This window comes from Acinetobacter sp. TR11, assembly GCF_027105035.1.
Lineage (GTDB): Bacteria > Pseudomonadota > Gammaproteobacteria > Pseudomonadales > Moraxellaceae > Acinetobacter.
Map to the genome: position 1 here is coordinate 2,016,782 of NZ_CP114256.1, position 115,343 is coordinate 2,132,124.

The window sequence follows — 115,343 nt, forward strand, 5'->3', positions numbered from 1 at the left end:
ATCGCATAAGGATTATCTTGTACAGAATTTTGCTGCTTATCCTGTGGTTGCTGCTTATCCTGTGGTGCTGTAGCAGGCTTATCAGTGAATGGGTTCGTGGTTTGACTACCATTTTGTTTGGCATTAAATTCAGGTTGAGTTGCTTTTGCTTCACTTGCAATACGTTGTTTATCTGCATAAAACCGTCCAACTTGTCCAAGAGTTAAAGCATTACCTAAGTCCGAAGCATAACCCAATGCGCGAACACCAAAATCTTTAGCAAACCCTTTTGCTGTACCTAAATCTTCTGGTGACTGATCGCCTAAACCAAAACGCTCTCGATAATCCTCACTAGGCGTAGCGGCGTTTGCAAACAATGCCGAAGTAGCAGCTAAAGCACCACCACCTTTTACAAGTTTACTATTATTTACAAAGCTTCTTATACCACCGCCAAATCCGCTTTGTGCTGGTGTTGGAGTGGTTGGCGTTGCTGATGGTGCGCTGGCTGCTGATGGTGCGGTTGATGTTGCTGGAAGTTGACGATTAATTGGTGTTACATCACGCATTTGTGGACCACCAATTCTATTTTGTTGTGCGCGTCGAATATCATCTGCGCTTGGGTAGATACTTGGCACTAGCCCACCATTTGCAAAAAATAACTCAGGTTTATTTTGACCAGGCTTAAAACCCAATTGAGGTTGATTAACTGTTGTATGCGTTTGGTTTTTCATGGCATCAAGCGTTTGCACACCCACCGAATGAACTTGGTCAGGCGAGAGTTGGAACTCACCGTTACTAAGATTAACTGGCGTGGGACTGCCCATATTTTTTAAATTATCTGTACCAATTTTTTGGGTAGAATCGGCAGGCATAATATAACTCCCTGCTGGAACATTTTTTTTAACATCATCAGAAGTGCCAGTACCCGCACCTTGAATTAGTCCATTTTCATCTTGCTTTGAACGTTTTTTTAAGCCGTACATGACACTTATTCCAATATAAATATCATGTATGGTTAATCAAAAAACGCTATAGGCGTTAGCCTTACAGCCTAGTAGCTATAGTTATGGCTTGTTGATTCTGACTCGCTTTCACTATAGCTTGAGCTTGTAGAACCTCCAGCGCTCATACTTGCTGAAACATGCATAGCAGACATTGCACCTGCGGCAAGTTGTGAAGAATATTGTCCAACCGCTTTGGCTGCTTCCAGTGCTAGTTGTGCTTTCTGAATTGCATTTTGCATATTAGCTTCATACTCCTTGAGCTGCATTTCTGCAAACGCAATATTGGTACGCACGTTCATGTCTGCATATCTGGATTGAGTCTCGCTGTTTGCAATATTTGTACGCAAATTCATATCTGCATAACGCGCATGGGTTTCAGCAAATGCGATATTGGTTCGGCTATTCATGTCAGCATAACGGGCTTGCATATCCGCATTAGCAATACCAACACGCATACGTGAATCAATATAGCGGTTGTATACATCAGTATTCGCAATTGTTGTACGCAAAGATAAATCCGCGTATCTGGAGTGCGCTTCCGATACTGCAATCGCTGTACGTGATTTCATATCCGCGAAACGAGCTAAGGATTCACTATTTGCAATACCAACACGCATTCTCATTTCAGCAAATTTGGCTTGTGCATCAGCAAACGAAATTTTAGTGCGTGCTTGTGAATCAATAACGCTGGCTTGCGTACTTAGTTTTGATGTTTCAGCGCTAACTTGTGCCTTAAATGCTTCAACTTGGGAGTTAAATGCCGAAGTTTTACTTGTGACTACAGACATTTGAGCATCTATATCAGCCTTATAAGCATCTACATTCGCTGTATATTCAGCTAAACGTACACGGGCAGCTTCGATCCGCAAGTCACCTTCTTTTAACTTGATATTAGCTTTTGATGAAACGCCCTCAACAGTTGCTGCATACATACGAGCAAGGGATTCATACATCGAAGCTTTGGTTGCCTCGGCCTTTACCTGTGAGTCGTATGCATCAATTTTTATTTTCTCTGCATTGACTTGTTCAGAAAATGCCTGAACCTCAGATTTATATGCATCAAACTTTGTTTGAATAAGCCCAGCTTTTGCCGTAGCACCTTGAACCAATGCCTTGTAAATCTCAACATTGGTTAAGGTCGCATCAACCTTGGCTTTAAACATATCCACTTTTTGCTGATTAATCTGACCAATGGCAAGTTGAGCATCAATCTGTGCTTTATAGGCTGTGATTTTTGAAATCGTTGCCTCAATTTTTGTTTTATAAACAGTGATTAAAGATTCAAATGCAGTATTCTGAGCATTAAACAAACTAATCTGAGCATTCAATAGACTGATTTTGCTATCAACATGAAACTTAGTTAATTCGAGCGTATTAGCAACATAGCTCAACCACAGGTCTTGCTTCATTTTTTCAAGAGCCATACCCTGCTCAGTCAGAAAACGGATATGTTCAAGCTGTTTATCAAATGACTGAACCATAATGTCTCGGTTTATGTCAGCCAATGCCAATTTACCCTGATCACGAATATCTGCAACCTGTTTTGCAAGCATACCTTGTGGCATTGAAAAGCCACGACTCGCCCACTCCGTTACAGCCTCTTGTACTGATCGTTCAGTTTCTCGGCTTGTACGCTCTCTCGCCCGATTGAACAAAGCTTTTTCTACAGCTTCAGGCAAGCCTAAACCTGCATGACTACCATCTAACCATGCACGTATTTCAGCAACCAGTGGGCTAATCGCATTATCAGCATTAAAAGCATTATAGTCCTGACCAATAACCATTGATGCATTAGCAATAATTGAGTCAATATTATCGGGGAACGCTATATTAAATTTTGGCGCTTCACCTTCAAAAATTGGGATTTCATCGAATTGAAAATTTGGTAATGTGATCTTTTCTAAAGCTTCAATTTCTGGCATGGTGATGGTTGGCGCATCAGGCATTTCAACATCATCATCTATTTCAGGTCTTAATGGCGCAGTACCAGCATTTATGGTTGGAGCATCAGGTAAGTACATGATCGGTACATCTGGTGCGCTAGGCATTTCCAAATCACTTAAATCAATCGAACTCAATAACTGATCAATATTGACAGCGATTGGCATAGTGCCTTTGTCAATATTCTGAAATTCAAACGTTGGTAAAGTTGGAAGTGTAATGTTTGTGTCAACATTAGGGATTTCTGACGCGGATATAAAATTTGGTGTGGTTAAATCATTCTGTAAAATTGGTGCATCAGGAATAGTGACTTCAAGACCGTTAAATTCTGGTGCTACCATTTCTCTTGGTACTTGTATATCCAAATCAACAATTGACGGCTTAGGAAGTTCAGCTTTTAATTCTGGTGCTTGGATACCTGATATGGGCGCATAACCACCTGACGCAAGCTCAGGTAGTTTGGGTGGGGTTTTAACAGGATCAACTTGAATATTAGATATTGTACCGAGTGCCTGAGACACTTCGTTAGCATAACCGTTGGCTTTATTTTCAAGGTACTCAAGTTTGTGAGTAACCTCGTACATAGTGCGATCAATGATGTTTTTACTATTATCGTAGCTACCTGTAGACATCTCATACTCTCCGTTTAGTAGCTGTCATATCAATTGAGAAGTCATTGATATAGCCATGCTCACCTGATATTTTTATTTCAAAACTAAAGTGCCGACCACGTAAACCACGACCAAATAAAACCCGACCATTAGTAAGATAATTAGATGGTTCTTTTGGTAGGCTATAAAAATAGGTTTGTTTGGTGCCAGTTTGAGTTGTGCTAACGCCAATTTCCAACTTTTTAGAACTTCCAGATAATTCATATTCAAGATACGCACCTAGCGGATGAACTAAGCTGCCTTGCCCTAAATCTAATTGACCTGTAACCAATTTACCATCAACAGATGCATTAGCATCCAAGCGATAAACGCCATCATCTGCCACACCATAAAGCACACCATCAACCACAGTCAGATCACTAAAGCCATAATCCTGATAGCGACTCATGGCCCATGTATCAACATTGGCAGTCCAAGCATAGCCATATTGCTTTTCTCTTGAATAATCATCTTCAATAAAAACAAGGTCATTGACCAATTGCTTGGCAATATTTTTGCCACGATTAAACTCTACAATGCTAAGGCTTTCATGAATTGATTGTCTTATTTTACGCTGCTGCTTTAGCAACTCATTGATGCTGATTGTATCAACGACACGTTGTTTAGCCTTTGTGCGCTGCGTATATTGTTCCGCATACAACACATTGTCGGTAATAAAATCAGAGTATCGGGTGACACAACTGTCCTGTGCTTTCAGTTTTTCAGTAATCGCTGAGCGTGATATTTTTTTTAGTCTATAATTTTCTTGATAAATAATATGCTCATTCGTAAAAGCTCGTAATTTAGACTTTAAAGAAGTATCTGAAACATCAAGCACATCAGTCATTGAATCTTTAAGACGCGCAGTTGCTTTGAAATTCTCTTTAATTTTTAAGGCTTCATTTAACTTAGACAGACTATATTTTTTAGTGTTGAGATTTTCAGCAATCAACAATCGCTCAATATTTATATTTCGCTGTTTATCTTTTTGTGTTGATGCAGAGCTAATATTATCTTGAATTAATGACTTGGCACGTAGTCTGGTTTTAAGGTTGTCAGAGACGATGATTTGATCATGGATAAAATCAACATGGCGTTTACGCCCCACACATATATCAGTAACGCCAATACTATCTTTTATAGGGAAAATAGCAGAATCAACAAACTCATCTGCAATTAAAACAACATCACCAGACAGCACAGCAAGCAGATATAGAGAATCTTCTTTAATTCTAATGAGTTCTTCTGTGACTGCTTTGGACTTACCCATCGTGTTATTGGAATATGCAATCGTTTCCTGAATATCATCACGATACAAAGTCATTCGTTAATTACTCCAATAAAATGATATACAGACTTATGTTCAACCAGACTTGTATAACCCCACTTATAGCGACGATTGTTTTGGTCTGTTTCGGATATGTTGGCATATTCACTATCACCAAATACAACCTTACAGGTATCTCTATAGAACAGGTTGCCTGCATTGTTTGGAGACATCCTGAAATAGCCATCGTCAGGCACATTGGTAAAAACCTTAAAAGGTTGGTCAGTTGCACTAAATGATAGATCACCTGTTGTTTGAGCGCCTTTTATATCCGTCTTAGAATATTCATTTACCTTTGGTTTGCCACCACCACCACCATAGTTCCACTGGTTCGAGTCAGGATGGACAAGCCATGTAATGTCATAGGGTGTTGATGGTAGCCAAGGTCCTTGATCCGCAAAGTCTGAAACTTCAGTTGGATTGTATTCCTCAATTTCCACCCATACAGGGTTTCCATTTATGGGTTCTGGTTTACCTGTTCTCTTTGGGATTGGGCCCACCCATGCATATACAAAATCATAGGTCCAGTAGATGTATTTATATGGGTCTTGAACGTAGAGCAATTCCAGTCGCTCATTCATACTGGTGCTTGATGTGGTTTTCTTCTTGGCCAGCAATATGGAATTACGGTCAAAGAATGGAATGCAGATTCCTATTGCTATGGATTCACTATTATAGGTAGTGGATACTGTTTTATGGGTGAAATAGCGGTTTCTCCATACCTCACCGTTGCATGAGCCAGGAAAGAGAAAACTAAAATAAGGCTTAGTATCAAAGCCTTTATCCTCACCAACAATGGTTGTCTTGATTTCAGTGGGTGAAAAGGTTTCTCGATAATCAAGATCACTGGTATAGAAGTATCCTTGTAACGATGTGGGCCCAACACGCTCTAATTGTTCCCATGAACCAACAATCATGATTCGTTCAAAATTATCACTATACTCGGCGATATATGAACGCCAGTCCACAAAATACTTAACAACTTTCAGGCTATCGCCAACATAGTAACCATACATGATGGTGTCGCAGTTTGGCTTTATATTCTGGCTTGTTATTTTTTCTGGTCTAAAATCAAAAGAGATACAGCCTTTCATCTTTACATCAGGAAATTTTATTTGTGGCTGTTTTTGTGGTAAGGCGTTGTGGTACAAATAGCCATGACCAACCTTAACCACTCTGCCTGTATGATCGGCAATTGGTGGTAGTTCAAGATTATCCCAGTAATCCACATCAACAGAGGTTACACCTAGGGGACTAAGTGAGCTTGTTAAAGCCTGCTGATAAATATCTTCCTTTGATACACGACGTAATTTATAAAGAATTGCTAAAGTTTTCTGATCACCCTTGGGTAGCAGCTTGAGTAATGCACTTAGATACTTTGAGACTGCGGTAGCTTGTTCGCCGACAACATCAATTTTGTCTAACCAACCCCAGCGTTTAGCAGCCTTGAACCTAAAACTAGCTTTATAGGCAACACCATACTTAATTCCATCCTCATCAACAGAATATGCGGTATTAAAACATTCCGTACCTGATGAGTTAAATGTCCAGCCACAAGCATCTGAATAAGCAATATGCTCATAAAAGTCAGATGAGTCACATACCTTTATAATGACACCAGCTCTTTTCCATGCATGGAAATCCTGTTCAAGCAGTGGCATTCCCTCACCGCTTGGCATTGCTCCAAATCTGTCTAAAATTTTTAAGACTTCCTGATCGCCAACTTCTTCAATATATTCACGAAACGCGACTGTTGCCGTGATCGGAATGATTGGCAGTGGCATTGCCCATACACCACTTGGGTCAATTTTTACAAGCCAAGGCTTACTCTCATTGTCAAATACAACACCATTGGTATGATAAAACTTATAGTCGAACTGGAATTGCCCCAATAGCGGAGGAATACCGCTATAGCAAGGCAGTCGAACATCATAGAGTTCATTAAAAATCTTATCCAAATACTTAGGTGGAACGATGTATTGCGCTCGCTCTAAGTTGTTTTCAGGTAAAGAGTCAAGCAATTGAATACCATAACCACCACTTATTTGCATCACTTCTGACATTGCACCGCTATACCATGCTGGGTACTGCCCTGTATATTGTGTGGTTATGACATCACTTAAACCGTTGCCAGCAAATTCAGGGCACAGAGTTGGATGCGGCTCAATGACGAACCTTTTTAAAAATAACTGTTTTGATGGTAGTGGATTGTCTGAATAATTGTTTAATCGACGACGGCATTGTTCAGTAAGCTTAATTCCAACACCGTCATCCTCCATTACATTTGCACGGGTGATAACACCACTGAATAACATAGGGATATAAAACTTAATTAGCCCATCAAATTCAATTACATACTCAAACGTTCCCTTGTTAGCAATCGCCTTTAAGATTCCGCCCATATCTTGCAATATGACATAACCACCATCAGGCAAGTTCCTGACCTGCCTGATACTGTCTAAATTGGATACGGTCTTTTGGTTTGTTAGCTTTTTAAGCTGATGGTCAATGAACAATCTGTCATTTTCAGTGAGCTTACCATCCAACACCAAAAGCCCGTAAGGACGTGGGCTGTGCATCTGTTACGCTGCAGTAAAACTCAAGCGATAACCAATTTCATACTCATCGCCATCTTGGAATACACGCGCTGCAGCATATTTAGAAGCTGAAATCAACGTACCTGTCGTTCCGCCTTTTGTGCTATTTGTCAGCATTGCTGCACCAGTTATAGTGAGCTGTGATGATGTAGCAATAGTCACTTTGGCAACTGAGGTGAAATTGTCAATCGAGTTGGTTGATGTGTTTTGCGGTGTCCATTGCGGACGTGTTGCGTTGGTATAGCCCTCTGTCATACTCACGATTTCGGCAGCAACGGCTGGGAAATTGGCTGCTGTCCAATTCGCTGCTGGCGCTGTTGCACCGCTAAACAATGCAAGATAATAGCCTGCTGGTTTTGCAGTTGTACCCATTGCCACATTCAGTAAGTGTGCAAGCCCCTCATTAACAACAAGGTTGTGAGTTGTCTGCCATTCACCACCATTCACACGGTCAAAGTATTCACCTTGCGCCATAACGCCCTGCTTAGGAAAATAAATACCTTGTTCCGTCATCTCGTAATTTTCGGATTTCAAATCATTCTTCAAGTCTTTCACGTTCATCATTAGATACCGTATAAGTAAACAATGACATCACGTTATAACAGTAGTGATTCTTCTCCCTAGCCTTACAGACCTGCCAGACTTTGCAACAACCCCTTGTAATACTCCAGCCTGCAATTCAATAATTTGACCACTTGACGTACCAAGTATATAGCCGTTCTCTGCCAACCAAAGCGCGGTATTGTTACCACCTTGCGATATATCAGACCCTATATCATTGTTATCAATCGCTATCGCACTGTTAGGCACTGGTGCATGAGAGGTCTTTGCCTGAAAAGTCATGTCCTGCGGTTTATTTCCAGTTAAAAACACCACATGAGTTACTTGACCAACCCAGATACCACCATCAACTGGCAAGACAAAAGTAATACGTTGAGGCATAACGACAAAGCCAAACTTTTCATCATGAAGATGATATGCTAACGGCTCTGAAAATCTTAAAATATTCTTATCTGCTGTAATTAAACGACCTTGCCAATACTTCATATATCGACCAGTCGGCATAGGTGAAAGCCCCTTAAATCGTGCTGCCATACCTAAGTCTAAACTGCTAATGGTAATTGAAGTTGTACTGATTGGATGGTCAGAATGACGCAATAGCTCGCCACCATTCCGATCAGATACATAAACCCTTACATGCGTAATAGACTGGTCAAAACAATAAGGCAAATTTACTTGAATGCTAGAAAATGATGGATCATCAAGATTGGTATTCGATGTAAGCGTGATTTGATCTGATACAATTTGCGATAAAGCGGATTCTTGCTGATCACGCAACCATGAAATAGCCACACTATAAGTTCCACTTTTCAATGACCCTCCACTATCTAGCATATTCAACATTGGTGTAGCAGGTGTATCTATCGTTAATGAACGAGCATTTTTCCCATCATATGCCCACAAACCCAACTCGCTTGCAATGTATACAAGATTATTGACGACTTCATAACAAAGTTGAGTATGACCGATTTCAGCTAATACTTCGTGCTGCCATGTTTGTGGATTTAATTTAACAAGCTGATTATCAAGCGTTGCAAACACATCTTTATGCAGTGGGCTTTGCCAAATATTTTTAAAGTTCAATGCGGATACCTGAGAAGCACCCTTGCGTAAAGCAATCCGCCCTGTATCTGAAATATCTACATTCAGCGCATCACGCACAAATAGTTTTGGTGCATCACCACCACGCTGCAAAGCATCATCAGCAGAAACATTGTTCATCCCTGCAATCGGAAATAATTTTATGCCTGCCATTAAAAACCACCTTTCCTAAACTGATCCGCATTACCATCGGGTCGGATATAATGTACCGCTGGTTTGATATTAGGAACGCCTTGGCTAAATGCGTCAAAGCCTACAGGTTGAATGCTCTGGCTTGGTTTTGGCAAAGGTGTTTTAGTCACCCTCATGCGCTTATCGAAAGCGGTATAATCATATTCACAAGCAAATGAGTCAAAACCATCGACTCTTAAATCACGTACTTTAAGTGACACCCAACTCTGCCCGAACACCTGACTATCCAATCCCCCGTAATTTGCACTAATCAACTCACCAATACGCAGCCCTTGCCACATAAATGGGGTATCGTTGTATTTTGGCTGCCCCATTAGAAGTGCATCAAATCCACTAATGTTTAGTGTTCTATTCCTATGCTCAATTGTATTCTTGGGAACTTCAAGAGCATCAATGCCTTTTGGTTTTAATAATCTAGGGCCCTTATCATCTAGCTTGATTGCTGAATCGCCAAAAGTGGTCATATCATTGGAATCAAACTGTTCAAGAACCTGATTAAATGGACCAACAATATTGACACCCATTCTTAGACTGGTTATTCCCTTATCAATTGATATATATTGTTTTTTTAGTGATAATTTATGTCCGCTTCCCATGCCGCTAACAGCACCGATACCCGCAGTAATCCTACGATGCTGTAAAGAGATTGTTGCAAATCCGAAAACTTCACCTGGCGGCCTTGCCCCACTATCACTATTTACATAATGCAGGTTTGCTGGTTCATGGTTTTGGCGTGCCTGTGTTGGCGAATCCATTACCGCATAAATTGTATGTGGAGAAAGCCTTGGTTTGGAAACAACCATCGAATCATTTATAGATGGCGCTTTAAGCACACGGTTTTTTAAGCCAATGCTGTGGCTTCCAACAGTTAATTCTTGGATACCTGGTTCTACTAAAATCCCATTTGACTGAGCTTTTGCTTGACCAATGCTACTAGCGTTAAACCCATTCGGGGAAATCACATTCGACCTCACGAAAGGACGTAACACCTGATCTTTAGGTGCAGGTATTCCATGTCCTTCCATTTGAGCTCCATCTAAATCAACAGCATTGAGCCAAATATGTTGGGGGTAGTATGGCGGTATACCTGTCTTAGTGACTTTGGATTTGCCAAACGCTGACTGATTAAAACTAATCACCCCTATCTTTTTATTCCGATAGTCTATTTCAGACTGCCCAAACAACTGATTATTTGCACCAATTTGCTGTAATGATCTCCATTGCGTCCGAACAAATGTATTACCAAATTCTTCACTATTATGTCCGAACACAGGTATTTCAGGTGTTAGGTTACTAACTGTTGGAAACCCATACGCATCTCGTAGCGTCCAGCGTGGAGAAATGATATTCCAGTGGATAGTTAATGATGGATTACCAAATGCCATATAGTCATCATTGCGCCCAACCTCATCTATATAACGTGTATATAAATCAATTTTATGTAACGGTATTGGTGGTGGTTCGATACTATGTCTGGATTCAATAGATAAGGTGCGGATGCGGTCACTGATCATTGGCAGGCCCATTTCAAGGCTTTCAAAGTTACCTACACGTGGATAGTAGCGTCGCGTATTCTCAACTGAGCTACTCTCTATGATCTGGCTATTAAATCCACTTGGGGAAATCACACGTGCATCATTGTAGACAACTGTCCAACCCGATATATAGAGTGGTTCTATCCCATCCAGCTTTAATGATCGTACCCGATCCGCAATCAGTGGTCTATCAAAATTAAGCGCATTAATCCCTATCGGCTGTATCAGGCGAGCATTATTTTCAATGATTCCATTACCCAAACGGCTTTGATCCGCACCAATAGCACCTATGACCTTGTTCCGATTTTCAATGCTGGTCCAGCCATCAAACCTAGGTGGTGTGAGTCCGCTATCTGCATCAAATGTCTGAATAATGTCTTGTCTTAGATTCCAGAATTTTGCTGTACCGAAACGTTGTGATTGATCAGAGTCATAGGTAAAGAATCCTTTTGGTTCAATATATTTAGTACCTAGATCAATACTGGATAAACCAAACGCATTACTAAAGCCTTGAGGATATAACGACTGTGACACTGGGGTAATTCGTTCGCCAAATAATGTGGCCACAAATCCAAAAGGCATAATTTGACGAGCGCCACCGACCTGATGCCGTGGTATCAATGGCGCTTCAATTGAAATAGCCTGTAATTCTCGTATCCCATATGAAAACCATGCACCATAACTAAATGCAGAATGGTCTGCACCAAGCGCCAATATATTACGTCTACCATGTTCAATACGTTGCACACCAAATGCTGATGCATCAATTCCAGTCGGTGAAAGTGTACGATAACGAAACCATGTGTCGTGTTCACCAAATATTTGAGAATCTACACCCTTACTGGTAATTGTTCTGGTGAAATTGGAGATAAATGCATTACCGAAACTATTGGAATTAAAACCTGCTGGACGTAGTTCGGGCGGTTTTTCTAGTTTAGATGACCCGAATTTCGGTTGATAAAAACCAGTCGGTTTTAATTCCCGATGACGATAACCAATATCAGCACTTAACCCATTCAGCGAATCAAAGCCTGATGGGTGCAATGATGGTGATTTATTCTGTATTGTGCTTTCACCAATGGATTGAGAATCAAACCCTTTGGATGTAATACTTCTTAAATTACTTTCTACAGTCGCCCAGTCACTAAGCTGTGCTGCATCAATACCATTAACAGTTAAGATTCTTCTGGTGTTTCTTAATGCTGTATCACCAAAAATCCCACCCTCTATACCCTTGCTATCCAGTAAAATCCGTTGAGTCGGGTCATATATTGTCGGATAGCCAGCATTGAACCCATCGACTACGGCAGGTAATAAATGACGTGGACTGTGTGATACCCAAGCAACGCCATACAATGAAGTTTCAAACCCGATTGGGCTTGGACTACGTTGTATGAATGGCTGACCAAAATTATCAGACTTGATGCCTGTAGGCGCTAAAAACCGTGGTGAAACGGTGGGACTCGGAAAACTTGGTGGTGCGATTCCCTGCCCTTGAATATACTGATCCGCCCTTGTATTGATTACATTGGGCGTTCCAGTCTGTTGAGATGAAATTCCACTGGGCGTGACATACTTAACGCCACCCATAAGAAATGGCGTACCAAATGCCTGAGACAGGAAGCCCCTGTTATTATTGTTTATGTACTGCCTAGAATTAAAAACTTTAGGTAGTGAAAACGATAAGCTATTGAACCCTGTTGTTTTAATCTCTTTATTTTTATTAACAACTGTAGGACTACCATAGCCAGAGCTGTCAAAACCAGATGTTTGAATTTTCTGATTAAAGACTAATTTGGGGACACTGACTACAGATGATATAAACGAAGTGGTTTCAATATACTGGGTAACTGCTGGTGTATCATCATGTATGTATTCAACAACAAACTTAAATGGTTTTTTTAAGCTGGACGGTTTCTCATCAAACTGATTAACAAGTGTGAGTGAAAACGGTTTGTATTTATTATCCATTTTATCACCCTGTTATTAATCCCAAACCGTATAAGTTTTCTACCTCAGCGTTTGTAAGTGCTCTTTTGAAAAATGTTAAGTCAGATAAATACCCACGCATACCAAAATAACTATAACTCGCGTATGCAGGAAATTGAAAGTTTGTACTGGTTGAAATAGATGTGGGTGGAGCAGAATAAGTTGCGCTGTACCATACCCCGTTTATGTAAAATTTATATGTACTGTTTGCTACATTATATACAACAGCAATGAAGCTGGTTCGACCGATTGCTAAGCCATAGCTTATCGAACGACTACCGCCTGGAAACTGGAATGAGTTTATTGATGCCCTCATATTCGCAGTACCTTGTGATGTTGAAATCCAGTTTGAAAATAACCAGTTGTATGAGGTAGCCGCTGTCGGATGCACCCATGCAAACCATGTAAATGAGTTCATCGTTAGACGTTGCAAGTCACTTGGTGCAACAACATTGACCTGTGACACTGCCTCGGCACTAATCGCAAATCCTGCCGCCCCTGCATGACCTTTACGCAACACTTTACCGCGATATACCAATGCTCCTGTATTACTAAAGGTCCCATTTACATGAGCCGTTCCCACATCATTTACTGTAGTCCCTGATGCCTCGTCAAGTTTCCAGCTATATAATGGCTCTAGCGTTGTTAAATAGTCATCAAATGTCACACCTGCGGCTGCAAAGACCTGATCACTAACAGCTACTTCGCTGCCTCTACGGGCAACTACCCGATAATAATATGTAGCCCCGACAACAACAGTTTGATCAAAATAAAACATTGTTGTTAAACCAGTAACTAATGCTGCTGGTAGATTATTAACATCAGGTATTGGTGACGTTGATCTATGAATGTCGAATGAATCAAAGTCACCAAACTGAGCAAACTCTAAACGAATACCTGATCCCATATTGATTACTCAGTGATTAGCTGGCCGAACACATCCTCATTTGCCCAATAGCCTTTCTCTTTATGCCATTGTTCATAGGATTCAAAAAATGCCATGGCATCTTGGTAGCACTGGTCCTGAACAAAACCAATAATCCATTCCATAACATTGCTATGCGACTGCTTTGATTTTTCTACAACAAACATCTGGAACTTGGGCAAATGAATCAGAATATCCCACCGACATTGCATATTGGGCTGATTGTTGCCTAATCGCTCAGAATCAAAACCGCCAGCACCAATAATCATTGGTGTTGGCTTAGGTTCTTCACTCATCTTTATTCTCCAATCGAGATTGATTATTCAAGACGATTTTCTCAACTGCATTATCAAATACTGATGTGTATTTGCCTTGAGTTGCTGCATCCATACATGCAGTCAATGATCGTACTGCTTCAACAGTCGTGAGTGGTTGCTTTAATTGTGCTGATGCAACCGCAAGATTGTCAGCAATATCCTGATCTGTGACCACACCATTGCCCAACTGGTCATACATGCCTGAATACATGCGTTGCCATGTCTGCAAATTGTTCTGTAGATTGCGACCTTGCTCCACCCAAAAATCACGCTCAATAATTAAAGCAACCTGTTTCCCCTCAAGCTGCTTAACACGTTGCTGTAATGCAAGGTTTTCTTGTTCAAGCTGCTTGCATTTTTCACACACACCCAACGACTTTTTAAAAATATTGAACATAATCCACCCATTAAACCTTGAAGATTTTGTTCGTACCGTTGTCCCAAGTCACGATAATGTCACCACCGTTAGGCGTGATTGGTAGACCTGTTGCAGTATCAATAATGGCAATCAGTGGACTGGTACTTTCAGTACCCGTATCTTTGTAGATCACAATCGCTTCAATAGATGCACCAGACACGGCAGAAAAAGTACAATCCGAAGCATCGGCAGCACCACCAGTAGTGGCTTTGGAAGTCAATGTAACTGGACCTGCTATTCGGGCTGATGATGAAATATCTGATAGATATTGGTGTGTAGAAGTTTGTGGAGTATAGCCACCGAAATCAACCAGAATCACCTTAATAGTATCGGTCATCCAGTTAATATTAGATTCTAAAAAACGTTGTCGGCAGTAATCGTAAAGCGTGTTAGCCATGATAAAAATACTCAATACCTTGTGGTTAAAGGTATTGAATCATTGCCTAGCGAAATTTCTTAGCCTTACAGGGGTGCTTATGTCACAAGAAAGTCATGGCATAAATGGAATAACGTTATGCGGTATATCCTCACGTGTCATACGTCGTAAATCACTATCAGGGCGTGGGCCAAAGTAATCTGTAAACTCTTGTTCTGCTAAAGCTGAACGATTAGGATCGAAAAACTCTGAATCAGGCACGCTGAACGCTTTATGTAAGACCCATTGAATTAAATGGATATGATGAATCTGATTGATCTCTGGCTTATCCGTATCATTTTGCATTGCTGACAATGGCACACGATAGCCTTCCAATTGTAATTCACCGCCTACATCAGGAATTGGAACAAGACGAATACCTGTATCATCCTGAATAATGTGTTCAGGTTTACCCTGTTTCACTCGCCAATTCTCACCATCATAATAATGATCGAGTAATTCAGCTGACATTAAAGTCAAGTATTGCCCTTTTGTTCCATCGCTTGGCTGAAACCACACTCGACTTAATTCATACAACGATTCATGTAGTTGATAACGAGACGAACCAATCAATACACCAATTTTACAAACATCATTGTTTTGGGATTCATATAATAAACGACCACGTATACACGCTTCATTTACAGCATCATTCAGCCAATTGATTACAGCATCATCATCAATAAAATATGGTTCTACTTTATCATTGGCTTCAACACGAAAGCGGTTAATCAATTGGCTAAGTTGCATTACACCACTCCAAACTGTTTGATCATTTCAATAACCTGACCTTGCAATGTTTTTACACTATTACTGACTTTCAGGTTTTGATCATATTTACTTTTTGCATACTGGATCAGGCTTTGTTTATCTGTAATGCGACTTATTGTTTCAATTTCATCTAAAACAATAGCTTCCTGTTCATCTTCTTTGTCATGTTGCTTTTTTGCAGCATCCAAAATTTCGGAAGTATCATCGTTTTGATGGCTTGTATCACCATCTACAGCTTGCTCATGACGCTGAAACTCAGGGTGTTTAAGCAGACTGCTTGCAAGATTGCTTGGTACAGTTCGTACTTGTCCACGTGCAAACACTAAATTTGAGCCATACAGATTATCTACATATTGATCCTTTCGACCAACGTATTGAATTGCAATCCCTGCTGATCCGAGCATTGTTGGTTTTGTAACTGCTGTAGCTACTGACGCGACCAATCCTGATTGAACCTTAGCTCGTAAATTTTTAACTTCATCTGACAATGCCAAGTAATCTTCAGGATCAGGCAAGTGCTTAACCAAATGCACCGTTGTACGGAATAAATAATCCTTTGCCTTTTGCTCAATCGGTAATTCATCATAAGGTAAAAAACATGGATGCTCTTTCTTTTCCGCGTCCTTAACCTCACCATAGGTCCAACCTTCCGCTTCTTTTTGTGCATACCACGATTCATGTGATTGCTCAGGTGTTGCATCAGGATTTGCAAGATGCATTTCCACACCAGCGATAGCACTTTGTTTTTGCCAGTCTGGTGCATCATCCCAAGTAGGCTGACTATCATCACCTAAAGATTGACAGTACGCTGCGTTAATCACATGACACATCATCGCTATTGCAATAGTTTTCATATCAGTTCCCTTTTTAAAATCTTAAAAAAAGGCGATGCAAGCCAATAGAACTCACATCGCCAAAGCTCAACCGAATTAACGAGGGCCTTTCAATTCACCACTGACAATAACCTTAATGTCGCTTGCTTTAGCATTCGCAGCTACAGCAGTGGTTAAAATTAATCGTGCTGGTTTAGGTAAGGTTACTAATTTACCTGTATTAGCTCGTAATCGACCTGCCGTTGCAAGATCACCAGCACTAATAAAATAAGCAGCATCTTGAGGTACTTCCGTACTATCAGTATCAGCATACTTAAAGCCAAGTGAACCTGTAATGGTGGCTGTCATACCTGTTTTAATCAGGATTTGAGCATCATCAAGGCGCATACCTGCTGGTAATCCACCCAAATCAATCACATCACCACTTGCCACCGCAGCCGTAGAATCTGAATCAATCACCGCACCTGTGGCATTGGTTGCTAACGCAAATAGCAATGTTGTTGAGTTACCAAAAGGCGAAAACCCACCAAACTGACCGTACCCATTCGGCTTTTTCTTAATTGTCGCCATGTTTAAATCTCCAAGGATTAGGATAATATTAGGTATGCCCATAACTAGACATACCCAAAACAATTACTGATAAGCACCAATGATAGGCACAGCCGTATCGACTACAGTTACACCATAGTCCGTAAACTCTTGACGATCCCCAGTGTTCACATCAAAGCGGATTTTCGACACACCGCGAATTGCACCAATCAGCACCTCCCACTTGTCAGCGTGATCCAAGTCTTTTTCAGACCAAAAGAATGGTGCGCCTGAATGTTCCGAAGATGCCATTGCTTCTGCAATCGCTTGTCCACCCAAAATGATTGAACGGTCAATTGCATGTGTCACACCAAAGCTAGACGGAACAACTGCACTAGATTCTGTTTCACTATCATAGGCAGCACAGTATTTAACAACATCGCCTGCATAGAAACGAATCGGACGCGGCATTTTACGGATGATAAATCCATTCCACAGACCAACATCACCCATGAAAAGCGGATGTTGTTTCGCTTGGCTTGCACGGGCAAACGCTGCCGATTGGAAAGAACGGAAACCAGGTTGAGCTGCAAACTTGTTGTACTGTGCTGGCGATACAAGCCACACACGCAATGGCGAATCTTCTGCGTTTGCATCACCCTCAAACTTACAAATCGGTGGTGGTAAAGCAATCTGATCCAAAACAGTTTTCATTGAATCAACCGAATCCATTGTAAATAAATCGGTAGTATCAATATCAACTTCGCCAGCATTCACAGTGAATTGCTTCACACCAGCACCATCAACAATATAATGGCGGTTTTTGGTTGGGGCTTTGATACGATTCACCATGATTTCATTGAAATTTGCATGGTCGGCTTTTGGAATCACCCACTCGATGTTGTTGTGAAAACCACGCGCACCAGCCATGTGAACCAATAGCGATTGGTCGCAATAACGATCCATCAAACTTTGTGCTACAGGACGGCCTAATTTACGCAAGTCAGCAGGGCTGCGAATCTGTGACATCACGTTACCCAAGTCTACAGGGAAACGTGCTTGGTTCACACGCAAGCGATCTTCATTCAAAGACATGCCCACGCCACGACCTTCGGCATAAGCACTACCCATAATTGGATAAGCACCTACAGGATTCAGCAAATGGAAAGTTACTTCATCACCACGCCCTTTACCCAAATCCTGAACACGAACAATAGGCATGTGTTGAGTGGTTTGTTTTCGCAATGTTGCATCAGCACCAGCTTCGCCTTTAGGCATTTTTCCCGCCAAAAGGTTTAAGGTACTGTTACGTTGCATGTGTGTAGCGAACAAGCCAACGGCCTGTGTCACCATATTTGTCTTATCACCGTAAGCGGCATTGGTTTTATTCGTCATGTCGACTCTCCACAAATTAAATTACACACGACGATTCAGATATTGTTCCCGTTGCTCTGGTGTCCAGTCTGACATTTCCTCAATCATTTGAGCTGGTGTCATATTAGCGACACGCTCATCACGAGAAACGCCAGCAGGCGAACCAGCAGGGAAATCTGAAAGGCTATGTGGTACTTGTGTTTGAGCTTGTCTTACAGCTTGTTGCGCTGCTGCTCTCACTGTATCTACAGTTTGTGCAGCTTGAGGTAATTGATTAGCAGACTTGTACTGTCCTAAAAGTTCAACTACATCTTTCGATGAACCTTGTTCAAGTACATTTTGATAAGCGTTTTTCACAAAGCTGGGTTGAGCATTCATCCAATCGCTAAATTCTTTTGATTCAACAATAGATTCAGCGTCAGGATGAGCCGTAAAGATTTCGGTAAAGTGTGCCTGTTCAGCACTGACCGCCTGTTGCTGTTGCAGTGGTGCTAAAACGTCTTTTAAACGCTGATCCACCATTGCCGCCACACGCATGTCTACAACTTTCTGAATGCCTGCTGCTAAAGCTTCTTCACTAAAATCACCAAAAATCGCAGGATCAATCCCCTGATCAATGGCTTGTTGTGCGATAGCAGCCTGACTATCTTGAGTTGTTGGTGCTTGACCGTTATCAATACGTTGTTGTGCATTGGCTTGAAGCTGTGCAAGTTGAATCTGTGCATCTTCAAACTTCTGCTTCCATTCCTGTTCGCTCTTACGTGCATCTGCAAGTCGTTCAAACGGAATGGTGTGCTTACCATCTTTTGCAATTACCACAGCATTTTCAGCATTTAATTGACTTTCATCAAATTGCTTTGCTGTTTGTGCTTCTGCATTAGGTGTATTGGCTCCGTCCTGTGCTTGGGTAGTTTCTGGCGCACTACCATTTTCCGCATTTGCGGTATCGCCATGTAGCTCTTGATCTATCAATTGAGCCGCAAGTTCAGGTGTGAGTTTTCCACCGTTGTTTTCAATTATCTCGTTTTGTTGCTCTGTAATTTCCATGTCTGTCCTATCACTTATCGCTGTGACCGCTAAGGCGAATGGCTAGAGTTACTAGCGTTTAGCTGTTGATTGCTCAACATGAGGAAAGTGTCTAGTATTTAGATATGAAGTGGTTAGCCTTACAGGGGGGAAAGATTGCCTTACTATTTGCTTGGTGAATTTAATTGTATACAACTACAACATTTCATTTGCCCATAGTTTATTTTTTTAAATACCGCAAACTCACATCCACATACATTGCAGACTCGCATACCGCATGGATAATCTCCCTGCTCATTTGGTGTTAAAGCTAGTTTGTGATAAGGAATATCAAGATACTCACATACAGCTACTTGGTATTTTTGAGATGGAATTTTTTCACCTCTCAACCAGCTATAAATAACTTTCTTATTAAACCCTAGATTTATTTGGATCTGTTTTACACTTAATCCACGATCTTTTAATCGCTCTTTCAATGAAGCTAGGAATCCATCTATATCTCTATATTTTTCAAATAGAAGTGCGCTTTGTAAAACACGTTTTCTTTCATAATTAAGCGAACTCTGTCTTGATTTTGGATTTTCTTTTCTTGGTCTAACTCTCATAATAAAATCACTCAAATTTGATAAGTAAATTTTAAAAGTTATACTTAGTAAGTAAAAACCTTACAGGGGGAAAGGATTAATGGCAGAGTTTTGCGCTCAATTTGCTGTTCAGTATTTGACATTATAATTTACTCCAGAATCAACCAATCATTTGCGAATAGATCACCTGTAGATGGTGTCCAACCCATAGCCAAAGTGTCTTGTGCGGTCTTTAATGTGCAATATGGTGCAACATCAATGTACCCACCAAGTTTTTCAGCATGAGCTTTGTTGTGTGGATTCCAGATATAGGTTGATTCAATTTGCTTGGATTCACCTTGAGCAACCACATATTGCAAATCATTCCAACTTGAACGAGCAACTTTTTTACCTAGTTTCAAAGCAGTAAGTGCATCACCAAAATTTAAACTTCCGTTTGGTCGATAAGCATCTTTGAATACACATGCTGGCGACCAAGAGATATAGCCTTTATGTCGTTCATCATTTGGTTTTCCACCATCAACATATTCAACTAAGTAGCCTTGTTCGGAAGGGTCTTCGTTTTCAGGTATATCCCAATTACGATAATGGTTATATTCACCACGTGTCATAGTTGTTGCTAATACGGATTTAGTGCCGATGTATGCACACATAGCGAAAGGTAATAATTTCTTTAACATTTTATGCCCACAATAAAAAAGACAGTCGATTGACTGCCTTAGTATCTACGAACAATTGAAATTACTCTTGCCTTATAGGGGGCATGTTGTCACTGGTTCGTGGAGTCTCAATACCCTGCATTCCTGTTGAACCTTGCTGTGGTACTGGTGGGTTCATCGGGCTTGTATTCTGCTGAACCTCTGCAAGTCCCTCGCTGCCCAACTGCGCCCCTTCACCCTCAATGTACGGTGAACGTACATCACGTGCTGCTGTCTGATTCGCGGTTGGGAAATTAGGGTCGTCCCCGATTGGATTAGGACGCTGATAACCTGCACCCTTCATAATCTCGTCAGCAATTGGTGCAATCTGCGGCATCATTGCGACCTGTGAACCACCTTGCATTGCGCTATATGCAGCTTGCACACCAATCTGTACTGAACGTGCATCAATCTCTTTGATTTCACTTGCTGCTTTACGTTCTTTCAACTCAAGTTCACGCAACTTAATATCATTGCCAGCTTGTGCCAGTGCTTGCTTAACTGCTTCTTGAATCTGTTGTTCGATTTGCTCAGGTGTTTGCGCCTGTGTAGCTTGTCGAATAGATTCAATAATATCTTTCTTGAATGGAATATCGGTCAATGCCATGACATACGGCAATACTGCCGTTTGAATCTCAGCCGACAATGACTTGGTAATCTCAGATAGTGCATTCAATTGTTGTTCACGGAATGTTGTAGAACTTGGAACATCATCAAGTACCACTTTCAAGCGAATACGCTGTACATCATTGCTCACATACGGATAACCCATTTCATCAATTTCAGGCTTATTGATGACCACTGTACGATCTTCACGTACTGCATCACCCTCGATAATCACAGTTTGCTCACGATCTCCCATATCTTCCACGATCATGGATAAGAGCATTTCACCAATGAGTGTTCGTGCTTCTCTAAAATTATCCATGATCTTCATTAAAGTCTGATTAGACTGCTCAATCTGCAACTGCTCTTGTTTGCCCGATGTGGCATTACCTTTTTTACCCTGAAAACCACTTGTGATATTAGATACACGCTCAATTGCAGCACGATTATCACTAATCAATTGAAAATGCTGTTGTGACAATTCAAAGTCACGCTTCACATCAAAACGTGCGCCAGGCTTGGCCATATGGTTAGCATTCAACACAATATCAGCATCAGGACGTGCAATCTGACGACGCAACTGTTCGTCTGTCATATCTACTGCGCCTTTGGTGCGTTCAACACGTGTAACGCTCATGCCCCAACGCAATTTAGAAATACCGCTATTAATGCTGTCTTGGCTGAACTTCATGCGACGTACAAAGCCATAGGGGATATTAGTATTGTCCTCTCGAGCACCCCAAAACGGCACATAAGGGAAATAATGATGCGAATAAGGCGTAGGTCCATCAAACAAACAATGTGGGCCTAACCAATATGAACGTCTAACCTTAGATATATTGGCATGTTCTACACGAGCAATACCCTGATAAATGGCTATATCGTGATTCATGTTTGACGAATCATACTCAACGACACGACCATCACTGAACTTTAGAACAGGCACATGCACCCAGCGACGATACCAAACCTCAGCGATATTGATTTCTTTTGACGTTGGGTTATACCAGTGCTGCTCGCTAATCGTATAAGCACGAGCATCAAGCCATGCATTTTGCAGTCCAGTATTTGAGCCACCGTCCAATACGCCAGCTTCTTGCCACCACGATCCACCATAACGCCCAACGGTTTCTATCAATTCCCTGTGTTGTGGGAATGCTTGAACCAATCGCTTTGGGTGAATCCAGCGTGTACGACGCAACCAACGCGCATCACTCAAATCATTTTCAACTGACTTAAAATCCCAGTGGATTTCGTTTCGATGTACTTTTACGCAACGATACGGATATTTAAATGGGTCCTGCTCACGTTTAACTTCAACCCAACCGATACCACAGCCGATTTGCGGACGAAACGCATCACTACATGCTTTATCAGCTTTAGACAAACGCTCAGCTTGATTGAGTTTAAAGTTCAAAGCATCAGCTACATCATCACTACCAGTGTCACCGTTTGCTTTCACACGCCAGTCAGTACGTGTCTGCAACTCAAAACCCTCAACCGATTGCAGTGCAGGCCCGATCATGTCCTCAACCGCTGGCGGAATCCCGATCTGCTTCATACGATTCAGCAATTCAGTCTCAAGCTGATTACCGTCTGCATAGTCCATTTCTTTATCAGCAATATGCCGCCAATGCGGTTGTTCCTCGATTTCGTGCATAATTTCGGTCAGTTCATCGAGTGTCAAAGCATCATCTTCAAGATTAGCTTGCTCAATCTTTGCTGTTTCTTGATCAAACATATTTAAAATCCTTACATTCGCCAATCTGTTGGTGGTGCTTCTCTATAACTAGATTGCTGTTCATGTGTATTTGTACTTGAATTATCACTTGTACGACTAGCCGTATAGACGTAATCGTCCAATAGTCCTGATTCTTTGGCTTGTGCGTGCTGACGTAGTGCATCTGCACCTTCGGAACAACCATTGGCTTTGTTGGGTTCATCAATAAAGCGTTTTTCAGATTTAGAAAATTTCTTCTGATAGCCTTCGATACGTTTAATACCTAAGTCACACCGCTTTTCATCAAACCAGTAGTTTTTCATGCACTTGCGAGTTAATTGAATGCCTGTATTCAACAGTGTGATTCGAGGAACAATCACAAAATTATGACCAGGTAATAAATCCTGTAATTGTTCTAGTGTAGATTTATTGAAATCACCTAAACGTCGATGTGCCGCATCATGCGGTAAATAATGAGTACCAAATACATATCCATGACTAGTAAGCTCTGCCACATAATGCTGTAGATTTTCACCATGAGCTTCGTAACAATTAATAAAACGGTCTTGTTGATTCATTAATTGGTGATACCAGATAAAACATCCATCACTGTTCCCAATATCCCAAAAGGTGTTAACTGGTATATCTAGGACTTCAACAGAACACACGCCACCGCGCTTTCTTAGCTTCAGCATATCTTTGGCATAGTAGTTGCCGTCTTTGGCCACTTGGAAAGCTTCTTCAGGGAATGAAGGATATTCCTGCCACATTTTCGCTTGATCGCCTTTCAGGTCGTTATCGCGAGTAATGGCGTACCAAGCACGTTGATCAGGATCAAGATGACACTTAATGCCCATCTCTTGCTTAACTTTTTCTTCTATCTCATCAAAGTTTTGGTGATCTTCATGCGAAATATGAACGCTGGACGCATCGAGACGATACTTAGGTTCTTGCCACCACGCGTAAAAATGAAAGCGATAGTCTTTAAGTCCTAGTTTTTTACGCGCTGCATAGTTTTCCTGTGCAATTTGAACCATCTGATAGAACGAACCGTTACGACCTTCAGCAGTAGATTCAATAACAAGTACACCATTGGTTGGTACGGTTGGAATAGAACCAGTGATTACTTCATCGTCTTTGGCTGGATCGCTGGCACATATCTTCCCAAACTCAGAAATATGCAGACGGTGAATGGTACCTGAACGGAATGATGTTGCTACACGGATGGTTGAACCATTGTGAGCAAATTCCATTTCTGATTTATTGCATGTTTTAAGTGGGAAACGTTCACGTATTTCAGGTGGTAAATTATCGTACGCAAATTTAATCTTATCTTTAAATATATTATAAACGGTTGGTAAATCTTGAGCGATGATGCCGCAATTCTGATTGGCATTAAACAAGGCATGATCAAGCCATAGAATACAAATCAGTGTTGTGAAACCTAACTGACGTGCTTTCAGAATAATATTGCGATACCACAACCGATCTAAGAATCGAATCTGTGCATCATTCGGCTGAAACGGCAATTCAAACGTATCAGCCGTTTGTAGTTCTCCGTACTCATCCCGAAAGTCATCACCTTTAATTTTGATCTTATATAAACAGCCACTAAAAATACGCCAAATCGGGTCAGCTAAGCAGCGTTCTAGCTGCTCCGCATTTGTGGGCAATGGCTGTAAGTTAGTGTTATAAATCAATTTTTACTCCATTTTGCACAGTATTGAAGCATTTTTGAAGCGTGTACGTGAATGAAAATGTTTTGGCGTGGGTGATTAGTCGTTTCATTTGCGTACGTACGTCAATATTCAGGGTCATCAGCAATTGGCTTGAATGCAGAACTATTTCCAGTGCTTACACGCTCAAGTAATGCGGTCAGTGCATCAACTGGCTTATTGTTCTCATCATCCAATCCAAACGCTTGACGTTCTAAAGCAATCAGCGTTTTGAGTGTGTCGCTTAAATCTTTCATAGACTTCACACGACCAGGCATTGAAATGATTTTCATATATAAGTCATTTAATGCATCACGACCTTTATCATCTTCTGAACGAAGTAGCTCACCTAATTTCTCAAGATTCTCTGCATTTTCTACACCGACTTGATGTTCCAGCTCATCAAAAAGACTCATAGCAATCTTGCGTGAACGTTGAATATCTTTGCGTTGACCAAGACGAATATTGGTTAATTGGGTAGCAGCATCTTCGATAATGTCTTTATCTCGTTTAATGGTTACAGGTGTAACCTGCTCCGTAACCATTGCTTGCGTAACCATTGCATCAGACTTAGCTTTAATCTTTTCTGCTAAGTTCCGTGGTATTCCAAGTTTCGTAAAATGTTTAATAATTGCAGCATGAGAAACCTTCTGACCTGTTTCTTCTTCATACGCAGCAGCTAATTGACGTGGACTAAGAATCCCTGCTCTCCATCCACGCTCAATGCGGTCATAATCAACTTTCGATCTACTTCCAGCCACGTGACACCATTTCCTCACCATATAACCGTTTATATGATTTTTTATGGGCTTCTCTACACGCCATGATCTGTTTCATTGAGGCTGTAGGCAATGGGATTACACCAGCTTTTTCACACGCAATCTCTATTAGTGCATCTAACTGAATATCGCCTGTTGATGACCACATTAAACAACGTCGGACTTTTGATACGGCACCTTTCGACATAGCTAATTGAGTTGCATATAAAGTCGCCTGACCAATACCAGATACGGTATGTGTATAGCCTTTTGTTCCATCTTTAACTTCAATAACACTAGCACTACCATCCATGTGATAAATGACAATATCTGCACGACCATATTTAAAAGATTGCTCATATAGACAAGTACAAGCTTCTGTGTGCGGTATTCTTTCATCAAAATGCCCACACTCAGTAGATTCCTTGAACTGTTGAATCAAATCGTATTCAACACCATGTGGAATTTCATTTTGATCTATGATTTTGGTTAATTCCTCTAAAACCACAGATTTAATAATTTCTCTAGATTTTTCAGCCATATCACTTAAACCTCTTGATATGGCTATCGTCTTATTATTTTGCAGATGTGTCGAACCCTAGAGGGGGCTGTTTTGATAAATTACAACAGCTCTCCTTGCTTACCGCTATCCATCAACTCCCCAACTTGCCGCGTTAATTTTCTAACCTGTCCCGAAATTTCACTTTGCAATATTGCCATGTGATGACCCATTTCAATATTGGCGTATTGCATAGCTTCTGCAACCATCAAATTACCCAAGTTACGCGCTTCGCGTGGCGTGAGCGTTAAAACTTCATCATCCCCTATTTCAATTTTAACGGTCCCATCAGGCAAAACCATCTTGCACATAATGCGACTTGGACGATGCTTAGGGGCTGGAATGAATACACCGCGCTGCACACGGATAATCTGACCGCTATCGACCAGGTAAGACAATCGGTCATCAATTATTGATAGTTGCAGCCCAGTTAGGTCGGCAAGTGTTGTTCGAGTAACGATCTGCTCTTGATTATGCAAATCCTCGATTGCTTCAAGTATTGTTTCCGCGTTTGACTTCATTGCCATACTCCCTAGATCGCTCTTAAACTTCAACTACGTCAATATTGTGAATCAACTTCATCAATTTTCGTTTGATGATGTAATCCGCAGTTTTATGACCTTTTGTATCTTCACAGATGAACTGGTCATCTTTAGTCCAATAAACAAAGTCCGCGACATAACTCACACCACGCTCAGTTTTGCCACAAATCTTTTGACTAGGGATAAGGTTGTATCGCACCTGTGTTTGTAGGTCCTTGATCTCTCCCACTCGCTCCAAGACTTTTAATTCATTTAATCGACGATATTCATGCTGTGAATCCGCAATTTTTTCACCATCAACAATAACTTTATGATTGCCGTATTTCTGCTGTTTAGGCTTGTTGTCACGTTGGTGAACAAGTCTTTTAATTTGAGATTGTGATAAGTAATTTGTCATGCTCTACCTGCATTAGAATTTTTATTAATACCCTTCATCTGAGCCATCAATTCAGGTGGACAGGTGGTGATTCTTCTCTCATCTTCCCTAGGTGCTTTTAATGCCCCAACTGGATCAGTGAATGACTGAACATCTCCCATCAATTTCGCATTTGAAACGATACGGACGTACATATCCTTAAATGCTTTTGACTGTGATTCAGAACGTGGATTTAATTCATCAAAACCTTTCTTAAATTCTTTAAGAGTTTTGAGTACATGCACACTGATTGAGATTGTCTGATTCGACTTCTCGTATGCCAATGCTTGTTGCCATGCTTCATTTTCAGTGAGCCAATGTGGACCTTGTAAACACCAAATCTTAAAATCTTGAATACATGGTGGCCATGGTTCATGGAGCATACGGTTATACCCATTTTCCAGCTGCTGAACTGTCAATCCTGAAAAGTCCTCAATCATTGCCTGTTCAAGATCAGCTTCATCAACTGCTGCCCAAAAATCTGTAAATTTCTTACCGTAACGAATACGCATTTTGTCAATTAAACGACGTGCTTCAGTAATGGTGAACTCACGCATGACCCACCTCCTCAATCAGAAAGCTCTTTGGGGGTTCAGGTACCACATCAATAATTGATGATTCCTGATGTTGTTCTTCACGGACTTTTTGACCATAACGCAACCAACGATTTACATTTTCCTGTTTAGCTTGGTATGCAGATGGTGTTTGGATAGGCTTATTTCGTCCTGATTGCTCAGTGACGTTATTTTTCTCCTTTCGGTTGATAAGTTTATGCTTGTTGTTGTTTACCCATGTCAGGAACGCTACAGCCCACTTCTGTGCTGTCTTGAAAGATTGCTTACCGTAATCATTCGGTGATGCAAACCAATCTCCAAATTCATCAAACAAGTTTTCAAGATCGTGTTGATCAAGATCAGGGTGTCTAGGTTTAGACAATTCGATGAAATCAGATTTCAATGTTGAATATTTCTGACCAAGTTCGATCACTGAGATTTTTGCAAGATCAAAATTGTGGTACTGAACAAATTGAACTGGCGGTTGTGAAATTTTTTCTTCGTGCGTATTACTACTACGTTCTATTGGTTGTTCTATTGGTTGTTCTTGGTAGTTAGTATGACCCTGCGTCACTGCTTTTTGCACCAGAGTCACTGGTTGTTGCGTGAGAGTCACTGGTTCACTGTCGTTAGAGTCACTGGTATTGTTATCAGAGTCACTGCTTTCATTTTCAGAGCTATGACCCTGCGTCACTGCTTTTGTGAGACTTTCCACATCAAAACGGTAATAAGATCGACGACCATTTGAACGATCTACAACCAATATTCCTAAATTTTCGATGTGTTTAATGTGTAAGCCCACTGCTCGATTTGATAGTCCAGTATCGTCCATGAGCGTTTGGATGGATGGATAACATTCACCAGTTTCATAATCAGCGTATGTAGCCAAAGTGATTGCCACTAACTTAGTTGTTGGTGGCATCGAGATTTGACGTACAGCTTTTACAAAGTTGAAACTGCTCATATAATCACGCTGCTCCCTTGTTTTTCACATGCTGTGCCCAGCCTTTGCATGGCTTCATACGCGTCTTGTCTTCACTGGTCGGACAATCCAGATTCTCAATATCTTTATGACAATAGAAAACTGCATCCGACTCCAAGGCATGAGCCAAGTCAGATTGAGTCGTAAGACAGTGATTTGCTAAAGTACCGCAGCGATAAGCACACGATTCACATAGAACATCTTGATTAGGAGCCTTTTGTGCCAAGATCAGCCCATTCAAAGCACCATGGAAACTAGGTGAAATAAGTTTATCTATTGCGTATGGGTGCATATCGCCAGTGGTGACGAGATGTAAATACAATGTTTCATCACACGATTGGGCATAATTCACAGCAACATTTAAAACATTGCCAAGTAAATTAAGTAATTCATCATGTGATTTTGCTGAAAACTTATCCTTGATTGCCTGTAAGCGTTCAGCTTCAGGCAATTGGATAATGTCAGTTAGGGCGAGAATTGAGGTGTTATCAATCATGCTGCACCGCCTTGGATAACTTTAAAATCGATTACCCAAACCCATGGGTTTTTATTCCAAGCTGTCGCTCCATAAATCTGTTCCCATGTATGGCGAAAATTCGTTTTAGCACCAATTGCATAGCCCATATCTATGGCTGATGGATGAGTTGAATAATCAAAGCCCTCTGCTTTGGCATCCTCAGCAGAAACATCTTGTAAACGCTCAACACGAATATTGGTGATTTCAAGAACTAAACGACATGCTGAACGTGGCATGTGAATTGATGGTTTCCACTTTGCCTCATCATCTAAACAATCTGCGTAATACAAATACGTGCCATGCGGTGGGCAATTGCAATACTCATAACAAGGACATTCATCACAATCGTATTTACGCCAAGTTTCACGAACCCAAAGATGGTCGCCAACATTAAATTCAGTAAATGGGGTTTTATATGATGCATCTGCAAACCAACCGCTATTGCATTTCTTAAACATCTTAGGGCTGTTGTAACAACGCAAAATTGCGTATCGAGCATCAGTATCAGCGGTCTCCACTCCATGTTTGAAACGCTCAACCTTGTCGGGCTGACGACGCATAACACGACGAGTCTGAGTCTTACGACCCTCCAAGATAGCCTTAACCATTGAAGTGGAAAATAAAATAGGACGTTCTTTCATACCACCACCTCACCCAGAACTGCCTGAATTTGTTCAGCAACACAATAAAAAGGCAGGTAGTAGTTGTCTGGATGATTAATGATTTTCAAAACATCATTAATTTGTTTTTCAAAATTCAAACAGGTTTCAGCAAGCTCATCAGTGCGATTACCTTGTTCATCAATCTCAGCCTGCATTGCTAACTTTTCAGTTTTAAGCAACTCAACCTGTTTTTTCTGCTCAATGTAGTGGGATTCCATGCGGCTTAGGGCATCTTCTTTGATAGACCAAGGACTTTTACTCTCATTTTTCCGCGAATCAGATAGACAAAGCGGAGAAATGTGGTTTTCGATATGAGCGTCATCACCCATAATAAAATCCGAACTATTTGAAATTTCCGAATTACCAGGTATCAAACAGTGATGGCACTGTTCCCCTTTAAATTCAGGACATTTGCCAGCGCACTTATGTTCTGTTAAATTACTCATGTTCATTTTCCTGAATGATTATGAATTGCTGTACTAGAAGCTCGACCTGCAACGTCGGGCTTTTTTAATGCCTGCCAAAAACTTTTCAAATTTCTGCATACATTCTTGAATACGCTTGTAGACGTTGTATTCTTTGATTTTTCTATATGCTCAGATGATGATTGACCTGTCTCCAGTTCGATCTTTTTATCTATGGCATCTCTTAACCATTTCGCACGATCACTGCCTTGGCTTATCGCCAATTCATCAATGATCTCTTGGACTTCCAGCGGTACACGTGTTGACATGGGTGCCAACAGTTTTTTGCTGAATACAAACATTATTTTTGTTTCCATAAGATTTCCTTTTAACTCGCAGATTGTGCGGTTAAATCTGCTGATTGGTGTTTTTCCCAAAGAGCTTCTAATTTCTTTCCAAGCTCATAAGACAAGCGTTTACCGCAAACGCCACGTTCTAAATCACTTACATAATTTTGAGAACATTCAATTTCCGCAGCGATTTGAGTTTGTGTTAAGCCTTTTTCTCTTAAATCAGAGATCATTGTTTGCCACTGATTCATAAGAACCTCCGATATTTTTAATAAATATATAGGTTTTCCGATATTAAGACAATAGCCAAACCGATTGCATTTTGTATCAGAATTCCGATAGTAGTTTTTAGGATTTTTTTATGGCGACTTTAGGTGAAAATTTAAAAAAGCTTCGTAAAGCCAAAAAAATGACTCAAAAGGAATTGGCTCAAAAATCAGGCGTGAAGCAATCTGTGATATCTGATCTTGAAACAGGTAATGCAAAATCAACAGGTTCAATACTTGAGTTAGCAAATGCTCTTGGTGTAACAGCGGAAGAACTCAAGAAAGGCATAACTGGTGATTTTGATAATAACGTTGTTCCAGTAACTCAGAGATTAATTCCTGTTTTATCATGGGTTCAAGCTGGATCAATGACCTCTGTAGAAGCTATAAATCCAAATGATGTAATGAAATGGTTGCCACCTTTAAGTGCTGATGATCCTGATGGTTGTTTTTATTTAAAAGTGGTTGGTATTAGTAATTTTCCGCAATATGAGGAGGGTGACTACATTTTAGTTAATCCTGCTTTTCAGGTGTGCGATCTATTATCTGAAGATTTAATTGTAGTTCGTCATAATAGCGATGCAACTTTTAAAAAATTGGTAATTGAAAGTGACGAACGTAAATATTTACAAGCACTTAATCCAAATTTTCAACCCAATATTATTGAATTTGAAGATGGTATGGAGTTGGTGGGATTGGTGATTGATGCTTTTAGACCTTTGGGTGGTTCTCGTCCCAAAAGAGTTAGAAAATCTTAAAAAATACGAGTTTATATAAATGATACATAAAAAAAATATACTTTATTTATTACTTCTTCCTTCTACTTGCTTATTTGCGGACAGGTATATTGAGGATGAAATTGGAGGTGGTGGTTCAGATAATATTTTAATTTACTTGATTTTTATTGTTGTTGGGTGGTTAGCTATTTCAACTATAATAAATATTGTAAAGGACGCTATTAGACAAACTAAAGAAGAAATAGATACAGGTCGTTTACCAATCAAAGCAGAAATAAGAAAACAAATTAAAATATTAATTAAGCAAGAAATTCAATCATTTCCTCTGACGTTTGGAGATTATTTACTTAATTTTTATGTATATGGATTAGGATTTGTTTTAGGAGGTCTTTTTGGGGCCATAAGCAGTGCAAATAATGTATCAATTGTAAATATACTTTGGGGAGCATCATTTATTGGAATTCCTTGGTGTTTAGTCTTTTATCTCATGTTAGGTCGTGGGGTAAGTGAAGCTAATAAGCAAAAGATTAGGGCTAAGTACTCACAATACCAAAACCTACCAGATGATATTGAGAAACTTCGTAAAATTAGAGATCATTTAATAAATAAAAAAATTTAAACTTGCTATTAAAAGTTTGATATTTAACCTGCCCTTAGCAGGTTTTTTTGTCATTAGAAAAATAAAAAATCGGAATTTCTATAAAAATATCGGATTTCCTATTGACTTAAAATATCGGTAATGCGATATTTATCTCACAAACAACAAAAAAGCCCTTCCGACTCGACATCAAAGGGCTTTTACTCAAAGAGTGAGATGAGTATGAACATAAAATCAAAAGTAGTCAAATCAATCGGCTTTGCTGGCGTAGTAAGTGCATTAACTGCTGCTTATGCATCATTGCCAAGCCAACCAGTCTACATCATGGCTCCTTTTACTATTGACGAAATCAACATCAAAAAAGAGCAAGCCACTCTTTTAACTGCAAACGATGAATATGCGCTTGAAGTTGAGTTTGACGCTGAATACTTCATGGATGGCAACGGTGTTGGTCATAACTGGCGTGATGTTGAAGTAAAAGAGATAAAAGACATTCATGTCTTTTCAGAAGATGGTGAAGTTCTAAACGCCTACGTTGATCGTCTCGATGTTGTAGAGATCAAGGACCTCATCGAACAAGAACTAAGAGAGCGCATTTAAGCGCTCCAGGAGAATGAAATGAAAATTATAAATATTGAACTTAGTTCAAATGTTTCATGTCCAAACTGTAATAGCAATCAAGTTTCTTTTGGTTGCAGTCACTCAGGTTCAGGACTACAGGCGGAATGTCGCTCATGTGGATACTGCTGGAGATGATTATGATGGACCAACAAAAAGCAATAAAAACCTTAATGGTTGTGTTTTTCATCGTGTTTTTCTTGGCTTTGATCATGGTTACAAAGTGATCTGCCCTGCGATTTGGAGTAATTAAGATGAATACTCAAGTTAATCGTGACCAATTTCTTGCAGGTCGTAAAAAAGGTATCGGTGGTTCTGATGTTGCTGCAATTCTTGGTTTCAGCCCATACAAATCACCATACCAGTTGTGGTTAGACAAAACTGGTCGTAGTGAGCGTAAAGAATCACAAAATGAGTCTGCCCATTTTGGCAACTTACTTGAAGATGTTGTTGCAAAAGAGTTCTCACGTCGCTCAGGCATGAAAGTTCAACGTGTTACTCAACAATTGTTTCTTGAAGAACATCCATGGGCATTGGGCAATATTGACCGAGCTGTCATTAATCCTGAAATCTCTGGAAATGTACGTTTTAAAGATGGTGCTCTAACTACCGATCAACTGCTTGAGTGTAAAACTGCAAGTGAATACATGAGTAAATTGTTCGGCGAAGAAGGATCAGATCAAGTTCCAGATTATTACCTAACTCAATGTCTTTGGTATCTGATGATTACAGGCTGTCAGGTAATTCATTTAGCTGTGCTTATTGGTGGTAATAAGTTCCGTATGTATCGAATCGAGCGTGATGACGATTTAATTGAATCAATCTTTAAACAAGTTAAAGCATTTTGGTTCAACCATGTCATTGCTGATGTACCACCCGATCCTACTTGTTTTGATGATGTTTTACATCGCTGGTCAAAGCATGTTGTGGGTAAACAAGTTGAAGCTGATTTTGAACATATCAAGCTTACGGAAGAACTTATTGCTGTTCAGAGTCGCCAAAAAGCGGACAAGGCTCGTGAAGATGAAATCAAGTTAAAGATTGTCTCCACGATGCAGGACGCTGAAATGATGATTAGCCAGGGTAAGTCTATCTGCACCTACAAAGAACAATCCTCTACTCGTATCGACAGTACGCTGTTGAAAAAAGAAGAACCTGATTTATTTGCGAAATACAGCAAAACATCAAGCACACGTGTTTTCCGTATTTCAAACAAGTTTAAAGAAACAGTTTAAGGAATTTTATTATGAATACAGCAGTATTAAATCCACAAGAAACTCAACATACATCTGCTATGTCTGCTTTAGACATCATGATGAATGAAACTGTCATGGTTCGTATTGAATCTATGGCTGCACGTATGGCTACAAGCAAAATTACCACTCCAAAACATTTACAGGGTAATGAAGGTGATTGCATGGCTATCATCATGCAGGCAATGCAATGGGGAATGAATCCTTATGCAGTAGCTCAAAAAACACATTTGGTAAACGGTACGCTTGGATATGAAGCTCAGTTGGTTAATGCGGTAATTACTGCACGCGCACCAGTTAAAGAGCGTTTGCATTTTGAATGGTACGGTGATTGGTCGAAAGTAAATGGTAAGGATGATAAGTCTCCTACTCTTGGTGTTCGAGTATCTGCAACTTTACGAGGTGAGAACGAACCGCGTGTAATTGATATTTCTATGGCACAAGTAGGACCAGTTCGTAATTCACCTCTATGGGCTGCCGATCCACGTCAACAAATCGCATATTTAGCAACTAAACGTTGGGCACGTCTATATTGTCCAGATGTAATTCTTGGCGTGTATACACCTGATGAAGTCATTGAGCGTGAAGAACTTGATGTTACCCCTGTTCAATCAACGGTAAAAAAACATCAAGGTTCGAGTGGGCTTAAAGCTCAAATGGCGCAACGTGAACAATCACAGGAAACAGTCATAGATATGGCTGCACAACATGAATTTGATGTTGCTGCTTTTATTGCTCAAATTGATTCAATGAATACGCTAGAGGAATTAAAAGCATTAGCTCAGACCATTCCATCTAATTTAGGTGAACCCGCCCAGACGAATATCAATGCTGCATACAAACGTCGTAAAAATGTCGTGCAGTTAGCTACTGATATGGAAACGGCAACCGATATTGAGCTACTTAATTCAATTTCGGCTGAACGTTTTGAGCCGAACACCAGCTCAATGACCGATTCTGAAATTGATCAGATCAGTGAGATTTTTGAACGCAAAGCGGCTGAACTAACACCTTAACTAATGGCATGTGGTGCCCTCACACATGAGGGTACCAATAGTGAGATAGAAATATGAATCCAACTATTGAACAACAACATGCCATTGATATGGCATTACATGGACAGTCTTGTAAAGTGACCGCATACGCTGGTGCTGGTAAGACCTCTACCCTTAAACTAATTGGCAATGCAAAGCATCACCAACATGGCATGTACTTGGCATTTAACAAGGCTATTGCAACAGAAGCACAGTCTAAATTTAACCATAATGTTAAGTGCAAAACATTTCACAGCCTAGCTTATAACGCTGTTCCACGCTGGTTGACCAATAAATTAAAAAATCGTCGCTTGATGTCAAATCAATTGGCATCTCGCCATGATCTTGAGAATTATCAAGTACCAGTGGCATTGGTTAAACAACGTGGCGAGGATGACCAAAATCGTTTATTTAATTCAAAACGTATGGCCACATCTATGATGAATGCCGTTGGTTATTTCTGCCGTTCTAATTACAGCGAAATTCAACTATCACAAGTTTATGCTGCTTTACCTGATTGGATGGATGATACATACCGTGCTGAATTGGCAAATATCCTACTGCCGAAGGCACAAGATTACTGGATGGATATTTTAAATCCACAAGGCGTGAACCGTTTAGAACATGACCATTACCTAAAATATTGGGCATTGAGCAATCCAGTGATTAATGCTGACTTTATTTTATTTGATGAAGCGCAAGATGCTGATCCTATTATGTTGAATGTCTTGAGTAAGCAACGTGCCCAGGTAATTTATGTGGGTGATCGTCACCAACAAATCTATGCGTTTCGTGGTGCTGTTAATGCGATGCAATCCCTAGATATTGCTGAAACACGTTTAAGTCAATCATTCCGTTTTGGTGAAAACATTGCTGATCTTGCGAATAAAATTTTGTTCAATGTTTTGGATGAAGAAATTCCTTTACGTGGTTTTGAACAAATTGACTCCAATGTTGGTGAAGTCACAGATATGGTTGCAGATGCATTTATCTATCGTACCAATGCTGCTGCCCTTTCTAATATGGTTGAGCTGGTAAAAATTGGACGTGAACCACGCTTGGAAGTTGATACAGCTTCTTTATTAAAAAATATTGAAGATGCCAAAAAAGTGAAATCTGGAATAAAAGTCCACGATGGAAGTGTATTTGAAGGCTTTAGCAATTGGGAAGAAGTCATTGAATACACAAATGAAGTCTCTGGAAATGACTTAAAACCTTTAGTTGGTCTTATCGAAAAAGTCGGTGAAGATGCATTAATCAACGCATTACTAAAAAGTAATTCTAGTGATTATGACTGCATTGTGACCACAGCTCATAAGTCTAAAGGCTTGGAGTTTAACAAGGTCAAACTTGGTGGTGATTTCTTTTATAAAGAAGCTGCTGCACCTGGTGAAAAAATCATAACCGAAGATGAAGCTCGACTTTTATATGTTGCTGCTACTCGAGCTAAAAAGCAGTTAGATATTTCTGCATTGAACCCACTATTTAAAAAGATTGGATATAACACCCAAGCTGGGGTAAATGCCTTATGCATCCAGTAGTAAAGCAGTATCTAAACGGTGGCAAAGAGATTTTAGAAAGTTTGAAGGTGGCGTGATGAATGAGTTAATTAAAAAAATACATGAACAAAATGTTAATGCTGGTTGGTGGCATGACCTAAAAACAGGTGCAGACTTGAGATCAGCTCAAGGAGAGCCTGCTAAGCGAAATGTGCCTGAAATGCTTTGCCTGATTCATTCAGAAATCAGCGAAGCAATGGAAGGTTATCGCAAGAATTTGATGGATGACAAACTACCACATCGATCAATGCTCGAAGTTGAATTGGCGGATGCTGTGATTCGAATTTGCGATATGGCTGGTGGCCTAGGTCTTGATCTTGAAGGTGCTATCAATGAAAAGCTTGAATTCAATAAGAATCGTGCTGATCACAAAATAGAAAATCGTTTAACAGAAAACGGCAAAAAGTTTTGAGGCGGCGTGATGGATATTCAGAAGATTAAAGAATTAGCTCTGGCAAACGGTTTTAAATTGAAAGAGCAAGCAGACGGAAGCATGGATTTAAATGCTTATGTTTACGACTTCGCAAATGCTATTGAGCAAGCAGCCAAAGCCCAAGCGGTTCCTGAGGGGTTTGTTGTTGTTCCGAAAGAGCCGACGGATGCAATGCTTATAAATGGAAATCGATTAGCTTTAGCTGATAAAGGCTATCGTTATGATGCAACATCAATCTGGGAAACAATGATCGAAGCACAGGAGCCAGCCAATGACCTTTAAATACCAAAAACCATACGCACTGATCGAGCTATCAGAAGCAGACAGTGAGACGCATGTGATTCTATCTGATGAGCATTATGAGTTTAAGAATGTTCGCTTCTATACCGATGCTGATCTTGCTGTAGATCGTAGTGAAGCATTGCAGCTAAACGGAGTTAAAACAATCTTATTAAACACTCACGCTTTAATGGCTGAGTTTTATAAGCATGAAGCCAGTTGTTTGGCTGCTCAGATTGGTATTGACGCTAATTATGATGTGAAGCATTAAGGGGGGGCAAATGAAAACATTTCAAATCACAATTGAAGCAGATAAGCCGCCGCAGGTTTTGGTTGGTGAAAATGTCTTTGGTGGCGTTGTCAAAGAAATGAAGTTGCTTGACACGGTGCTACTGAGTTCTGAACAACTTGCAGCTAAATACAACATCAGCACACAGACTGTTAGACGCAAACTGGCAGGATACAATCAAGGATTTAGCACAAAATGCTTATACAATGCAGCGATTGCAGACGAAATCCTAAATCCTAAAGCTAAAAAATCCACTGGTGGAGCTAGGCGTAAAAATTAACGCCTAGCTATCTAGCATTTTTAATATATCCTTGACGTCGGGATTATAGTAAGTGTTCACCAAAACTTTAATTGTTTTATGGCCAGTAACTTTGGCTAAAACCTCAACTGGCAATTTCTGGTCATTCACAAAGCGAGTAATCGCTTCATGGCGTGTGTCGTGAAATCTGACTTCCTCAACACCTGCCCTTGCCTTTGCTCGCTCAAATTGCAATCTAAATGCATTCTCAGTAAGCGGAATTAAGCGGTCATCATTATGCTGAATCAGCGCCATTAACTCTCTAGCTTTCTTAGTAAGCGGCACATCCCTTTCTTCACCATTTTTCGTATCAGCCAAGTGAATATGGTCTTTAAATATATTTGCCCTGCGAATTGACAATATCTCGCCACGACGCATAGCTGTTTCAATTGCAAATAAAAACGCCCATGCAACGTATTGGCTACTGGTGCGCGGAACATTACCAACTTCATATTTTAATTCAGCAAGAATTTTATCTATTTCAGACTGCAAAATACGTCTGTTTCTAGGTTTTGGCTTACGTGGTTTTTTAAGACTGAAAAATGGATTACTGTCTAAAATAAACAATTCCTTTTGTGCGAAAGTGAACACGGAACTATAGAGAGATATTTCTTTTAATACTGTGCCGTCCGACACTTCGGATTGTCTTTTGTTGCGCCAGTGCGTTAAGTCTTGCGGCGTGATCTGCGTAATGTCTTTGCGACCAAGTAAGCCAAACCGCTTCTCAAATGAATCTAGCTGCTCACGAATATATTTTTTAGATTTAGAGTCTTTGCCGTGTGCTTTGTAGTAAAGATTGAATAAGTCGTGAAACGTGGTCACAGTTTTACGCCGCGCTTCGATTTCTTCTTTTGGCGTGGAGTTGGCTTCAATCAATCTAGCCATTGCCCAATGCAAGCACTCTTGTTCAGTGTCTCTTGTGCAATATTCACGCTTACCATTTAGCATGATTGAGATTGACCAACTGCTGCCACGCTGTCTAGGTTTTGGTAATTTCATTGCTGCTCACCATTTATGTAAAGTTATGTAAGAAACGAGCGCCACGTTTTTTCAAACAGGGTTAGGCACGTTTCTTGACACAAATCCTGACACAATGATGACACAAATTGGGTTTTAGTTGTTGTCTATTTCGCAACAATGGCAACAATGGCAACAAGCAAAAGACAATAAAAAAGGCTTGCAAGTACATGAAATTCCTTGCAAACCTTTGATAAATATATGGTAGGTATAAGCAGACTCGAACTGCTGACCTCTACGATGTCAACGTAGCGCTCTAACCAACTGAGCTATACACCTAGAATGAGAGCATGATATTCATTTTTAATCAGGTTCACAAGTTTTTTTGAGACTGTTTAATTGCGTTCGTACAGACTTTAAGCAGTTTCCTAAATTCTTGAATATTTTGCTGAGTATTCTGTTCTAAAAACACAATTTTTTGATATAGCACAACTACTTGGTGAAATGATTTTTGATCACTATCTATACTTGATAAACGCTGCATCCAAACTTGAAATGTTTCCCCTGATCTTTTATGCAAATGTTTAGGCAATTGCTTTTGAAATTGAATAATGACACGTTGATATAATTCTTGCTGCCTTGTTTGTCTCCACCAATAGAAGCTAACATACACAGCTAAAATTCCAGCAATACCAATAATTAAGATCAGCACATAACTATAACTTGAATTAAAACCTAGTTTAGATAACCAATTTTTTTGTTTATCTGCATCATAACCAACAACTTTAGACTGCCATTGATAACTTAAATAATCGCTCCAAATACGTATATTTGTTAAAAATTTAAATTGCTGTAGTTGCCATGAATGACTTCCCCCATTCCCCCAGATGTTTTGATATTGACTTAAATATTCTTGCATTCCTGAATCTATACGTTGTGGTGCAATGATTGCTGTAGGGTCAATTCTTTGCCATTCACCCTCTAGATACACTTCACTCCAAGCATGTGCATCAAGTTGGCGTACTTCCCAACTTTCTCTATCTAATGCAAACTGCCCACCCTGATAACCTGTGACAACTCTTGCAGGAATTCCAACATAACGCATTAACATCACAAAACTAGAGGCATAATGCTCACAAAAACCTTTTCGACTATAAAATAAAAATTGATCTATACGATCACTGCCAAGTGTCCCTGGTGCCAAGGTATAAACGAAGTTATGGTCTCCATACCAATTCAGCACCTTTTTAATATATTTTTCAGGCTGTCCCTGACTTTGTTCAAACAGTTGATGGGCTAATTGCTGTGCTTTTTGATCACGATCATGATCAAATCGAGTATTAAATTCAATTTGACGTGGCGATAGTAAAACAGATGATGTTGATGTTCGCCCCAACCAAAACATTTGTATGGGTTGATTACGTTTAATCAGCTTTGATGGGCGTATACTATCATCTTGATACAATTGTAAATAACGTTCTTGTGGAATGGAATATTCCAAGCCCATGATCCAATTTGCCTGTTCATCAGCAGCTAAGTATTGATAGCTAACCCCATGAGAATTTGAGTTTACGCTTTTAATCTGTTGATTATAAAAACTACTGGTCCATGTTGTACCATCATATTCATCCAAAACCAAAGCACGCCAATACAACTCTTGTCTGTTGGGCAGTTGTCTCATATCCGCAACAACACGAAAAGCCAAAGCCGATGATTGTGATAGTTGTGCAATATCTCCAGGAGACATACGATCACTGATTCCTGTAGTGGCTTGATTTTTATGAATAGGAATTGCCCAAAGCGGCGGCAAACGAGGAAAGAAAATAAATAATATAATAAAGAACGGCGTTGCAATCCCGACAAACTTTAGAATTTGTTTAACATCATTTTTTAACTGATTGGATAATAATTGATGCTGGTTAAATAGACCAGTTTGAATCCGATACAAACCCATCAAACACATCACAAATGCTGAAAAAACCAGAACAGCCATCCAGAATGCCTGACTATGTAACAATAAACTGGCACTGACGAATAACGCAAAGTTAAATACAATCAATAAATCACGGGTATTCTTAGCTTCCAAACTTTTCGCAAATAAACACGTACTTAAAAATGCGACTCCTGCTTCTACTCCCAGTAAAGTTTGATAATTTAAATAAATCAGACCTAAAGATAATAAAGAGAAAAAAACTAAAAATAAGCGTGGAAATGGTGAAATTTTTTGTTTTCTATATCGCCATACCAATGTAAGCCAAATAACACCCCACAACCCACTCAATGTCACAGGAATAAAAGTGACTTGCCCAATTAATACAAATGCTAATACAGCTAAAATGCAAAAATAGATTTTTTTGGTCATGATCTTAGGCCTGCGCAAGTAGAAGTTTTGCTTGAAGAAGCTGTATTTGCCCCTGACCACTTTCCAATCTTGCATGTGGCAGTATCAATGCATAATCATTACCAAGTTGTTCACATTGCTCAATTAAGCCCACCATAAAGCTTAATTTTTCCTCATGACTTTGCGCAGGAATTTTTTGATAATCAATTTCTAAATGTTGATGATTGGCTTGAGCCTCAAACATTTTGATAAAAAATCCCTGTCCTCGAGCAACTTGCTTCCATGCCACATTTTGATAAGAATCACCTTGTTGAAAGGCTTTAAGTTCCTTAAATTCATCTAAGCTATCATTGGCGTTGGTTGGTTGATTTTTATGTTCTTTTTGCCAGTCATAAGCTTTAGGTGCAATCCAAACTTTATGTTTTGGATATAAATAAGTCCACGCTCGCACCAAACCTAAAGGATAGGTCGAATAAATTTTCATTGCACCAAATTCATATAAACCACGCTGCTTTGGAAAAAAAGCAAGTTCTACGGTGTGCTGTTGTTGATCTAAGTAAATGAGTTGCTCTTGTTGCAGCCATTGGATACGTAAATATCGGGTCATTATGGATGGCTGATTCAACCGAAGTTTTAAAATTAAAGGCTGATCGACTTGCCCAACCTCAGCTGCAATCAGATCAATTTGCAGAACATGCAATTGCTTGAATGTGAGATAAAAACTAATACATAAAATGGCGCTAATTAAAAAGCAGAAACCTAAAATCAAGTTATTTGCGTAGTTAATCCCTGCAATAAAGGTAATTAAAATCAGAACGAGATATAAAAAACCTTGCTTGTAGGTAAAAACCAAAACATCTTTCTGTAACAGAGTTTTAGTCCCGTCAACTTGAAAGCGTTTCGCAATCCACTGCTGAATCCTTTGCATAAGCCAATCTCAACTATAAGACATTAACCGATTGCAAAATTTGTTTTACCTCTATTTCGCCTAAACTTAAACGATGAGCAACCACGGCAACAAAAACGGTTTGCACATCATCAGTGGTTACAAAGCTACGACCTTCAACCAATGCATAAGCTTGTGCAGCAGCTTTTAATGCCAATACACCACGTGTTGATAAGCCATGACGTTGTTTACGTGTTTCAGCAGCCAAATCTAAAATATAATTGAGTACAGCATCGCTTAAAAAAACCTGTTTTGCCAATTCACGTAATTGCAAAATATCAACTTGCGTAAATACTGCTTCTAATTGATGAATTAAAACCTGACGTGAGCTTTGCTGTAACAGTAGTTTTTCAGCTTGGCGAGATGGATAGCCAAGCGACAAACGCATCAAAAAACGGTCAAGTTGCGACTCAGGCAAAGCATAAGTTCCACTTTGAAATAGTGGATTTTGCGTTGCCAACACCCAAAATGGTTGTGGTAATTCATAATGAGTTCCATCAACAGTGACTGCACCTTCTTCCATGGCTTCGAGTAATGCACTCTGTGTTTTTGGACTACAACGATTGATCTCATCTGCCAATAAAATCTGAGTAAAAATAGGCCCTTTCTTGAACTCAAATAAATGTTCTTTTTGATTAAAAATATTGATCCCAATCACATCACTCGCCAACATGTCATTGGTAAATTGAATCCGCTGAAAATGCAGCCCTGCTAGACGAGCTAAGGCACTCGCTAGAGTTGTTTTACCTAATCCTGGTAAATCTTCAAACAATACATGCCCACCTGCCAATAAACAGGTCAGCGCTAATTTGGTTTGTTGTGGTTTATCTAAAATAAGTTGATTCACTTCAATCAAAAAACGTTCGATTTTCTGAGTAAAATTTTTAATATTTTGCTCTACTTCTTGATTTTTTTGTTGTTTTTCTTGAATAGAAGCTTTTTCCATGCCCCACATAACGCAATCCCCAAACTAAAACAGTGCATGATTCAACATACACTGTTTTAGTTTTTTTTCAAAGAAATCAAATAATTTCTAGCAAGGACATTTCTTGATATTACCACCTGACGATGGGTAACGTGCATCAACACAATAACGATAAAAAGTCTTGGCATCCATTGGGGTTAAATCTGGATGATGCGCTTGCATATGCTTTACATAGTTTTCATAATCAGGCACACCCACCATCAAACGAAAACTTTTTTGCAAGTTTTGCCATAACACTGCAATACGAGACCAATTTTTAGGTGAAAAGATCAAATGCTTTTGTGACATGATGGTGAATTTAATAATCTTCACAATCACAGCACTGCCTTGCCGAGCAATTTTAAAATCCATCATGATTCTCCCCTCGCTGTTTCTGCTGTCATTGCAGTTTCAGTGAATACCGCAGGCGCTTCATTTACAGTTGGCACAGGACTTTTTAAAGCACGGCGAATAATTCCAATCGATGCGATAATCATAACAATTGCAACAATCATGAAAAATCCGCATAACACCGCATTGATCTGATTCGACATCACAATGGTCTGCATTTCAGCAACTGACTTCGCAGGTGCAAGAACATCTCCACGTGCAATGGCATCAGAGAAACGATTCGCTTGAGCAAGGAAGCCAATCTTCGGATTTTCGTGGAAAATCTTTTGCCAACCCGCTGTCATAGAAGTAATAAATAGGAAAATCGTTGGAAAAATCGTTACCCAAACATACTTCTCTTTCTTCATCTTGAATAAAATAACCGTACCCAAGATCAATGCCATTGAAGCAAGAATTTGATTTCCAATCCCAAATAATGGCCATAAAGAATTAATACCACCAAGAGGGTCGACTACGCCTTGATACACAAAGAAGCCCCAACCTGCAACTGCCACAGACGTCCCAACCAAATTTCCAAAGAATGAACCTGATTGTTTTACTGCAGGTACAACAATCCCGACAGTATCCTGTACCATAAAGCGACAAGCACGAGTACCTGCATCGACTGCGGTCAAAATGAATAGTGCTTCAAATAGAATGGCAAAGTGATACCAAAATGCCATCATTGCACGGCTATTGAAAATTTCCGAAATGATATGAGCCATACCAATCGCAAAAGTTGGCGCTCCACCAGTCCGAGAAAGGATTGAACTTTCGCCTACTTCTTGTGCTAGTACAGTAAGCATTTCAGGACTGACCACAAAACCAAGATTTCTTACCGCTTCCGCAGCAGTATCAACATTTGTACCCAAAACGGCAGCAGGGGCATTAATCGCAAAATAAATCCCTGGATCAAGCACGGTTGCGCAGATCATTGCCATGATACCGACAAATGACTCCATCAACATGCCGCCATAACCGATCATACGAATGTTGACTTCATTATCAACCAACTTTGGCGTTGTCCCTGAGGATACTAAGGCATGGAAACCAGAAATTGCCCCACAAGCAATGGTAATAAATAGAAATGGAAATAAGCTACCCGCAAATACTGGACCTGTACCGTCGACAAAATGAGTCACCGCAGGCATTTTGAGTTCAGGCATTGCAAAGATAATTCCAATCGCCAGACCCGCAATTACACCAATTTTAAGGAAGGTTGATAGATAGTCACGAGGTGCTAACAATAACCACACAGGCAATACTGACGCAATAAAGCCATAAATGATAAGTGCCCAAGTTAGCTGAGTTCCAGTTAAGGTGAACAATTGCCCCCAGTAAGGGTCTTTTGCTACATCACCACCAAAAACAATCGCCGCCATCATTAGCACAAAACCAATAATCGAAACCTCAGCAATTTTCCCTGGGCGTAGATAACGCATGTATATGCCCATGAATAATGCAATTGGGATGGTTGCTGCGATACTAAACACCCCCCATGGACTATGAGCCAAAGCTTTTACGACAACCAATGCAAGTACCGCAAGAATAATAATCATGACACCGAGCGTACCCAACATCACAATAACACCTGCGAAAGTACCTAACTCCTGCTTTGCCATTTCACCCAAAGAGCGACCATCACGCCGAGTTGAAATAAATAGCACCAGAAAATCTTGTACCGCGCCTGCAATCACCACACCGACCAAAAGCCAGATGGTGCCTGGTAAGTAACCCATTTGCGCTGCGAGAATTGGACCAACCAAAGGCCCTGCACCTGCAATAGCAGCAAAGTGATGTCCAAATAAAACGTATTTATTGGTGGGCACATAATCCAGACCATCATTCAAACGATGTGCTGGTGTTAAGCGTTTAGGATTTAATTCAAAGACTTTTGTTGCAATAAATAAACTGTAGAACCGATATGCAATGCTATAAACACAAACCGCGGCAAGAACGAGCCAAACTGCATTGACATGCTCTCCACGACTTACCGCCAAAATTCCAAATGAAATTGCACCAATGATGGCAACTAAACTCCACAGAATTTTTGAGGATAGCGTCGACTTTGCTTGTAATGTCTCCATTCAGAACCTCTCAAATACATAAGCTGTAGTTTTGGATTTCCCTGTCTATATTTTCTTTAGAAGAAATATCTTTGTAAGTCTATCTGTTATTAAAAATGATTTATCTAATACTTTGGCATAAAAAAAGGGATGATTGTTTAATCATCCCTTCGATAATCGTATAGCTTACGTAGCATTGCTACTCATTTACGATTATGCGCGCTCTAGGTAATCACCTGTACGCGTATCTACACGAACACTTTCTTCTTGCTGAACGAATAATGGAACACGTACTACTGCACCTGTTTCAAGTTTCGCTGGCTTACCGCCACCGCCAGAAGTATCACCACGTACACCTGGATCAGTTTCAACGATTTTCAACACCACAAAGTTTGGTGGGTTCACGTTTAAAGGTACGCCATTAAACAACATGATTGTACATTTTTCATTAGAATCATCTTTTAACCATTTCGCAGCATCGCCCATTGCAGTTTTGTCCGCAGCGATTTGCTCGAAAGATACTGGATCCATGAAATTCCACATTTCACCATCGTTGTAAAGGTAATCCATTTCAACTTCAACAATATCAGCCGCTTCTAAAGAGTCACCTGATTTGAAAGTTTTTTCTAATACTTTACCTGAGCGAAGGTTACGTAATTTCACACGGTTAAATGCTTGACCTTTACCTGGTTTTACATATTCATTTTCCATGATTGAACATGGGTTGCCATCAAGCATAACCTTAAGGCCTGCTTTAAAATCATTTGTAGAATAATAGGCCATGAAAGGCTCACTCCAAACTTAAAACTCAAATCTATTAGTGTTAGACTACGCGCACAGCTTAGGCTAAGACTATTTTAACGTATTGCATGATAAACTATTTACATCAAGAGCAAAACTGGCAATCACAACTCAGTGATCTAATTACTGATCCTTTAGAGTTGTTAAATCTGCTGGAATTATCGACTGAGCAATTATTATCAGGGGCAATCCTTGCCTCTGAACAGTTTAAATTACGTGTGCCGCGTGCATTCGTCGGAAAAATGCGCATTGGTGATCCCTTTGATCCCCTTCTTTTACAAGTACTACCGCATCATCTTGAACTTGAAGAACACCTTGAATTTGTTACTGACCCTTTAGGTGAAGAAGCAGCCAATCAAATGGCTGGTGTCTTACACAAATACCAGTCTCGCTTTTTACTGACCTTAACAGGCGCATGTGCAATTCACTGCCGTTATTGTTTCCGTCGCCATTTCCCTTATCAAGAAAATTTACCTAAAAATGATGATTGGCTAAATATAAAACAATATATTGAGGACAACCCTGCCATCAATGAAATCATTCTCAGTGGGGGCGATCCTTTAACTTTATCTAATCGAAAAATAGCACTTTGGTTAGAGCGATTAGAATCTTTACCTCAACTCAAAATATTGAGAATTCATTCACGCGTTCCCGTTGTTATTCCAAATCGTATCGATGATGAGTTTATTTCTATTTTAAAAAACAGTAGGCTACGCATTATAGTAGTGATACACTCAAATCATGCTTCAGAACTTGATGATTTCACGTGTTCAAAGCTTTTACAGTTATCATTACATCATATTACTGTGTTAAATCAGGCAGTTTTACTTAAAGGTGTGAATGACTCTGCAACAGCTTTAACTGATCTAAGTTATCGACTATTTGAAGCGAGGGTTATGCCCTATTACTTACATGTATTGGATAAAGTAAAAGGTGCTCAACATTTTGACTTAAGATCTTCAGAGATAGATCATATATACAGTGATGTATTAGCGAGTTTACCTGGATATTTAGTTCCAAAACTCGTCAGGGAAATTGCGGGCGAAAAAAATAAAACACCGCTTTTTGGGGTTCAAACGTTCTGAGATTGATTACAATGATGAATAATGCATTTTCGGATATTTTTCAAATTCCCACTGTTTTAAGACGGGATAAACTCAGTTTTTGTGATGCAAACACAAAAAGTTTAACAGAATGGATTTCAACCCTCTCAATTATGCAGTTGGGTGATACTTCAAAAGCATTGTTTGCAGCTTTATTAGAGCTTTATGAATTAGATTGTTCAGAAACATTACGCTTTGATCTCATTCAGACCTTACATCCAACGATTGAAAATATTTTAGGTAGCCTAGAGAAAAACTTTTTTAATCAGGGTGTAATCAGTTCAGATCGTAATGAGCACATTATTGAACTGGCAATGCTGTTACGCTGCTATTTTGCGGCTATTTATATCAATATTGTTCGCCGCAGTAGCGAACAATTGGAAAATCGAAAATTTTCTATTTTTGCACTAAACCAAAAGAAAAATTTACATACTGCTAGAACACTTGCAACTTTCCAAGCATTACAACAACTTACGCAGCTTCTTTACCAACAACACATGTTATATAGTGAACCTGTTGCAGGACAGTGGCTCATTGCACATCAATTATACGATGCAGCAGTGACACATAAGTATCATCATATGACTATTGAACAGGCGCAAACTAAGCCAAATAGCCTGAATAATATTGCTCAAGCCTATGCTCAATTAATTTTGATGGATATTTTTAATACCAATCAAATTCGTCAAACAGAAATTCAAGCCCTGTTTCAATGCAGTTTTGACTGGGCCAAAATGCTACAGCTCTTATCTAAAGAGACTGATTTAACTAAATACGTTGTTGATACAACTAAAGATCATCCGCCAATATACAACAAAAAACAAAGTTCAGGATTTAATCCTAATATCTTTATTAGTACAAATGGTTTACTTGATCATGTGACAGCAACATTACATAAAAATGCTGAATACATTTCTAAGAATGAAAAGATTTATCTCACACCCGCTCTAAAATTCCACGTTCAGACCATTTTAGGATCTACGGCAGAACGTCGCCATGAACGCTATGAATATTCAGCTCAACTACATATTTGTTTTGGACTCTTAACAGCCCACTTCTATTTATCCAAAGCAAAAAACTTCGGTGAAACATTACTCTTAGAACACGAGTATGGACTACAAAGCGAATCAAAATTTTTATCAACTTGGGATAAAAAAGATTCTTCTGGCAATCAAGAGTCCTCAATCCAGCGTTTAAGTCGAGAAAACAAAGCCATTTATCAAGCGGATATTTTAGATATTAGTGTTAATGGTTATCGAATTAAATGGTCAGCCGAAGTACCAAAAAATCTAAGAACTGGCGAATATATTCTTGTAAAAGAAACCTCTCATGGACATTGGCGCGGCGGTGTAATTCGCTGGTTAAAGCAATCAAGTGAAAAAAGTTTAGAATTAGGCTTAGAGGTTTTAGCACAAGAAATTTTCCCTTGTGCAGTTCGCGTACAAGCAGATCGTCATATTAGCAATTATTACCCTGCGCTTATTTTAAAAAATCAAAATTTAGATGAAACTAAAACAACAATAATTTTGCCAGGCTCGCAAATTTTTCGCGAACAGCAAGCTGTTCATTTGAGATTAGGGAAAGAGGAAGTAAAAGTGTATCTGTTGACTGCACAACTAATTACCCAAAGTTTTGTTCAATTCGACTTTGAACTACTTAATGAAGAAGAACAACCCGTTCTTAATAAATTTATTGCGCAAAAAAATATGGATACAAATGACCAAGATTTATGGGAAGCATTGAAGTGAGAAATTCTTTACTCTCTAAAAAGTTGAAACGAACTGAAACGCGCTTACTCATTATTGATGATAACCAATTAAGGTATAATCAAGTTTTAGAGCTCTTTGCGCAGCAAGAACATCAAGTACAGGCTATTTTACTTGATGATTTAAAAACTTTTGAAAAACAACTGAATTTGCCTTGGGATATTGTAATTTTTGGACGTGCTTACGATCTAAAAATCGAACAAACGCTTTCTCTTATTCATGCATCCGCACAACCAAGTTTACCCATTCTACTGCTTGAGCCAGATGACTATAATTCAGCGCTATATCAAAATTACATTCATAAAGGTATTTATGATGTTGTGAACTTAAAGGCGCCAGAAGAATTTTATATCAGTATTATTAGATCACTTTCATTCAGTCGTTTAGTACAAGCAGAGCACCGTTTACTTACCGAATTAGAGGCAGCCCAAACACAAGCCCAATCACTTGTTGCTGAAACACATAAAGCAGTTGCAATTCTACAAGAAGGTATTCATATCAAAGCGAATGCTGAATATGCTCAGCTATTTGGTTTCGACAGCGAAGACGACGTCATTGGCTTACCAATACTTGATATTTTACAACCTGAAGATTTAGGCCAGTTTAAATTACGCTTTAAAAGAATTTCCCAAGGCTTATTCGAACAAGCACGCTTTGAAATTCGCACCCAAAATCCAATGGTTAAGAATAATCTTTTACATGTTGAGTTCTTACCCTCTGGTAATGATGATGAAATACAACTGAATATTGAATGTGAATCATCATCACCTGTTGTTTCAGCAGCAACTGCCACGACTACTTCAGTACAAACTGAAAAAGCCTCTGGTATCACTTCAGCACTGCAACAAATTAATCGCAATTTAGCAAATCACCCAGCCAATGCAAATGCGCTAATCTTATTTAGCCTGAATAATTGTCCAAACGAAGTTTTTCAAACTGACTGGCGTGGAACTAAAGCTTATTTTTCAAATATTGCAAATTTCATTAAAGAACAAGTCAATGTTCCAATTTATCAAATAGAAACAGCTTTGTATGTTGGGCTTATTCAAGCTGAATCAAAAACAGTTTTAAACTCTTTGCTTATTGGTTTGAATAGTTTACAAAAACCTCAATTATTGGTCACTGAAAACCATACTTTCCCATTACATTTAAAACTGGGTTATCAAGAACTAGACCAACAAATATTAGATGATGCTAATTTTGAGAAAATCATTTCCCAAGCATTTACGCATGCGCTACCACTATTGAAAAATGCAGCGATTGACAGTGATATTAGCCTGACAACTGATAAAATTTCAATATCGATGGAACTCAATCTTTTACAAGAGCTCAGAAATAAATTAGATAAGGGTGATATACATCTAAAATATCAGCAGCTTTATGATAAACAAGATCAATTCACTCATACTTATGAAGTATCTGGCGGTATTATTCATAATAATCAATGGTTAGACTTGATGGATCTTAGTGATCTAAAAGATGATCATGAATTATCAGCTCAGTTAGACCGTTGGGTATTAGTAGAAGCCTGTAAGCAATTGCATAACTTCATTACCCAATATCCAAAAGCTAAATTAATTATTAATCTGAACCATCATATTTTATTGAATGACAGAAAATTATCTGAATTGGTTGCTAAATTATTAACAATTATTGGAAGCAAACAAGCTCATCCTTTAATTCTGCAATTCTCAGAGCAAGCTCTTCAGCAAAATTTATCACAGGCTCAACCTCTGATTGCATCACTTCGTCAACACGGTGCTGAGATCTCTATTCGTAACTTTGGTGATTCTCTTTATAGTGACTCAATTCTTCAACAGATCGACACGCAGTATTTAAGCTTCCATCGCAAATTGGCGAAAATGCTAGGATCTGAAAAAGAAATGGCAATTCTACAAGAGAAAATTCTTCATTTTATTGCTCACAAGCAAGTTGAGATTGTACTCACCGAACTTAATGATATGAGTTTGTTTGCGAATGCATGGAATGTCGAGGCCCGCTTCTTACAAGGTAACTACTTCCAAAAGAAACTTGATCGTTTAACTGACGTACAAGACCAATAAGGTCTTGTACGCAATAGATTGCAAAATACCTTAATAAAACTGAAGCATAAAAAAACGGGCATATTGCCCGTTTTTTGTTTTCTCGATATTAACGTTTGATAGAACGTGACATACCAGAGAAACGTTGTTTGAACTTGTCGATACGACCACCAGTATCTACATTCTTTTGTTTACCAGTATAGAATGGGTGGCAAGCTGAACATACGTCAAGATAAAGAGTTTCTTTACCAAGTGCAGAACGAGTTTCGATTACGTTACCGCATGAGCAAGTAGCAACTAATTTTTCGTATTTAGGGTGAATATCGGCGCGCATGGTCGATGCTCCTATTTAGTAAGAAAGGCTTAAGCTGTTATCGCAATTGATCACTCTCAAGATGAGGAAAGCAGAGTGTTAACACTCGCAGATCAATACCACAACAGACCATTTCTTTTGACTCACCGAGACCCCTTAGGTCAGAGCAAAGCCAACAAGTGGCAAAGATTATACGCCAATAAATCAAAATTTGCGAACTATTCTTGTTTTGATTTTTGACCAACGATTCGCAATTACACCACAGACCATTAATTGGATTTGATGAAAAATCATAATTGGCAATACAATCATACCTAAAGGCTGACCAATAAACAGAATTTGCGCCATTGGCACGCCACTCGCTAGCGTTTTTTTAGAGCTACAAAAGAAAATCGTAACTTGATCTGCCTGATTAAAACCCAACCATTTTGGTAAATACAAAGCAAGCAACATTACAATAGTAAGCAAAACTGAGCATGTAAGTACTAAATACAGCAAAGCTAATCCACTAATTTGATGCCATAGGCCTGCAACTACAGCACTGCTAAAGGCACCGTAAACTACCATTAAGATTGATCCTTGATCGAAAGCTTTCACTAAGCTTGGTAATTTGATCATATAAGGAAAAACATAAGGGCGAAGTAACTGACCTAGGACAAAGGGAACCAATAGTAACAAGGTAATTTGAACAATCGATTGCGTAGGATCAAAGCCATGTTGGCTTTGGCCTAAGATAAAATAACTCACTAAGACTGGCGTAATAAACATCCCAATGATATTAGAGAAAGATGCACTACAAACCGCTCCTGCAACATTCCCTTTTGCAATCGAGGTAAATGCAATTGAAGATTGTACCGTTGAGGGTAAGAAGCACATAAATAAGAAGCCCCAGTACAATTGCTGCCCAAGAAGTGGCTCCAAAACAGGTTTAGCTAAAAGCCCAATTGCAGGAAAAATCACAAAAGTAAAAGCAAAAACTAAAGCATGCATTTTCCAATGCAGCATTCCCTGTACAACGGCTTCACGTGACAACTTGGCGCCATGTAAAAAAAATAATATAGCAATCGCAACTGTCGTTAGAATATTGAAGTAATGCGCAACCTGCCCCGAAACTGGCAAAAAAGTCGCTAGCACTACCATTGCTATCAATAATATTGTGAAACGATCTAGCGCCAAGAGCTTTAACATAACTTTTTCCCAATCTATTCACTAATAACGATACAGCCCAACATGAGGTTATTGACCATTCGATCAAAACATCATACTGAGCTGTATAAATAAAGCTAGGGCTTTAAATTAGAAATTGTAGATCAAGATACGAAATTAATTATTACGTGCATCTTGATCCTGTTGAATCAATTCAACCTTATAGCCATCTGGATCTTCAACAAAAGCGATCACCGTGACACCACCTTTCATAGGACCTGCTTCACGTACTACTTTTCCACCACGTGCTTTGATTTCTTCACATGCTTTATATGCATCATCTACGCCAATGGCGATATGACCATAAGCATTGCCTAAGTCATAGCTAGGCGTATCCCAGTTATGAGTCAGCTCAAGCACAGTGTTGTTTTCTTCATCACCATAGCCCACAAAAGCCAAGGTAAAACGCCCCTCTTCATAATCACGTTGGCGTAGTAATTTCATACCAAGTACCTCAGTGTAGAACTTTAAAGATTGTTCTAAATTACCTACTCGTAACATCGTATGTAACATGCGCATAGTTATTCACCTGTCTGTTGAGTTGTTTGGTTTTCATGGTCACGCAATAGTTTCGCGACCCAAACCACAAGAATCAAAATTGGAATCCCAATTAAAGTCGTCATTAAAAAGAAATTTGGGTAGCCAATATTACTCACAATCGTTCCTGAATACCCCCCCAACAATTTGGGTGTGAGCGTCATTAAAGAACTGAAAATCGCATATTGAACCGCAGTAAATGACACACTGGTTAAGCTCGATAAAAAGGCAATAAAAGCCGCACCTGCCAAACCTGAAGCTAAATTATCTACAATAATGGCAAAATAGAGCCACAATGAGCTATAGCCTTTAATCACTTTGCCAGAGAGTTCTATTGTGCCTGACTGACTTGGATCGACCACAGCAATTGGCTGAATATCGACATCGAGTGCGGTTTCAACATGTGATGCAGTATTAATACGATATGATCTTGTTGCAAATAACTGGCTTGCACTATTATTTTTGAAATTAACAAAAGCTTTAATGGTTTTAGTGGAAGATGCTTGTAATAGCTTTCCATCTACAGCACCAGTAAATATTCCTTTATCATCCACTTTCGCAGTAAACTCTTGACCATCTAATTGAAGAACAACAGGCTTCTCCTCATTTAAGTCTTCAGCTTTAATCCCTGCCAGTTGCCCTTTAACCACCAAACTTTGTTTTAACTCTTTTGGTGTTAAATGGTCATCACTACTGATAGGTAATAGTTGAATCTGAGCGTGCTGAGCATTTACTAAATATGGTATTGCAAGAGTTACATTGGTATCGCTCTGATTTTGGTACTGAGTACTTACCTGTACCGAATTTGCTTTTGCTAAGACGTCATTCGGCACTTGTAATTTCCAATATCCAACATCATCAGTTTGCACTTGATAATGTTTATTTCCGACCTGAACCTCAAGTGGAGCAAGTGGTTTTCCTGATTTGACCAAGCCGATAAAGATTAAATTGGTTGAACTGGCCAACACTGCACCCACGAACATGAGTTTCATAATATTCATGCGCTGCGCTAATAAACCACCGAGAAAGCCACCAACTAAACTAAAGATCACACCATAGATTTTCACAGCCTCAGCAATTTGTTCTTTAGTGAAATTTAGATCTTGATAGAACACATTGGAAATCACTCCTGCAATAATGTCTGAGATGCGGAAAAAACCAATCAGCAGCAAAAGAACTAAGGCAAGTTTAATACCATAACGTTTGAAGAAATCTAAAATTGGGGCAACCCAAGTTTCTTTAGCCATTTGTTGATTCACGACGCCAGTTTTAACCAAACCAAAACCAACGAATAAAGCTGTGGCTGTAGCAGTTAAAAAACGCAGGGCTTCTAAACCAAATAAAGCTGCAGTGTCTTTAATATTTGCTGCTTTAGCGATAGTATCTGTCAAATTGCCAGAGTAAATATAACTGACCACAAAAGTTGTAACAGCAATAAAGAATACAAAGACTAAGCGATAGTAATCTGTAGTTTTATAATGTTTATCAACACGATTTACTTGTGGTTCACGAATACATAAAGTGGTAATAATACCAACCACCATGACTGCTGCCATGGTTAGATAAGTATATTTCCATGCTTCATAGATATAATTGCCTTTAGCTGTACCTAAATAAGCAGCAAGAAATAAAGCCCCCGCACCCGCCACGATCATCCCAATACGATAACCTGCGTTGTAAGTTGAAGCTAAAACCGTTTGCATCTCCCTTTCAGCAAGTTCAATACGATAAGCATCGATGACAATATCTTGAGTCGCTGCCGAGAATCCTAATAAAACGGCACCAACTGCCATTTGAATTAAATAGCTTTGTCCAAGTGCTGGGTCGGAAAATGCCATAATACAAATTGCACATATAATCAAAGACTGTGCAATCAACAACCAAGCACGGCGGCGACCTAAACTTTTCGTTAAAAATGGAACGGGCAATTCATCAATCAACGGTGCCCAAACGAATTTAAAAGAGTAACCTAATGCCGCCCAACTAAAAAATGTCACAGCACTTTTATCAATTCCTGCTTCACCAAGCCATAAAGACAAGCTAGAAAAAATCAATAAAATGGGAATCCCTGCCGAGAAACCAAGAAATAGCATAATCAGTGCACGGCGATCTAAAAAAGCTTTAAATGCGGATGCCCACCCAGTGGCTTGAGTTGTCATTGGTTATTATTTTCCATGAACATGCGTGAATGTGCCTATTCAATCGTTTCTTGCTCTTGCTTGCAAGTTGCTTTATGCAACCATTGTTTTGTTTTGTCGATAAAAAACACAAGTTCGCTTGATCTTTAGACCTAAAACTGTATACCTTTAATTACTTAACTTTCGTTTCTTTGTTGGATAGCAATAGTGACCCAAAAACTTGATCAAATGACTGCAACAACTTTATCTTCAACACCAAGAAACACGACTACAGCGAAAATCAATTCTTTACCAAGCGCCTTTGAGCAGACGGATATTCAAACGACACTTAAGAAAACAGCACTAACCCCTGAACAACTCACGCATCTTCTAAATTTAGCTGAGATTCCGAGTTCAACGAAACGTATCAAACCCCTTAATAACTTTCTTGGGCAAGATCGTGCACGTGCTTCAGTAGAAGCTGGTATTTCCTTGCCATACTCTGGCTATAATATTTTTGCAGTAGGCACAGCTGGTCTTGGCAAACGCACCATGATTAAACGGTTGCTTCAGCAACACGCTAAAAGCATGCCTACGCCAAACGATTGGGTTTATGTCAATAACTTCAAAAATCCAAGACAACCCATTGCACTACGCTTTCCTGCAGGACAAGGTATAAAATTTCAAAATGCTTTACAGCAAACATGGCAAATCATACTAAAACAATTGGAACGTCGTTTTAGTGCTGAAAGCTATCACAATCGCATTGAACGCATTCGTCAAGATACAGGTGACGTCCAACAGCAAGCGTTGATAGAACTCACAAAAGAGGGACAAGAACTCGATTTAAAATTGATTTCTCGTGATGACAAACACGTGTTTATTCCAATGCAGCTCATAGAAAATGAATATCAAGAATTAACAAAAAATGATCTTGATGCTCTAAGCAGCAAAGACCGTGCTGAAATCACATCCAACATGCGTTATATGGAGAAAAAACTAGAGCGTTTAGGGTTACATCTTGGTGATTTAGAAGATGATGCTCGTGATCAAGTATCAATTTTAAACCGTGAAATTGCCACTCAAGTGGTTACACCACGTATGGAGTCGATTTTAAATAAAAACAAAGAAGTAAAAAGTCTCGACTTATACCTAAAACATTATGCTGAAGATATTATTGATAATGTTGAGCTGATTTTAGAACAAGAAGAAGATGACTTTACACCTGCTTTATTCAACCGTGTTCCTTCACGCTATCAAGCCAATGTGATCGTTGCCAATAAGCCAAATAGTGGTGCACCTGTTATTTTCGAAGATTTTCCAACACACTACAATTTATTGGGTCATGTTGAACAACTTACACATAATGGTACGATTACCACCGATTTCACCTTAATTCGCCCAGGTTCATTACATCAAGCCAACGGTGGCTTCCTAATGCTTGAAGCAGAGCAGTTGCTTGAACAACCTTATGCATGGCAAGGTTTAAAACGTGCATTGAAGTCAGGTCAGCTCAAACTTTCATCTTTGGAACACATGCTAACATTAACAGGCAGCATTTCGATTGAACCCGCTTCTGTTCCTTTAGATATCAAAGTCGTTTTACTGGCAGAACCTGAAATTTACTATGAAATTTTAGAAGTTGAACCTGAGCTAGGCAGTGTCTTTAAAATTCGCGCTGATTTTACCGATACCTTGCAACGCAATAACAGCAATGAACAAGCCTATATGCAACTGATTGCAGACTATGTTCAAGCAGATAAATTACTTCCATTTGATCGTTCCGCACTTGCAGCTTTACTCACTGATTCTAGCCGTCAAGCAGAAGATCAAAGCTCACTCTCACTACATGCATCTACACTCGGTGATTTAATTCGTGAAGCACATCATCATGCCTTTAAAGCCGATGATAAAATCGTCACTGATCAGCACGTTAATCAAGCCTTGCAGCATCGCCAATATCGCTTAGGCTATTTAAGAGAGCTTTATTGGCAAGATCTCTCACGTGGTACGCAGCTCATTGAAACTACAGGACATCGCCTAGGTCAAATCAATGCCTTGTCTGTAATTCACTATGCAGATGTTGAGTTCGGTTTACCCTCTCGTCTCACCGCATCCGTTTATCAAGGTGGTGGTGATATTTTAGATATTGAACGCAGTGTCGAGTTAGGCGGTTCGCTTCATGCCAAAGGCGTGTTGCTCATGTCAAGCTTCTTAAAAGCACACTTTGGCCGTGAACAAATCTTACATTTCTCCGCAGCATTGGCGTTTGAGCAAAGCTATGGACAAGTGGATGGCGATAGTGCCACTGTTGCAGAACTTTCAGCTTTAATTTCTGCAATCTCTCAAATTCCGATTGATCAATCATGGGCGATTACAGGTTCTATGAACCAACTCGGTCAAGTACAACCAATTGGTGGAGTGAATGCAAAAATCGAAGGTTTCTACGATGCATGTAAACTTCAAGGCTTAACAGGCAAACAAGGCGTCATTATTCCCCGTCAAAACATGCAACATTTGATGCTACGTCAAGATGTAATTGAAGCGGTTCAAGCAGGTCAGTTCCATGTCCATGCGATTGAAACTATTGATCAAGCCTTAGAAATTCTAATGGCTCGTCCAGTAGGTACACTAGATAAGAAAGGTCGATATAGTAAAAATTCAATCTATGCTGCCGTTATGGAACAACTTGAGTATTGGCAAGCAATTGAAGATGGCGAAGCTGTTGAAGATGATGAGCCTAAGAAAAAGAAAAAGCGGAAAAAGACCAAAAAAGCGGAAACTGAGACAAAATCTTCAGAAGAATCTACTGTTGAAGCTAAAAGCTTAAAATTACTTCGTAAGAAGAATAGGTAAAATGAAAAGGCCATGTTTTTAAATAAACATGGCCTTTTTCTTAGGCTACACCCTGTAGAGATCTTCCACCAGGTAATTGAACAAAATATTGTTTTAATGCGTCAATACAACGATGTACTTTCATTGGGTATTGTTCACGCTTAGAAGTTAAAGCATGAAGTGTATATGCAGGAAGTTGCCAATCAGGTAGAACTTCAACTAAAGACCCATTGATCAACTCTTTTTGAATATCCATATAGAGAATACGCGCGATACCATGCCCTTGTTGACACAAGGATTTAGCAACAAAAACATTGTTTGTGCCTAAGCGTGTTTTCATATCAACATTGACAATTTCACCACTCAAACCATGACGGAAGGCAAAATGTTGATAATTTTGCATCAAGGTAACAGGTAATAATTCGTGATTTCGTAAATCTTCTGGGCGAGTAATAGGTGATGCTTGATTGAGATAACTTGGCGATGCAACGAGAACCTGATCAACTCTCGCTAAAGGTACTGCGGTGAGCTGATGATCATCAACACGCAAGCTCATCCGTATTGCGATATCAATCCGCTCTTCAATCAAATCTATATAACGATGGTCTGCTTCAAAATGAATCGCTAGACCTTTATGTGCCGACATCCAATGAGATAGTGCTGGAATGACATGCAAGGCACCTAATTCAGGTGTCGTCGCAATACGTAAATCTCCAACAAGATCGTCGCGGAGTTCATTGATACGAATTTTGCCACGTTCAGCGGCAGCCAACATTTCTTGACAACTGAGAAAAAATGCTTGTCCTGCTTCTGTAAGACTGAGTTTTCGAGTAGAACGATGAAGTAAAGTGACATCCATTTCATGTTCTAAAGAACGAATTTGTTGACTGACTGCACTTGTTGTAATTCCTAATTCTCGTGCTGCACCACTAAAAGAACTTTTTTCAACAACGCAAGCGAAGACCCCCATTGCACGCAATTGATCTAGCATAGACTTCCCTCTTAATTTATTAAAATATGCTTATTGTTCTAATTAAAGCAATCTCAATAAGTATACAGGGAAGTCTACCCTTAAACTAGCGATTATTAATAATTTATTGAAAGATTATTAATTAGGCTATTTTAGTTTGGTAAAACTGTCATTGGATTCACAGGCTTACCATCTAAACGAACTTGGAACTCAAGCATGATACGTGAAGCACCTGAAGAACCCATTTCTGCAATTTTTTGACCAGCAGTCACATTATCTCCACTCTTGACTAACATCTTACTGTTATGTGCATACGCCGTAATATAACCATCAATATGCTTAATCAAGACTAGATTTCCATATTCTTTTAAACCATCAGCAGCATAGACCACTTGCCCATTTGCAGCAGCAAAAATTGGATCACCTTCATTACCACCGTAACGTGTTCCTTTGACGTTATTCGCCAAATTGAAACTTTGAATGATCGCTCCATTTGATGGTTTTACCCAACGTAAACTCGAAGCAAGCGTCGTTGAAGACGGTGTAACAGGATTTGCTGGAATAACAGCTTTTGGTATAACAGGCTGTGTTTTAGGAACAACAGGTTGTTGTGTGGGTAAGTTAATCGTTTGACGTTGAATCGGCGTGGTTTGTACCACTGCTTGTGTAGATGTCGTTCGTTGTGCAATAGAACCTTTTAACCGTAATGATTGATTGACATAAATACGATAAGGCGGCGCAATATCATTCAGCGCAGCAACATCTAAATAATTCAATCCATAACGATTTGAAATTGCACTCAGCGTATCGCCTGAACGTACTGTGTAATAATTGGGTGCTTGCTGTACATAACGATTACCACCTTTTGCTTGTGGTTTTGATGCACAACCTGTAACGACGACAATGCTTGTTACTGCCATAGACAACACGATTGTTTTAATCATTTTTCGTGACAGAAAAATCGAGACATGGTTTAAATGCATCTTCGCCCTCATCGAAAAAACCTTAATTTATTTGCGCCTAAGAGTACCAAAAAAGTGAGAAAAAACGAGTTCTCACTTTCTATATTCACAAAGTTATAACATAGCCACTGCTAACCATTTACATGAAGATGTAAATTGTCGAGTACAGCATAATTAGTTGCATCCATTTGAATCGGCGTGATACTGACATAACCATTCGCGACAGCAAAGAAATCAGACTGAATATGACTTGAAGCGGATTGAGGTTCTGTAACCGCCTCACCGGCTAAACCAATCCAATAGACTTGGCGACCACGTGGATCAACATGGCTACTAATTGGTTTGGATTGTGCTCTACGACCTTGATAGGTGATTTGTGTCCCTTTAATTTGCTCAACATCTGGGATATTAATATTAAAAATATGACGGGGCGGCAAAATTGGTAGCCCATTCGCAATAAAATCATGAACCCATTGTGCAGCTTTCGCATAATGCTCTGGATGTTCATAGGAACGTACATTTGAACCTGCTAATGAAACTGCGATTGCAGGATGTTTCATTAGGCGACCTTCAAATGCAGCACCAACCGTACCTGAATATAGAACATCATCGCCGAGGTTTGCGCCACTATTAATACCACTGACAACAAGATCAAATTCAAAATCGAATAGACCATTCATTGATAAATAAACACAATCTGCGGGCGTTCCATTCACAGCCCAAACATCTTCTGCAATTGGAATAGGTCGTAAAGGACGATCTAAAGTTAAAGCACTTGAGTAACCACTACGCTCACTTTCAGGTGCAACCACGACGACGCGTCCTAAAGGCTTTAACGCTTGTGCTAGAGCCTGTAAGCCTGGTGCAAAAACACCATCATCATTTGCTATTAAAATATTCACTTTGATCCTGTCTCTTTAAATGTTACTACGTAGTTTTTTCAATTGAATTATTCAGTGAATTATATATATTTGTAACTTCATAGTATTAGAAATTTATGCCGCCATGAGACATTTATCTACTTTTATCCGTGTTTTAGGGGTAAGTTTTTCACTTCTAACAGCACCCGCAATTTTTGCAAACACAACGGTTTCAGCTAAAGAAGCAGATGCACTTATCAAAGATGATATTGCCAATGCGCAAGTCCTCATTGAAATGTGCCCAAGCATAATTGGAAAAAATGCTAAATTTGACGAAAACATCAAAAAGATGGTGGCTTCTTATTTAAGCACCTATTCTGATAAGTCAGCTTCCCTTGAGAGTCTACAAAAGGATGGAGAATTCCAATCTTTATTGAAAGATGCTCGTGAAGCAGCGAAAGAAGTTGAAAAAGCTGAACAAAAGTCAGTATGTGACGATGTATTGAATTTTGAAGGCTAATAGCTCAATCACAAATTTGTGGTTTTAAATTTTAATATTTAAAGCCACACAACCCCACTTCCCTACAGCAAACATACAATTTATTCATATTTTTATGCTATAAGCTATTCAAATTCTTTAAGTCTTGTTTCTGAGTTTGAGTTCTTATGAAGAAAAGTTTTTTCAAAACACTAGGTTTATCATTTCTCATTACTTCTAGTCTTTTCACAACAACTGTATTTGCCGCAGAAAAAAAATCTGAACCTGAAAAAATTGAAGTTACACCAACATCTGAAGGCGTGACTCCTCAAGAACTTGCTGCAATTTATGTATTGTCAGAAATCTGCCCAGATTTAATTGGCAAAGATCTAAAATTTAATAAAGCATATGACAACCTCGTCAAATCATATTTATCAAATGAACCAAATGCTGTAGACATCCTCAATAAACGTGCTAAAACCAAAGAGTTCCAAGCTCCTCTTGCTGAAGCGCGTAAAGATGCCAAGGCTGCATCTGAAGATGATAATCGTCAAATTTGCGATGATGTTCGGAATTATTATTCTAAGTAACTGATTAGTTACAATACTGCATGAAAAAGCCGACTTCTGCCGTAGAAGTCGGCTTTGCTTTGTCCTAAAATGCTAGGCTCATCTGCTTCACACAAGATATTGGAACACCTAGAATGACTCAAAAAAGCGCTCTTGCTGCATTATTACTTTTGCCAAGCCTTTCATATGCAGCGACTGTCCTACCGTCTCCACCAGAATTAAATAATAAATCCTATGTATTGATGGATTACGAGACAGGACAAATCCTTGCTGCAAAAAACGAAAATGAAAAACTCGCACCCGCTTCTATGACCAAAATGATGACAAGCTACATCATAGAACAAAAACTTTTAAAGGGTGAATTAACAGACAACGAACAAGTCCGTATGAATGAATCAGCATGGTGTCGTGGTACCAGTGCTGAATCATGTATGTATGTACCATTAAATGGTACAGCAACTGTTCTAGAAATGTTACGTGGTATTATTATTCAATCAGGCAATGATGCATCTAAAGCAATGGCCGAACACATTGCGGGCAACGAGGGTACATTTGCCCACATGATGAACCAAGAAGCCAAACGTATTGGTATGGTGAATACTCACTTTATCAATGCAACAGGTATGCCTGCTGAAGGTCATTACTCAACTGCTAAAGATATGGCTGTACTAGCGCAACATATTATTAAAGATAGCTCTAAATACTATCCAATCTATTCGGAAAAAGAATTTACGTTTAATGGTATTAAACAAGGCAACCGTAATGCTTTGCTTTATACAGATCCAAGTGTTGATGGTTTAAAAACAGGACATACTGATGAAGCGGGTTATTGCCTAACCACTTCAAGTAAACGTGGACCAATGCGTTTGATCTCAGTGATCTTTGGCACACCAAGCATGAATGAACGTGCTAGTCAAACTCGTACATTGTTAGCATGGGGCTTTGCAAACTTCGAGACTGCAAATGTACAACCTGCTAACCAAGTGCTTGCTAAAGCCAAAGTATGGTTTGGTAAAGAAGATAATGTTCAAATTGGTCTTGCTGAAAACTTCAACGTAACCATGCCTAAAGGTCAAGCGGACAAAATCAAAACTCAGCTTGTAGTTCAACCTAAATTGAATGCGCCTTTAGCCAAAGGTCAAGTTGTGGGTAAATTAGTGGCAAGCCTTGATGGTAAAGTCATTGCAGAGAAACCACTGGTTGCATTAAAGCCTGTTGAAGAAGCAAGCTTCTTTGCACGTATGATTGACCATATCAAAATGTTCTTCAGTAACTTATTCTAATTTTAGAATAGACTAATTAAGCATTCATGCTCTTGGGCATGAATGCTTTTTTATTTTATAATTCCATCATATTTTGTTTTGAAGCTTCTAATGACTAAGAACATTCGTCCGTATCTCGATCAAACACCTGATGTTGATTCAAGCTGTTATGTAGATGACATGTCTGTGGTAATTGGTGATGTCAAATTAGCAGAGAATGTTTCTGTTTGGCCCTTTGCCGTGATTCGTGGTGATGTGCATTCGATTCAAATTGGCAAAAATAGTAATGTGCAAGACCACTGTATGTTACACGTCAGCCATAAAAACCAAGCTAAACCAAATGGTTCACCTTTAGTCATTGGTGAAGATGTGACGGTTGGACATCATGTGACTTTACATGGTTGTACCATTGGTAATCGTGTCCTGATCGGGATTAATACCGTTGTTTTAGATGACGTGATTATTGAAGATGATGTAATGATTGGAGCAGGTAGCCTTGTGCCACCACGTAAAGTGTTAAAAAGCGGTTATCTCTATGTCGGTAGTCCAGTACAACAAGTTCGTGCGCTGACTGAAAAAGAAATGGAATTTTTACCTTATTCAGCACGCCATTATGTGAAAGTTAAGGATAATCATTTAGATCAAGCTCAATAATAGAAATATATATTTTAGGATTTTAAAATGTCATTGTATGAATCTTTAAAAAAAGTAAAAAGTGAAGAAGACGTTAAAGATGCTTATATTAAAGCATTGGGGCTAAAAGGTTACACCAAAGGTTTAATCGACATTCAAACCGAAGAGATTTGGTTTGAAGCAAAAGATACAGGTAAACACAGCAGTTATGCCATGTTTACCCAACTTTTGCATTATGTGCAACAATCGCTGAATAAAGGCGAAACTGTTCCACCCTTTCTTGCGGTAATTGATACCGAAAAAGCTGCAATTATGAAAAGCAGTGATGTAATTCCATTTTTAGAAAAGAAAACCGTAAAATGGGGTAAATCTGCTAGCCAATATACCCAAGAGGCATTAGAAGCGATTTCCGCCTATATTGGGACATATTTTGTCTCGTTCAAATTGGCGACACATGAAGAAGAATTTATTTCTACGGTCAAAGCAGCCATAAAATCGGGCGATATTATTCGTACCCAAATTACCCCTGACAATTTAAAACAAGTGTTTGATAAATGGGTGGTGATGATTGGCAAAGAGCTGTTAGGTGTTGCCAATGAAGATTATGCCTTGCTGTTTTTTGCGGATATTATGAATGATGGCAAAATCAGCACCCATAAAGACCTACCTGCCAAACTGATATTTATGGATGATAAACCTGCATTTATGCTGAATGGCAATATGTATGAGTTAGGCAATAAAGAAGGTTATCGTCGGTTTTGGGCGATTTATCACCGTCCGCCTAAAGAAGAATATCGTAATTACTTGCTTGAACGCCGAGACAGTTTAATTGCCATTGATGAACGTAGTTTTAAAGGCGCATTTTATACGCCCTTGCATGTGGTGGATAAAGCCTATGATATGTTAAGTGAAACTTTAGGCAAAAATTGGCAAAAAAATTATGTGGTGTGGGATATGTGTTGTGGCGTGGGCAATTTGGAAGTCAAACATTCCAACCACCGTAATATTTTTATGAGTACGCTTGACCAAGCCGATGTCGATGTGATGAAAGCCACTAAAACTTGTGTGGCTGCGACACGTTTTCAATATGATTATCTCAATGATGATATTACTGATGATGGCAAAATTGATTACAGCCTCAGCAATAAAGTACCGCAAGCCTTACGTGATGCGATTACTGAAGGCAAAAAAATACTGATTTTAATCAATCCGCCTTATGCGGAAGCTATGAATGTAGACAATGTAACAAAATCTGCTGGTAAAAATGCCGAAGTAAAAACAGGAGTTGCAAGTACACAAACAGCCCAATTTATGAAAGATATGGGTTATGCTTCTCGTGAACTATTTACTCAGTTTCTAGTCCGCTTAGCGATTGAAATTCCTAATGCTACTTTGGCTATGTTTTCAACACTAAAATACGTTAACGCACCTAATTTTCAAGCATTTAGAGAACAATGGAGTGCACAATATTTAGGTGGTTTTGTAGTGCATAGTAAAGCCTTTGATGGCTTAAAAGGAAACTTTCCAATTGGGTTTTTAGTTTGGAAAACCAATCAACTTTCAAAAAATAAAAATGTTATTGACTCAATCACAACTGAAACCATAGATAAAAAAGCTCAACCGATTGGAGAAAAGCAGTTCTTTAACATATCAACCGATAATTTTTTAAGTGAATGGATTACACGTCCACGTTCAAATAAAGTAGATGCTATTCCATTAAAGAATGCGGTTACACCAACGACAAATACGAAAGACGTTCGAGGTGATAAATGGGCAGATGGTGCAATTGGTAGCATGATTTGTAAAGGTAATGATTTTCAAAATGCCGCAACACAAACCGCATTACTGTCTTCTGGTTATTGTAGTGCAGGTGCTTTTTTTGTCACCGCCGAAAACCTTTGGCAAGCGGCGATTATATTTTCAGTCCGTCGCCTCATAAAACCCACTTGGCTCAATGACCGTGACCAGTTTTTACAACCGACCGAAGTACTCAGCGATGAATTTAAACAGGATTGTTTAATCTGGATGTTGTTTAATGGCAGTAACTTAACCGCCAGTGCCAATGATTTAGAATGGAATAATCAAAAGTGGTCGATTGTGAATCGTTTTATTCCTTTTAGTGAAAGCGAAGTGGGTGCGCCAGACCGTTTTGAAAGTGATTTTATGTTGCAATATTTAAAAGGCAAAAAATTCAGCAGTGAAGCAAAAAAAGTGTTAGCCGAAGGTAAAAAACTCTGGCAAGCCTACTTTAAACATACTGATAATCATACGGTGAGAGAAGAATTTAAACTCAATCGTACTGATGTTGGTTGGTATCAAATCCGTATGGCGTTAGTTGCGCGCAATGAAAGCGATGATTATACGCCCGTGTCGTTTGAAGCGTTTAAAACTGCTTATACTGCTTTGGGTGATAAATTACGCCCACAAGTCTATGAATTAGGTTTTTTAAAAACTTGATATTTTAGCTGAGCAATCAAAGGCTGTATTTGTAATGACTCCGACATGTATAACCTAGCCAGCACGCCCCAAATTTTGTAGAATACGTTTTTTAAAATCATGGTGCTTTCTATGACCGCTTGGACACCTCATGTCACAGTCGCCACTGTAGTCGAAAAAGACGGACGTTTTCTGTTTGTTGAAGAACACAGCGAAGGCTTTGTACATACCGTGTTTAATCAACCTGCGGGTCATGTCGAATGTGGCGAAACCATTGTTGAAGCAGCCATCCGTGAGACCTTAGAAGAAACAGGTCATCATGTTGAAATTGATCATCTGCTCGGTATTTATACCTATACTCCCCCGATGTTTCCAGATCGTACCTATTACCGTTTTTGCTTCTTGGCACATGTCACGACAGTTGAGGAAAATGCACAACTCGATACAGGTATTGTTGGTGCTGTGTGGATGAATTTAGAAGAACTACAAGAATCTGCTCGTGCGCGTAGCCCATTGGTTTTAAAAGCTGTTGAAGATGCTCTTGCTGGCAAAAAATACCCTTTATCGCTTATTTACGAGCACCCTTTTTCTCCCTCATTCACTTCTCATTTGGATGCTTAATTAGATGCAACAACGTGTCATCGTCGGTATGTCTGGTGGTGTAGACTCCTCTGTTTCTGCCGCACTATTACTTCAACAAGGATATCAAGTTGAAGGTCTTTTCATGAAAAATTGGGAAGAAGATGATGGTACGGACTACTGCACTGCACTTGAAGACTTAGCCGATGCACAAGCCGTTGCAGATAAAATTGGTATCAAGCTACATACTGCTAATTTTGCGATGGAATATTGGGATCGAGTATTCGAGCACTTTTTGGCAGAATATGCGGCAGGTCGTACCCCAAACCCAGATATTCTGTGTAATAAAGAAATTAAATTTCGTGCATTTTTAGATCACGCCATGACCTTGGGTGCAGACTTTATCGCAACGGGTCACTATGCGCGTCGTGGTGCAAGTCTACAAAACTCACGTGGTGAAACCTACGCACCTTTATTACGTGGTGTCGATAATAATAAAGACCAGACTTATTTCTTACATGCGGTACATGGTCGTGAAATTAACAAGACTCTATTCCCTGTGGGCGAAATTGAGAAACCAGAAGTTCGCCGCATTGCAGAAGAGTTAGATTTGGCAACCGCCAAGAAAAAAGACTCGACTGGCATCTGCTTTATTGGTGAACGCCGTTTTACCGATTTCTTAAAACAATATTTACCTGCACAAGCTGGAAAAATTGTTTTGGAGTCAGGTAAAGAAGTTGGTGAACATCATGGCTTGATGTACTATACGCTGGGTCAACGTGGTGGTATTGGTATCGGTGGTATGAAAGGTGTACAAGAAGGTGCATGGTTCGTACTCCATAAAGATATTGCCAATAATCGCTTGGTGATTGGTCAAGGACATGAGCACCTACTCATGCAAAGCACACAGCTTTGGAGTGAGTCGATTGATTGGGTCGCAGGTGAACAGGACATTCCAAATACAGGATTCCGATGCACGGCAAAAACCCGTTATCGTCAGCCTGATCAAGCGTGTACAATTTATCGTGATGAACAAACTGAAAATGGTATTCGCGTTGAGTTTGACGAAGCACAACGTGCTGTGACTCCTGGGCAAAGTGTAGTGTTCTACTCAGGAGAGGTTTGCTTAGGTGGTGGTGTAATTCACCATACCAATGCACCTGAACCAGATTTTATTTAAGGAAATTGGAAGCAAAGCATGGTGGAGTTACCCTTTCAGCACGCCCAAGCGTTGAATGTTCGACAAAATCGTGCTTTGGCATTGGCTGCTGTGTTTCAAGCAACTCAGCTCACGCATATGACTGCAATAGCGGGTCAGCAAAGTATTGGCGATAGCGGTAATTTTTATTTTGAACTACTGATTAAAGCCAGTCTTAATATTCGCCCAGCCACCAATAATGCCACTCAAACTTTAGATTTTTTTAATCAACTTGCAGATATCTCTCTTGGTTTAAAAACATTAGAAGGTTGTATAACCCAACCTTTTAATACTGCGCCTAAATCTCGTATTCCGAAAATGTCGACTGCTAAACTCCCAATGTCTTATGCAATGGCGTTATTGCAATTAGAAAAGAAAGTGTATAGCAATCCTGAATACGTCAAAATTATCGAAGCAGCTCAGCAAAAAATATTAAAACAGCTTTCATTTTTCGATAACAACTATTTGCATCCAAGTATTATCGCCAACCTTGCACAAACTTATGTGGAAACAGCAGGACAAATCAATCCTCGTATTTTAGTTCGCGGTAATGCTGAAGCATTTAAAGACATCAATCATACCAACCGTATTCGTGCATGCTTATTTACTGGCTTACAACTTGCACATTTATGGAAGCAGCTCGGTGGTAGCTCTTGGAGTATGATTTTTAGCAAACATAAGTTGCTGCAAGATATTCAAGCTCTCGCTCGTTTGCAGTATCAGGTGGTATAAACCGATGCTGAGACGAATTTATTTTTATGTTTATTCCAAAATTAAGGAATCTGTATGAATGCTTTAACCGCACTCTCACCACTTGATGGACGTTATGCAAGCAAATGCGATGCGTTACGCCCTTTTTTGTCTGAGTTTGGTTTAATCCACGCTCGTGTTACGGTTGAAGTGCGTTGGTTACAAGCACTTGCAAATCGTGCAGAAATTATTGAAGTTCCTGCTTTTTCTGCTGAAACAAATGCAGCATTGGATGCAATCGTAACCAATTTTTCTGAAGAAGATGCGAATCGTATTAAAGAAATTGAACGTACGACGAACCATGATGTAAAAGCGGTTGAATACTTCCTTAAAGAAAAAATTGCGAATATTGATGAGCTACAAAATGCGGGCGAATTTATTCACTTTGCATGTACCTCTGAAGACATCAACAACTTGTCTCATGCATTAATGCTTAAAAATGGTCGTGAAGTTTTAGTTTCAAGCATGAAACAAATCCTCAATGCGATTTCTGCTTTGGCAATCACACATGCTGAACAACCAATGTTGTCTCGTACACATGGTCAAACTGCAAGCCCGACTACATTGGGTAAAGAGATGGCAAACGTTGCTTATCGTTTAGCGCGCCAAATCAAGCAATTTGAAAATGTAGAATTACTTGGTAAAATCAATGGTGCTGTAGGTAACTACAATGCTCACCTATCTGCTTACCCAGAAATTGACTGGGCTGCACATGCTCAAGCATTTGTAGAATCTTTAGGTTTAGCATTTAACCCATACACCACACAAATTGAGCCACACGATTATATGGCTGAATTGTTCGATGCATTACGTCGTTACAACACGATCTTGATTGATTTTAACCGTGATGTTTGGGGCTATATCTCACTGGGTTACTTCAAGCAAAAATTAAAAGACGGTGAAGTTGGTTCATCAACCATGCCTCATAAAGTAAACCCAATTGACTTCGAAAATTCTGAAGGTAACTTAGGTATCGCAAATGCGGTATTGGGTCATCTTGGTGAAAAACTTCCTGTTTCTCGCTGGCAGCGTGATTTAACTGACTCAACTGTTCTTCGTAACATGGGTGTTGGTTTTGCACAAAGCTTGATTGCTTTTGATGCTTGCTTAAAAGGTATTGGTAAACTTGAGTTGAACGCGAACCGTTTAAATGAAGATTTAGACCAAGCACAAGAAGTACTTGCAGAGCCAATCCAAACTGTTATGCGTCGTTATAACGTTGAAAAACCTTACGAAAAATTAAAAGCATTGACTCGTGGTCAAGCAATGACGCGTGAGATGATGGTGAACTTTGTCAAAGGTGATGAACTTGCACAAGTTCCAGCAGATGAACGCGCTCGCTTAGCTGAACTTAGCCCTGCAACTTACACAGGTAATGCGGCTGAACAAGCGAAACAAATTAATGATCTAATTAGCAAAATCTAAGTTTTGTTGATTAAAAAAGCAAAGCCTCGGCTTTGCTTTTTTATTTCTTAATTTTGCTCGTTAAAATCATCAGAATCCCAATGATTTTAACTGATCACAACTCGGTTCTTATTTAAAAACGTTTACTTAAATTAAGCCAAGCTTCGACGTCATTACGCTTATCGACACTATCAGGTTGTGAGCCTATCGGGAACCCTACAGTTAATGCTGCTTGCCATTGCATCGCATTTGACCAGTTTAGTCCAAAACCTGCACTACTAATCTGTTCTATATTTTTGCCTGTTAAACCACTCCACTCTCGTGCTTGGTGTTTAACCGTTGCTGTATCGACATAGATCTTCGCTGCAAGTTGATTTTGTGCAGAAGCATATAAACTCTGTCTAAGTTCAGACAAAACGTAATATCCAGTTGAACCACTTAACGCACTATTCTTATATCCTGCAATATTCGACGCACCACCAACACTAAATTGCTGAGCGCTATCTAAATTATCAGGGCTATATTGTGCTTGTAAAGCTGCATAGATTTGGGTTTTTGAACCATTTAAATTTTGCAAGCGAGAGACATTCATAAAGGCACTAACAAATTCACCTTGTGTTTTTGCCGTTGCTTGATCACCAAGTTCTGCCATCGCATTTTTAAAATTAACCCGTCCAATATCTGTTGCAACGCCAAGTTGAGTTAAACCGCCACCTGCAAAATCATCATATTGAGAAGCATCTAAACGAATACGCCCAACATCAATATTCCGATCCCGATAAATTTCTGCGACGTTAATATCATCTTTCAGGCGTTTATGATCATATTCCACACCCAAAATCACTTCACTACGATTATTCAATAATATTGGTTGATTCAACCATACACTGATTTGTTGTGCTGTGCCCGTCGCATCTAAAGCTTTATATTCTTTACCTAACTCATAGGCTAAATCAGAATAACTCGCACCTAGACGTGTACCGATACCATTCATTGTTGCTTCGTAGGCCAGTCGACCAAAGTTTAGATTGCCCGATGTCATGCCATCCACAGTCAAGCGATCACCCAAACCCAAAGCATTATTGACTGCAACGCCAGCATTTAAACGCACTTCATGGGTATATTCATTGCCATAATTATCTAAACCGACATAGCCTGTCAGTGATGATGTTGGCTGAATATCAATTGTTAAATCACTAGTTCCAGCATAACGCCCTGCGCTAATGATATTACGTGTTTGAATCCCATCTAAACGATTCAACAATTTAAGCTGCTGCTGTAAAGTCGCCGAATCAATAATATTGCCTGATTGTAGAGGCTGCAAAATAGCTTGGATTAAGTGTGGCGAAGTTTTGGTTTGATTATTGATAATGATACGGTCATATTTTGCCTCCAAAATCGCAATCTTAACCACACCATTTTTCAAACTTTGTACAGGTAAATACGCCCGACTATAGGGATAACCCTGCTGTTGATAATAAGTCGTAATCCGTTTCGTCAATTGCTGTAAATCAGCAAGTGTCAACATCTTAGTTTCAGCATCGGCAACCAAAGCATGTAAATCTGGTGTGCTAATGCTTTGATTTCCTGTAATTACAATCTGTTCAACTTTAACTTGCTGTTGAGCATCTGCTTGCGCGATTTGCATTTGTGCAGGCTGCTCAATATTCACCTCAGCTTGAGGTTGGTATTGCTGTATGGTTTGCTGTTGAAGAAGTAGTCCAGCATTTGGCACATTATCTGCAAAAACTGAAAAACTACTCAGTGAAAGCATACTGATCAATAATGTAGGCTTCGGATATAACATAATTAAAAATTCCCCGTTAAGGTGTGAATACCATCCATGTTGATACCATCACCAATAATTTCTATTTCGATGTTATCCGACTGTTTTGGTTTATTTGCTTGTGGAGCAAAATGAATCGCTCGCTGATATGGATTACCTAATAAATCTTGCCAAATTGAGAGATTAGGTTGGCTCGGTTTTTCAGGTCCGATAGGTGGTTTTGGATCGACCAATGGCGCTTCAATTTTCAACATTCCAGCAGTAAATGTCAGATCATAGTTCTGATCATGACCACTGACCTGATTCTGATAGTTCCCTGTTGAAATGGCGCTTGCACCTGTCGCCGTTACATTTGTTAAAACTTCAGCACGTTCCCCATTCACTAAGCCTTGAGCAGTGAAACCATTGACTTGTTGTTGCTGACCGTTATAAGTCGTCGTTAAACTATTACCAATGACTTGTGCTTTGGCTTTTGCAATATTCGCTTGAGTCTGACTATTCGCTTGTAAGCTATAGTTCGCTGCATCTGTACCCGTTAAATTACCTGATACATTTACAGTTTTATTCGAACCTGCATTTTTATCTGCAAATTGTCCTTGCGCATTCAGGTTGACTTGGTCACCTGTGATCAAACCATTCAAGCTGCCATTCACGATCGCACTGGTTGTACCGTCGTAAACTTTATCCTGAGCTGTCAATACACCTGTAATTTGTTTCTTGCTGATACTCGCTTGAGTCTGACTATTCGCTTGTAGGCTATAGTTGCCTGCATCTGTACCACTTAAATTACCTGATACATTTACATTCTTGTTTGAACCTGCATTTTTATCCGCAAACTGTCCTTGCGCATTTAGGTTGACTTGGTCACCTGTGATCAAACCATTCAAGCTGCCATTCACGATCGCACTGGTTGTACCGTCGTAAACTTTATCCTGAGCTGTCAATACACCTGTAATTTGTTTCTTGCTGATACTCGCTTGAGTCTGACTATTCGCTTGTAGGCTATAGTTGCCTGAATCTGTACCACTTAAATTACCTGATACATTTACATTCTTGTTTGAACCTGCATTTTTATCCGCAAACTGTCCTTGCGCATTCAGGTTAACTTGGTCACCTGTGATCAAACCATTCAAGCTACCATTTACAATTGCATTGGTTGTACCATCATAGACTTTATCTTGAGCAGTCAACACGCCTGTAATTTGCTTCTTGCTGATGTTAGCCGTCACTTGCCCATTGGTGGTGAGTTCATAGTTGCCTGCATCCAATCCAACCAAGCTACTTGAAGCTGTGACAACTTTATTTTGACCTGCATTTTTATCTGCAAATTGTCCTTGCGCATTCAGGTTAACTTGGTCACCTGCAATCAAACCATTCAAACTACCATTTACAATTGCATTGGTTGTGCCATCGTAAACTTTATCCTGAGCTGTTAATACGCCTGTGACTTGTTTCTTGCTGATATTGGCTTGTGCAGATGTATTCGCTGCAAGATCGTAGTTGTTTGCATCTGTACCCGTTAAATTACCTGATACATTTACATTTTTATTCGAACCCGCATTTTTATCCGCAAACTGCCCTTGTGCATTCAGGTTAACTTGGTCACCTGCAATCAAACCATTCAAACTACCATTTACAATTGCATTGGTTGTGCCATCGTAAACTTTATCCTGAGTAGTAATGCTGCCCGTGATTTGTTTCTTACTGATGTTAGCCGTCACTTGTCCAGTGGTGGTGAGTTCATAGTTGCCTGCATCCAATCCAACCAAGCTACTTGAAGCTGTGACAACTTTATTTTGACCTGCGTTCTTATCTACAAACTGTCCTGTTGTACCCACACTGACTTGATCGCCTGTAATCACATCACTTGCATTCAAGCTACCATTTACAATTGCATTGGTTGTACCATCATAGACTTTATCTTGAGCAGTAATGCTGCCTGTAATTTGTTTCTTGCTGATGTTGGCAGTCACTTGTCCAGTGGTGGTGAGTTCATAGTTGCCTGCATCCAATCCAACCAAGCTACTTGAAGCTGTGACAACTTTATTTTGACCTGCGTTCTTATCTACAAACTGTCCTGTTGTACCAACACTGACTTGATCGCCTGTAATCACATCACTTGCATTCAAGCTGCCATTCACGATCGCACTGGTTGTACCATCGTAAACTTTGTCTTGAGCAGTGATACTACCTGTGATTTGCTTTTTACTGATATTAGCTTGTGCGGATGTATTGGCTGAAAGATCGTAATTACCTGCATCTGTACCCGTTAAGTTTCCTGATACATTTACATTTTTATTCGAGCCAGCATTTTTATCCGCAAACTGTCCTTGTGCATTTAAATTAACTTGGTCACCTGTAATTAAGCCGTTCAAGCTACCATTTACAATTGCATTGGTTGTACCATCGTAAACTTTATCCTGAGCAGTAATGCTGCCTGTAATTTGTTTCTTACTGATGTTGGCTTGTGCGGATGTATTCGCTGCAAGATCGTAGTTGCCTGCATCTGTACCACTTAAATTACCTGATACATTTACATTCTTGTTTGAACCTGCATTTTTATCCGCAAACTGTCCTTGCGCATTCAGGTTGACTTGGTCACCTGAAATTAAACCATTCAAGCTACCATTTACGATCGCACTGGTTGTACCATCGTAAACTTTGTCCTGAGCAGTCAATACACCTGTAATTTGCTTCTTACTGATGTTGGCGGTCACTTGTCCATTGGTGGTAAGTTTATAGTTGCCTGCATCTAATCCAACCAAGCTACTTGAAGCTGTGACAACTTTATTTTGACCTGCATTTTTATCTGCAAATTGTCCTTGCGCATTCAGGTTAACTTGGTCACCTGCAATCAAACCATTCAAGCTGCCATTTACGATCGCACTGGTTGTACCATCGTAAACTTTGTCTTGAGCTGTCAATACGCCTGTAATTTGCTTCTTACTGATACTCGCTTGAGTCTGACTATTCGCTGCAAGATTGTAATTACCTGCATCTGTACCACTGAGATTACCTGATACATTTACATTCTTGTTTGAACCTGCATTTTTATCCGCAAACTGTCCTTGCGCATTTAGGTTGACTTGGTCACCTGTGATCAAACCATTCAAGCTACCATTTACAATTGCACTGGTTGTACCATCGTAAACTTTGTCTTGAGCTGTCAATACACCTGTAATTTGCTTCTTGCTAATATTGGCAGTCACTTGCCCAGTGGTGGTGAGTTCATAGTTGCCTGCATCCAATCCAACCAAGCTACTTGAAGCTGTGACAACTTTATTTTGACCTGCGTTCTTATCTACAAACTGTCCTGTTGTACCCACACTGACTTGATCGCCTGTAATCACATCACTTGCATTCAAACTACCATTTACAATTGCACTGGTTGTACCGTCGTAAACTTTGTCCTGAGCTGTCAATACACCTGTAATTTGTTTCTTGCTGATATTGGCAGTCACTTGTCCAGTGGTGGTGAGTTCATAGTTGCCTGCATCCAATCCAACCAAGCTACTTGAAGCTGTGACAACTTTATTTTGACCTGCGTTCTTATCTACAAACTGTCCTGTTGTACCAACACTGACTTGATCGCCTGTAATCACATCACTTGCATTCAAACTACCATTCACGATCGCACTGGTTGTACCATCGTAAACTTTATCTTGAGCAATAATGCTGCCCGTGATTTGTTTCTTGCTGATATTGGCTTGTGCGGATGTATTCGCTGCAAGATTGTAATTACCTGCATCTGTACCACTTAAATTACCTGATACATTTACATTCTTGTTTGAACCTGCATTTTTATCCGCAAACTGTCCTTGCGCATTTAGGTTGACTTGGTCACCTGTAATCAAACCATTCAAGCTGCCGTTTACAGTCGCACTGGTTGTACCATCGTAAACTTTGTCTTGAGCTGTTAATACACCTGTAATTTGTTTCTTGCTGATACTCGCTTGAGTCTGACTATTCGCTTGTAGGCTATAGTTGCCTGCATCTGTACCACTTAAATTACCTGATACATTTACATTCTTGTTTGAACCCGCATTTTTATCTGCAAATTGTCCTTGTGCATTCAGGTTGACTTGGTCACCTGTAATCAAACCATTCAAGCTGCCATTCACGATCGCACTGGTTGTACCGTCGTAAACTTTGTCCTGAGCTGTTAATACGCCTGTGATTTGTTTCTTGCTGATGTTGGCAGTCACTTGTCCAGTGGTGGTGAGTTCATAGTTGCCTGCATCCAATCCAACCAAGCTACTTGAAGCTGTGACAACTTTATTTTGACCTGCGTTCTTATCTACAAACTGTCCTGTTGTACCCACACTGACTTGATCGCCTGTAATCACATCACTTGCATTCAAACTACCATTTACAATCGCATTGGTTGTACCATCGTAAACTTTGTCCTGAGCTGTTAATACACCTGTAATTTGTTTCTTACTGATGTTGGCTTGAGTCTGACTATTCGCTTGTAAGCTATAGTTCGCTGCATCTGTACCACTTAAATTACCTGATACATTTACATTTTTATTCGAGCCAGCATTTTTATCCGCAAACTGTCCTTGCGCATTCAGGTTGACTTGGTCACCTGTAATCAAACCATTCAAGCTGCCATTCACGATCGCACTGGTTGTACCGTCGTAAACTTTGTCCTGAGCTGTTAATACGCCTGTGATTTGTTTCTTGCTGATGTTGGCAGTCACTTGTCCAGTGGTGGTGAGTTCATAGTTGCCTGCATCCAATCCAACCAAGCTACTTGAAGCTGTGACAACTTTATTTTGACCTGCGTTCTTATCTACAAACTGTCCTGTTGTACCCACACTGACTTGATCGCCTGTAATCACATCACTTGCATTCAAACTACCATTTACAATCGCATTGGTTGTACCATCGTAAACTTTGTCTTGAGCAGTGATACTACCTGTGATTTGCTTTTTACTGATATTAGCTTGTGCGGATGTATTCGCTGCAAGATCGTAGTTGTTTGCATCTGTACCACTTAAATTACCCGATACATTTACATTCTTGTTTGAGCCTGCATTTTTATCTGCAAATTGTCCTTGCGCATTCAGGTTAACTTGATCACCTGTGATTAAACCATTCAAACTACCATTCACAATTGCACTGGTTGTACCATCGTAAACTTTATCTTGAGCTGTCAATACACCTGTAATTTGCTTCTTGCTGATATTGGCTTGTGCAGATGTATTCGCTGCAAGATCGTAGTTGTTTGCATCTGTACCAGTTAAATTACCTGATACATTTACATTCTTGTTTGAACCTGCATTTTTATCGGCGAATTGTCCTTGCGCATTCAGGTTAACTTGGTCACCTGTGATCAAACCATTCAAACTACCATTGACGATCGCACTGGTTGTACCATCGTAAACTTTATCTTGAGCTGTCAATACACCTGTAATTTGTTTCTTGCTGATACTCGCTTGAGTCTGACTATTCGCTTGTAGGCTATAGTTGCCTGAATCTGTACCACTTAAATTACCTGATACATTTACATTCTTGTTTGAACCTGCATTTTTATCCGCAAACTGTCCTTGCGCATTCAGGTTAACTTGGTCACCTGTGATCAAACCATTCAAACTGCCATTCACAATCGCATTGGTTGTACCATCGTAAACTTTGTCCTGAGCAGTCAATACACCTGTAATTTGCTTCTTACTGATGTTGGCGGTCACTTGTCCATTGGTGGTAAGTTTATAGTTGCCTGCATCTAATCCAACCAAGCTACTTGAAGCTGTGACAACTTTATTTTGACCTGCATTTTTATCTGCAAATTGTCCTTGCGCATTCAGGTTAACTTGGTCACCTGCAATCAAACCATTCAAGCTGCCATTTACGATCGCACTGGTTGTACCATCGTAAACTTTGTCTTGAGCTGTCAATACGCCTGTAATTTGCTTCTTACTGATACTCGCTTGAGTCTGACTATTCGCTGCAAGATTGTAATTACCTGCATCTGTACCACTGAGATTACCTGATACATTTACATTCTTGTTTGAACCTGCATTTTTATCCGCAAACTGTCCTTGCGCATTTAGGTTGACTTGGTCACCTGTGATCAAACCATTCAAGCTACCATTTACAATTGCACTGGTTGTACCATCGTAAACTTTGTCTTGAGCTGTCAATACACCTGTAATTTGCTTCTTGCTAATATTGGCAGTCACTTGCCCAGTGGTGGTGAGTTCATAGTTGCCTGCATCCAATCCAACCAAGCTACTTGAAGCTGTGACAACTTTATTTTGACCTGCGTTCTTATCTACAAACTGTCCTGTTGTACCCACACTGACTTGATCGCCTGTAATCACATCACTTGCATTCAAACTACCATTTACAATTGCACTGGTTGTACCGTCGTAAACTTTGTCCTGAGCTGTCAATACACCTGTAATTTGTTTCTTGCTGATATTGGCAGTCACTTGTCCAGTGGTGGTGAGTTCATAGTTGCCTGCATCCAATCCAACCAAGCTACTTGAAGCTGTGACAACTTTATTTTGACCTGCGTTCTTATCTACAAACTGTCCTGTTGTACCCACACTGACTTGATCGCCTGTAATCACATCACTTGCATTCAAGCTACCATTTACAATTGCATTGGTTGTACCATCATAGACTTTATCTTGAGCAGTAATGCTGCCTGTAATTTGTTTCTTGCTGATGTTGGCAGTCACTTGTCCAGTGGTGGTGAGTTCATAGTTGCCTGCATCCAATCCAACCAAGCTACTTGAAGCTGTGACAACTTTATTTTGACCTGCGTTCTTATCTACAAACTGTCCTGTTGTACCAACACTGACTTGATCGCCTGTAATCACATCACTTGCATTCAAGCTGCCATTCACGATCGCACTGGTTGTACCATCGTAAACTTTGTCCTGAGCAGTAATGCTGCCCGTGATTTGTTTCTTACTGATGTTGGCAGTCACTTGTCCAGTGGTGGTGAGTTCATAGTTGCCTGCATCCAATCCAACCAAGCTACTTGAAGCTGTGACAACTTTATTTTGACCTGCGTTCTTATCTACAAACTGTCCTGTTGTACCAACACTGACTTGATCGCCTGTAATCACATCACTTGCATTCAAACTACCATTCACGATCGCACTGGTTGTGCCATCGTAAACTTTGTCTTGAGCTGTTAATACACCTGTAATTTGTTTCTTGCTGATACTCGCTTGAGTCTGACTATTCGCTTGTAGGCTATAGTTGCCTGAATCTGTACCACTTAAATTACCTGATACATTTACATTCTTATTTGAACCTGCATTTTTATCCGCAAACTGTCCTTGCGCATTCAGGTTGACTTGGTCATCTGAAATTAAACCATTCAAGCTACCATTTACAATTGCATTGGTTGTACCATCGTAAACTTTGTCTTGAGCAGTGATACTACCTGTAATTTGTTTCTTGCTGATGTTGGCTTGAGTCTGACTATTCGCTTGTAAGCTATAGTTCGCTGCATCTGTACCAGTTAAATTACCTGATACATTTACATTCTTATTTGAACCTGCATTTTTATCCGCAAACTGTCCTTGCACATTTAGGTTAACTTGGTCACCTGTAATCAAACCATTCAAACTACCATTTACAATTGCATTGGTTGTACCATCGTAAACTTTGTCCTGAGCAGTGATACTACCTGTAATTTGTTTCTTGCTGATACTCGCTTGAGTCTGACTATTCGCTTGTAGGCTATAGTTGCCTGCATCTGTACCACTTAAATTACCTGATACATTTACATTTTTATTCGAACCTGCATTTTTATCTGCAAATTGTCCTTGCGCATTCAGGTTAACTTGGTCACCTGTGATCAAACCATTCAAACTACCATTGACGATCGCACTGGTTGTACCATCGTAAACTTTATCTTGAGCTGTCAATACACCTGTAATTTGTTTCTTGCTGATACTCGCTTGAGTCTGACTATTCGCTTGTAGGCTATAGTTGCCTGAATCTGTACCACTGAGATTACCTGATACATTTACATTCTTGTTTGAACCTGCATTTTTATCTGCAAACTGTCCTTGCGCATTTAGGTTGACTTGGTCGCCTGTGATTAAGCCATTCAAGCTGCCATTCACAATCGCACTAGTTGTGCCATCGTAAACTTTATCCTGAGCAGTAATGCTGCCCGTGATTTGTTTCTTGCTGATACTCGCTTGAGTCTGACTATTCGCTTGTAAGCTATAGTTCGCTGCATCTGTACCACTTAAATTACCTGATACATTTACATTCTTGTTTGAACCTGCATTTTTATCTGCAAATTGTCCTTGGGCATTTAGGTTGACTTGGTCGCCTGTGATTAAGCCATTCAAGCTGCCATTCACAATCGCACTAGTTGTGCCATCGTAAACTTTATCTTGAGCAGTCAACACGCCTGTAATTTGCTTCTTACTGATATTAGCTTGTGCGGATGTATTGGCTAAAAGATCGTAATTACCTGCATCTGTACCCGTTAAGTTTCCTGATACATTTACATTCTTGTTTGAACCTGCATTTTTATCTGCAAATTGTCCTTGCGCATTTAGGTTGACTTGGTCACCTGTAATCAACCCATTCAAGCTACCGTTTACAATCGCATTAGTCGTACCATCGTAAACCTTGTCTTGAGCGGTGATGCTGCCTGTGATTTGTTTCTTGCTGATACTCGCTTGAGTCTGACTATTCGCTTGTAGGCTATAGTTGCCTGAATCTATACCACTTAAATTACCTGATACATTTACATTCTTGTTTGAACCTGCATTTTTATCTGCAAATTGTCCTTGCGCATTCAGGTTAACTTGGTCACCTGTAATCAAACCATTCAAGCTACCATTTACAATTGCACTGGTTGTACCGTCATAGACTTTGTCTTGAGCAGTGATACTACCTGTGATTTGCTTCTTGCTGATGTTAGCCGTCACTTGTCCAGTGGCGGTGAGTTCATAGTTGCCTGCATCCAATCCAACCAAGCTACTTGAAGCTGTGACAACTTTATTTTGACCTGCGTTCTTATCTACAAACTGTCCTGTTGTACCCACACTGACTTGATCGCCTGTAATCACATCACTTGCATTCAAACTACCATTTACAATCGCATTGGTTGTACCATCGTAAACTTTGTCCTGAGCGGTGATGCTGCCTGTGACTTGTTTCTTACTGATGTTAGCCGTCACTTGCCCATTGGTGGTGAGTTCATAGTTGCCTGCATCCAATCCAACCAAGCTACTTGAAGCTGTGACAACTTTGTTTTGGCCTGCGTTCTTATCGACAAATTGTCCTGTTGTACCCACGCTGACTTGATCGCCTGTAATCACATCACTTGCATTTAAGCTACCATTTACAATCGCACTGGTTGTACCGTCGTAAACTTTGTCCTGAGCTGTTAATACACCTGTAATTTGTTTCTTGCTAATGTTGGCTTGAGTCTGACTATTCGCTTGTAGGCTATAGTTGCCTGAATCTATACCACTTAAATTACCTGATACATTTACATTCTTGTTTGAACCTGCATTTTTATCCGCAAACTGTCCTTGCGCATTCAGGTTAACTTGGTCACCTGTAATCAAACCATTCAAGCTACCATTTACAATTGCACTGGTTGTACCGTCATAGACTTTGTCTTGAGCAGTGATACTACCTGTGATTTGCTTCTTGCTGATGTTAGCCGTCACTTGTCCAGTGGCGGTGAGTTCATAGTTGCCTGCATCCAATCCAACCAAGCTACTTGAAGCTGTGACAACTTTATTTTGACCTGCGTTCTTATCTACAAACTGTCCTGTTGTACCCACACTGACTTGATCGCCTGTAATCACATCACTTGCATTCAAACTACCATTTACAATCGCATTGGTTGTACCATCGTAAACTTTGTCCTGAGCGGTGATGCTGCCTGTGATTTGCTTTTTACTGATATTAGCTTGTGCGGATGTATTCGCTGAAAGATCGTAATTACCTGCATCTGTACCCGTTAAATTACCTGATACATTTACATTTTTATTCGAACCCGCATTTTTATCTGCAAATTGTCCTTGCGCATTTAGGTTGACTTGGTCACCTGTAATTAAACCATTCAAACTACCATTTACAATTGCACTGGTTGTGCCATCGTAAACTTTATCCTGAGCTGTTAATACGCCTGTGATTTGTTTCTTGGCAATATTAAGTGAACCATTTTCATATACGATATTATAGTTCGTAGTTGATGCTGCTCCAGCTACAGTGTTGGTATAACTACCTGCATTTCGATCGCTCGCACCAGAAGCAGTAACACCACTAAAGATATTTGCTTGATTGTTTGCATCATTGCCTTTCAAGCCTGCAATCGTAAATCCAGCAACATTTTGTACCTGACCATTATAGGTCGTTGCTAGGCTATTTCCTTTAATTGTGGCAGTGGCTTTAGTAATGATATATGTGCCATTTACAAAGGTGAGATCGTAATTTTTATCGCCTTTTGCAGCATTACTATAAGCAACAGCATGTACATAGTTTCCAGCATCTTTACGTGTTGCAACAGCATTTACTGCGAGAACAGATTCAGTTTCCCCATCAACTAAGCCATCAGCACGGAAACTATTAATTTGTTGGTTAAAACCATTATATTCACGTGTTTCATCCAGTGCGTAAACCGTTGCTTTCTTTTTATTAATGACAAACTTGCCATCAACATACGCGATGTCATAGTTTTTGGTACTGCTATTTTCGCCTGTCACCTTATTGGTATAAGTTCCTGCATCTTTACCCGAAGCACCTGTTATCGCGATATTTCCAAGTAAGGACTCAGCTTCCCCATTCACCAATCCATCAACCCTATAATGTGGATTATTAACTGATTGAGTTTTACCGTTATAGATTGTTGAATCACTATTTCCAGTAACGGTCACCTTAGCTTTATTAATCGTTAAAGTGCCTTCATTGCCAATGAAATCATAGCCATGTTGGTTATCACTATAATAAATCGCTTTATAAAGACCCGCATCCGTTCCACTGGTTTGACCATTGGCAGTATATTTGCTGCTGTCTAATCCCCATACATCAGCAAAGTGTTGTTCTTTGCCTGTATAGGTTGTGGTCTTATCCGTAACAGATAAATCCTTAGTCGTCAAAAAGCTGCGTAGTAAAGGTACGCTCAAACCATCATAAATACGCCATGCCGTCTGTTTTCCTCCTAATTTGCTATCAGCATCAAGGAAAGTAAATTTAGACGCATCTTTCATTTCAGCATTGGTCAAACCAGAACTTGCACTACTCCCTGCGCTGGCATTTTGCAGCGTGGTCTCTTTATTCCAGTGACCATTACTCACGGTTGCGTTGTTATTATTTCCAACTAAACCACCAACCAGACTATTCCCTGTAACACGCCCAGTGGCATAGGCATTTTGGATCGTTGCTTGGTTTTGGTTACTTCCCACTAAGCCCGCAACATTACTCAATCCACTGACAGCACCAGTTGCATAGGTATCTTTAATGATTGCATTTTGATTAGTACCGACCAGACCACCAACCTGATTCTGACCTGTCACTTGACTGGTTGAATATGCACTTTCTATTTTTGAACCATCTTGTTGCTGTCCAACCAATCCACCCACAGCATCACCCGTACCTACAACCGATCCAGTACTATAAATGCTATAAAGTTGTGAACTCTGTGTACTGCTTCCAACGACAGCACCGACATGGTTTTGACCTTTGATATTGCTATTCACGACACCAAAGTTTTTAAGATTGGCGTTCTGAATATAGCCAAATAAGCCAACGTTATCCGTGGTTTCACGAGAAATATATAAATCTGAAATTTGATGACCTAAACCATCTAATTTACCTGTAAAAGCGTGACTACTATCACCAAGCGGATTAAAGCCAATACCAGTTGCATCACCCCAAAATTGTGAGTTTTTGGCATCAATGTCATTACCCAGTAGGTAATTACCTGCAAGGTTTTGATTTATGTTTTGTAGTTGATTTAGATTTTGGATAACGCTGTAGTAACCGCCCAATTGATCTTGTTTGTTAACGACTTGGTTTGGACCAATATGATCTTTAAAATACGGCGTGGTTTGATTATCAGCATTTGCCCAAATTTTATCAAAATCAAAGCCAATAAACTTATTCGCATTGAACATTTCATCGCTGGTCAAACCACTGGTATTCGCACTACCTGAGCTGGTATCTAATCCTGTTTTATTCTTATCCCAATAACTATTACTTACTACACCCTGAACATTTTTACCGAGTAAACCACCGACTGTTGTCGCCCCTGTCACTTTTCCAAGTGCATAGGTATTTTCAATCTTTGCAGCAAGGTTTTCTCCAACCAAACCACCGACACGATCAGTACCTGTAACCGCTCCAGTCGCATAAGCATTTTTAACCTCGGCGTCATAATAGTTATTTCCAACTAAACCACCGACATTTTGCTCACCAGTAACTGCCCCTGTTGCATAGGCATTATTGATTGTGCCGCCATGATTGTTATCTCCAACTAGACCACCAACAATATCAGTACCCTTCACATTTCCAGAGGCATAGACATTCTCGATAACTGCACCATCATTACCCCCAACTAAACCACCAATATAGGTTGAGTTTTGTGCGCCAGTGACATTCCCCGTCGCATAAGCATTTTTAATAGTACTGCCATCAAAGTTTCCTCCGACTAGACCACCAACAGTTCCGTAACCTTGAACCGATCCCGTATTAAATACATTCTCAACCACACTCTGATGTGTACTTTGCCCGACCAAACCGCCAACAAAACTGTCACCAATCACTGAACCGCCAACCAAACCGACGTTACGAATGACAGCCCCATCAATATGCCCAAACAATCCAACGTCATAACTATAGGGGCGATTGATCGTGAGATGACTCACTGTATGCCCTAAACCATCAAAACGTCCTGTAAAATAATCAAATTCATTACCAAGTGGATTAAAACCTTTTTCGTCTCCAACACCCCAATCTTTGGTCACCGTCGCATCAATATCTGTTCCAAGTACGTAATTACCTGCCAGTGCATTATTGATATTTTGTAAAGCCTGCAAATCAGTCACGACGTTATAATCAATACGTTTGCTGACATCCGTACCTTTTTGTGTACTAAAATTTTGCCCTGCTTTTAAATTTATCTTCGCGCCATTTTTAATATAATAATTGGCACTCTCACTACCATTTTGCCCATATAACAACACCACTTTACCATCTTGGTTTTGTGCAGTAATACTGGCATTCACATTAATATCGTTATGTGCTTTTAGCGTCAGTGTGGTGTCTTTATTCCATGTAACTGCCGCATTAACATTGATATCACCCTTTTCTGACCCAGCATTTTGTGTTTCCAAAATGACCGAGGTACTGTTCAAATTATTTTGTAATGTCGTAGCGCCAATACCACTACCCGTTTGAGCAGCCGAGCCAGCATTAATACTAAAATCAGTTGGGTCGATCAGCCATGTTCCTGTTTTACCCCCATCAGATAAAGTCGAAACTTGTGTGCCATCTGCAATTTTCACCTGTGCCGCACTGGTTTCAATAAAACCACCTGCCTGACCATTGCGACCTTCTGATTTTAAAATACCACTGACATTGGTTGTGCCTTGTTGCATATCCGCAAGCAAAACAATTTCACCTTTGGCATTCTGACCCAAACGATTGGCTTCAATAATACCGCTATGATTCACCACGGCTTTGCTTAAGCTATCTTTGGCTTTTGCAGTTAAATAAATTGCGCCATTATTGGCAAGAATCGCGCCACGGTTATCAATCAGACCTTGCAACGTCCCAATTTCAACTTTGTATTCAGTCAGTTGACCATCTTGTAATTTTAAAGTGACTTGATCTGCTGCGGTTAAATGAATAACACCATTATGGGCCTGAATCTGCCCTTCGTTGATGACTGTTGGTGCAATAAAAGCAACAACGCCACCATTGGCAATAACCGAACCATAGTTCTCAACACTGGCAGCATTAGATTGATTTTTAAGGGTAAAATTCCCACTAATAATATCACTATCAGTGACATTCAGTGTTGATGCAACAATCCCACCGACATTGACTTGTGCTGTTTTAGAAAAAATCACACCATTCGGATTCAATAAAAAAACTTGCCCGTTGGCATTCAGTTTCCCCATGATTTGACTTGCGTTACTATCCAAAACACGATTCACCGCAATCGAAGATGTATTTGGCTGATAGAAATTGACCGTCGCATTTTGTCCAATGTTAAACGTATCCCATTGAATGCCTACGTTTTGACTATTTTGATGGACATTTAACGTATTATTATTTTGACTGACTTGTGCTGAACCCACAGTGACACTGCCACCTGTTGGCAATTGTACATCAGATACTCCCGCCCAAAGCGAAATCGGTAGCAGCGCTAAACTTAATAAAGATAAACGTAGGGTCTGAAACCAAGTTTTTGTCTCTTTAACATGCCCTGTCACCGTTGAACTCTGACCGCCTCGAGAATGACTTCGTGTTAATTCCGAAGTCACCTGCCAACAACCTAGACTCTTATTCCATACTGTCTTATAGACTTTATTCATCTCTACGCTACCCCAGAACTAAATATCAGCGCTCAATTTTAAATTTCCATTTCATTTTAATTTTCAACAAAATGGACGCAAAAAAAATAATTTATGTGTCTTTGATATCATTTTAGATAAAACAAAGATAATAAAAGCACATTATTTTTAAATAATAAGCACATTTAAAAATAACAAATACCAAAACACATAAAATCAGCACAAAGATACAATATTTATATTTATTTTAAAACCATATTATTTTCAAATTAATACTAAATATATAAAATTAAAATAAATGATAATTTAAGATAAAGTTTAAAGACACACTTCAAAACGCTATAATATTTGTTAAAATATGCCAATAAATGTCACATAATAACAATATCTTAGCGGATGAGAACACCTTATACATATTTTATTTTTATAAAAATCCAATAACACTTAAATAAAAAAACAAGAACAGCATCACACAACAAAATAACTATTTTGTTTATTACTTATATACTCAGCAATTCAATTTAAGTTATATTATTTTAAATCCAATATTTTATTTAATATCTTATTCATTCGGTTAATCTAAATATGAAAATTGTGACAAACTCCTCAATAAGCACATTGAGCTTATGTATTTCATTAGCTCTATTATCTGGCTGTGGTGGAAACACACAAGAAACAGCCGATAATAACAAAACTGAATCAGCAACAAGTGCTCAAGCAAAAGCACTCGCTACGTCTGGTGCATATCCTGAGCCAAATAAAGATGTTTTTGATTCTAATACCCTTGGTTTCTACGACTACGATCTAGAAGGCAATGTGCGCCCTATACGTAACGACCTTGTTGGTAACTTTGCTGCAATGATTCAATTTGCACAAAACCATACTGTAGACCCAAACGGTAATGAAGCGAAAAGTATGCCTCGTCTTACCAGTGAAAAAGATGCACTTCTTTTAGTCACCCCAAATACCGACATGGGTGAGGTGCAACAACTAAATGCAGAAATCTATTTAAATAGTCGTTTAATACGTCGTGTTGCATTACTAGAACCCACTCAAATCCCCGCCTCAGATCAATCTAACGGCGATGCTCGCCCAAGAGTTCAATACTCTAAACGCACATGGACAGCAACCCTTAACTGGGATGAAGTCAAACCGGGTTTAAATATTCGCATTATAGATCCTATTAGCCTTAAAAACGGGCGACTCGGTGCACAATCGATTGATTTTGGAGCGCCAGGTGAATTAGTGGTTCAAAGCATTCGTTTAGGCATGCTCACCGCACCTCGACAATCTAGTGGTCACTATATGCTGAACGAACCTGAAAAAGCGGGTACTGATTATTTTGAAACGATTCCTGCGGCAAAAATGATCGTCACAAAGTATGATGACATGCAACTGAATCAGGTTATGGTTGCAAGTGGTGTCATTTATAATGACAAAAGCGCCACAACAGGTGATGTCTACAGTGGTGATATGCGAGAAAATACTGCTAAATCAACATTTAGTACAGGAATAAATCTTGCAAATTGGGGTGTAACCAGTGCATCAATGTCAAGCCAAGAGCAACCTCAACTGACTCAAAGTGCAGTCATTCACCATGCTTGGGGTAAATACGAAAATGGTGATGTCAGTCATGGTTTGAGTGGTGGTAACGGTATTTTAACGCTGATTAATTCAGCAGGTAATGAATTTAGCCATGAAATTGGGCATCACTATGGCTTAGGACACTATCCTGGACAAAACGGAGAGAACTACTTTTGGGCAGCTCATCATCCAGATAGTGGTTGGGGCTATATTGCCTATCGTAATCGTATGCGAGGCAATTTAAACTGGAATAATACAAATTTAGACAATCGTTTAGGTGGCACGCCTATCTTTCAAAATGCCTATACCTATGGTACTGATGCCATGGCGGGTGGTAATTACTCTAGCGCACTGTCTCGTTTCACTCATTATACAGGCTATAGTACAAAGATCAGAATACAACCCGCATTTGATCGCCCAGTTTGGGATGCAAGCTCCACTACAGGATACAAACGTTGGAATGCGACAACACGCCAAATGGATGTCACGCAACCTAAAGTTCCAAATTCAAGTCAAGTCTGGTACAACCGTCCTGATGGCAATTATCTAAAACCAACTCAATTTGGTGTACCTGTCTTTACCATTTTAGGTGGCTACGACCCTGTCAACCAAGTCGGTCTACTTTACCCTGCCGCACGCGGCAACTGGGGGAATGTATTTACCCTCCCTCAAGCACAAACAAACCTTACAAATGCAAGCTGTTGGATCAATGTCAAATACGCGTCTAAAGCAGAAGAAAACATCGCACTTGCTCCAAATCGAATGAGCAGTAATGCAAACAAACTACATATTAATTTGGCTCAAAGTGATGCACCTCTAAGCGTTGATTTATATTGTAAACGTGCCAATGAACAAGCCAACAAACTCTCGTCGATTGTCATTCCAAGCTACGCACAACCTCTCCCTGCTGCGGTCACTATTGGTAAGGAACAAGGCTTTACAGCGTTACGCAAAGTTGAACTCCCGCAATTAGAACAAGCTCTACTCAGCAACCAAGGTAAACTTGTTGCAAATCTCTCTCCAAACAATAAAATTCTCTATGATTCTTATAAGAATTTTAAAAATGAGCTTTCAGCAACCGCACGCCAAGAGTTTGATCGCTTCAGCAACCAACAAGCACAATTATACCGTTTAAACCGTTGGGTCAACGTCTATCGCAATGACTTAACTGCAAATATCACCGCTGCAAATGATGCGTTAAAAAGCTTTGTCACCCAACTTGGTCTTTCCAGTAGCAATCCACTGGCAGGTGCAACAATGTTTGTGATGCCAAATATGAATTCAGCTTGCCTCAAAGCTGAAATTTCGACTAGCACAGGCAAACCAAGTGTATTTATGAGTGGTAGAAATAATTGTACTGGCGATAATTCTAGCCTATGGATCTATGATGCTGTGGGCAAAATTCACAGCGTACAATATCCTGAATTCTGTTTATCAGGTGCAACTCTCGCTGCCTGCAATAACAGTGTTAGTAATCAAATTTGGGAAACACCTATTACTGGTTCAACTCAACAGTTCCGTCAAGGTGGTAGTTGCTTAGATCTAAGTGGTGGTGGTGCGCCAAGTGCAGATGGTCGCGGTACATTAATTACTTATGGCTGTGGCGGTGGAAATAATCAAAAATGGACAATCACCACACCAAGTCAAAACTTTATTTTAGCGGCTGCAACAGGTCAAAATTTACCACTATTGGCAAAAGCATTAGCAACACCATAATCAAACACGATCAAAAATAAGCATAGGGAGCGAATATGCTCCCTATGCTTTTTCTAGTTTTTTCAATTGAATAGATGATTGATTACGATTAATACGTTAAGCAAATGTGATTAAAAACTGGGTGGTGTTTCAAAATGTATGCTGATCATTTTAACATCACTATACAAAACTGTGGTTAATGTAAAAGAATCCAAGATTAAAAGCTTTTACATGATTCAATACCTTCTTCGAAAAACAGCATGTTCTTCTTACTGCTCGCCTTATGCGGTGTCTTAATCGGCAGTTGTTTCCTTCTATCCCGACTGTATAATATTTCCCTTCTTGGTCCGGCTTAAAAATTTTGATGAAACTTTCCCAATGATCACTCGATATACAATCATAAGTAATACCCAGTTCTTCTAAACGGTTTTTTAGCCTTTGTGCTGTATGAGCATCTCTTCCTCCCCATACAAAAGCCACTATTTCTCCGCTACTTCTATCATAGACGTACTGTAGCCAATGCTTATCTTTCTTGTTGCCTACAAATGTCCAAAATTCATCAACTTCCAAGCATTTATAATGAGTTCTTTGAGGAATTATTTCATGATTTGATTGTGTAAGCGTTTTAAGTATCTTGCCAATACTAAACCTCGTAATCTTTGCAATATCCCGAATGCCACAACATCGCACAAGCATAAGCAAAATCAATTTGACCGCTTTTGAATGACAGCCTAAATACGTCAAATTATGGTCACCCACAAACTGCCTATTACATTCTTTACAACGATAGTTTTGCTTACCATCGTATTTAATGCCATTCTTCTTTATACTTGTACTCTGGCATCGAGGACAATGAAGTTCTATTTCGATTTTCACACATTTAAATATAGCTGAATTGTTCCTCCTTGCCTCCTTTTCTTATGAGCATACTTTTTAGAACACCACCAAAAACTGATATTCATTCAATTGAATTATTGAATCAAAAAGCATAAAAAAGCCCTTGTAAATACAAGGGCTTTTTTATTTATTTGGCAGAGGATCAAGGACTCGAACCTTGACGAACGGTTTTGGAGACCGTCATGCTACCATTACACCAATCCTCTATAACTGCATGATTAATTCATCTCTGACTTAATCATAAAAAGTAAAACACTTACTTTTTAAATTTGGTGGGGGCGAAGAGACTCGAACTCTTACACCTTGCGGCGCTGGAACCTAAATCCAGTGCGTCTACCAATTTCGCCACGCCCCCGATGGATGTGTATATTAGTGATAAACTTTCTTGCTGACAAGCCTTTTTTATAAAAAAACTATGCATCTGAAAGCTAATGCTTTTTTCATATACAAATGAAAAAATTATTGAAATAAAAAAAGGAACTTATTTAAAGCTCCTTTTCATATTTGGCAGAGGATCAAGGACTCGAACCTTGACGAACGGTTTTGGAGACCGTCATGCTACCATTACACCAATCCTCTATAACTGCATGATTAACTCATTTCTGATTTAATCATAAAAAAAGCAAGAAAATCTTGCTTTTTAAATTTGGTGGGGGCGAAGAGACTCGAACTCTTACACCTTGCGGCGCTGGAACCTAAATCCAGTGCGTCTACCAATTTCGCCACGCCCCCGATGGGTATGCATATTAGTGAGAAACATGCTTTATGACAAGTCTTTCTGATAAAAAACCCTACCAAATGCACATATAATATTCAAATCAATTATTTATGTTTATTTTTACAGCAAATTAATCGCATTTAAACAATGTTTTGCTTCAACAACGGAGTTCAACCGCTGTTCTTTATGTTTGTGCAATAGACCATTTAGCAAAGGTAAAAAACACTGTAACTCATTAGGCAATTGAATCTCTAGTTTTTGGCAATGTAAAACTGCCCAATCATGATAATTTTTTGCACATACTCTCGTTTGAGACAACCATTCATAAAGAATGATGCCGAATGCATATAAATCAGTTTGTACGGTTTTCGGCTTCCCATGGAAAAGTTCAGGTGCCATATAACGTGGAGTCGCCGTTAAATTCTCTATTGAATGCTCTAATTTGCAGCTTTGCTCAAAATCAATCAATTTGCATGAGTTTTCATATAATCGGAAATGTTCAACTTTTAAGTCTCCATGAATCCAACCCAGTTGATGCATATTGTTTAGCGCATTTAATGCAATAAGAATCTTGTGCTGAATCGCTTCAGTATTCGCTACATTTACAATCGTATCGAAAAATTGATTTGTATCAGGACTGAGTAACCCTACCCCACACTCAGGAAAATCCATACCACTTGTGATATCCCGAAGCTGAATAATTTGATGTGCTAATAAAAAAGTTTGCTCAATTTGGGCATGTTGTTGATAGAAATCTAATTCACGCTGAAAAGCTTGCTCTAACACATCATGGGTATTCGCTAGATGGAATTTGAGCCAGTACTGTTGCTGTGCGACCTGAAAAGTATATAAACGCCGCCCAAACGCATAGCTCTCAGATTTGGTTGTTAAAGTTAAGTCATCCCATTGAAAGTTTGAATCAGAGATCCACGTAGTAAAAATCATTCTGCTGCTTTTCTTGCTGCTTTCGCAATGATGTTAAACAATGCTCAATGGTTTTACCAATCCGTGCATGTATTTCGATGGAGGAAATCTTAGGCCATGTTGCCCTTTCACCCTCTTGCTGTAAGATTTTAAAAAGTTTTGGACGTGGGTTTTTGAGCATGTAATGATAATGGCGAAGTCCATACTTGGCGATAATATTCACATCCCCATAATAACGTTGTCCTAAAATTCCATAGCCATGATCTAAAATACGGCGAATCGGGAAAAAATCCCCCATATAATGGCGCGTTAGATCAAGAAATTCCATCGCAATAGCTTTGCCCTGATGCCGAATAATTCGCTCAGGCCAACTCAGCACATCTCGACGAAATCGTTCCGTATCACTTTGCATAAAAGGCACAATATGTGGGTTTACTTGGCTAGCAATAGTGTAATTAATGTTATATAGACGTGCCATTTTTTCTTGTGGAAAATCACTGCGCATACTTCCATCCACCCACCTTGTATTGGCTAGATACGGCGTATGTTGACCATCATAACGCTTACTGGTTACATGCACCGGCGGAAATAATACAGGTACAGCACAGGAAGCTAAAACCGCACTCCAAACCAAAACATTCGGTGCAGTCAGTGCATTCATAATCCGTGGATTTTGTGCCGTGTTATAGGGCGCAATCACAATATTAATGTGGCGTTTTGACTGTTGATAAGCTTCTGCAAATGTTACATCCCCCAAATTATTCATTAGGAATTTTTTCAAATACATCACATCAGCAATTCCACCATTCCCTCGAATCAATTCTGTCATTTTTCTAAATTTAAAGGCATCACTAAAAAAATGTTCACCTTTGAGCAGTTCTGGAATTTTATCAGCCGATGATACACCCAACATGCCAGTCATGATCGCCCCTGCACTTGAACCAGACAGAACTCGAGGCATCAAATCTTGTTCGAGCAAAGCCTTACATACACCTGTATGAAATAAACCCAGTGTCGCACCACCAGAGAACATAAGTGCAGGTTGTCCATAGGCTCTTTGACATTCTTTAAAAAATTGAATTTTTTCTTTGAGTTGAAAAGTAATACATTCACTAGAAGCTAAATAGCGAAGACATTCACTCATTTCTTCCACATAGTTTTCGATAATTCTTTTGGTACCAATATAGGTTTGTGCAAATAACATTGGATGACCAATATTGGCGAAGTCATAAGATAAGCCTTCACGAAGAACATAAATTAAATCTAAAGTTCGATGTTGCATTCGATATTTTTTTAATAGGTTATATCGTTTAGACAAAATTTCTGCATCAAAGTAAGGCGATTGATTGTCATATTTCCATGCTTCATGCCCCGCTTCTTCATCCAATTTTAGTGCAATTTCTTTCCATTCCGCATAAGAACTCGCTTGTTGCAAGCTCTCTTTTAACATATCGACTCTATGCAATTGATATGTATTTCTTTTTTCTTGAGCTCTATTAAACATTAGCATTCCTATTTTTCATTATATTCTTATCATCTCGCACTTATACAATGCAAAAAGCAGCACCAACAATCAAGGGTAAAATTGACCTTTTGCAACATTTTTCATGATATTTTCTGCATTTCGACTATAGCGATGATAGTATCCCTATTCATTAATCACTGAGTTTGGTTTGTGTTTATGGCTATTCTTGATTTACCCGAATCTATTATCCAATCGTTATCCAGTGTTTTGACACAGTTACAACAAGTTCTCCCTGCTCCTAAACAACCCACAGATTTTTCTGCGATTGCTTTTCGATGGGAAAATCAACAATTAGTTGCAATTCAACAACCTAAAAAAATGTATTTAGAAGATTTAAAAGGGATTGAACGCCAAAAAGCCAAGATTATTCAAAATACTTTACAGTTTCTCAATGGTTTACCTGCCAATGATGTCTTACTCACAGGCTCACGCGGTACAGGGAAATCATCGATTGTTCGTGCCTTACTTACGGAATATTCAGCACAAGGTTTGCGTTTAATTGAAATTGAACGAGATGATCTTTCTGATTTACCTAAAATCCAAAAATTAATAGAACATCGTCCTGAAAAATTTATTGTTTATTGTGATGATCTTGCTTTTAACGCAGAAGATGAAAATTATCGTAGTTTAAAAAGTGTCTTGGATGGCTCACTTCAATCGGGTTCAAGTAATTTTATTATTTATGCAACCAGTAACCGCCGTCATTTACTACCTGAATTTATGCATGAAAATACGCCTATGCGTAAAGTCGATGTTCCTCAATATACCGAGTTACATCCTCAAGAAGCGATTGAGGAAAAAATTTCATTGTCTGATCGTTTTGGTATGTGGCTTTCCTTCTATCCAATGGATCAACAACTGTATTTAGAAATTGTTGAGCATTATATTGTTCAAGCAAATTTGGAATATAACGACATTGTTCGTGCTGAAAGTTTGAAATGGTGCCAAGCACGTGGGCAACGTTCAGGACGTGCAGCCTATCAGTTCTCTAAGCATTGGATCGGTTCGCAAAACCTTGAAAAATTGTCTAAGAACCTATCCAGAATATTTTCTATGCAAAAGTAGCCTTAAAAAGGCTAAATTAATGAACTGAAGGCTCGTATTTAGGTGCTTTTCACAGTTTTTCCAAAGCCTTCTACATTTTTCTAACCAAGCAAATGATCTTTCCACAACCCAGCGTTGTGGTATGACTGCAAATTTATGTAATTCACTTCGTTTAGCAACTTCAACTCGCGCTCTGATTAAATCATTAACAGCCAAAGAAAAGGGTTCGCCTGTATAACCACCATCAACAAGTACAACCTCTACATTTTGTAAGGTGTCTCTATGTAAAGTTATGGCATCTAATGCACCTTGACGATCTGTTTTATCTGCTGTCGTAATAAATATTCCATGAGGCAGACCTTGAGTATCAACAATGATATGTCTTTTAATCCCTGAAACTCTTTTACCAGCGTCATAGCCTTTATTACGTGCGGTATCTGTGTTTTTTACACTTTGTGAATCAATGATGATAAAGCTCGTTTGTTCTTTCCGTCCATTGTTGATACGGGCCTCGCCAACCACATTTTTTTAAAGCCTGCTCAAGTATGCTAGGTTCAGTTTCTGATGGTTTTCTATTCCAAATCGAGAAGTAATAATGCACAGTGCTTTTAGGTGGAAAGTCTCGAGGAAGCATACTCCATTGACATCCACTTTTTAGAATATAGAGCAAGGCGCAAAACACTTCATAGACATCAACGACTCTTGGACGCGTTTGTTTTCTTCCGCTCAATAGTAACGGTTCAATTTCTTTAAAGGCTTCTCGACTAATGTCGCTGGGATATGGTTTTCTCATGGGGGAGAATTTAACAAATTATTTTTCCAATTGCCAAAAAAGAATGAAATTAATATTGGATAGGTTCTAACAAGGTTTAGGGAGATTGCCCTAAAAAGCTTTGGCTTTGTCCTTATTTCCGCTTAGCAAAGGCAATTGTTTTTCATAACCTAGCTTTTCAGTATGGAAAGAACGTAGCAAACAAGATGAAAAAACAATTGCCACCCTCATCCCTTACAAGCAAAATTTTGGGTAAAAGTTTATTACTCGCACAAAACACCTTAGATCAAGCGATTAAATATTCAACGAGTCCTTTTTCTGAACCAGAAATCATTCGTCCTAGAACTGAAGAAAAATTCTATACATGGACACACTATGGCATCTTCTTTCCATTGCTACCTGAGCCACATCGTTATTTGAATATTATGATCTTGCTTGGTACGCCTGGGGCATTGGCTTTTGATCATGATGAAATTATCTTGGGTGATCCGCGCAAAACAGCAACTTTCTTTTAAAGCACCGCCGCTTTAGATGAGCATTTATTAAAAGCCTATATCATGCCTGAAGAGACTCATATCCAAGAAAATGGTTGGCAAATTGAGTTGGGGCAAGAAGTTTCGATTGAAGGTACTTTACCAAATATTCATCTCAAAGGTGCTTATCATGGCTTAAAGTTTGAGTTTGATTTAGATGTTACAGATCAAGCCTCTTGGTTTATTAAAACCCCGATTTATGATCATTTTAGTTTATTGTCAAAATTTAAAGGTCAACTCGAATATCAAGGACAAACAACCCTCGCAGAAGGGTTATGTACCTATGAATATGCCAGAGCCGCAGGCACGGGATCGGTTATGCAAGTACATACACTTTCACGGGTGAATATCAAAACCCAAAAGTTCAAGGTCGTGGTTATCTTGAATATATTGATGTCGAAAATCAAAATGCCTTTAAAGATTAAAAGTCTTGAATTAAGAAAAATAAGCCTTTGATTAGTGTTCAAAGGCTTATTGATTTAGGATTAAATTTCTTTTTGACTAAGATCAATCTGAGTAAAACTATCAACAATTTGCCTGATTGATTTTTTAATCTCTACTGCAACTTTGACATCATAACCTTCTACTAAAAAGCGACTAATTAATCCTTCAATCAAAGTATAAATAATTTCAACTAATACATCAGCATTGGAAAAAGATGCTAAATATTGCGCGATTAAGTTTCGAATCCAAATCTTATGCTCTTTCGAAACCATGATGATGTCTTGATCACCCAAATGCGATTCGGCAACTGCTCGAACAAATAGACATCCTTTAAAATTATCTTCTTGGAACCACAACAGATGCCAATCAATCAATTTATCTAATGCTGGTCGCCCTGTTTCACCTGCAACATAAGCAACCAAACTATTCCTAAACTTTTCGTCTCGTGCCTGTAAAACCGACTTCACCAATTGATTTTTATTTTTAAAATAAGTGTACATCGTTGTTTTTGAACAGCCTGACTCATCCCGAATTAAATCAACACCCACACCAACAAAACTATTTTCATAAAATAATTTTTCTGCTGTATCCAATATTTTGTGGGCCGATTTAGACATAAAAATTTACTCGCTCAAATAGTACAGATCTGTACTATTTGTAATTTTAGCGATATCATCATTTCAAAGCAACCATTCAATGAGAATGAAATGTTATCAATATTCCAAGGTAAAGAGCACCTCGCCCCAGCACCGCAATCCAGTGATCTAATTAGAAGCTTAGTCGGCGGAACACTGAGTATTTTAATCCTGATTTTCCTCAGTAAATTGACAAATAATTTATTCATCATGGCACCGTTTGGTGCAACTTGCGTACTGTTATATGCCGTATCTCAATCGCCATTAGCCCAACCTCGTAATGTTATTCTTGGGCACTTTATCTCGGCATTCATTGGTTTACTCTTTCTTAAACTTTTTGGTATCACCACAATCAGTATTGCACTTTCTGTTGGCTGTGCCATTGCTGCCATGCAATTATTGCGCTGTGTCCATCCACCTGCTGGTGCAAACCCACTCGTGATTTTACTTACAGCAAATACCATTGAATATCACTGGAGTTTCTTATTTTTCCCAGTATTATTCGGTGCAACCTCTCTTGTACTGATTGCTTGGTTGGTCAATAACCTCAAATCAGAAAACAAATGGCCAATTTATGGTTTAGCATTGATTCATACTAAAAAGACTATCAAATAAATAAAGCCGTGATGGAGAAGATCAAAGCTTTCTCCATCCCTTTAAGCTCATAGAAAACTTTCTATCAATCAATTCAATAAATTTCTCTTGCTAATTATTATATTTTCCCATAATAATAGGTAGATCGGTATACCTAATTTATATTTAATTATGAGCACCAAATCAGCAAAACAAAAAATCTTAGATGCAGCATCCATACTGTTTTACAATGATGGGATTACTAACACAGGCATTAATAGCATTACAGACAAAGCCAAAGTCGCGAAAATGTCTTTGTATAATAATTTTCCAACCAAATCTGACCTAATTACCTGTTATATCGAAGCTCGCCATCAAGAATGGTTAGACTTATATAAGAAAAGAAAAGTTCAGATCAAAACACCGATTGATGGCATTTTAGCTATATTTGATGCTTATCAAGATCACGCTGAATTTGCCTATGAAAAAGGTTTTCGTGGTTGTGGTTTACTGAATGCAGCAGCCGAATTTCCTGCTCATAGTCCTGAACGTTTAGCCGTCAAAAATCATAAAGATGAAATCGAAAATATTGTGGCTGGGCATTTATCACAATTATTCAAAGAACCGCAAAAAGTCCAACGACTTTCGCTACTTATTTCTTTCATATTAGAAGGCTCGATTGCCCGTGCAGGTTTAGAAAGTTCCAGTGAGAAAGTATTTGCGGCAAAACAAATGGTTCAAAATTTATTAGAACGCGAGATTTCAAATTGAGTAGTTCATCTTTTAATTTCAGTACTCATTCTGGCTTTATCGCCGTTTTAATTGCCTCTATTTTATGGGGAACGACAGGTACTGCTGCCTCTTACGCGCCAAATCTAAGTCCTTTAGCGATTGGCGCAATCGCAATGGGTGGCGGTGGCTTATTACAAGCTTTATTAGCCCATAGAAATATCCGCAGTCATTTACCTCAAATTGGCTCTTATTATCCTTTACTTTTGATAGGCATGATCTCTGTAGCGATCTATCCTCTCGCCTTTTATTCATCAATGCGTATGGCGGGGATTACGATTGGGACTGTCGTTTCAATTGGTTCAGCCCCTTTATTTACGGCAATACTGGAAAAGTTCTTTGATAAAAAAGCACTTTCGGGGAAATGGTTTATTAGTTTTGTTTTTGGTGTTGTAGGAGTATTGCTGTTATCTCTAGGAGAGTCTCACGCTCAAGGTGCGACACAAATAATGACTACAGACCAAAAAACTATTGGCATTATTCTCGGACTGATCGCGGCACTGACCTATTCTTTATATTCTTGGGCTGCTAAAAAAATGATTGATCGGGGTGTCGATTCAAAGGCTTCAATGGGATTAATTTTTGGCTTCGGTGCTTTAATCTTATTACCAACACTGTTTTTTACTGGTTCAAATCTTTTTGATGAATCTGTGAATTTGTATGTTGTCGCTTATATGATGCTGATTCCAATGTTCCTTGGCTATCTGCTATTTGGTTACGCTTTAAAGACTATTTCAGCCAGTACCGCGACCACACTAACCTTATTTGAACCACTGGTTGCCGCTTTATTTGCGGTCTTATTGGTAGGCGAGCAACTGGCACCGATTGGTTGGGTTGGTATGGCATTGATTTTTGTATGTTTGGCCGTGTTATCTAAAGCAGATAAACCAAATTAATTTTTTTATTTAAGATTAGAGATATTCAGAATTGATGCAGAAAATAAATTTTTTCTGCATCAAACATACAGCTTAAATATTAATACTCTTTTGCTAACTTCTCTAAGGTTGTGAGCATTTTTCTCACAACACTTCTTTTATGATGCAGCATATTCTTAATATTGCTTGGATTAAAACCTGTCAATTTTGCAATACCACGACTGGTCATGTATTCACCCGTTTTTGCAAAGTGCTTTTCACTTAACTCAGTTTTCGCATTTGAGAATCGAACCGCCAGCTTATAATCACTAAACTCAGACCATGCGCCGGTCTTATATTCGTCCGCATCAAAGCTACCCTTCTGCTGAGTAGGTTTTTCACGCAGAATATTACTCAAACGGTTAATGACAATCTTTTCTTCACTTTGTTCAATTATTTGATAAAGTTCAGTTTCTTCAAAAGGACGTCCTAAAGCGATGTCTTTTTTATATTGTTCAACGACCTTTTCTTTTGACTCGACCTTTTTCTCACCTTGTTGAGTGAGACAGAGAATCTTAAATAAAGACTCTAATCGGCCACATGTAAAAATATAAGAAATTTTCAACTTACAACTCCATTATGAACGGTAGTTCATAAAAATATTTTCAAAAAAAATTTTGACCTATAAATTCACTATAAAACTCATTTAAAGGCAAATCAAAATCAGCAACTAATTGCCTTCTTGTCGTTTGTGTAATTTCACCAGTTTTCGGATTCAGACCCATTTTCTCAACGTCTTTCCAATAAACACCTGTACCACGTTTTTGCCATGCAGGAAGTTCATTAAAATTAATCTGCTGTGAAAAGAGTAAATCATGCTTTTCTTGACGATTTAACCCTTTAACTTGTTCCGTTGCTTCAGCTACTGCATGACCCGATTTTCTTAACATCCAATAGCAGTGTGCATTTAATGCATTTCGATGAGCATCCTCTTGTCTCCAACGGAAATAGTCATCTACTAATTGCGAATTGGGTAAAACACAAACTCGAGCATCAAAAGTAGCAATTTGACCATGCATCACTGAGAATTTTGCACTGGCTTCACCTGCTAAAATAGAAAGAATTTTGCGTTCCTTACGGTTAAAACTTTCATCACGGTAATGGAATAAAAGAGAAATTTCATCGCTCTGGGTGTAACCATAAACGATATTAAAACCACACTGTAATAAATGGGTTGTGGTTTCTACCATTAAATCTCTAAAATGTACATCAAATGGTGCTTCAAATTGCCAAATATCTTTGGTTAACCGTGTAAATCCACGACCATCCAACCTTACGACAATATAATTTTCGGGCGGAATACAGAAATCGTAAGCCGTCTCATATTTTCTTAATCTTATATCTAAATCTTCAAATCTCATTATTGTTCTCTTTGATACAGCAATCTCACATTAAAGTCATTTTCTTGATCAATTGAAACGCTGTAAATTTCATCAAAACCCTCATAAAGTTCAGGTATTTCTAACTTTTTAAAAGTTGAAATAACACCAACTCGGGGAATTTTCGCCTTACCTTCACGTCGTTCATTCCGAAAAAGAGCATCATCCAAACTGCTATCAAAATAGTATGCGATCACTTTAAAGTGTGCATTTTTTGCATCTTGAACATATATCTTTCGATCGAGTTTACTTGGATTGGTATTATCAATAACAACTTTCTGTTTTGCTTCTAAACAGGCATTAAACAATATTTTCTCACGATGTCTGGTTTTCAACATATCAAGATTGAGACGAATATGAGTATCAGAGAAATATCGCTTAAAGAATGTTGATTTACCTGAAGCTTGCCCACCTACAAAAATGATAAGTTCCATTTTAGGTCGGTTGTAACTCAGTCATTGGCCATCTTGGTGTCGTCGTCACCGCTAAACCATCATGTTGCCCAGCTTTTAAACGTTGATATCCAGCAAAGGCAATCATGGCGCCATTATCAGTACACAATGCAGGCTCAGCATAATAGACTTGAGCTTTGATTTTTTTAAGTGATGTTTCCAATTGCTCACGTAATCGTAGATTTGCACTCACACCACCTGCAATCACCAAACGTTTTAAACCTGTTTGCTTTAAAGCTTTCACTGATTTTTTAGCGAGTGTATCAACAACTGCTTCTTGAAAAGAAGCTGCCACATCGGCATCACGATTCTCTTCACCTAGCTTTTTCAATTGTACAGAAACCGCTGTTTTAAGACCACTAAAAGAAAAATCTAAACCTTGATGTAATATTGGTCGTGGAAATTCAAATGCCTTGGCATCACCCTGTAACGCCAATTTCGCAATATTCGGCCCACCTGGATAAGGCAGTTTCATCATTTTTGCGACTTTATCGAAGGCTTCACCTGCAGCATCGTCAATTGACTCACCGAGCAATTCATATTGACCGATCCCATAGGCTGCCATGAGTTGAGTGTGACCACCTGAAACTAATAAAGCCACAAATGGAAATTCTGGTGGCGTTTCCGAAAGTAATGGCGCAAGCATATGACCTTCCATATGATGCACACCAATTGCAGGTTTATTAAATGCAAAGGCCAAACTGCGGCCAAATAATGCTCCAGTCATCAGTGCACCCATCAATCCTGGACCACGGGTATAGGCAACAGCATCAATCTCTTGCTTTTTAACACCACTCTGCTCAAGCAATTGATTAATCAAAGGAATCATTTTACGAACATGATCACGTGAAGCCAGCTCTGGTACGACACCGCCATATTCTGCATGCAGTTTAATTTGGCTATACAAAACCTGTCCTCGTAATCCGAGCTCGCTATCATAGAGTGCTAACCCAGTTTCATCACACGAAGTTTCTAAGCCCAAAACAATCATTAAACTGCCTTTACAACGATCAAAAATAATATCAGAGCTATTATAGACTTGTGATCTGAGTTGTAAATGAGTAAAATACTGACCTTCACTTGCGATCTAGTGCAATCGTGCATTAGATCTTATCCATAATCTTAGAGGATTTTACATGCCACAAGTTAAGTTGAAAGAAGGCGAACCAGTAGACGTAGCTATCCGTCGTTTCAAACGTTCATGCGAAAAAGCGGGTGTTTTAGCTGACGTTCGTAAGCGCGAATTCTATGAGAAACCAACTCAAGAACGTAAGCGTAAAAAAGCTGCTGCAGTTAAGCGTTATCAAAAGAAATTGACTCGCGAATCTGTACGTACTACTCGCCTTTACTAATTAATTTGTGATTGACTGCTGAAGAGACTATGAATACTTTAAAAAACCAAATTACTGACGTATTAAAAAACTCAATGCGTGCCAAAGATATGGCAACAGTAACGGTTATTCGTGGTGTACAAGCAGCAATTAAGCAAATCGAAGTCGATGAACGCATAGAGCTTGACGATGCTCAGGTTCTTGCGGTCATTGAAAAGCAAATTAAACAACGTAAAGAATCGATCAAGGCCTTTTCTGGCGCTGGTCGAGATGATTTAGCTAGTAAGGAACAAGCCGAAGTTGAGGTTATTTCTCAATTTCTACCAGCCGCTATGACTGAGGAAGAACTTGATTCCATCATTGAGCAAACGATTGCTGCTCAAGAAGCTACCTAGCATGAAAGATATGGGTAAGGTGATGAATTCTCTACGTCCGATCATAGCCGGGCGTGCCGATCCTGCACAAGTATCTGCTAAAATTAAAGCAAAATTAAGCTAATCTGCTTAATTTCCTCTATTTTATACAAATTATTCTATTTAAAAATTGGATTCATTAAATAATGAACCCAAGAGATTATTTTACTTAAAATCACATTGAACATTATATTTCACTAGCATTTGCATCTCATTTGACTCAGTGACTTGTTTGATTACATCCTGTTTAGTCATATTTGCATATTGTGGCGGTAAGGATGAGCGATTTTTTTCAATCGCATCTGACATATCCTGAATATAACGCTGATTAATACCACAATACTGAGCTTGCTGCTCAGGTGTGAACTGTGAAATCTGTGGATTAAGGCTACGTAAAAAACTACGAATATCCTGTGCATAGACACTACGAATTTTCTCAACCGAATTTACATATTGCTCAACTGATGCTGCTGAGCTAATCCCCACACTGCTTATCGCAAAAATAAAAACTAAAATTTTCTTCATAAATGTTCTAACTTCTCAGCGATTTTTTACGCAAATAATCTTATCTTAATTCAATAAAGTTTGGTTTGTGCTCAGTAAAAAATTCTTCTTTTGGTGCAGGAAGATTCCCATCTGTCACTGTTCCTAGGCGTAAACGAATCACATTAGGTAAATCTGTACGATAGGAATAAAGTGGACTGGCACAGTTTTGACAAAATACCCGTGCCTTATTCGGGGTATGAAAATATTCTTTCAGTTGCTCTTGCCCAGAAATAAGCTCAAATTGAGTTTGATCAATTGGGCTATTCCAACCCGCGATAGAACCTTGTGCTTGTTGGCAATCAGTGCAGTAACATAAAATACTGTTTTCAATTTCCCCATGATATTGATACTGCACTACTCCACACAAACATTGTCCTTTAACCATGTGTCTTTCCTTTAATTGTTTTAATGATTATCTAAAGCCTCATACGTCGCTCATCTTGCATTTGTTTTAACCGAGCGTCAATCTTAGCCGACATCGCGACATTGCCTTTTGCCAGACGTTGCGCATGTAACATCGACTTAATCGCATTTTCTTCATAGCCTGACCAATATTCGGCCTCTGCCCGATAACCCAATACATTGACGGCTTGCAAAGGTGAACTTTTATCTAAATTGGTTGCCTGTTGCAGCAATTGCCAACCCTCAATATCACGTTGGTTTTTATGAATAAAACGTTGCACCAATGTTTGTGCCTGTGCAACTTGCTTTTGTCGAATCAGCACCTCTGCCAATTTATAAGATAGAGCTCGATTCTCAGGCATGGTTTTTTGAATTGGATTAATACTATTAAAAGCCTGATCCAATTTATTTTGACCTAAATAGATATCGGTTTGAATCAGCGGTACAAGTACATGATTCTGAAGTTTAGTCTTCACCAAATCTAAATTGGCCTGAGCTTGTGCATAATCGCCCTGCTCCAGATAAAACTTGCTCAGTGCTAATTGTGCAGCTGTATTTTTCTGATTTGCCAGTGACTGTAATTGAATTTCAGTCGCCTGATTCGATACCACCAAGGTGTAAAGCTTTAGAATTTCAAAATCAAGATCATAAATTTTAGACTTTACTTTAGGAAGTTGATTGGCGCGCAGACGTGCTTCACTCATACGTTCTGTTGTTAGTGGATGAGTAAACCAAAAATCAGGTAGGAAACTCACACGACTTGTTTCACGATGCATAGTTTCAAAATAATCTGCCATGCTTTGTGGATTATATCCAGCAGAATACATAAACTGCATACCAATACGGTCTGCTTCACGCTCTTGATTACGACTATAACTGAGTTGCTTGTCCATCAACGCAGCTTGTGTGCCTAACATCACCGCTGACCCAACATCACCATCCGCTTTAGATGCGATTGCCGCACCGACAAGAATACCTGCGAGAGCAAGTAACCCCTGTCCTTTAAATGCTTCTTGTGAACGACTGTAATGTCGCTGTGCAACGTGGGCGATCTCGTGGGCCATGACCCCTGCTATTTCATCCAAATTTTTTGCAGATGTAATTAAGCCTGTATTTAATGCAAACAAACCACCAGGCACTGCAAATGCATTAATTTGTGGATCTTTTATAACCACTAAACCAATCGGTTGACCAAGCTGAGTCTGACTAAGAATACCTGAAAAAACCTGTAAAAATTGATCTTCTAACCACGCATCTTGTACTGTTGGCATCTGTCGATGAACTTCACGATAAACTTTTTCACCAATCAGTTTTTCTTTCTGCTGATCAAGCAAACCTATACCACTGCCAATTTCAGGTACTTCTGTTTGTCCAGTTATCTGCGTAGGCAAAAAGATCTGAGTATGACTCAATTGAGTGGTGGCCAATAAGCCACATGCAAGCAGCAGCGATCTCAAGTCGTTTCTCTATGATTCTAATGAAGAAATTTAATATAACATTAGAAAATGAAGATATTTGCAACGAAGTGTTATAAAAGGCAGGAAAATCCTGCCTTAGTTTATATTTTTGAAAGCAACACGATTATTTCGTGTTTACATAACGTTGATCGACACTAAATTTCTCTGGAAACTTTGCATTAATCTCTGCATAAAAAGACATAATCTCAACCATATCTTTTTCATAATCTCCCGTAGGATAAACAATTTTTCCTACACCTGTTTTTTTCTTAGCATAATCCATATACGCCAATGCAATCGGCACCCCTGCGGTGGTTGCAACATGATAAAAGCCAGTTTTCCACTGTTCTTGTTTAGCACGCGTCCCTTCTGGTGTCACTAACATCACTAACTTAGGATGTGTTTTGAACAAGTCACTCATGAGTTGAACCATACTCGGTCGCGCTTGTCCTTCTTGTTTCGCGCTACGATCAATCCCAATACCACCCATTGCACGCACAAATGGACCAAATGGAAACTTCATGTAACTATCTTTAATCGTAAGACGAACATTTACACCTAAAGCTTTTAATGCCAACCGTGCATATAAAGCATCCCAATTACTGGTATGTGGAGCTGCAATCATCACACATTGATCAACATTCAAATCCCAATGATTATCCAGTTCCCAACCCATTAGATTTAAACTTTTTTCAGCCAATTTCTCAAACACAGACACCCCGAAGACAAAATTTCAAAAGGCGAAAGTGTACCAATATTAATCAACTTAAAAAGACCATATAGATTAAAAATCCAACAATCGAGTTGTAAGTAATTATTCGAATTTTGGATTGACGAGATAACGAGGTGTTCTATCTTGTAGTGCGTCCACTAAATTTTGATAGGCAAGTTTCACCATTTTCTGACGCGTTTCTGCGGTTGCTGAACCAATATGTGGCAAGGTTACTGCATTTGGCAACTCAAATAATGCTGAATTTTGCAGAGGTTCTTTGGCATAGACATCTAATCCAGCAGCAAATATCTTATTTTGTTTTAATGCTTCGATTAAAGCGTCTTCATTGACTACAGAGCCACGCGCAATATTGACGAAGACAGCATGTTTTTGCATTAAGTCAAACTGTTCTGCGCCAATCAATGCTTGGGATTCATGATTTAAATCGACAGCAACTACAATAAAATCAGACTGTTGCAATAATTGGTCTAAGTCCCGATATTGTGCATTAAATGCTTGAGCCACCTCAATCTTTTCACGGCGGTTATGGTATAAAATATTCATATTAAAACCATAAAATCCACGACGGGCAATGGCAGCACCAATATTCCCTAAGCCAATAATGCCTAGAGTTTTACCAAAAACATCCATACCATATTGTTCAGTAGATACCGTGCGTTTCCACTGACCTTGTTTGGTCCATGCATCAAGGTATGGAACTTTGCGTGCGGCACTCAGCAACAAAGTAAAGGCAAGATCAGCCGTTGTTTCTGTCAAAACATGTGGTGTATTAGCAAGCCAAATTTTCTTTTGATTAAGATAGCTAACATCGTAATTATCATAACCAACAGACACTGTCGAAATGATTTTAAGTTTTTGGGCTGGTGCTAAATTACTTTCATTTAACAGTCGTCCTGCGCCAATCATGGCATCAGCATCAACAACTTCTGTTCGAATCTGTTCGTTGATATCACCCAGTTTAGGATTAAGTACCACGACCCGATAATCTTGCTGTAACTGCGCTAAAACGTCTTGATCTATTTGGCTGAATACAACAACTTTCTTCATGATTCGATTTCCGATCTTTATTGCATGAGCTGCCACAACCGTCTTTTTAATAAAGGTTGGGCTAACATTTCTTCTAAACTCGCTAAATGCAAGATATTAGAATGCTGAATAAAATCCAATTGACCTAAGCACAATATCTTTTTTTGTGTTGCGGTTGCATCCAGAAAACCTTGAATATACGAGGAGAGTCCCCGACTTTCCTGAAAAGCAGCCAAAGGAAATGGCCATTTTAATTCAGCATACTGTCCTAATCTGGCCTTTTGAATATTTTGCCAAAGTTGGCTTTGAGCATCACTAAGCTGACTGCTTTCTAATAAAATGGCACAGTTTTCCAACACATACATTTGCAATTCAAATGACTGAATCTGAGCAGTAATAACAATCTGTTCTTTTTCAACAAGCGCTGCTTTAGCAATAGGCTCTGTAACAACTTTCGTTTGATGCAATACTTCAATTTCGGTGATCGGTGGCGTATGTGCAGATGTTGCTGGAATATCTTCTAAAATCGGTGCAACTTCAAATGTAAGTTCTGTAGACTCAGAAACGTCATCAATTAATTGATCTCGCCATAGACTTGGTGCAGTGTTTTTTTGACATACAACTTCCCGAGGAATCCAAACACCTATTCCCAAAGCTGCTAGCCTGTTTCTCTGCTGCCCAATCATCTTACCTACTCATTCTGGTTACTCACGGTAATTTGCGATACCGTAAGCTGAGTAGTCTAACATAAACCGATCTCGTCAAAATGGCTTCCTTTTGTTCAATCAAACCAATACAAATTCAATTCATTATTTAATAAGATATGCTTATCTTTAATTTAGGCAATTATTTAACAACAACAGATAATTTTTCATTCATCTATTTTCTACATTTTTATTCAAATACTTCAATAAATAATTAGGATCTTGCTGTGTTAAATTCAAACGTTCTCAAGGAAAAATAATGAGTTTCAAGGTTAATATTGAAAAATATAAGCTGTAGTATTAATACTTTACAGAACCCTTAGAAGCTCATCCCACTTGGTCAGATAACTCGGTGACTTATGGTTTTGATTCATACGCCACGCTCGCCCATGTGGCGTAATTAATCGCCCTAGTGTCATACAATCCCGACCAAATCTTTTATTAATATCATCAAAAGCGATCGAAAGATTTTTTCGAGCAACGAGCTTATTGGTGTCATGGAATAAATCTACTGCATGGCTATGTTGTGGGATAATATCCAACAAAATCACTTCTGCTTTTTTATAACGATGCCCTGCTTGATAAATTCGATCAAGCCCCTGTAACACGGCTTTGATAATTTCTAAACGATCATCGCTATAGTCAGATAGATACATCACTATATAGGGGCGATAATATTGATCTTTGTCAAAACGATTGGTGCGAATGCTAACGCCAACAGCTTTGCACAGTAATTTTTGCTTTCGCAAACGCTCAATAGCACGTAAGCTAAATTCAGTTAAAGCGCCACTCAGGCTAGTTTTGTCCTCAATCGGCTGACCAAAGGAACGGCTGCTTAACACCTGTCGTCGATCTGTCACAACATCTTCAATTTCTAAGCAAGCCATGCCTTGTAATTCTTTAACCGTATTTTCCATGACCACAGAAAAATACTTACCTAACATTTTAGGATCGGCTTGAACCAAATCCAACACCGAGTAGATATTCATTTTTTCTAAGCGCTGACGAATCTTTCGTCCCACACCCCACACCTCACCTACAGACATCTTCTGCAACAAGTCTTCAATCACGCATGGGTCTTCAGCAACGATATTACAAACACTATCAAAACAGGCGTGTGTCTTGGCTAGATTATTGGCCAGTTTAGCTTGAGTCTTGGAATAACCAATGCCTATGCAACATGGCAGACCCAACCAGTTTTTCACTGTGTCTAGAATTTGGTGTGCATATTCGGTTAAATCGTGACTACGCTGATAGGCAGTCAACTCTAAAAAGCATTCATCAATCGAATAAACTTCCTGTTCAGAGGGATCTACAAAATTGCCTAATATGTTCATAAAACGACGCGACATTTCCGCATACAAAGCATAATTACTGGAAAAGACCTGCACTTGATGCTGACGAATAATATCTTCAATTTGGAAGAATGGCACAGCCATACGAATGCCGAGCTTTTTTGCTTCATAAGAGCGGGAAACCACACAGCCATCGTTATTAGATAGAACCACCACAGGACGCTTTTCTAACTTTGGATTGAACACGCGCTCGCAACTGACATAACAGTTATTCACATCAATTAAAGCAAAAATACGTTGCGGTAGGCTCATTGGCTTACCTCATTGGCTTCAAGTTATACGTCACCACACCCCAGATCTGTAACTCTTGTCCGTCTGTGATATAAATATTTTGGTAATCTGGATTTTCAGCTTTTAACCATACCTTTGGTGGGCTGAAATGATGATCAATCATCAAACGTTTGACAGTAAAATCATTGTCAATCAAAGCAATCACTATATCCCCAGACTTCGCTGTAAGACTACGATCCACCACTAATGGATCATCAATATCAATCCCTGCGTCCAACATCGACAGTGAATTGGCTTTGACGATGAAAGTCGAGTTTTCGTTACGAATTAAAAATTCATTTAAATCGAGTGATTGCTCAACATGATCTTGGGCAGGCGATGGAAAACCCGCAGCAACTCGTTCCGTTGCAAGTGGAATATGATAAATTCGGTCATTCTTTACTTGCACATTTTGGATTCTCATTTGACCAATCAAATCTGTACGAGTATCGGTTTTGACATTATTCAGTAACCAATTTTTGATGAAATCAACTTGAGATTCGGGAACACGGATGACTTTAGTTGGCTCACTGAATTGTGCTTTACGTCCTGCATTACTTCGGGCGCCACCATGCTCAAATTCATTTTTTTTGGACATAACTTCTCCTTACCCAAGTTTAAAATACTTACAAATAATTTAACTTGAAAAAGTTACAAATTCAAGTTGACGTACAATTAATTTTGCATAACAATGAATTTAATAGATCAAATTTTGGCTTGTTTAACTAATACACGGATGTGAAATAAGCCAATATTAGTATTTAAAATCAATGGTTTAAAAAATAAATTTATTTTTAAAAACTTAAATCATTGATCTAATTCAAGAATATATTTGATCTGTTAGCAGTAGATTTTACTCAAAAGATTTTTGATGTGGAGACATGAAAAATGAACAATCGACGTGATGCTATTCTTGGTTATGCTGACGAACAACATGCTTTCTTTATTCGTCTCATCGAGAACAACACTGTATTAGGTGAGAGCTATGGACTATTTTGTGACAACCAAAATAGTGAGGCAGCGGAAAGTATTATGACTACCCTTTTTCTAAAAAAATCTTTTTGGCTCAATGGCTCTGAGTTTAATGACATTGTTAAAGGGCTTAACCCAATTCATTAAGATAACATAACAGTGTTTTCAACAACTGTTTGCTATGGCTAAGGGCTTGTACGATCACCTTAAACCGACAAGCTCATTATTTTTATTTTAGATTTCATTCAAGATTTAAATCACTTTCGTTGCCCTCAAATAAAAGCCCACTTATTTGAATCTCATAAGTGGGTCTTTTTATCGTATTGAAAATACAAGATTGAGGTCAGATAAATCTTTTGTCATTCACAGGTGCAACTAACTTATAAATTTTTCCATCTATATGACTTTCAAAAAGTAAATCGATATTTGGAAAAATGATATTCCCTTCTACTTCAATATGCTCAACTCGTTTAAAAAAAGGAATATCTTGGTCTTCTAAATCATTGAGCTGTGCCACAACAATCGATTCATTTTCTTCTTGATCTTTAATAATTACCGTAATCTTATCCATAATACTTCTTCCCAAAATATTGTTGATAGGACTATGGGAAATTTTTTATGGATTGTCGACTAATAGCTTGTAACAAGACTTATAACTATTATATTTTTATTTTTTAGACGCCTAAGTGATTGAAATTAAGCACTGGTTAGAAATTTCTTTAATATTAAACTAACCATACAGTTACAATATTATTTAAAAATATTTCAGAAAATTTTACATTAAACCTCTTGTGAAAGTAAAAAGTGCCTCAATATAGATTTTATGAACTATAAGAAATTAAACCGTTTTTCAGATTCTGAATTCAAACGTTTGATTGGCGTACCTCGACCAGTTTTTTGTGAAATGGTAAAGGTTTTAAAAGAAGTAGAATTACTCAAAAAGAAATCAGAGCGTCCTCATACTTTAGCTATAGAGGATCAATTATTATTAACATTCAATTACTTGCGGAATTACAACACTCAATTGGAATTGGCGGAAAATTACCATATCACTGAAAGTAATGTGAATCGAACCATTAAAAGGTTGAAGATACATTAATGAAATCAAGACATTTTACTCTGCCAAAACGAAGCATTACCACAGCAGATGAATAGCTATGAAAATAATTCAATTCTCGACACAAAAACTGGTAAAACATATAGCTTCAATGCTACCTTATCTCCTGATGGCAAAAAGCTTAGTGGACGTGGTTACATTGGTATTTCTGCGCTTGGTAGAAGTCAAACGTGGTATCGGATCAACTAACAAAAAAAGATTAAGCTTTTTTTATTTTGGATTGAATTAAATTCAATCCAAAATACACTCTAGATAATAAAATCATTTCAATTCAAAGCCTGCACACTCTGCTGCAGTCCTTTCTGAATATCCTGAACATGAGTCAAATCATGATTTTGTCGATGCTCTGATTTATAATCCCCCACATAAAACTCCTCAACAATATCTAAACACTCTTCACCCCCTCACCTAAAAGCTAGAATTGTCTAAGCTCTGCCATCGTACATACTCTAAAAAAAATTTGGGGCTGTAGGTAAGCGTCCGCTGAACCCCATAGCTATTTTTTAATATTGGTCGGGTTTCCAGCGGTGTGGCAGTAATTCTTCTATTTGGGTCGCTTTATGCGTCGGTAGCCTTTTCAGCACATCACTTAAATAGGCATACGGATCCAGTCCATTCAGCTTTGCTGACTGGATCAGGGTCATGATGTTTGCAGCTCGCTGACCACTGCGCAGCGAACCTGCAAATAGCCAGTTCTTGCGTCCTAAGGCCCAAGGTCGCATTTGATTTTCGATCCAATTGTTACAAATCGGTAGATTGCCATCATCCAAATAGCGACTTAAAGCTGGCCAACGCTTCAGAGTGTAATTGATCGCCTTGGCGATTGGAGAACTCGATGGCACCGTCAGATAATGTTGGTTGAGCCATTCATATAGTTGTTGCATCACCAGTTGGCTATGTTGTTGCCGGTATTCGCGGCGGTGTTGCGCTGTACCATCGGTCTTTTTCCTGAGTTCTGCTTCTATGGCATACAGTTTCTGAATCATCACTAATGCCTGTTCAGCGACCTGACTTTTCCCGGTCACATGCAGTTCATGGAATTTACGACGTGCATGGGTCATGCAGCCCACCTCAATGACCTGGCCTGATTTAAAGCGTGCTTTATAACCACTATAATCATCACAGACCAGATGGCCCTGCCAGTCTTTCAGGAACTCTTCAGCATGCTGGCCAGAACGGCTATCCTGAAAGTCATAGATCACCGCCTGAAGTGGATTGTACTGTGTGGTGGCATAGGCCCAGACATAACCTTTCTTCGGTTTTTTCTCATTCTCACCCATCTGCATGATGGTGACTGGTGTTTCATCGGCATGCAGCACCTGTTGCTGCAGTACAAGCTGTCTTAAGGCATTAACCAGAGGTTCCAGTTCCACACCGCAGCGACCTATCCAGTCAGATAATGTGGATCTGGAAAGATCAATACCTGCCCGCTGATAGATCAGGCGCTGACGGTACAGCGGCAAATGATCGGCATACTTCGATACCAGCACATGGCTGAGCAATTCAGGTGAAGCAATGCCTTTATCAATCACATAGGCGGGCATCGCTTGCTGAGTCAGGGTGTCGCACTGATCACAGACCCATTTGCCACGGACATGCTGTTCCTTGTAGAACTGTGCCGGTCTGAAATGCAGTTTTTCACTGATATCTTCGCCGATACGACGTAACTGGCAGCCACAACTGCATTGGGTTGATGCAGGTTCATGCTCAATACGGATGGTGTGTAGATGATCTGGCAGCAGTCGACGTTTAGGTTTGTTGACTGTGGCTTTCTGTGTCGCTGCATCGGTTTTATCTGCATTTAATCGTTCTAATTCCAGATCAACGGCTGCGATATCTTCTTCGACCGCTTCGTCCCATAGATGGATTTGTTTTGCGGTGAGATGTTCGTTTTTACTGCCGAATTTATGCTTTTTAAACAGCGCCAGTTCATGCTCGTATCTTTGATTGAGAATAGAAAGATGCTGAACTTTGGCATCCAATTGCTGGTTTGATTTTTCTAATTCTTGATTTGATTGTGCCAGAGACTGATGCTGCATCGCCAACTGCCGGGTAAATTCCAGCAGTTGTTCATGGGTCAGTTGGCTTAAGTCAGGCAGCGTATTCATGACCGCAGTATGCCTGAGGTCATGACGCAGAGGATATAGAACATTTGGAGAATAGCAGAATGTACCAAGCTAGTTTAGAGCATTGTGACCACTTGCTGTCGTCCAATGCGCTGCCAGGGCAAACCCTGAATTAGTGCCTGTAACTGTTCTGGACTGAGAGCTACGTTTTCACTCTGGTGAACTTTAGCCCAGTGGAATTTTCCCTGTTCCAGCCGCCTGGCACACAGCCAGATGCCCAGTCCATCATGTACCAGCACTTTCATACGATGGCCACGTTTATTACAGAACAGGTAGGCGCAATGCGGTTTGATTGAGCCAAAGGCTTTCATAATCTGCGCCATGGCCGTATCCATACCCGCACGCATGTCCATGGGCTGGGTAGACAACCAGATTTCATCGATACGGATCATTTGATCAAGCCCTGAAGTAAAAGCAGTAATTCAGTTGCAGACTCCACCGGCCATTCGATTTCGATCATCTGATCCCTTACGGAACCTTGTTCATCATGTAATGGAATCCTGATATGAGCGGTAGCTTTCTTCTCTGGCACAGGTGGCGGAGGTGCTTCTTGTTTGACTGGCGTCGGGTGAAGAATGACGGGAAGGAAGTCGGTCTGTGGAATGGATGAGATTGTTAATGATGGAACCATTGATCTGGACTGACGAATCCATTTATGCAGCAGATTAGCATTGATCTGATGTTGCATTGCTACCTTGGCCACTGATGTATCTGGCTGCTGGCATTGCTGAATAAGTTGATGTTTAAATTCAGCCGTGAAAGTTCGACGGGGCTTTTTTAGCGTTGCTGTACTGTCTATAACTGTCTTTAAATCCATAAATAGGTGTCCACTTAAAATTTAGTGGACACTATCGTGGTATTAATGAGTTAGAAAAAGTGGGGTTCAGCGGACGCTTACGGCTGTAGTAGATTAGCCTTGTGATAATCTACTTTTATGAAGATAACTAGATGTAAATTAAATAGAAAAATCCAGATAAGGTTATTAGAGTTTTTCATTGCTGAAGTTACCGCTAGAACTGCTGCTGATTTATTGGAAATTCAACCTAATTCCGCAGCATTGTTCTATAGGAAAATTCGACAAATCATTATGTTTCACCTTGACCAAGATGCCATTGAAGTATTTCAAGGGCAGATCGAATTAGATGAAAGCTATTTTGGTGGTACAGGTAAAGGTAAGCGTGGTAGAGGTGCTGCTGGTAAAGTGATTGTTTTTTGGTTTACTCAAGCGCAATGGTAAAGTCTATACGGTCATTGTACCTGATACTAAATCGAGCACCTTAATGCCTGTAATATCAAATAAAATCACTTCT

99 protein-coding genes, 5 tRNA genes and 6 pseudogenes (2 of these 110 running past the window's edge) are annotated in these 115,343 nt (G+C 39.3%); 36 read left to right on the plus strand and 74 right to left on the minus strand.

The features are described 5' to 3' along the window. The 31 genes from O1450_RS09620 to O1450_RS09770 all read right to left on the minus strand — a co-directional run. A protein-coding gene (locus tag O1450_RS09620; protein WP_269228239.1) for a hypothetical protein crosses the window boundary here: on the minus strand, positions 1-962 show its 5' portion. Its footprint begins 955 nt before the window's first position; 962 of the gene's 1,917 nt are visible here — the first part of the coding sequence; the start codon lies at positions 960-962; its stop codon lies off the left edge, out of view. Positions 963-1,030: 68 nt separating this feature from the next. Continuing rightward, complete coding sequence (locus tag O1450_RS09625; protein WP_269228240.1) at positions 1,031-3,556, minus strand: hypothetical protein; 2,526 nt, start codon at positions 3,554-3,556, stop codon at positions 1,031-1,033. A 1-nt stretch (position 3,557) separates the two neighbouring features. Beyond that, the gene (locus O1450_RS09630; protein ID WP_269228241.1) at positions 3,558-4,898 is read right to left on the minus strand and encodes a hypothetical protein; all 1,341 of its coding nucleotides are present in this window, start codon (positions 4,896-4,898) and stop codon (positions 3,558-3,560) included. Next, a complete protein-coding gene (locus tag O1450_RS09635) occupies positions 4,895-7,480 on the minus strand; it encodes a hypothetical protein (protein ID WP_269228242.1) in 2,586 nt (861 codons plus the stop codon). The genes O1450_RS09630 and O1450_RS09635 overlap by 4 nt, the downstream gene beginning before the upstream one ends. A 3-nt stretch (positions 7,481-7,483) precedes the next feature. Next, positions 7,484-8,062 carry a hypothetical protein gene (locus O1450_RS09640; RefSeq protein WP_442865366.1) on the minus strand — a complete coding sequence of 193 codons (579 nt, stop codon included), beginning with the start codon at positions 8,060-8,062 and terminating at the stop codon, positions 7,484-7,486. 27 nt (positions 8,063-8,089) lie between these two features. Continuing rightward, a complete protein-coding gene (locus O1450_RS09645) occupies positions 8,090-9,313 on the minus strand; it encodes a hypothetical protein (RefSeq protein ID WP_269228243.1) in 1,224 nt (407 codons plus the stop codon). Next, the gene (locus O1450_RS09650; protein ID WP_269228244.1) at positions 9,313-12,858 is read right to left on the minus strand and encodes a hypothetical protein; all 3,546 of its coding nucleotides are present in this window, start codon (positions 12,856-12,858) and stop codon (positions 9,313-9,315) included. The genes O1450_RS09645 and O1450_RS09650 overlap by 1 nt, the downstream gene beginning before the upstream one ends. Positions 12,859-12,862: 4 nt before the next feature. Beyond that, positions 12,863-13,783 (minus strand): LamG-like jellyroll fold domain-containing protein, encoded by a 921-nt coding sequence (locus O1450_RS09655; protein ID WP_269228245.1) that lies wholly within the window; start codon positions 13,781-13,783, stop codon positions 12,863-12,865. 5 nt (positions 13,784-13,788) lie between these two features. Further along, positions 13,789-14,097 carry a hypothetical protein gene (locus tag O1450_RS09660; protein WP_269228246.1) on the minus strand — a complete coding sequence of 103 codons (309 nt, stop codon included), beginning with the start codon at positions 14,095-14,097 and terminating at the stop codon, positions 13,789-13,791. Beyond that, positions 14,090-14,515 (minus strand): hypothetical protein, encoded by a 426-nt coding sequence (locus tag O1450_RS09665; protein WP_269228247.1) that lies wholly within the window; start codon positions 14,513-14,515, stop codon positions 14,090-14,092. The genes O1450_RS09660 and O1450_RS09665 overlap by 8 nt, the downstream gene beginning before the upstream one ends. A 10-nt stretch (positions 14,516-14,525) precedes the next feature. Beyond that, positions 14,526-14,933 carry a hypothetical protein gene (locus tag O1450_RS09670; RefSeq protein ID WP_269228248.1) on the minus strand — a complete coding sequence of 136 codons (408 nt, stop codon included), beginning with the start codon at positions 14,931-14,933 and terminating at the stop codon, positions 14,526-14,528. Positions 14,934-15,026: 93 nt separating this feature from the next. After that, positions 15,027-15,701 carry a phage adaptor protein gene (locus tag O1450_RS09675; protein WP_269228249.1) on the minus strand — a complete coding sequence of 225 codons (675 nt, stop codon included), beginning with the start codon at positions 15,699-15,701 and terminating at the stop codon, positions 15,027-15,029. Then, complete coding sequence (locus O1450_RS09680; RefSeq protein ID WP_269228250.1) at positions 15,701-16,576, minus strand: RyR domain-containing protein; 876 nt, start codon at positions 16,574-16,576, stop codon at positions 15,701-15,703. Before O1450_RS09680 ends, O1450_RS09675 begins: the two co-directional genes overlap by 1 nt. 75 nt (positions 16,577-16,651) lie before the next feature. Further along, positions 16,652-17,125: a hypothetical protein gene (locus O1450_RS09685; protein ID WP_269228251.1), complete on the minus strand. Its 474-nt coding sequence runs from the start codon at positions 17,123-17,125 to the stop codon at positions 16,652-16,654. 63 nt (positions 17,126-17,188) lie between these two features. Further along, positions 17,189-18,478 carry a phage capsid family protein gene (locus tag O1450_RS09690; RefSeq protein ID WP_269228252.1) on the minus strand — a complete coding sequence of 430 codons (1,290 nt, stop codon included), beginning with the start codon at positions 18,476-18,478 and terminating at the stop codon, positions 17,189-17,191. A 21-nt stretch (positions 18,479-18,499) separates the two neighbouring features. Next, the gene (locus O1450_RS09695; protein WP_269228253.1) at positions 18,500-19,504 is read right to left on the minus strand and encodes a hypothetical protein; all 1,005 of its coding nucleotides are present in this window, start codon (positions 19,502-19,504) and stop codon (positions 18,500-18,502) included. Between the two features lie 143 nt (positions 19,505-19,647). After that, complete coding sequence (locus tag O1450_RS09700; protein WP_269228254.1) at positions 19,648-20,088, minus strand: helix-turn-helix domain-containing protein; 441 nt, start codon at positions 20,086-20,088, stop codon at positions 19,648-19,650. Positions 20,089-20,216: 128 nt separating this feature from the next. Next, positions 20,217-20,678: a DUF2829 domain-containing protein gene (locus O1450_RS09705; protein ID WP_269230457.1), complete on the minus strand. Its 462-nt coding sequence runs from the start codon at positions 20,676-20,678 to the stop codon at positions 20,217-20,219. Between the two features lie 130 nt (positions 20,679-20,808). After that, positions 20,809-23,112 (minus strand): portal protein, encoded by a 2,304-nt coding sequence (locus tag O1450_RS09710; protein WP_269228255.1) that lies wholly within the window; start codon positions 23,110-23,112, stop codon positions 20,809-20,811. 11 nt (positions 23,113-23,123) lie between these two features. Beyond that, positions 23,124-24,791 (minus strand): terminase, encoded by a 1,668-nt coding sequence (locus O1450_RS09715; protein ID WP_269228256.1) that lies wholly within the window; start codon positions 24,789-24,791, stop codon positions 23,124-23,126. 101 nt (positions 24,792-24,892) lie between these two features. Further along, on the minus strand, positions 24,893-25,567 hold the full coding sequence (locus tag O1450_RS09720; RefSeq protein ID WP_331276164.1) for a hypothetical protein: 675 nt from the start codon (positions 25,565-25,567) through the stop codon (positions 24,893-24,895). Continuing rightward, positions 25,554-26,105 (minus strand): hypothetical protein, encoded by a 552-nt coding sequence (locus O1450_RS09725; RefSeq protein WP_269228258.1) that lies wholly within the window; start codon positions 26,103-26,105, stop codon positions 25,554-25,556. Before O1450_RS09725 ends, O1450_RS09720 begins: the two co-directional genes overlap by 14 nt. A gap of 80 nt (positions 26,106-26,185) precedes the next feature. After that, positions 26,186-26,644, minus strand: coding sequence for a hypothetical protein (locus tag O1450_RS09730; RefSeq protein ID WP_269228259.1), 459 nt, complete (start codon positions 26,642-26,644; stop codon positions 26,186-26,188). 22 nt (positions 26,645-26,666) lie between these two features. After that, entirely contained in the window at positions 26,667-27,062 is a 396-nt protein-coding gene (locus O1450_RS09735) for a DUF1064 domain-containing protein (RefSeq protein WP_269228260.1), read from the minus strand. Beyond that, on the minus strand, positions 27,059-27,637 hold the full coding sequence (locus O1450_RS09740) for a hypothetical protein (protein ID WP_269228261.1): 579 nt from the start codon (positions 27,635-27,637) through the stop codon (positions 27,059-27,061). Before O1450_RS09740 ends, O1450_RS09735 begins: the two co-directional genes overlap by 4 nt. Beyond that, entirely contained in the window at positions 27,630-28,598 is a 969-nt protein-coding gene (locus O1450_RS09745; protein WP_269228262.1) for a helix-turn-helix domain-containing protein, read from the minus strand. The genes O1450_RS09740 and O1450_RS09745 overlap by 8 nt, the downstream gene beginning before the upstream one ends. Before the next feature lie 4 nt (positions 28,599-28,602). Further along, positions 28,603-29,112 (minus strand): hypothetical protein, encoded by a 510-nt coding sequence (locus O1450_RS09750; protein ID WP_269228263.1) that lies wholly within the window; start codon positions 29,110-29,112, stop codon positions 28,603-28,605. Beyond that, positions 29,109-29,774 (minus strand): hypothetical protein, encoded by a 666-nt coding sequence (locus tag O1450_RS09755; protein WP_269228264.1) that lies wholly within the window; start codon positions 29,772-29,774, stop codon positions 29,109-29,111. The genes O1450_RS09750 and O1450_RS09755 overlap by 4 nt, the downstream gene beginning before the upstream one ends. Continuing rightward, positions 29,771-30,241 (minus strand): hypothetical protein, encoded by a 471-nt coding sequence (locus tag O1450_RS09760; protein WP_269228265.1) that lies wholly within the window; start codon positions 30,239-30,241, stop codon positions 29,771-29,773. Before O1450_RS09760 ends, O1450_RS09755 begins: the two co-directional genes overlap by 4 nt. 2 nt (positions 30,242-30,243) lie before the next feature. Then, positions 30,244-30,576 (minus strand): hypothetical protein, encoded by a 333-nt coding sequence (locus O1450_RS09765; protein ID WP_130112736.1) that lies wholly within the window; start codon positions 30,574-30,576, stop codon positions 30,244-30,246. An 11-nt stretch (positions 30,577-30,587) separates the two neighbouring features. After that, positions 30,588-30,800 carry a helix-turn-helix domain-containing protein gene (locus tag O1450_RS09770; protein ID WP_070152210.1) on the minus strand — a complete coding sequence of 71 codons (213 nt, stop codon included), beginning with the start codon at positions 30,798-30,800 and terminating at the stop codon, positions 30,588-30,590. A 110-nt stretch (positions 30,801-30,910) separates the two neighbouring features. On the opposite strand from O1450_RS09770, the gene O1450_RS09775 reads away from it, so the two are divergent. The 11 genes from O1450_RS09775 to O1450_RS09825 all read left to right on the plus strand — a co-directional run bounded on the left by O1450_RS09775 (position 30,911) and on the right by O1450_RS09825 (position 37,895). Beyond that, positions 30,911-31,573 carry a LexA family protein gene (locus O1450_RS09775; RefSeq protein ID WP_061517851.1) on the plus strand — a complete coding sequence of 221 codons (663 nt, stop codon included), beginning with the start codon at positions 30,911-30,913 and terminating at the stop codon, positions 31,571-31,573. A gap of 19 nt (positions 31,574-31,592) precedes the next feature. Then, positions 31,593-32,171 carry a hypothetical protein gene (locus O1450_RS09780; RefSeq protein ID WP_121774888.1) on the plus strand — a complete coding sequence of 193 codons (579 nt, stop codon included), beginning with the start codon at positions 31,593-31,595 and terminating at the stop codon, positions 32,169-32,171. 201 nt (positions 32,172-32,372) lie between these two features. Next, positions 32,373-32,750, plus strand: coding sequence for a hypothetical protein (locus O1450_RS09785; RefSeq protein WP_269228266.1), 378 nt, complete (start codon positions 32,373-32,375; stop codon positions 32,748-32,750). 49 nt (positions 32,751-32,799) lie between these two features. Beyond that, entirely contained in the window at positions 32,800-33,021 is a 222-nt protein-coding gene (locus O1450_RS09790) for a hypothetical protein (protein WP_269228267.1), read from the plus strand. Position 33,022: 1 nt separating this feature from the next. Then, on the plus strand, positions 33,023-34,003 hold the full coding sequence (locus O1450_RS09795) for a YqaJ viral recombinase family nuclease (RefSeq protein ID WP_269228268.1): 981 nt from the start codon (positions 33,023-33,025) through the stop codon (positions 34,001-34,003). A gap of 11 nt (positions 34,004-34,014) precedes the next feature. Beyond that, positions 34,015-35,037 (plus strand): RecT family recombinase, encoded by a 1,023-nt coding sequence (locus tag O1450_RS09800; protein ID WP_269228269.1) that lies wholly within the window; start codon positions 34,015-34,017, stop codon positions 35,035-35,037. Between the two features lie 53 nt (positions 35,038-35,090). Beyond that, positions 35,091-36,596, plus strand: coding sequence for a 3'-5' exonuclease (locus O1450_RS09805; RefSeq protein ID WP_269228270.1), 1,506 nt, complete (start codon positions 35,091-35,093; stop codon positions 36,594-36,596). Beyond that, positions 36,577-37,026, plus strand: coding sequence for a hypothetical protein (locus tag O1450_RS09810; protein WP_269228271.1), 450 nt, complete (start codon positions 36,577-36,579; stop codon positions 37,024-37,026). The genes O1450_RS09805 and O1450_RS09810 overlap by 20 nt, the downstream gene beginning before the upstream one ends. A gap of 9 nt (positions 37,027-37,035) precedes the next feature. After that, entirely contained in the window at positions 37,036-37,329 is a 294-nt protein-coding gene (locus O1450_RS09815; protein ID WP_269228272.1) for a hypothetical protein, read from the plus strand. Then, positions 37,319-37,597 (plus strand): hypothetical protein, encoded by a 279-nt coding sequence (locus O1450_RS09820; protein WP_269228273.1) that lies wholly within the window; start codon positions 37,319-37,321, stop codon positions 37,595-37,597. Before O1450_RS09815 ends, O1450_RS09820 begins: the two co-directional genes overlap by 11 nt. A gap of 10 nt (positions 37,598-37,607) precedes the next feature. Then, a complete protein-coding gene (locus O1450_RS09825; protein ID WP_168377821.1) occupies positions 37,608-37,895 on the plus strand; it encodes a DNA-binding protein in 288 nt (95 codons plus the stop codon). A 3-nt stretch (positions 37,896-37,898) separates the two neighbouring features. Here the strand turns inward: O1450_RS09825 and O1450_RS09830 are convergent, their stop codons facing one another. The 8 genes from O1450_RS09830 to efp all read right to left on the minus strand — a co-directional run bounded on the left by O1450_RS09830 (position 37,899) and on the right by efp (position 46,360). Next, a complete protein-coding gene (locus tag O1450_RS09830) occupies positions 37,899-38,912 on the minus strand; it encodes a tyrosine-type recombinase/integrase (protein WP_269228274.1) in 1,014 nt (337 codons plus the stop codon). A 220-nt stretch (positions 38,913-39,132) separates the two neighbouring features. Continuing rightward, positions 39,133-39,209, minus strand: a tRNA-Val gene (locus O1450_RS09835). Between the two features lie 34 nt (positions 39,210-39,243). Continuing rightward, on the minus strand, positions 39,244-41,232 hold the full coding sequence (locus O1450_RS09840; RefSeq protein WP_269228275.1) for a transglutaminase family protein: 1,989 nt from the start codon (positions 41,230-41,232) through the stop codon (positions 39,244-39,246). Between the two features lie 4 nt (positions 41,233-41,236). Continuing rightward, positions 41,237-42,139: a DUF58 domain-containing protein gene (locus tag O1450_RS09845; protein WP_269228276.1), complete on the minus strand. Its 903-nt coding sequence runs from the start codon at positions 42,137-42,139 to the stop codon at positions 41,237-41,239. Between the two features lie 13 nt (positions 42,140-42,152). Beyond that, positions 42,153-43,112: an AAA family ATPase gene (locus O1450_RS09850; RefSeq protein WP_269228277.1), complete on the minus strand. Its 960-nt coding sequence runs from the start codon at positions 43,110-43,112 to the stop codon at positions 42,153-42,155. Positions 43,113-43,190: 78 nt separating this feature from the next. Next, on the minus strand, positions 43,191-43,493 hold the full coding sequence (locus tag O1450_RS09855) for a YbdD/YjiX family protein (protein ID WP_269230458.1): 303 nt from the start codon (positions 43,491-43,493) through the stop codon (positions 43,191-43,193). Then, entirely contained in the window at positions 43,493-45,598 is a 2,106-nt protein-coding gene (locus tag O1450_RS09860; RefSeq protein ID WP_269228278.1) for a carbon starvation CstA family protein, read from the minus strand. Before O1450_RS09860 ends, O1450_RS09855 begins: the two co-directional genes overlap by 1 nt. Before the next feature lie 192 nt (positions 45,599-45,790). Then, entirely contained in the window at positions 45,791-46,360 is a 570-nt protein-coding gene (gene efp / locus O1450_RS09865) for an elongation factor P (RefSeq protein ID WP_004662912.1), read from the minus strand. A gap of 86 nt (positions 46,361-46,446) precedes the next feature. Between efp and epmB the strand changes: the two genes are divergently transcribed. From epmB to O1450_RS09880, 3 genes are read left to right on the plus strand one after another with little or no spacing between them, the layout of a single operon-like run. Beyond that, positions 46,447-47,463 (plus strand): EF-P beta-lysylation protein EpmB, encoded by a 1,017-nt coding sequence (epmB, locus tag O1450_RS09870; RefSeq protein ID WP_269228279.1) that lies wholly within the window; start codon positions 46,447-46,449, stop codon positions 47,461-47,463. An 11-nt stretch (positions 47,464-47,474) separates the two neighbouring features. After that, a complete protein-coding gene (locus tag O1450_RS09875) occupies positions 47,475-49,229 on the plus strand; it encodes a GTPase (RefSeq protein WP_269228280.1) in 1,755 nt (584 codons plus the stop codon). Beyond that, positions 49,211-51,310, plus strand: coding sequence for an EAL domain-containing protein (locus tag O1450_RS09880; RefSeq protein WP_269228281.1), 2,100 nt, complete (start codon positions 49,211-49,213; stop codon positions 51,308-51,310). Before O1450_RS09875 ends, O1450_RS09880 begins: the two co-directional genes overlap by 19 nt. An 88-nt stretch (positions 51,311-51,398) precedes the next feature. On the opposite strand, the gene rpmE is transcribed toward O1450_RS09880, so the two are convergent. The 4 genes from rpmE to O1450_RS09900 all read right to left on the minus strand — a co-directional run bounded on the left by rpmE (position 51,399) and on the right by O1450_RS09900 (position 55,504). Then, a complete protein-coding gene (rpmE, locus tag O1450_RS09885) occupies positions 51,399-51,623 on the minus strand; it encodes a 50S ribosomal protein L31 (RefSeq protein WP_004662919.1) in 225 nt (74 codons plus the stop codon). Positions 51,624-51,806: 183 nt separating this feature from the next. Then, positions 51,807-52,790, minus strand: a complete 984-nt coding sequence (locus tag O1450_RS09890; RefSeq protein ID WP_269228282.1) for a bile acid:sodium symporter family protein — start codon at positions 52,788-52,790, stop codon at positions 51,807-51,809. 135 nt (positions 52,791-52,925) lie between these two features. Continuing rightward, positions 52,926-53,327: a lactoylglutathione lyase gene (gene gloA / locus O1450_RS09895; RefSeq protein WP_269228283.1), complete on the minus strand. Its 402-nt coding sequence runs from the start codon at positions 53,325-53,327 to the stop codon at positions 52,926-52,928. Between the two features lie 2 nt (positions 53,328-53,329). Beyond that, on the minus strand, positions 53,330-55,504 hold the full coding sequence (locus tag O1450_RS09900) for an AmpG family muropeptide MFS transporter (RefSeq protein WP_269228284.1): 2,175 nt from the start codon (positions 55,502-55,504) through the stop codon (positions 53,330-53,332). A 186-nt stretch (positions 55,505-55,690) separates the two neighbouring features. On the opposite strand from O1450_RS09900, the gene O1450_RS09905 reads away from it, so the two are divergent. Further along, positions 55,691-58,318, plus strand: coding sequence for a Lon protease family protein (locus tag O1450_RS09905; protein WP_269228285.1), 2,628 nt, complete (start codon positions 55,691-55,693; stop codon positions 58,316-58,318). A gap of 40 nt (positions 58,319-58,358) precedes the next feature. On the opposite strand, the gene O1450_RS09910 is transcribed toward O1450_RS09905, so the two are convergent. The 3 genes from O1450_RS09910 to surE all read right to left on the minus strand — a co-directional run bounded on the left by O1450_RS09910 (position 58,359) and on the right by surE (position 61,131). Continuing rightward, entirely contained in the window at positions 58,359-59,288 is a 930-nt protein-coding gene (locus tag O1450_RS09910) for a LysR family transcriptional regulator (protein WP_269228286.1), read from the minus strand. A 131-nt stretch (positions 59,289-59,419) separates the two neighbouring features. Then, positions 59,420-60,250: a peptidoglycan DD-metalloendopeptidase family protein gene (locus O1450_RS09915; protein WP_269228287.1), complete on the minus strand. Its 831-nt coding sequence runs from the start codon at positions 60,248-60,250 to the stop codon at positions 59,420-59,422. A gap of 110 nt (positions 60,251-60,360) precedes the next feature. Continuing rightward, the gene (surE, locus tag O1450_RS09920; protein ID WP_269228288.1) at positions 60,361-61,131 is read right to left on the minus strand and encodes a 5'/3'-nucleotidase SurE; all 771 of its coding nucleotides are present in this window, start codon (positions 61,129-61,131) and stop codon (positions 60,361-60,363) included. 103 nt (positions 61,132-61,234) lie between these two features. Here surE and O1450_RS09925 point away from each other — a divergent pair, with 103 nt between their 5' ends. The 9 genes from O1450_RS09925 (at position 61,235) to purB (ending at position 70,419) form a co-directional block, all read left to right on the plus strand. Beyond that, positions 61,235-61,609, plus strand: coding sequence for an MCR_0457 family protein (locus O1450_RS09925; RefSeq protein WP_269228289.1), 375 nt, complete (start codon positions 61,235-61,237; stop codon positions 61,607-61,609). 146 nt (positions 61,610-61,755) lie between these two features. Further along, positions 61,756-62,157, plus strand: coding sequence for an MCR_0457 family protein (locus O1450_RS09930; RefSeq protein WP_269228290.1), 402 nt, complete (start codon positions 61,756-61,758; stop codon positions 62,155-62,157). A 113-nt stretch (positions 62,158-62,270) separates the two neighbouring features. Beyond that, positions 62,271-63,419 (plus strand): D-alanyl-D-alanine carboxypeptidase PBP5/6, encoded by a 1,149-nt coding sequence (dacC, locus tag O1450_RS09935; protein ID WP_269228291.1) that lies wholly within the window; start codon positions 62,271-62,273, stop codon positions 63,417-63,419. Positions 63,420-63,509: 90 nt separating this feature from the next. After that, positions 63,510-64,052: a gamma carbonic anhydrase family protein gene (locus O1450_RS09940; protein WP_269228292.1), complete on the plus strand. Its 543-nt coding sequence runs from the start codon at positions 63,510-63,512 to the stop codon at positions 64,050-64,052. Positions 64,053-64,079: 27 nt separating this feature from the next. Then, positions 64,080-66,488, plus strand: a complete 2,409-nt coding sequence (locus O1450_RS09945; RefSeq protein ID WP_269228293.1) for a hypothetical protein — start codon at positions 64,080-64,082, stop codon at positions 66,486-66,488. Between the two features lie 111 nt (positions 66,489-66,599). Continuing rightward, complete coding sequence (locus O1450_RS09950) at positions 66,600-67,088, plus strand: NUDIX hydrolase (RefSeq protein WP_269228294.1); 489 nt, start codon at positions 66,600-66,602, stop codon at positions 67,086-67,088. 4 nt (positions 67,089-67,092) lie between these two features. Beyond that, entirely contained in the window at positions 67,093-68,226 is a 1,134-nt protein-coding gene (gene mnmA, locus O1450_RS09955; protein ID WP_269228295.1) for a tRNA 2-thiouridine(34) synthase MnmA, read from the plus strand. 18 nt (positions 68,227-68,244) lie between these two features. Further along, positions 68,245-68,976: a high frequency lysogenization protein HflD gene (gene hflD / locus O1450_RS09960; protein WP_269228296.1), complete on the plus strand. Its 732-nt coding sequence runs from the start codon at positions 68,245-68,247 to the stop codon at positions 68,974-68,976. Between the two features lie 54 nt (positions 68,977-69,030). After that, positions 69,031-70,419 carry an adenylosuccinate lyase gene (purB, locus tag O1450_RS09965; RefSeq protein WP_269228297.1) on the plus strand — a complete coding sequence of 463 codons (1,389 nt, stop codon included), beginning with the start codon at positions 69,031-69,033 and terminating at the stop codon, positions 70,417-70,419. A 112-nt stretch (positions 70,420-70,531) separates the two neighbouring features. Here purB and O1450_RS09970 read toward each other — a convergent pair whose 3' ends face one another. Both O1450_RS09970 and O1450_RS09975 read right to left on the minus strand, forming a co-directional pair. Further along, entirely contained in the window at positions 70,532-72,205 is a 1,674-nt protein-coding gene (locus O1450_RS09970) for a ShlB/FhaC/HecB family hemolysin secretion/activation protein (RefSeq protein ID WP_269228298.1), read from the minus strand. A 2-nt stretch (positions 72,206-72,207) separates the two neighbouring features. Continuing rightward, the gene (locus O1450_RS09975; RefSeq protein ID WP_269228299.1) at positions 72,208-86,724 is read right to left on the minus strand and encodes a YDG domain-containing protein; all 14,517 of its coding nucleotides are present in this window, start codon (positions 86,722-86,724) and stop codon (positions 72,208-72,210) included. A 564-nt stretch (positions 86,725-87,288) separates the two neighbouring features. Between O1450_RS09975 and O1450_RS09980 the strand changes: the two genes are divergently transcribed. Next, positions 87,289-90,003, plus strand: a complete 2,715-nt coding sequence (locus tag O1450_RS09980; RefSeq protein ID WP_269228300.1) for a M66 family metalloprotease — start codon at positions 87,289-87,291, stop codon at positions 90,001-90,003. Between the two features lie 159 nt (positions 90,004-90,162). Here the strand turns inward: O1450_RS09980 and O1450_RS09985 are convergent, their stop codons facing one another. The 7 genes from O1450_RS09985 to O1450_RS10015 form a co-directional block, all read right to left on the minus strand. Next, a complete protein-coding gene (locus O1450_RS09985; RefSeq protein WP_269228301.1) occupies positions 90,163-90,858 on the minus strand; it encodes an IS1 family transposase in 696 nt (231 codons plus the stop codon). Positions 90,859-91,011: 153 nt separating this feature from the next. Then, positions 91,012-91,085: transfer RNA gene (locus O1450_RS09990), tRNA-Trp, on the minus strand. A gap of 64 nt (positions 91,086-91,149) precedes the next feature. Further along, positions 91,150-91,234 (minus strand) — tRNA-Leu (locus O1450_RS09995). Positions 91,235-91,384: 150 nt separating this feature from the next. Continuing rightward, positions 91,385-91,458, minus strand: a tRNA-Trp gene (locus O1450_RS10000). 68 nt (positions 91,459-91,526) lie between these two features. Then, positions 91,527-91,611, minus strand: a tRNA-Leu gene (locus tag O1450_RS10005). 106 nt (positions 91,612-91,717) lie between these two features. Continuing rightward, entirely contained in the window at positions 91,718-92,542 is an 825-nt protein-coding gene (locus tag O1450_RS10010) for a protein kinase domain-containing protein (RefSeq protein ID WP_269228302.1), read from the minus strand. Next, on the minus strand, positions 92,517-94,025 hold the full coding sequence (locus O1450_RS10015; RefSeq protein ID WP_269228303.1) for a DUF3336 domain-containing protein: 1,509 nt from the start codon (positions 94,023-94,025) through the stop codon (positions 92,517-92,519). Before O1450_RS10015 ends, O1450_RS10010 begins: the two co-directional genes overlap by 26 nt. Before the next feature lie 177 nt (positions 94,026-94,202). Between O1450_RS10015 and O1450_RS10020 the strand changes: the two genes are divergently transcribed. Beyond that, positions 94,203-95,111 carry an ATP-binding protein gene (locus O1450_RS10020; RefSeq protein ID WP_269228304.1) on the plus strand — a complete coding sequence of 303 codons (909 nt, stop codon included), beginning with the start codon at positions 94,203-94,205 and terminating at the stop codon, positions 95,109-95,111. Here O1450_RS10020 and O1450_RS10025 read toward each other — a convergent pair. Further along, positions 95,082-95,883, minus strand: a protein-coding gene (locus tag O1450_RS10025; protein WP_269228195.1) for an IS5 family transposase whose coding sequence is annotated in 2 segments (ribosomal slippage) — positions 95,082-95,618 and positions 95,620-95,883 — 801 coding nt in all. Because the reading frame shifts where the segments join, the coding sequence is not laid out codon by codon here. The genes O1450_RS10020 and O1450_RS10025 overlap by 30 nt on opposite strands. A 185-nt stretch (positions 95,884-96,068) precedes the next feature. Between O1450_RS10025 and O1450_RS10030 the strand changes: the two are divergent. Beyond that, a pseudogene (locus O1450_RS10030) lies at positions 96,069-96,719 on the plus strand (DUF6670 family protein); the annotation flags it as partial. 161 nt (positions 96,720-96,880) lie between these two features. Here the strand turns inward: O1450_RS10030 and O1450_RS10035 are convergent. Further along, positions 96,881-97,456, minus strand: a complete 576-nt coding sequence (locus tag O1450_RS10035) for a TetR/AcrR family transcriptional regulator (protein WP_269228305.1) — start codon at positions 97,454-97,456, stop codon at positions 96,881-96,883. A gap of 90 nt (positions 97,457-97,546) precedes the next feature. Between O1450_RS10035 and O1450_RS10040 the strand changes: the two genes are divergently transcribed. From O1450_RS10040 to O1450_RS10050, 3 genes are all read left to right on the plus strand, one after another. After that, positions 97,547-98,089: an HPP family protein gene (locus tag O1450_RS10040; RefSeq protein ID WP_269228306.1), complete on the plus strand. Its 543-nt coding sequence runs from the start codon at positions 97,547-97,549 to the stop codon at positions 98,087-98,089. A gap of 150 nt (positions 98,090-98,239) precedes the next feature. After that, on the plus strand, positions 98,240-98,818 hold the full coding sequence (locus tag O1450_RS10045; RefSeq protein ID WP_269228307.1) for a TetR/AcrR family transcriptional regulator: 579 nt from the start codon (positions 98,240-98,242) through the stop codon (positions 98,816-98,818). Next, positions 98,815-99,732 (plus strand): DMT family transporter, encoded by a 918-nt coding sequence (locus O1450_RS10050; RefSeq protein ID WP_269228308.1) that lies wholly within the window; start codon positions 98,815-98,817, stop codon positions 99,730-99,732. The genes O1450_RS10045 and O1450_RS10050 overlap by 4 nt, the downstream gene beginning before the upstream one ends. 79 nt (positions 99,733-99,811) lie before the next feature. Here the strand turns inward: O1450_RS10050 and O1450_RS10055 are convergent, their stop codons facing one another. The 4 genes from O1450_RS10055 to tsaD are packed head-to-tail and all read right to left on the minus strand — an operon-like array spanning position 99,812 to position 102,572. After that, positions 99,812-100,315, minus strand: a complete 504-nt coding sequence (locus tag O1450_RS10055) for a hypothetical protein (protein WP_269228309.1) — start codon at positions 100,313-100,315, stop codon at positions 99,812-99,814. A gap of 40 nt (positions 100,316-100,355) precedes the next feature. After that, positions 100,356-101,111: a tRNA(His) guanylyltransferase Thg1 family protein gene (locus tag O1450_RS10060; RefSeq protein WP_269228310.1), complete on the minus strand. Its 756-nt coding sequence runs from the start codon at positions 101,109-101,111 to the stop codon at positions 100,356-100,358. Continuing rightward, complete coding sequence (locus O1450_RS10065) at positions 101,111-101,563, minus strand: AAA family ATPase (RefSeq protein ID WP_269228311.1); 453 nt, start codon at positions 101,561-101,563, stop codon at positions 101,111-101,113. The genes O1450_RS10060 and O1450_RS10065 overlap by 1 nt, the downstream gene beginning before the upstream one ends. 1 nt (position 101,564) lies before the next feature. Further along, the gene (gene tsaD / locus O1450_RS10070) at positions 101,565-102,572 is read right to left on the minus strand and encodes a tRNA (adenosine(37)-N6)-threonylcarbamoyltransferase complex transferase subunit TsaD (protein ID WP_178883191.1); all 1,008 of its coding nucleotides are present in this window, start codon (positions 102,570-102,572) and stop codon (positions 101,565-101,567) included. A 145-nt stretch (positions 102,573-102,717) separates the two neighbouring features. On the opposite strand from tsaD, the gene rpsU reads away from it, so the two are divergent. Together rpsU and O1450_RS10080 are read left to right on the plus strand one after the other, a co-directional pair. After that, positions 102,718-102,933, plus strand: a complete 216-nt coding sequence (gene rpsU / locus O1450_RS10075; RefSeq protein ID WP_004652785.1) for a 30S ribosomal protein S21 — start codon at positions 102,718-102,720, stop codon at positions 102,931-102,933. 29 nt (positions 102,934-102,962) lie between these two features. Beyond that, positions 102,963-103,410 (plus strand): annotated as a pseudogene (locus tag O1450_RS10080) (GatB/YqeY domain-containing protein). 80 nt (positions 103,411-103,490) lie between these two features. On the opposite strand, the gene O1450_RS10085 reads toward O1450_RS10080, so the two are convergent. The 8 genes from O1450_RS10085 to O1450_RS10120 all read right to left on the minus strand — a co-directional run bounded on the left by O1450_RS10085 (position 103,491) and on the right by O1450_RS10120 (position 110,416). Further along, positions 103,491-103,850: a hypothetical protein gene (locus O1450_RS10085; RefSeq protein WP_004662963.1), complete on the minus strand. Its 360-nt coding sequence runs from the start codon at positions 103,848-103,850 to the stop codon at positions 103,491-103,493. Positions 103,851-103,890: 40 nt separating this feature from the next. After that, the gene (locus tag O1450_RS10090) at positions 103,891-104,256 is read right to left on the minus strand and encodes a GFA family protein (RefSeq protein WP_269228312.1); all 366 of its coding nucleotides are present in this window, start codon (positions 104,254-104,256) and stop codon (positions 103,891-103,893) included. Between the two features lie 31 nt (positions 104,257-104,287). Further along, entirely contained in the window at positions 104,288-105,700 is a 1,413-nt protein-coding gene (locus tag O1450_RS10095; RefSeq protein WP_269230459.1) for a M48 family metalloprotease, read from the minus strand. A 154-nt stretch (positions 105,701-105,854) separates the two neighbouring features. Beyond that, positions 105,855-106,442, minus strand: coding sequence for a 1-acyl-sn-glycerol-3-phosphate acyltransferase (locus O1450_RS10100; RefSeq protein WP_269228313.1), 588 nt, complete (start codon positions 106,440-106,442; stop codon positions 105,855-105,857). A 102-nt stretch (positions 106,443-106,544) separates the two neighbouring features. Further along, on the minus strand, positions 106,545-107,510 hold the full coding sequence (locus O1450_RS10105; protein ID WP_269228314.1) for a 2-hydroxyacid dehydrogenase: 966 nt from the start codon (positions 107,508-107,510) through the stop codon (positions 106,545-106,547). 17 nt (positions 107,511-107,527) lie between these two features. Further along, complete coding sequence (locus O1450_RS10110) at positions 107,528-108,175, minus strand: hypothetical protein (protein WP_269228315.1); 648 nt, start codon at positions 108,173-108,175, stop codon at positions 107,528-107,530. 326 nt (positions 108,176-108,501) lie between these two features. Next, positions 108,502-109,800 carry a Y-family DNA polymerase gene (locus O1450_RS10115; RefSeq protein WP_269228316.1) on the minus strand — a complete coding sequence of 433 codons (1,299 nt, stop codon included), beginning with the start codon at positions 109,798-109,800 and terminating at the stop codon, positions 108,502-108,504. A gap of 4 nt (positions 109,801-109,804) precedes the next feature. Next, positions 109,805-110,416, minus strand: coding sequence for a LexA family protein (locus O1450_RS10120; protein ID WP_269228317.1), 612 nt, complete (start codon positions 110,414-110,416; stop codon positions 109,805-109,807). A gap of 290 nt (positions 110,417-110,706) precedes the next feature. Between O1450_RS10120 and O1450_RS10125 the strand changes: the two genes are divergently transcribed. Next, complete coding sequence (locus O1450_RS10125; protein ID WP_004662971.1) at positions 110,707-110,937, plus strand: hypothetical protein; 231 nt, start codon at positions 110,707-110,709, stop codon at positions 110,935-110,937. Between the two features lie 196 nt (positions 110,938-111,133). Here the strand turns inward: O1450_RS10125 and O1450_RS10130 are convergent, their stop codons facing one another. Further along, positions 111,134-111,361 carry a hypothetical protein gene (locus tag O1450_RS10130; RefSeq protein ID WP_269228318.1) on the minus strand — a complete coding sequence of 76 codons (228 nt, stop codon included), beginning with the start codon at positions 111,359-111,361 and terminating at the stop codon, positions 111,134-111,136. 252 nt (positions 111,362-111,613) lie between these two features. On the opposite strand from O1450_RS10130, the pseudogene O1450_RS10135 reads away from it, so the two are divergent. Beyond that, a pseudogene (locus tag O1450_RS10135) lies at positions 111,614-111,942 on the plus strand (transposase family protein); the annotation flags it as partial. Continuing rightward, positions 111,941-112,096: pseudogene (locus O1450_RS10140) on the plus strand (DUF2147 domain-containing protein); the annotation flags it as partial. The pseudogenes O1450_RS10135 and O1450_RS10140, both read left to right, overlap by 2 nt. 77 nt (positions 112,097-112,173) lie before the next feature. Here the strand turns inward: O1450_RS10140 and O1450_RS10145 are convergent. The 4 genes and pseudogenes from O1450_RS10145 to tnpA all read right to left on the minus strand — a co-directional run. Next, positions 112,174-112,311 (minus strand): annotated as a pseudogene (locus O1450_RS10145) (hydrolase or metal-binding protein); the annotation flags it as partial. A 99-nt stretch (positions 112,312-112,410) separates the two neighbouring features. Continuing rightward, a complete protein-coding gene (gene tnpC, locus O1450_RS10150; protein ID WP_269228225.1) occupies positions 112,411-114,015 on the minus strand; it encodes an IS66 family transposase in 1,605 nt (534 codons plus the stop codon). A 74-nt stretch (positions 114,016-114,089) separates the two neighbouring features. Beyond that, positions 114,090-114,425, minus strand: coding sequence for an IS66 family insertion sequence element accessory protein TnpB (tnpB, locus tag O1450_RS10155; protein ID WP_269228226.1), 336 nt, complete (start codon positions 114,423-114,425; stop codon positions 114,090-114,092). After that, complete coding sequence (tnpA, locus tag O1450_RS10160) at positions 114,422-114,850, minus strand: IS66-like element accessory protein TnpA (protein WP_269228227.1); 429 nt, start codon at positions 114,848-114,850, stop codon at positions 114,422-114,424. The genes tnpB and tnpA overlap by 4 nt, the downstream gene beginning before the upstream one ends. Positions 114,851-114,967: 117 nt before the next feature. On the opposite strand from tnpA, the pseudogene O1450_RS10165 reads away from it, so the two are divergent. Continuing rightward, positions 114,968-115,343: pseudogene (locus tag O1450_RS10165) on the plus strand (IS1595 family transposase) (it continues 279 nt past the right edge of the window).

Bases quoted from the DNA above. Each gene is read 5' to 3' on its own strand.
- O1450_RS09625 (WP_269228240.1), bottom strand. From the start codon at position 3,556: ATGTCTACAGGTAGCTACGATAATAGTAAAAACATCATTGATCGCACT.
- O1450_RS09630 (WP_269228241.1), bottom strand. From the start codon at position 4,898: ATGACTTTGTATCGTGATGATATTCAGGAAACGATTGCATATTCCAAT.
- O1450_RS09635 (WP_269228242.1), bottom strand. From the start codon at position 7,480: ATGCACAGCCCACGTCCTTACGGGCTTTTGGTGTTGGATGGTAAGCTC.
- O1450_RS09640 (WP_442865366.1), bottom strand. From the start codon at position 8,062: ATGATGAACGTGAAAGACTTGAAGAATGATTTGAAATCCGAAAATTAC.
- O1450_RS09645 (WP_269228243.1), bottom strand. From the start codon at position 9,313: ATGGCAGGCATAAAATTATTTCCGATTGCAGGGATGAACAATGTTTCT.
- O1450_RS09650 (WP_269228244.1), bottom strand. From the start codon at position 12,858: ATGGATAATAAATACAAACCGTTTTCACTCACACTTGTTAATCAGTTT.
- O1450_RS09655 (WP_269228245.1), bottom strand. From the start codon at position 13,783: ATGGGATCAGGTATTCGTTTAGAGTTTGCTCAGTTTGGTGACTTTGAT.
- O1450_RS09660 (WP_269228246.1), bottom strand. From the start codon at position 14,097: ATGAGTGAAGAACCTAAGCCAACACCAATGATTATTGGTGCTGGCGGT.
- O1450_RS09665 (WP_269228247.1), bottom strand. From the start codon at position 14,515: ATGTTCAATATTTTTAAAAAGTCGTTGGGTGTGTGTGAAAAATGCAAG.
- O1450_RS09670 (WP_269228248.1), bottom strand. From the start codon at position 14,933: ATGGCTAACACGCTTTACGATTACTGCCGACAACGTTTTTTAGAATCT.
- O1450_RS09675 (WP_269228249.1), bottom strand. From the start codon at position 15,701: ATGCAACTTAGCCAATTGATTAACCGCTTTCGTGTTGAAGCCAATGAT.
- O1450_RS09680 (WP_269228250.1), bottom strand. From the start codon at position 16,576: ATGAAAACTATTGCAATAGCGATGATGTGTCATGTGATTAACGCAGCG.
- O1450_RS09685 (WP_269228251.1), bottom strand. From the start codon at position 17,125: ATGGCGACAATTAAGAAAAAGCCGAATGGGTACGGTCAGTTTGGTGGG.
- O1450_RS09690 (WP_269228252.1), bottom strand. From the start codon at position 18,478: ATGACGAATAAAACCAATGCCGCTTACGGTGATAAGACAAATATGGTG.
- O1450_RS09695 (WP_269228253.1), bottom strand. From the start codon at position 19,504: ATGGAAATTACAGAGCAACAAAACGAGATAATTGAAAACAACGGTGGA.
- O1450_RS09700 (WP_269228254.1), bottom strand. From the start codon at position 20,088: ATGAGAGTTAGACCAAGAAAAGAAAATCCAAAATCAAGACAGAGTTCG.
- O1450_RS09705 (WP_269230457.1), bottom strand. From the start codon at position 20,678: ATGACACGTGGTGAATATAACCATTATCGTAATTGGGATATACCTGAA.
- O1450_RS09710 (WP_269228255.1), bottom strand. From the start codon at position 23,112: ATGTTTGATCAAGAAACAGCAAAGATTGAGCAAGCTAATCTTGAAGAT.
- O1450_RS09725 (WP_269228258.1), bottom strand. From the start codon at position 26,105: ATGGCTGAAAAATCTAGAGAAATTATTAAATCTGTGGTTTTAGAGGAA.
- O1450_RS09730 (WP_269228259.1), bottom strand. From the start codon at position 26,644: ATGAAGTCAAACGCGGAAACAATACTTGAAGCAATCGAGGATTTGCAT.
- O1450_RS09735 (WP_269228260.1), bottom strand. From the start codon at position 27,062: ATGACAAATTACTTATCACAATCTCAAATTAAAAGACTTGTTCACCAA.
- O1450_RS09740 (WP_269228261.1), bottom strand. From the start codon at position 27,637: ATGCGTGAGTTCACCATTACTGAAGCACGTCGTTTAATTGACAAAATG.
- O1450_RS09745 (WP_269228262.1), bottom strand. From the start codon at position 28,598: ATGAGCAGTTTCAACTTTGTAAAAGCTGTACGTCAAATCTCGATGCCA.
- O1450_RS09750 (WP_269228263.1), bottom strand. From the start codon at position 29,112: ATGATTGATAACACCTCAATTCTCGCCCTAACTGACATTATCCAATTG.
- O1450_RS09755 (WP_269228264.1), bottom strand. From the start codon at position 29,774: ATGAAAGAACGTCCTATTTTATTTTCCACTTCAATGGTTAAGGCTATC.
- O1450_RS09760 (WP_269228265.1), bottom strand. From the start codon at position 30,241: ATGAGTAATTTAACAGAACATAAGTGCGCTGGCAAATGTCCTGAATTT.
- O1450_RS09765 (WP_130112736.1), bottom strand. From the start codon at position 30,576: ATGGAAACAAAAATAATGTTTGTATTCAGCAAAAAACTGTTGGCACCC.
- O1450_RS09770 (WP_070152210.1), bottom strand. From the start codon at position 30,800: ATGAATCAGTGGCAAACAATGATCTCTGATTTAAGAGAAAAAGGCTTA.
- O1450_RS09775 (WP_061517851.1), top strand. From the start codon at position 30,911: ATGGCGACTTTAGGTGAAAATTTAAAAAAGCTTCGTAAAGCCAAAAAA.
- O1450_RS09780 (WP_121774888.1), top strand. From the start codon at position 31,593: ATGATACATAAAAAAAATATACTTTATTTATTACTTCTTCCTTCTACT.
- O1450_RS09785 (WP_269228266.1), top strand. From the start codon at position 32,373: ATGAACATAAAATCAAAAGTAGTCAAATCAATCGGCTTTGCTGGCGTA.
- O1450_RS09790 (WP_269228267.1), top strand. From the start codon at position 32,800: ATGTTTCATGTCCAAACTGTAATAGCAATCAAGTTTCTTTTGGTTGCA.
- O1450_RS09795 (WP_269228268.1), top strand. From the start codon at position 33,023: ATGAATACTCAAGTTAATCGTGACCAATTTCTTGCAGGTCGTAAAAAA.
- O1450_RS09800 (WP_269228269.1), top strand. From the start codon at position 34,015: ATGAATACAGCAGTATTAAATCCACAAGAAACTCAACATACATCTGCT.
- O1450_RS09805 (WP_269228270.1), top strand. From the start codon at position 35,091: ATGAATCCAACTATTGAACAACAACATGCCATTGATATGGCATTACAT.
- O1450_RS09810 (WP_269228271.1), top strand. From the start codon at position 36,577: ATGCCTTATGCATCCAGTAGTAAAGCAGTATCTAAACGGTGGCAAAGA.
- O1450_RS09815 (WP_269228272.1), top strand. From the start codon at position 37,036: ATGGATATTCAGAAGATTAAAGAATTAGCTCTGGCAAACGGTTTTAAA.
- O1450_RS09820 (WP_269228273.1), top strand. From the start codon at position 37,319: ATGACCTTTAAATACCAAAAACCATACGCACTGATCGAGCTATCAGAA.
- O1450_RS09825 (WP_168377821.1), top strand. From the start codon at position 37,608: ATGAAAACATTTCAAATCACAATTGAAGCAGATAAGCCGCCGCAGGTT.
- O1450_RS09830 (WP_269228274.1), bottom strand. From the start codon at position 38,912: ATGAAATTACCAAAACCTAGACAGCGTGGCAGCAGTTGGTCAATCTCA.
- O1450_RS09840 (WP_269228275.1), bottom strand. From the start codon at position 41,232: ATGACCAAAAAAATCTATTTTTGCATTTTAGCTGTATTAGCATTTGTA.
- O1450_RS09845 (WP_269228276.1), bottom strand. From the start codon at position 42,139: ATGCAAAGGATTCAGCAGTGGATTGCGAAACGCTTTCAAGTTGACGGG.
- O1450_RS09850 (WP_269228277.1), bottom strand. From the start codon at position 43,112: ATGTGGGGCATGGAAAAAGCTTCTATTCAAGAAAAACAACAAAAAAAT.
- O1450_RS09855 (WP_269230458.1), bottom strand. From the start codon at position 43,493: ATGGATTTTAAAATTGCTCGGCAAGGCAGTGCTGTGATTGTGAAGATT.
- O1450_RS09860 (WP_269228278.1), bottom strand. From the start codon at position 45,598: ATGGAGACATTACAAGCAAAGTCGACGCTATCCTCAAAAATTCTGTGG.
- efp (WP_004662912.1), bottom strand. From the start codon at position 46,360: ATGGCCTATTATTCTACAAATGATTTTAAAGCAGGCCTTAAGGTTATG.
- epmB (WP_269228279.1), top strand. From the start codon at position 46,447: ATGATAAACTATTTACATCAAGAGCAAAACTGGCAATCACAACTCAGT.
- O1450_RS09875 (WP_269228280.1), top strand. From the start codon at position 47,475: ATGATGAATAATGCATTTTCGGATATTTTTCAAATTCCCACTGTTTTA.
- O1450_RS09880 (WP_269228281.1), top strand. From the start codon at position 49,211: ATGGGAAGCATTGAAGTGAGAAATTCTTTACTCTCTAAAAAGTTGAAA.
- rpmE (WP_004662919.1), bottom strand. From the start codon at position 51,623: ATGCGCGCCGATATTCACCCTAAATACGAAAAATTAGTTGCTACTTGC.
- O1450_RS09890 (WP_269228282.1), bottom strand. From the start codon at position 52,790: ATGTTAAAGCTCTTGGCGCTAGATCGTTTCACAATATTATTGATAGCA.
- gloA (WP_269228283.1), bottom strand. From the start codon at position 53,327: ATGCGCATGTTACATACGATGTTACGAGTAGGTAATTTAGAACAATCT.
- O1450_RS09900 (WP_269228284.1), bottom strand. From the start codon at position 55,504: ATGACAACTCAAGCCACTGGGTGGGCATCCGCATTTAAAGCTTTTTTA.
- O1450_RS09910 (WP_269228286.1), bottom strand. From the start codon at position 59,288: ATGCTAGATCAATTGCGTGCAATGGGGGTCTTCGCTTGCGTTGTTGAA.
- O1450_RS09915 (WP_269228287.1), bottom strand. From the start codon at position 60,250: ATGCATTTAAACCATGTCTCGATTTTTCTGTCACGAAAAATGATTAAA.
- O1450_RS09925 (WP_269228289.1), top strand. From the start codon at position 61,235: ATGAGACATTTATCTACTTTTATCCGTGTTTTAGGGGTAAGTTTTTCA.
- O1450_RS09930 (WP_269228290.1), top strand. From the start codon at position 61,756: ATGAAGAAAAGTTTTTTCAAAACACTAGGTTTATCATTTCTCATTACT.
- dacC (WP_269228291.1), top strand. From the start codon at position 62,271: ATGACTCAAAAAAGCGCTCTTGCTGCATTATTACTTTTGCCAAGCCTT.
- O1450_RS09940 (WP_269228292.1), top strand. From the start codon at position 63,510: ATGACTAAGAACATTCGTCCGTATCTCGATCAAACACCTGATGTTGAT.
- O1450_RS09945 (WP_269228293.1), top strand. From the start codon at position 64,080: ATGTCATTGTATGAATCTTTAAAAAAAGTAAAAAGTGAAGAAGACGTT.
- O1450_RS09950 (WP_269228294.1), top strand. From the start codon at position 66,600: ATGACCGCTTGGACACCTCATGTCACAGTCGCCACTGTAGTCGAAAAA.
- mnmA (WP_269228295.1), top strand. From the start codon at position 67,093: ATGCAACAACGTGTCATCGTCGGTATGTCTGGTGGTGTAGACTCCTCT.
- hflD (WP_269228296.1), top strand. From the start codon at position 68,245: ATGGTGGAGTTACCCTTTCAGCACGCCCAAGCGTTGAATGTTCGACAA.
- purB (WP_269228297.1), top strand. From the start codon at position 69,031: ATGAATGCTTTAACCGCACTCTCACCACTTGATGGACGTTATGCAAGC.
- O1450_RS09970 (WP_269228298.1), bottom strand. From the start codon at position 72,205: ATGTTATATCCGAAGCCTACATTATTGATCAGTATGCTTTCACTGAGT.
- O1450_RS09975 (WP_269228299.1), bottom strand. From the start codon at position 86,724: ATGAATAAAGTCTATAAGACAGTATGGAATAAGAGTCTAGGTTGTTGG.
- O1450_RS09980 (WP_269228300.1), top strand. From the start codon at position 87,289: ATGAAAATTGTGACAAACTCCTCAATAAGCACATTGAGCTTATGTATT.
- O1450_RS10010 (WP_269228302.1), bottom strand. From the start codon at position 92,542: ATGATTTTTACTACGTGGATCTCTGATTCAAACTTTCAATGGGATGAC.
- O1450_RS10015 (WP_269228303.1), bottom strand. From the start codon at position 94,025: ATGTTTAATAGAGCTCAAGAAAAAAGAAATACATATCAATTGCATAGA.
- O1450_RS10020 (WP_269228304.1), top strand. From the start codon at position 94,203: ATGGCTATTCTTGATTTACCCGAATCTATTATCCAATCGTTATCCAGT.
- O1450_RS10035 (WP_269228305.1), bottom strand. From the start codon at position 97,456: ATGTCTAAATCGGCCCACAAAATATTGGATACAGCAGAAAAATTATTT.
- O1450_RS10040 (WP_269228306.1), top strand. From the start codon at position 97,547: ATGTTATCAATATTCCAAGGTAAAGAGCACCTCGCCCCAGCACCGCAA.
- O1450_RS10045 (WP_269228307.1), top strand. From the start codon at position 98,240: ATGAGCACCAAATCAGCAAAACAAAAAATCTTAGATGCAGCATCCATA.
- O1450_RS10060 (WP_269228310.1), bottom strand. From the start codon at position 101,111: ATGAGATTTGAAGATTTAGATATAAGATTAAGAAAATATGAGACGGCT.
- O1450_RS10065 (WP_269228311.1), bottom strand. From the start codon at position 101,563: ATGGAACTTATCATTTTTGTAGGTGGGCAAGCTTCAGGTAAATCAACA.
- tsaD (WP_178883191.1), bottom strand. From the start codon at position 102,572: ATGATTGTTTTGGGCTTAGAAACTTCGTGTGATGAAACTGGGTTAGCA.
- rpsU (WP_004652785.1), top strand. From the start codon at position 102,718: ATGCCACAAGTTAAGTTGAAAGAAGGCGAACCAGTAGACGTAGCTATC.
- O1450_RS10085 (WP_004662963.1), bottom strand. From the start codon at position 103,850: ATGAAGAAAATTTTAGTTTTTATTTTTGCGATAAGCAGTGTGGGGATT.
- O1450_RS10090 (WP_269228312.1), bottom strand. From the start codon at position 104,256: ATGGTTAAAGGACAATGTTTGTGTGGAGTAGTGCAGTATCAATATCAT.
- O1450_RS10105 (WP_269228314.1), bottom strand. From the start codon at position 107,510: ATGAAGAAAGTTGTTGTATTCAGCCAAATAGATCAAGACGTTTTAGCG.
- O1450_RS10110 (WP_269228315.1), bottom strand. From the start codon at position 108,175: ATGATTGGGCAGCAGAGAAACAGGCTAGCAGCTTTGGGAATAGGTGTT.
- O1450_RS10115 (WP_269228316.1), bottom strand. From the start codon at position 109,800: ATGAGCCTACCGCAACGTATTTTTGCTTTAATTGATGTGAATAACTGT.
- O1450_RS10120 (WP_269228317.1), bottom strand. From the start codon at position 110,416: ATGTCCAAAAAAAATGAATTTGAGCATGGTGGCGCCCGAAGTAATGCA.
- O1450_RS10125 (WP_004662971.1), top strand. From the start codon at position 110,707: ATGAACAATCGACGTGATGCTATTCTTGGTTATGCTGACGAACAACAT.
- O1450_RS10130 (WP_269228318.1), bottom strand. From the start codon at position 111,361: ATGGATAAGATTACGGTAATTATTAAAGATCAAGAAGAAAATGAATCG.
- tnpC (WP_269228225.1), bottom strand. From the start codon at position 114,015: ATGAATACGCTGCCTGACTTAAGCCAACTGACCCATGAACAACTGCTG.
- tnpB (WP_269228226.1), bottom strand. From the start codon at position 114,425: ATGATCCGTATCGATGAAATCTGGTTGTCTACCCAGCCCATGGACATG.
- tnpA (WP_269228227.1), bottom strand. From the start codon at position 114,850: ATGGATTTAAAGACAGTTATAGACAGTACAGCAACGCTAAAAAAGCCC.